Source organism: Burkholderia sp. 567 (genome assembly GCF_040545115.1).
GTDB lineage: Bacteria > Pseudomonadota > Gammaproteobacteria > Burkholderiales > Burkholderiaceae > Burkholderia > Burkholderia ambifaria.
Genome location: NZ_JBEPLG010000019.1, coordinates 1 through 87110, shown reverse-complemented (window position 1 = coordinate 87110; position 87110 = coordinate 1). Strand labels below are relative to the sequence as shown.

Annotated in this window: 73 protein-coding genes, 2 tRNA genes and 3 pseudogenes; 36 read left to right on the top strand and 42 right to left on the bottom strand. The window is 65.9% G+C overall.

All coding sequences use genetic code 11. From position 1 onward, the window contains the following. Together ABIC50_RS33820 and ABIC50_RS33815 are read right to left on the bottom strand one after the other, a co-directional pair. Positions 1 to 2195, bottom strand: a 2195-nt coding sequence (locus ABIC50_RS33820; protein ID WP_502913541.1) for a YadA family autotransporter adhesin, incomplete at its 3' end; no start/stop codon positions are given. A gap of 60 nt (positions 2196 to 2255) precedes the next feature. Next, positions 2256 to 2336, bottom strand: a pseudogene (locus ABIC50_RS33815) (ESPR-type extended signal peptide-containing protein); the annotation flags it as partial. A gap of 702 nt (positions 2337 to 3038) precedes the next feature. On the opposite strand from ABIC50_RS33815, the gene metX reads away from it, so the two are divergent. The 4 genes from metX to ABIC50_RS33795 all read left to right on the top strand — a co-directional run bounded on the left by metX (position 3039) and on the right by ABIC50_RS33795 (position 7352). Then, complete coding sequence (gene metX / locus ABIC50_RS33810; protein WP_011658214.1) at positions 3039 to 4184, top strand: homoserine O-succinyltransferase MetX; 1146 nt, start codon at positions 3039 to 3041, stop codon at positions 4182 to 4184. Continuing rightward, positions 4181 to 4789, top strand: coding sequence for a methionine biosynthesis protein MetW (gene metW, locus ABIC50_RS33805; protein WP_011658215.1), 609 nt, complete (start codon positions 4181 to 4183; stop codon positions 4787 to 4789). The genes metX and metW overlap by 4 nt, the downstream gene beginning before the upstream one ends. A 117-nt stretch (positions 4790 to 4906) precedes the next feature. Next, positions 4907 to 6328: an AmpG family muropeptide MFS transporter gene (locus tag ABIC50_RS33800; protein ID WP_165752222.1), complete on the top strand. Its 1422-nt coding sequence runs from the start codon at positions 4907 to 4909 to the stop codon at positions 6326 to 6328. Next, complete coding sequence (locus ABIC50_RS33795; protein WP_175704155.1) at positions 6318 to 7352, top strand: M48 family metallopeptidase; 1035 nt, start codon at positions 6318 to 6320, stop codon at positions 7350 to 7352. The genes ABIC50_RS33800 and ABIC50_RS33795 overlap by 11 nt, the downstream gene beginning before the upstream one ends. A 54-nt stretch (positions 7353 to 7406) precedes the next feature. Here the strand turns inward: ABIC50_RS33795 and ABIC50_RS33790 are convergent, their stop codons facing one another. After that, on the bottom strand, positions 7407 to 8351 hold the full coding sequence (locus ABIC50_RS33790) for an AraC family transcriptional regulator (protein ID WP_354169212.1): 945 nt from the start codon (positions 8349 to 8351) through the stop codon (positions 7407 to 7409). Between the two features lie 228 nt (positions 8352 to 8579). On the opposite strand from ABIC50_RS33790, the gene ABIC50_RS33785 reads away from it, so the two are divergent. Beyond that, complete coding sequence (locus tag ABIC50_RS33785) at positions 8580 to 9632, top strand: NAD(P)-dependent alcohol dehydrogenase (protein ID WP_012364988.1); 1053 nt, start codon at positions 8580 to 8582, stop codon at positions 9630 to 9632. Between the two features lie 112 nt (positions 9633 to 9744). On the opposite strand, the gene ABIC50_RS33780 is transcribed toward ABIC50_RS33785, so the two are convergent. The 5 genes from ABIC50_RS33780 to gatC form a co-directional block, all read right to left on the bottom strand. Continuing rightward, a complete protein-coding gene (locus ABIC50_RS33780) occupies positions 9745 to 10518 on the bottom strand; it encodes an exodeoxyribonuclease III (protein WP_011658219.1) in 774 nt (257 codons plus the stop codon). Between the two features lie 50 nt (positions 10519 to 10568). Beyond that, positions 10569 to 11408: a polyphosphate kinase 2 family protein gene (locus ABIC50_RS33775; protein WP_175742961.1), complete on the bottom strand. Its 840-nt coding sequence runs from the start codon at positions 11406 to 11408 to the stop codon at positions 10569 to 10571. 126 nt (positions 11409 to 11534) lie between these two features. Beyond that, entirely contained in the window at positions 11535 to 13010 is a 1476-nt protein-coding gene (gene gatB / locus ABIC50_RS33770) for an Asp-tRNA(Asn)/Glu-tRNA(Gln) amidotransferase subunit GatB (protein ID WP_229079892.1), read from the bottom strand. Between the two features lie 4 nt (positions 13011 to 13014). Further along, positions 13015 to 14505, bottom strand: coding sequence for an Asp-tRNA(Asn)/Glu-tRNA(Gln) amidotransferase subunit GatA (gene gatA, locus ABIC50_RS33765; RefSeq protein WP_354169209.1), 1491 nt, complete (start codon positions 14503 to 14505; stop codon positions 13015 to 13017). A 66-nt stretch (positions 14506 to 14571) separates the two neighbouring features. After that, positions 14572 to 14871 (bottom strand): Asp-tRNA(Asn)/Glu-tRNA(Gln) amidotransferase subunit GatC, encoded by a 300-nt coding sequence (gatC, locus tag ABIC50_RS33760; protein ID WP_006477478.1) that lies wholly within the window; start codon positions 14869 to 14871, stop codon positions 14572 to 14574. 367 nt (positions 14872 to 15238) lie between these two features. Here gatC and ABIC50_RS33755 point away from each other — a divergent pair, with 367 nt between their 5' ends. The 5 genes from ABIC50_RS33755 to rodA all read left to right on the top strand — a co-directional run bounded on the left by ABIC50_RS33755 (position 15239) and on the right by rodA (position 21541). Next, entirely contained in the window at positions 15239 to 16282 is a 1044-nt protein-coding gene (locus tag ABIC50_RS33755) for a rod shape-determining protein (RefSeq protein ID WP_004189550.1), read from the top strand. A gap of 139 nt (positions 16283 to 16421) precedes the next feature. Continuing rightward, complete coding sequence (gene mreC, locus ABIC50_RS33750) at positions 16422 to 17483, top strand: rod shape-determining protein MreC (protein WP_354169206.1); 1062 nt, start codon at positions 16422 to 16424, stop codon at positions 17481 to 17483. Further along, positions 17480 to 17992 (top strand): rod shape-determining protein MreD, encoded by a 513-nt coding sequence (gene mreD, locus ABIC50_RS33745; RefSeq protein WP_011658224.1) that lies wholly within the window; start codon positions 17480 to 17482, stop codon positions 17990 to 17992. Before mreC ends, mreD begins: the two co-directional genes overlap by 4 nt. Positions 17993 to 18110: 118 nt before the next feature. Beyond that, positions 18111 to 20381 carry a penicillin-binding protein 2 gene (gene mrdA, locus ABIC50_RS33740; protein ID WP_175670159.1) on the top strand — a complete coding sequence of 757 codons (2271 nt, stop codon included), beginning with the start codon at positions 18111 to 18113 and terminating at the stop codon, positions 20379 to 20381. An 11-nt stretch (positions 20382 to 20392) separates the two neighbouring features. Continuing rightward, positions 20393 to 21541 carry a rod shape-determining protein RodA gene (rodA, locus tag ABIC50_RS33735; RefSeq protein ID WP_354169203.1) on the top strand — a complete coding sequence of 383 codons (1149 nt, stop codon included), beginning with the start codon at positions 20393 to 20395 and terminating at the stop codon, positions 21539 to 21541. A gap of 102 nt (positions 21542 to 21643) precedes the next feature. On the opposite strand, the gene ABIC50_RS33730 is transcribed toward rodA, so the two are convergent. The 14 genes from ABIC50_RS33730 to def all read right to left on the bottom strand — a co-directional run bounded on the left by ABIC50_RS33730 (position 21644) and on the right by def (position 34397). Then, positions 21644 to 22414, bottom strand: coding sequence for a tetratricopeptide repeat protein (locus ABIC50_RS33730; protein WP_354169200.1), 771 nt, complete (start codon positions 22412 to 22414; stop codon positions 21644 to 21646). Beyond that, entirely contained in the window at positions 22411 to 23196 is a 786-nt protein-coding gene (locus ABIC50_RS33725) for an HpcH/HpaI aldolase family protein (RefSeq protein WP_354169197.1), read from the bottom strand. Before ABIC50_RS33725 ends, ABIC50_RS33730 begins: the two co-directional genes overlap by 4 nt. Before the next feature lie 308 nt (positions 23197 to 23504). Beyond that, the gene (gene queD / locus ABIC50_RS33720; protein ID WP_006755431.1) at positions 23505 to 23957 is read right to left on the bottom strand and encodes a 6-carboxytetrahydropterin synthase QueD; all 453 of its coding nucleotides are present in this window, start codon (positions 23955 to 23957) and stop codon (positions 23505 to 23507) included. Between the two features lie 18 nt (positions 23958 to 23975). Next, positions 23976 to 24608, bottom strand: coding sequence for a 7-carboxy-7-deazaguanine synthase (queE, locus tag ABIC50_RS33715; RefSeq protein WP_006755430.1), 633 nt, complete (start codon positions 24606 to 24608; stop codon positions 23976 to 23978). A 74-nt stretch (positions 24609 to 24682) separates the two neighbouring features. Next, the gene (queC, locus tag ABIC50_RS33710; protein ID WP_011658229.1) at positions 24683 to 25417 is read right to left on the bottom strand and encodes a 7-cyano-7-deazaguanine synthase QueC; all 735 of its coding nucleotides are present in this window, start codon (positions 25415 to 25417) and stop codon (positions 24683 to 24685) included. Positions 25418 to 25766: 349 nt separating this feature from the next. Beyond that, positions 25767 to 25842: transfer RNA gene (locus ABIC50_RS33705), tRNA-Phe, on the bottom strand. 62 nt (positions 25843 to 25904) lie between these two features. Further along, positions 25905 to 26606, bottom strand: coding sequence for a response regulator transcription factor EsaR (esaR, locus tag ABIC50_RS33700; RefSeq protein ID WP_011658230.1), 702 nt, complete (start codon positions 26604 to 26606; stop codon positions 25905 to 25907). Next, positions 26607 to 29021 carry a sensor histidine kinase EsaS gene (gene esaS, locus ABIC50_RS33695; protein ID WP_175657120.1) on the bottom strand — a complete coding sequence of 805 codons (2415 nt, stop codon included), beginning with the start codon at positions 29019 to 29021 and terminating at the stop codon, positions 26607 to 26609. Further along, positions 29011 to 29604 (bottom strand): DUF4390 domain-containing protein, encoded by a 594-nt coding sequence (locus tag ABIC50_RS33690; RefSeq protein ID WP_354169194.1) that lies wholly within the window; start codon positions 29602 to 29604, stop codon positions 29011 to 29013. Before ABIC50_RS33690 ends, esaS begins: the two co-directional genes overlap by 11 nt. Next, entirely contained in the window at positions 29601 to 30989 is a 1389-nt protein-coding gene (rsmB, locus tag ABIC50_RS33685) for a 16S rRNA (cytosine(967)-C(5))-methyltransferase RsmB (RefSeq protein WP_354169191.1), read from the bottom strand. Before rsmB ends, ABIC50_RS33690 begins: the two co-directional genes overlap by 4 nt. A gap of 176 nt (positions 30990 to 31165) precedes the next feature. Further along, positions 31166 to 32023, bottom strand: coding sequence for a zinc metalloprotease HtpX (gene htpX / locus ABIC50_RS33680; RefSeq protein WP_006750073.1), 858 nt, complete (start codon positions 32021 to 32023; stop codon positions 31166 to 31168). A gap of 100 nt (positions 32024 to 32123) precedes the next feature. Continuing rightward, positions 32124 to 32765, bottom strand: a complete 642-nt coding sequence (locus tag ABIC50_RS33675; RefSeq protein WP_354169189.1) for a LysE family translocator — start codon at positions 32763 to 32765, stop codon at positions 32124 to 32126. Positions 32766 to 32875: 110 nt separating this feature from the next. Next, a complete protein-coding gene (gene fmt / locus ABIC50_RS33670) occupies positions 32876 to 33859 on the bottom strand; it encodes a methionyl-tRNA formyltransferase (protein WP_354169186.1) in 984 nt (327 codons plus the stop codon). A 34-nt stretch (positions 33860 to 33893) separates the two neighbouring features. Then, on the bottom strand, positions 33894 to 34397 hold the full coding sequence (gene def / locus ABIC50_RS33665) for a peptide deformylase (protein WP_012365002.1): 504 nt from the start codon (positions 34395 to 34397) through the stop codon (positions 33894 to 33896). Between the two features lie 186 nt (positions 34398 to 34583). Here def and dprA point away from each other — a divergent pair, with 186 nt between their 5' ends. The 3 genes from dprA to ABIC50_RS33650 all read left to right on the top strand — a co-directional run bounded on the left by dprA (position 34584) and on the right by ABIC50_RS33650 (position 39103). Then, positions 34584 to 35897, top strand: coding sequence for a DNA-processing protein DprA (gene dprA / locus ABIC50_RS33660; protein WP_354169183.1), 1314 nt, complete (start codon positions 34584 to 34586; stop codon positions 35895 to 35897). A 36-nt stretch (positions 35898 to 35933) separates the two neighbouring features. Further along, on the top strand, positions 35934 to 36314 hold the full coding sequence (locus tag ABIC50_RS33655) for a thioredoxin family protein (RefSeq protein ID WP_006750078.1): 381 nt from the start codon (positions 35934 to 35936) through the stop codon (positions 36312 to 36314). A gap of 191 nt (positions 36315 to 36505) precedes the next feature. Then, positions 36506 to 39103 carry a DNA topoisomerase III gene (locus ABIC50_RS33650; RefSeq protein WP_011658238.1) on the top strand — a complete coding sequence of 866 codons (2598 nt, stop codon included), beginning with the start codon at positions 36506 to 36508 and terminating at the stop codon, positions 39101 to 39103. Positions 39104 to 39236: 133 nt separating this feature from the next. Here the strand turns inward: ABIC50_RS33650 and ABIC50_RS33645 are convergent, their stop codons facing one another. Further along, on the bottom strand, positions 39237 to 40286 hold the full coding sequence (locus tag ABIC50_RS33645) for a transcriptional regulator GvmR (protein ID WP_011658239.1): 1050 nt from the start codon (positions 40284 to 40286) through the stop codon (positions 39237 to 39239). A gap of 430 nt (positions 40287 to 40716) precedes the next feature. On the opposite strand from ABIC50_RS33645, the gene ABIC50_RS33640 reads away from it, so the two are divergent. Further along, complete coding sequence (locus tag ABIC50_RS33640; protein ID WP_011658240.1) at positions 40717 to 41730, top strand: D-2-hydroxyacid dehydrogenase family protein; 1014 nt, start codon at positions 40717 to 40719, stop codon at positions 41728 to 41730. Positions 41731 to 41779: 49 nt separating this feature from the next. On the opposite strand, the gene ABIC50_RS33635 is transcribed toward ABIC50_RS33640, so the two are convergent. Together ABIC50_RS33635 and ABIC50_RS33630 are read right to left on the bottom strand one after the other, a co-directional pair. After that, a complete protein-coding gene (locus ABIC50_RS33635) occupies positions 41780 to 42646 on the bottom strand; it encodes a patatin-like phospholipase family protein (RefSeq protein WP_011658241.1) in 867 nt (288 codons plus the stop codon). Between the two features lie 8 nt (positions 42647 to 42654). Beyond that, entirely contained in the window at positions 42655 to 43059 is a 405-nt protein-coding gene (locus tag ABIC50_RS33630) for a PaaI family thioesterase (RefSeq protein WP_011658242.1), read from the bottom strand. Between the two features lie 191 nt (positions 43060 to 43250). On the opposite strand from ABIC50_RS33630, the gene ABIC50_RS33625 reads away from it, so the two are divergent. Next, positions 43251 to 43326 (top strand) — tRNA-Lys (locus ABIC50_RS33625). Positions 43327 to 43514: 188 nt separating this feature from the next. After that, positions 43515 to 44564, top strand: coding sequence for a DUF3592 domain-containing protein (locus ABIC50_RS33620; RefSeq protein ID WP_354169180.1), 1050 nt, complete (start codon positions 43515 to 43517; stop codon positions 44562 to 44564). A gap of 39 nt (positions 44565 to 44603) precedes the next feature. Here the strand turns inward: ABIC50_RS33620 and ABIC50_RS33615 are convergent, their stop codons facing one another. Next, the gene (locus ABIC50_RS33615) at positions 44604 to 45218 is read right to left on the bottom strand and encodes a CGNR zinc finger domain-containing protein (RefSeq protein WP_354169177.1); all 615 of its coding nucleotides are present in this window, start codon (positions 45216 to 45218) and stop codon (positions 44604 to 44606) included. Positions 45219 to 45299: 81 nt separating this feature from the next. Here ABIC50_RS33615 and ABIC50_RS33610 point away from each other — a divergent pair, with 81 nt between their 5' ends. Next, positions 45300 to 46103 carry an alpha/beta fold hydrolase gene (locus ABIC50_RS33610; protein WP_354169175.1) on the top strand — a complete coding sequence of 268 codons (804 nt, stop codon included), beginning with the start codon at positions 45300 to 45302 and terminating at the stop codon, positions 46101 to 46103. 33 nt (positions 46104 to 46136) lie between these two features. Here ABIC50_RS33610 and phnY read toward each other — a convergent pair whose 3' ends face one another. Next, positions 46137 to 47591 (bottom strand): phosphonoacetaldehyde dehydrogenase, encoded by a 1455-nt coding sequence (phnY, locus tag ABIC50_RS33605; protein WP_354169173.1) that lies wholly within the window; start codon positions 47589 to 47591, stop codon positions 46137 to 46139. Between the two features lie 28 nt (positions 47592 to 47619). Beyond that, positions 47620 to 48858 (bottom strand): phosphonoacetate hydrolase, encoded by a 1239-nt coding sequence (phnA, locus tag ABIC50_RS33600; protein ID WP_354169171.1) that lies wholly within the window; start codon positions 48856 to 48858, stop codon positions 47620 to 47622. Positions 48859 to 48977: 119 nt separating this feature from the next. Between phnA and ABIC50_RS33595 the strand changes: the two are divergent. Beyond that, positions 48978 to 49328, top strand: a pseudogene (locus ABIC50_RS33595) (2-aminoethylphosphonate--pyruvate transaminase); the annotation flags it as partial. A gap of 114 nt (positions 49329 to 49442) precedes the next feature. Beyond that, a complete protein-coding gene (locus tag ABIC50_RS33590; protein ID WP_354169168.1) occupies positions 49443 to 50831 on the top strand; it encodes an FAD-dependent oxidoreductase in 1389 nt (462 codons plus the stop codon). Between the two features lie 91 nt (positions 50832 to 50922). Here ABIC50_RS33590 and ABIC50_RS33585 read toward each other — a convergent pair whose 3' ends face one another. Together ABIC50_RS33585 and ABIC50_RS33580 are read right to left on the bottom strand one after the other, a co-directional pair. Then, entirely contained in the window at positions 50923 to 51651 is a 729-nt protein-coding gene (locus ABIC50_RS33585) for a phosphonate utilization associated transcriptional regulator (protein WP_175699602.1), read from the bottom strand. A 164-nt stretch (positions 51652 to 51815) separates the two neighbouring features. Beyond that, on the bottom strand, positions 51816 to 53987 hold the full coding sequence (locus ABIC50_RS33580) for a phosphocholine-specific phospholipase C (RefSeq protein ID WP_354169165.1): 2172 nt from the start codon (positions 53985 to 53987) through the stop codon (positions 51816 to 51818). A gap of 229 nt (positions 53988 to 54216) precedes the next feature. Between ABIC50_RS33580 and ABIC50_RS33575 the strand changes: the two genes are divergently transcribed. Further along, a complete protein-coding gene (locus tag ABIC50_RS33575) occupies positions 54217 to 55125 on the top strand; it encodes a LysR family transcriptional regulator (protein WP_354169162.1) in 909 nt (302 codons plus the stop codon). A gap of 107 nt (positions 55126 to 55232) precedes the next feature. Here ABIC50_RS33575 and ABIC50_RS33570 read toward each other — a convergent pair whose 3' ends face one another. Next, positions 55233 to 56873, bottom strand: a complete 1641-nt coding sequence (locus ABIC50_RS33570) for an L-lactate permease (RefSeq protein WP_175736138.1) — start codon at positions 56871 to 56873, stop codon at positions 55233 to 55235. A gap of 484 nt (positions 56874 to 57357) precedes the next feature. On the opposite strand from ABIC50_RS33570, the gene ABIC50_RS33565 reads away from it, so the two are divergent. Continuing rightward, positions 57358 to 57675 carry a DUF4148 domain-containing protein gene (locus tag ABIC50_RS33565; RefSeq protein ID WP_175670226.1) on the top strand — a complete coding sequence of 106 codons (318 nt, stop codon included), beginning with the start codon at positions 57358 to 57360 and terminating at the stop codon, positions 57673 to 57675. Between the two features lie 78 nt (positions 57676 to 57753). Here ABIC50_RS33565 and gshA read toward each other — a convergent pair whose 3' ends face one another. From gshA to ada, 3 genes are all read right to left on the bottom strand, one after another. After that, positions 57754 to 59367, bottom strand: a complete 1614-nt coding sequence (gene gshA, locus ABIC50_RS33560) for a glutamate--cysteine ligase (RefSeq protein ID WP_354169159.1) — start codon at positions 59365 to 59367, stop codon at positions 57754 to 57756. Positions 59368 to 59944: 577 nt separating this feature from the next. Next, complete coding sequence (locus tag ABIC50_RS33555; RefSeq protein WP_354169156.1) at positions 59945 to 60919, bottom strand: DNA-3-methyladenine glycosylase family protein; 975 nt, start codon at positions 60917 to 60919, stop codon at positions 59945 to 59947. Beyond that, entirely contained in the window at positions 60916 to 62007 is a 1092-nt protein-coding gene (ada, locus tag ABIC50_RS33550) for a bifunctional DNA-binding transcriptional regulator/O6-methylguanine-DNA methyltransferase Ada (protein ID WP_354169154.1), read from the bottom strand. Before ada ends, ABIC50_RS33555 begins: the two co-directional genes overlap by 4 nt. Before the next feature lie 425 nt (positions 62008 to 62432). Between ada and ABIC50_RS33545 the strand changes: the two genes are divergently transcribed. Next, the gene (locus ABIC50_RS33545; protein ID WP_354169151.1) at positions 62433 to 62846 is read left to right on the top strand and encodes a VOC family protein; all 414 of its coding nucleotides are present in this window, start codon (positions 62433 to 62435) and stop codon (positions 62844 to 62846) included. A gap of 10 nt (positions 62847 to 62856) precedes the next feature. Here ABIC50_RS33545 and ABIC50_RS33540 read toward each other — a convergent pair whose 3' ends face one another. The 3 genes from ABIC50_RS33540 to speG all read right to left on the bottom strand — a co-directional run bounded on the left by ABIC50_RS33540 (position 62857) and on the right by speG (position 64981). Further along, entirely contained in the window at positions 62857 to 63411 is a 555-nt protein-coding gene (locus ABIC50_RS33540; RefSeq protein ID WP_006750100.1) for a YaeQ family protein, read from the bottom strand. Positions 63412 to 63588: 177 nt separating this feature from the next. Further along, positions 63589 to 63936 (bottom strand): surface attachment protein Sap1, encoded by a 348-nt coding sequence (sap1, locus tag ABIC50_RS33535; RefSeq protein WP_006750101.1) that lies wholly within the window; start codon positions 63934 to 63936, stop codon positions 63589 to 63591. 502 nt (positions 63937 to 64438) lie between these two features. Further along, positions 64439 to 64981, bottom strand: coding sequence for a spermidine N1-acetyltransferase (speG, locus tag ABIC50_RS33530; protein WP_354169149.1), 543 nt, complete (start codon positions 64979 to 64981; stop codon positions 64439 to 64441). A gap of 151 nt (positions 64982 to 65132) precedes the next feature. On the opposite strand from speG, the gene ABIC50_RS33525 reads away from it, so the two are divergent. The 4 genes from ABIC50_RS33525 (at position 65133) to ABIC50_RS33510 (ending at position 67398) form a co-directional block, all read left to right on the top strand. After that, complete coding sequence (locus ABIC50_RS33525) at positions 65133 to 65303, top strand: hypothetical protein (RefSeq protein WP_006489933.1); 171 nt, start codon at positions 65133 to 65135, stop codon at positions 65301 to 65303. A gap of 101 nt (positions 65304 to 65404) precedes the next feature. After that, a complete protein-coding gene (locus tag ABIC50_RS33520; protein ID WP_006750103.1) occupies positions 65405 to 65653 on the top strand; it encodes a DUF2795 domain-containing protein in 249 nt (82 codons plus the stop codon). Between the two features lie 110 nt (positions 65654 to 65763). Further along, a complete protein-coding gene (locus ABIC50_RS33515; protein WP_354169146.1) occupies positions 65764 to 67143 on the top strand; it encodes a sensor domain-containing diguanylate cyclase in 1380 nt (459 codons plus the stop codon). A 129-nt stretch (positions 67144 to 67272) separates the two neighbouring features. Beyond that, positions 67273 to 67398: a hypothetical protein gene (locus ABIC50_RS33510; RefSeq protein ID WP_006750105.1), complete on the top strand. Its 126-nt coding sequence runs from the start codon at positions 67273 to 67275 to the stop codon at positions 67396 to 67398. A 235-nt stretch (positions 67399 to 67633) separates the two neighbouring features. On the opposite strand, the gene mnmE is transcribed toward ABIC50_RS33510, so the two are convergent. Further along, positions 67634 to 69028, bottom strand: coding sequence for a tRNA uridine-5-carboxymethylaminomethyl(34) synthesis GTPase MnmE (gene mnmE / locus ABIC50_RS33505; RefSeq protein WP_354169143.1), 1395 nt, complete (start codon positions 69026 to 69028; stop codon positions 67634 to 67636). Positions 69029 to 69365: 337 nt separating this feature from the next. On the opposite strand from mnmE, the gene ABIC50_RS33500 reads away from it, so the two are divergent. After that, a complete protein-coding gene (locus ABIC50_RS33500) occupies positions 69366 to 69803 on the top strand; it encodes a helix-turn-helix domain-containing protein (RefSeq protein ID WP_011658265.1) in 438 nt (145 codons plus the stop codon). A 136-nt stretch (positions 69804 to 69939) separates the two neighbouring features. Here the strand turns inward: ABIC50_RS33500 and yidC are convergent, their stop codons facing one another. The 4 genes from yidC to rpmH form a co-directional block, all read right to left on the bottom strand. Next, the gene (gene yidC / locus ABIC50_RS33495) at positions 69940 to 71604 is read right to left on the bottom strand and encodes a membrane protein insertase YidC (protein ID WP_012365026.1); all 1665 of its coding nucleotides are present in this window, start codon (positions 71602 to 71604) and stop codon (positions 69940 to 69942) included. A gap of 8 nt (positions 71605 to 71612) precedes the next feature. Next, positions 71613 to 71879 (bottom strand): membrane protein insertion efficiency factor YidD, encoded by a 267-nt coding sequence (gene yidD / locus ABIC50_RS33490; RefSeq protein WP_006750110.1) that lies wholly within the window; start codon positions 71877 to 71879, stop codon positions 71613 to 71615. Between the two features lie 75 nt (positions 71880 to 71954). Next, a complete protein-coding gene (rnpA, locus tag ABIC50_RS33485; protein ID WP_021157986.1) occupies positions 71955 to 72416 on the bottom strand; it encodes a ribonuclease P protein component in 462 nt (153 codons plus the stop codon). Between the two features lie 15 nt (positions 72417 to 72431). Further along, positions 72432 to 72566 carry a 50S ribosomal protein L34 gene (rpmH, locus tag ABIC50_RS33480; RefSeq protein WP_004198824.1) on the bottom strand — a complete coding sequence of 45 codons (135 nt, stop codon included), beginning with the start codon at positions 72564 to 72566 and terminating at the stop codon, positions 72432 to 72434. A gap of 420 nt (positions 72567 to 72986) precedes the next feature. Here rpmH and dnaA point away from each other — a divergent pair, with 420 nt between their 5' ends. From dnaA to ABIC50_RS33435, 9 genes and pseudogenes are all read left to right on the top strand, one after another. After that, a complete protein-coding gene (dnaA, locus tag ABIC50_RS33475; RefSeq protein ID WP_011655544.1) occupies positions 72987 to 74564 on the top strand; it encodes a chromosomal replication initiator protein DnaA in 1578 nt (525 codons plus the stop codon). Between the two features lie 168 nt (positions 74565 to 74732). Continuing rightward, complete coding sequence (dnaN, locus tag ABIC50_RS33470) at positions 74733 to 75839, top strand: DNA polymerase III subunit beta (protein WP_006750113.1); 1107 nt, start codon at positions 74733 to 74735, stop codon at positions 75837 to 75839. A 206-nt stretch (positions 75840 to 76045) separates the two neighbouring features. Then, complete coding sequence (gyrB, locus tag ABIC50_RS33465) at positions 76046 to 78520, top strand: DNA topoisomerase (ATP-hydrolyzing) subunit B (RefSeq protein WP_011655545.1); 2475 nt, start codon at positions 76046 to 76048, stop codon at positions 78518 to 78520. A 646-nt stretch (positions 78521 to 79166) separates the two neighbouring features. Beyond that, positions 79167 to 79364, top strand: coding sequence for a hypothetical protein (locus ABIC50_RS33460; RefSeq protein WP_354169140.1), 198 nt, complete (start codon positions 79167 to 79169; stop codon positions 79362 to 79364). After that, on the top strand, positions 79361 to 80863 hold the full coding sequence (locus ABIC50_RS33455; RefSeq protein ID WP_354169138.1) for a type I restriction-modification system subunit M: 1503 nt from the start codon (positions 79361 to 79363) through the stop codon (positions 80861 to 80863). Before ABIC50_RS33460 ends, ABIC50_RS33455 begins: the two co-directional genes overlap by 4 nt. Then, entirely contained in the window at positions 80860 to 82491 is a 1632-nt protein-coding gene (locus tag ABIC50_RS33450; protein WP_354169135.1) for a type I restriction-modification system subunit M, read from the top strand. Before ABIC50_RS33455 ends, ABIC50_RS33450 begins: the two co-directional genes overlap by 4 nt. Then, positions 82484 to 83659, top strand: coding sequence for a restriction endonuclease subunit S (locus tag ABIC50_RS33445; protein WP_354169132.1), 1176 nt, complete (start codon positions 82484 to 82486; stop codon positions 83657 to 83659). The genes ABIC50_RS33450 and ABIC50_RS33445 overlap by 8 nt, the downstream gene beginning before the upstream one ends. After that, the gene (locus tag ABIC50_RS33440; RefSeq protein WP_354169129.1) at positions 83646 to 86630 is read left to right on the top strand and encodes a type I restriction endonuclease subunit R; all 2985 of its coding nucleotides are present in this window, start codon (positions 83646 to 83648) and stop codon (positions 86628 to 86630) included. Before ABIC50_RS33445 ends, ABIC50_RS33440 begins: the two co-directional genes overlap by 14 nt. Positions 86631 to 86638: 8 nt before the next feature. Then, positions 86639 to 87016 (top strand): annotated as a pseudogene (locus ABIC50_RS33435) (TrlF family AAA-like ATPase); the annotation flags it as partial. Between the last annotated feature and the right edge of the window lie 94 nt (positions 87017 to 87110).

Genomic DNA, 87110 nt, shown 5'->3' with positions numbered 1-87110 from the left:
ATGCTGCCGATCGCGACCGAATACGGCTGATCGACCCCCGTCTGGGCAATACTGCCGATCGCCACCGCGTTGTCCGAACTCGCGACCGCCTGCAGGCCCACTGCGACGGTATTGAGCCCGCCCGCGCCACTTGCCACGCCGATGGCCGCAGCGGTACCCATTTTGGGATCGCGACCGTTCATCGATGCAATGTTCGGCAAGCTGCCGTCCGCACCCAACCCTTCGATCGCGACGAAGCTGCCCGGCTTCGATTCGACGTCACGCGTCATCCGCGTCATCTTCGTGTCGAACTGCGCAGTGGAGGTATGCATCGCGTCGGTCAACTGCTTCATGGTGACGGCATCCGACTCATCGATACCGTCTTCGACGTTGACGATCCGACGTTTCTGAGTCACATCGCCTACCGAAACGGTATTGGCTGCCATAGCAACCGAGTTGACGCCGATCGCGATGGAGTTCATGCCCGACGCGCGGGAACCCGAACCGATCGCCAGCGTATCGACGTTCGTCGCACTCGCTTGCGAGCCGATCGCCACGCTGTTCTTGCCGAGCGCACTGGCTTGCGCGCCCGTGGCCCGAACCTTGATGTACTTCATGTCAAGCGTGCCGTCGCCGAGATCCTTCTTGATCTCGTCCTTGACGTCGCTCATGCCGCTTTGGAGCTGGGCTACGTTGACAGCGTCGGTGGCGGCCTGGCCCGTCGCGACGTTCTTCAGCGCGACCGGCGTCGACGCACCCGCACCGCCCAGCGTCACGCTCGCCTTACCCGCGCCGTCATAATGCACGGCGTTCGTGTCCTCGCCGCCGGCGCCGCCACCCGAGGCGGCCGCGGCCTGAAGCGCGTCCCCGACGTTGTTGAAAGTCTTGTCGCCGACCTTGTAGGTCGGCTTCGAAAGGGTGCCGTCCGTATTGACGGTCGTTTGGCCACCGAGTGCGGACGCGACGCTCGACGACACGTCATACAGCTGGCCGCCGTTCACGGCGTCCTTGCTGGCCGATGCGACCTTGCCCGCCTTCACGTTCGTGACGACCGTACCGCCCGTGCCGCCCAGCGCAACGGTGCTCTTCGTCGCATCGTTGTACACGACCGCGAGCGACTCGCCGGTCGACGGATCGATCAGGCCGCTATCGTTCAGCGACTGCTCGACATTGGTCACGCGGTTGTTGGTCGCAAACAGTTGCGCACCGTTGACGGCGTCCGTGCTGTTCGCCGCCAACGTGGCCGCACGCACGTTGGTAAGTTTGACCGCGGCCGAACCGGTGCCGCCGAGGGTGACCGAGTTCTTCGTGGTGGAGTCGTACTCCACCGCGTTTGCCGAGCCGCCGCCGGATTCGGACGCCGCCAGCAGCGCGTCGCCGACGTTGTCGTAGGTCTTGGTGCCGATCGTGTACGCCGGTTTCTTGATGTTGCCGGTCGCGTCGACGGCAGCGTTACCGCCCAGCGTGGCGGTCACGTCCTTGAGCTGCGCAATGTTGACGGCATCGGTCGCCTGCGTGCCGCGCCCGACGTTGACGATCTGACGCTCGAAACCGGCGGTACCGACCGATACCGTATTGGCCCGGTCTGCTTCCGAATACGAACCGAGTGCCAGCGAGTCGGCGCCACGCGCCGCCGCGCTCTGACCGATCGCGATCGCATTTTCCGCGGCTGCGGCAGCCTGCGAGCCGATCGCCATCGTGCCGGCCCGCGTCGCCATCGACGAATCACCGATCGCCAGCGAGGATTCCGCCGCTGCCTTCGCCTTGCGCCCCAGCGCATAGGCGCCCCAACCGGTCGCCTGTGCCTCGTTGCCGAGCGCGATCGACGACTTGCCGCCCGCATTGGCCCCGGTACCCAGCGCAATCGCGCCTTCCTCTCCGAGTGCCGATGCATTGGCGCCGAATGCGACGTTGTTGCCAGCCGCGGTCGCCTTGTTACCGATCGCCACCGCACCGCCGAGACCCGACGTAGCCGGGCGCGTGCTGGCGCTGGCGCCGATCGCGATCGAGTTGTCGCCCGTCGCCGACGCGTTATCCGTGCCATCGCCCTTCGCATTGATCTTCACGTATGCGCTGTTGTCGGGCACGACTACCCGCGTATCAAGACCACTGCGCTTGAGCGTCTTCTGATCTTCCTGCTTGACGTCGGTCAGATGGGTCGGATCATCGAGCACCGGATCTGCCGCGTCGACTTCGTCCGCGTACGCAGACCCCATGGAGGCAACGACAAGCGCGGCGGCTACCGCAATTTTCGATTTCGCGGAGCGCGACGATTTCGAGCGCCCACGTGCAATTTCCGATGCCGCGCACCAAGTGCTGGTCGAGGCGTTCCACACGACACGATACGACTTGTTCATACGAACCTTTTCCTTTGGTAAACCTCTCCTCGACGCGCATCGGCTTTGACAAGCCATATCGATGCGACGACTCGGCGAGCGGTGACAAGTAGCTCAACGCTTACGGCTTTCCGGGAAGAAATGCGAAACGTGCATACTGAGAAATCGCATGAACACAGGGGACGATCACGTCGACAGCGCTGCGAAATCGCGGGTTTCAACCGGATACTGAAAGCTGGCTGAAACTCTATTGACATGCCCTCATCCCAAAAACAGGACACGAACTAAATGTGTGAAAATTCATTTAGAACCTGTACGAATTACTTTTTAATTTTAATAAATGTCACAGGATTTAAAGGATTTACCGCCGCACCGGCTATCGGAATAATTCAATATTTTCTGTATTAAAAAAGTCGTGGCGACAACGCGTTTCACTGAACAGTGACGCTGGCCGGCATGCGCCGACCCATGCTCGAGCGCGGTCTTCCGGACCGCTCCCTCGCCAGAAAATCCGCTATACTTTGCCGACTGCCGCCACTTGGCGGCAGGTCGGAAGCGCGCCGATTTGCTGACTCGATTGCGGGCGCGCGAACCGGCCGGGCCTTGATGCGTCTTGGTCCCGGCAGGTTCACTACAAATGCGGCTAAAGAGGTCGTCAGCCGCGCACCTTCGCCTCCGCGCATCGCCGACACCGTTTAGCCGCCCAGTCATAAGGCGGAACGAATGGAATCGATCGGCATCGTCGCTCCACAGACCATGCACTTCGCCGAACCACTGCGCTTGCAAAGCGGCAGCGTGATCGGCAACTATCAGCTCGTCGTCGAAACGTACGGCGAGCTCAATGCCGCGCGTTCGAACGCGGTGCTCGTCTGCCACGCGCTCAACGCGTCGCATCACGTCGCCGGCGTCTACGCGGACGATCCGCGCAGCACCGGCTGGTGGGACAACATGGTCGGCCCCGGCAAGCCGCTCGACACCAACCGCTTCTTCGTGATCGGCGTGAACAACCTCGGCTCGTGCTTCGGCTCGACCGGCCCGATGAGCATCGACCCGTCGAGCGGCAAGCCGTATGGCGCGCGCTTTCCGGTCGTCACAGTCGAGGACTGGGTGCACGCGCAGGCGCGCGTCGCGGATGCCTTCGGCATCGAGCGCTTCGCCGCGGTGATGGGCGGCAGCCTCGGCGGGATGCAGGCGCTCGCGTGGAGCCTGATGTATCCGGAGCGCGTCGCCCACTGCATCGACATCGCGTCGACGCCGAAGCTGTCCGCGCAGAACATCGCGTTCAACGAAGTCGCGCGCTCGGCGATCCTGTCCGATCCCGATTTCCACGGCGGCGACTATTACGCGCACGGCGTGAAGCCGAAGCGCGGCCTGCGCGTCGCGCGGATGATCGGCCACATCACGTACCTGTCCGACGACGACATGGCCGAGAAATTCGGCCGTGCGCTGCGCCGCGCGGACGGCGCGCTCGACGCGTACAACTTCAGCTTCGACGTCGAGTTCGAGGTCGAGTCGTACCTGCGCTACCAGGGCGACAAGTTTGCCGACTACTTCGACGCGAACACCTACCTGCTGATCACGCGCGCGCTCGACTACTTCGATCCGGCCAAGGCGTTCGACGGCAATCTGACGGCCGCGCTCGCGCACACGCAGGCGAAATACCTGATCGCGAGCTTCTCGACCGACTGGCGCTTCGCGCCCGCGCGTTCGCGCGAGATCGTGAAGGCGCTGCTCGACAACAAGCGCACGGTCAGCTACGCGGAGATCGACGCGCCGCACGGCCACGATGCGTTCCTGCTCGACGACGCGCGCTATCACAACCTTCTGCGCGCGTATTACGAACGAATCGCCAACGAGGTAGGCGCATGAACCAGCAAGCCCTGAACTCCCTGTCCGCGCGCGCGGACTTCCGCACGATCGCGCGCTGGGTCGAACCTCGCTCGACGGTGCTCGACCTCGGCTGCGGCGACGGCTCGCTGCTCGCGCTGCTGATGGAAGAACTGGACGTGACCGGCTACGGGATCGAGCTGAACGACGCGGGCGTGCTCGCGAGCGCGAAGAACGGCATCAATGTGATCCAGCAGAACCTGGAAGACGGCCTGCGCCTGTTCGAGGACCACAGCTTCGACATCGCGATCCTGTCGCAGACGCTGCAGACGATTCACCAGACTGCCGCGATCCTGCGCGAAACCGCGCGGGTCGGGCGCGAATGCATCGTGTCGTTCCCGAATTTCGGCTACTGGCCGCATCGGCTGTCGGTACTGAACGGCCGGATGCCGGTGTCGAAGGCGCTGCCGTACCAATGGCACAACACGCCGAACGTCCGGGTGCTGACGATCGAGGATTTCGAGGCGCTCGCGCCGGAAGTCGGCGTCACGATCCTCGACCGCGTCGTGCTGCACGAAGGCCAGCCGATTCGTTGGGGAGCGAACTGGCGTGGTAGTCTTGCTGTCTATCGCGTCAAGCGCAGCTGAGCCCGGGGGCCGTTGACGGATGATCCGGCCCGCACGCGCGTGCGGCCGCCCCCTTCTGCGCTGCTCGCGCCGCCTGCGCTGCCGCCGCAATCAGTCAACGCTACCCAGTTCCATTCCATGTCCAAAACGCCACACGAGGCGCCCGCGCTCACCGCTCACGAGGATCACCCCGGCTGGCGAGCCTATCTGAACACGCACATGCTGATCTGCGTGTTCCTCGGGTTCACGTCCGGTCTGCCCCTGTTCACGCTCGTCTACCTCGTGCAGGCATGGCTGCGCTCCGAAGGCGTGAACCTGAAGGAAATCGGCCTGTTCGCGCTGATCCAGTTCCCGTATACGTGGAAGTTCCTGTGGGCGCCGCTGATGGACCGCTACATCCCGCGCCTGCCCGGCTGGCGGCCGGGCCGCCGGCGCGGCTGGCTGCTGCTCACGCAGCTGCTGGTCGCGGGGGCGATCGCCACGCTCGGCTTCGTGTCGCCGCGCGACTCGATCTGGACGGTCGCCGCGCTCACCACGCTCGTCGCGTTCTTCGGCGCGAGCGCCGACATCGTGATCGACGCGTACCGCCGCGAACTGCTGCGCGACACCGAGCAGGGCCTCGGCAACGCGGTGCACGTGAACGCCTACAAGCTCGCCGCGCTGATTCCCGGCTCGCTGGCGCTGATCCTGTCCGACCACCTGCCGTGGGACGCCGTGTTCGCGATCACCGGCGCGTTCATGCTGCCTGGCATCCTGATGACGCTCGTCGTGCGCGAGCCCGAAGTGGTCGGCACGCCGCCGCGCAACCTGCGCGACGCGATCGTGCTGCCGTTCCGCGAATTCATCCAGCGCGACGGCTGGGCCGGCGCGCTGCTGGTCATCGCGTTCATCTTCCTGTTCAAGATCGGCGACACGATGGCGACCACGCTGTCGACGTCGTTCTTCCTCGACATCGGCTTCACGCGCACCGAGATCGGCATCGTCGCCAAAACCACCGCGCTGGTCGCGAGCGTCGCCGGCGGCATCATCGGCGGCGTGTGGCTCGTGAAGATCGGGATCGGCCGCGGGCTGTGGATCTTCGGCGCGCTGCAGATGGTGTCGACCCTCGGCTTCGCGTGGCTCGCGCAGCTCGGCCCCGGCTCGCCGGTGCTGGCCGTGCTGTACGACTTCACGGTATCGACGAGCCACGCGATCGCGTCGGCGCTGTCGGTGTTCGGCGTCGTCGTCACGCCGCAGTTCAGCCCGATGACGGTCGCGCTCGCGATCGTCTACGGCGTCGAAACCTTCACCACCGGCCTGACGATGGCCGCGTTCGTCGCGTACATCGCGAGCACGACCGACCCGCGCTACACGGCCACGCAGTTCGCGCTGTTCACGAGCCTCGCGTCCGTGCCGCGCACGCTCGCGTCGGCCGCGAGCGGCTTCATCGTCGCGAAGATCGGCTGGTTCGACTACTTCATCGTGTGCACCGCGCTCGCGATCCCCGGCATGCTGCTGCTGTTCAAGATCGCGCCGTGGAACGGTGTCGCGCGCAACGGCGAGGCGAGCCGTGCGCAATGACCGCCTGCTTCGCGCCGCACGCGTCGCCGCCGCACTGAGCGTCGGCGTCGCGGCGCTCGGCGCGGCGGCAAGCACGCATCCGACCGACGCCGGGGCAGCCGCGGCCGGCTCCGCGGCGGCTGCGCCGTCCACGCCGGCGACCACCGTCGCGCCGTCCGCCGCCGAAGCCGCGCAGCCGAGCGGCGGGGCCGTGCCGTCGAAAGCCTATGCGCCGACGTCGCAGCAGGTCCGCTACGGCGACGCGATCGCGTTCCGCACGCTGATCCCGTCGCCGCTGCTCGAACAGCTGACCGCGAGCGAATACGCGCAGATCGTGCAAACGGCCGCCGACAGCGACCGCCTGCTGCCCGCGAATCAGCCGCGCGTGAAACGCCTGCGCGCGATCGTCATGAAGCTGGCGCCGTATTCGGTGAAGTGGAACGACCGCGTGAAGAGCTGGGCGTGGGACGTCAATGCGATCCGCTCGCGCGACATCCGCGTCACGTGCCTGCCGGGCGGCAAGGTGCTCGTGTACGGCGGGATGCTCGATCGCGTCCGCCTGAACGACGACGAGTTCGGCGTGTTGCTCGCGCACGGCATCGCCCATGCGCTGCGCGAACACGCGCGCAGCAATCTCAGCACGGCGTCGCAAACGTCGCTGCGCGCGGCCGCGCTGCCGCCGCTGTTCGGCGTCGGCGATCCGCTGCCGCAGGCGCTGAACCTCGGCGCACGTCTGCAGACGCTGCGCTACGACCCGACCGACGAGACGGAAGCCGACGTGATCGGCGGCGACATCGCCGCCCGCGCGGGCTTCGATCCGCGCGCGGCGATCACGCTGTGGGACAAGCTCGCGGCGGCCACCCGCGCGAACAAGACGTCGGGCTTCATCTACACGCATCCGTACGGCGCGACGCGGCGGCAGGATCTGCTGAACCGGCTGCAGGACCTGATGCCGCTGTATGCGAAGGCGACGGGCAAGCGCGTCGACACGCTGCCCGACTACGCGGGCATCAGCGCGCAGCGGCGCAAGGTCGCGCGGCGCTGAGCATCGCCGCAGGCCGCGGCTTTCCGTCGGGCATCGCCGGCGTGTGACACGGCGCTACGCGCCGACGTCCGATTCGACCGGCCGGCTGCCGCTCTCGCGCATCCAGCGCACTTCGTCACCGGGGCTGCGGCCGAACAGCCGCTTGAACTCACGGCTGAACTGCGACGCGCTCGCATAGCCGACCCGCGCGGCGGCGGCACCCGCGCCGACGCCGTCCTGCACCATCATCAACCTCGCCTGGTGCAGGCGCGCGGCCTTCACATACTGCATCGGCGACGTCGCCGTCACGTGCTTGAACTGCGCGTGGAACACCGCGAGGCTCATCCCGGCCTCGCGCGCGAGCGTCTCGACATCGAGATCGGCCTTCAGGTCCGCATGGATGCGCCGCAGCGCCTTCGCGACGCGGCCGAAATGATGCTGCTGGGCGAGCGCCGCGCGAATCGCGTCGCCCTGTGCGCCCGTCAGCACGCGGTATGCGATCTCGCGCATGATCGCCGGCCCGAGCACGCAGGTGTCGTGCGGCGACGCGAGCGCTTCGAGCAGCCGCACCACCGCGTCGGCGAGCGGCGCATCGAGCGGCGTCGAATAGACGCCGTGCGGCTCGCTGACCGCCGCGCCGAGCGTCTCGTCGAGCAGGATTGCGAGTTCGGCGATCACCGCGAGATCGACGCGGATCGAGATCGCGAGAAATGGCTCGTCCGGGCTCGCGAAGGTTTCGCATTCGAACGGCAGCGGCACCGACAGCACGAGATACTGCTGCGCGTCGTACACGAACGAGCGGTCGCCGAGATAGCCAAGCTTGCGGCCCTGGCACACGACGATGATGCTCGGCTCGTACAGCACCGGCATGCGCGGCACGGGGCGGCTCACGCGGAAGAAGCGCACGCCGTCGAGCGTCGCCAGCGTATCGCCCTCGTTCGGCGCGAGGCTCGAATGCAGCTCGATCATGCGGCGCCGCACACGGTCGCCCATATCGTCGAAAAGGGGCTGGAAGCTCATCGGCGTCGTCCTGTCCGGCAAGAGAATCTGGCTTGCAATGTAGCACTTTGAAAGCGTTTTGACGGCTGTTGGCGCGCAATTCGAGAGGAATGGGCAAATCTTCCAGACCTTCGTGTATTTCGCCGCGGCGGCTCGCTCCGTACGATGGGCACCTGTCTCGCCGCGTCGCCACATGGCGCGGCGGCAGTCTGTTTCGCCGGATGTTTTCCCGGACAAGGAGCCCCCTGCATGAGCACAACCTACGCTTACGCGGCGACCGATGCGCAATCGCCGCTCGCCCCGTTCGAATTCCAGCGCCGCGCGCTGCGCGACCTCGACGTCCAGATCGAGGTGCTCTACTGCGGCGTCTGCCACTCGGACCTGCACCAGGCCCGCAACGAATGGCGCAACACGATCTATCCGGTCGTGCCGGGCCATGAAATCGTCGGCCGCGTGACCGCGACCGGCCCGCAGGTGTCGCGTTTCAAGGTCGGCGAGCTGGTCGGCGTCGGCTGTCTCGTCGATTCGTGCCGCACCTGCCCGAGCTGCGCGGAAGGCCTCGAACAGTATTGCGAGAACGGCTTCGTCGGCACCTACAACGGCCAGGACCGCGTGACGGGCGACATCACGTATGGCGGCTATTCGACCCAGCTCGTGGTCGACGAGGCGTTCGTGCTGCGCGTGCCCGACACGCTGGACCCGGCCGGCGCGGCGCCGCTGCTGTGCGCGGGGATCACGACCTACTCGCCGCTGCGCCAGTGGAACGTCGGGCCCGGCAAGAAAGTCGGGATCGTCGGCCTCGGCGGGCTCGGCCACATGGGCGTGAAGCTCGCGCGCGCGATGGGTGCGCACGTCGTGCTGTTCACGACCTCGCCGTCGAAGATCGAGGACGGCAAGCGGCTCGGCGCGCACGAAGTGGTGATCTCGAAGGACGAAGCGCAGATGAACGCGCACCTGAACAGCTTCGACTTCATCCTGAACACGGTGGCCGCGCAGCACGACCTGAACCCGTTCCTGCACCTGCTGAAGCGCGACGGCACGATGACGCTAGTCGGCGCGCCGGAGCACGACCATCCGTCGCCGCAGGTGTTCAACCTGATCTTCAAGCGCCGCCGCCTCGCGGGCTCGCTGATCGGCGGGATCGCGGAAACGCAGGAAATGCTCGATTTCTGCGCGGAGCACGGCATCACGTCGGACATCGAAACGATTCCGATGCAGCAGATCAACGCCGCTTACGAGCGCATGCTCAAGAGCGACGTGAAGTATCGGTTCGTGGTGGACATGGCGTCGCTCAAGCAGTAACGCAGCAGGCGCCGCCCCCAAAGCAAAACGGGCCGCATGTTCGACATGCGGCCCGCTTTGCATCCGGCTACCGGTTGGCTCGACCGCTACGTGCATCACGTAGCGCCGAAGATCACTTCTTGTAGTCGTAATCGACCGTCAGCGGCGCGTGATCGCTGAACTTGATGTCCTTGAAGATCGACGTGCGCTTCGCGGTGCCGGCCACGCCCGGCGTCGCGATCTGGTAATCGATCCGCCACCCGACGTTCTTCGCGTACGCCTGGCCGCGGTTGCTCCACCATGTGTACTGCTCGGGGCGCGGGTCGAGCGTGCGGAATACGTCGACATAGCCGACATCGTCGAACAGCTGCGTGAGCCACGCGCGCTCTTCCGGCAGGCAGCCCGAGTTCTTCTGGTTGCTCTTCCAGTTCTTGATGTCGATTTCCTTGTGGACGATGTTCACGTCGCCGCACAGGATCACCTCGCGCTTGCTCTTCAGCTCCGCGAGATGCGGCATGAACTCGTCCATGAAGCGGTACTTCGCCTGCTGGCGCTCTTCGCCGCTCGAGCCGGACGGAACGTACACCGACACGACCGACAGCTTGCCGTAGCGCGCCTCGACGTAGCGCCCCTCGGGATCGAATTCGCTGCTGCCGAAGCCGATGATCACGTCATCGGGCTCGTGGCGGCTGTACATGCCCGCGCCGCTGTAGCCCTTCTTTTCGGCGTGATGGAAATAGCTCCTCAAGCCATGCGGCTCGACGAAGTCGGCCGGCAGGTCGTCGGCCGATACCTTGATTTCCTGCACGCATACGCAGTCGGCGTTCTGTTCGCCGAGCCATTCGAAAAAGCCCTTCTTCGCGGCGGAGCGGATGCCGTTCAGGTTGGCGGTAATCACTCGCATCATGTCGGGTTCCGTTGTTCAGTTCAGTTCGATATGTTTGACAGGATCGCAGCCTAGCGGATCTTCACGCCTTCGAGCTCCGGCTTCGGCGGCGGGAATTCGAGCTTCATGTCGGTCATCGTGCGCAGCAGCAGCTCGGCGATCATCACGTTGCGATGGGTTTTCGAGTTCGCCGGGATCACGTACCACGGCGCATGCTCGGCCGACGTCGCGGCGAGCGCGTCGCGGTACGCCGACTGGTATGCATCCCAGTGCTTGCGCGCGTCGAGATCGGCGATGTCGAACTTCCAGTGCTTGGTCGGATCGTCGATGCGCGCCTGCAGCCGCTCGCGCTGCTCGTCCTTCGAGATGTGCAGGAAGCACTTGACGATCGTCGTGCCGTTCTCCGCGAGCATCGTCTCGAAATCGCGGATCTGCCGGTAGCGGCGCTCGCATTCCTTGTCGCTGATGAGCTCGAGCACGCGCGGCACGAGGACGTCCTCATAGTGGCTGCGGTTGAAGATCGCGAGTTCGCCCGCGGCCGGCGCCTGCGCATGCACGCGCCACAGGAAGTCGTGCGCGGCCTCGATCGGCGTCGGCGCCTTGAACGGCACGATGCGCAGGCCGAGCGGATCGACGTCGCGAAACACCGCGCGCACGGTACCGTCCTTGCCGCTGGTGTCCATCCCCTGCAGCACCAGCAGCACGCGCTTCTTCTGCTGCGTGTGCAGGCGCTCCTGCTGCACGTCGAGCTCCGTCGACACGGCGCTGAGCCGTTCGCGGTCGGCATCCTTCGAGCCCGACGAGAACGGCTTCGCGGCCGGATCGAACGCATCGAGCCTGAATGCGGCAGCTTCCTTGTCACGCGTGCTGTACGGCACGCGGAAATCATCGAGCGACGGTTGTTTCGCCATTCGTTCCTCCGTTGGACGGTGCGATGCACACGCGCACACGATAACGCATGCACCAAAGCGACGGGCCGCCCCGAACAGGTTCGGCGGCGGCCCGTCGTCAGGCGCGGTTCAGGCACGCGGCCATGTTCAGCCGAGCTTCTTCTTCAGCAGTTCGTTGACCTGCTGCGGATTGGCCTTGCCCTTGGTCGCCTTCATCGCCTGGCCGATCAGCGCGTTGAACGCCTTTTCCTTGCCCGCGCGGAATTCCTCGACCGACTTCGCGTTCGCGGCGAGCACCTCGTCGATGATCGCTTCCAGCGCGCCGGTGTCGGAGATCTGCTTCAGGCCCTTCGCGTCGATGATGCGGTCGGCCGCGGCTTCGTCGGTCGCCTTCTCGTCCCAGATCGCCGAGAAGATTTCCTTCGCGATCTTGTTCGAGATCGTGCCGTCGGCGATGCGCTGCAGCACCAGCGCGAGCTGCGCCGCCGACACCGGAATCGCGTCGATCTCGATGCCGTCGCGGTTCAGCTGCGACGACACGTCGCCCATCAGCCAGTTCGCGGCGATCTTCGCGTTCGCGGCGCCGGCCTTCGCGACCACGGCCTCGAAGTACGCGGCCATCGCCTTGCTCGACGTCAGCACGCCGGCGTCGTACGCGGACACGCCATATTGCTCGACGAAGCGCTGCTGCATCGCGGCCGGCAGTTCGGGCATCCCGGCCTGCACGCGCTCGATCCAGTCCTGGCCGATCACGAGCGGCATCAGGTCGGGGTCGGGGAAGTAGCGGTAGTCGTGCGCGTCTTCCTTGCTGCGCATCGAACGCGTCTCGCGCTTGTCCGGATCGTAGAGGCGCGTTTCCTGCACGACTTCGCCGCCGTCCTCGATCAGCTCGATCTGGCGACGCACTTCGTAGTTGATCGCTTCTTCAAGGAACCGGAACGAGTTCAGGTTCTTGATTTCCGCGCGCGTGCCGAACTTTTCCTGGCCGACCGGCCGCACCGACACGTTTGCGTCGCAGCGGAACGAGCCTTCCTGCATGTTGCCGTCGCAGATGCCGAGCCACACGACGAGCGCGTGTAGCGACTTCGCATAGGCCACGGCCTCGGCCGCGCTGCGCATTTCCGGCTCGGTGACGATCTCGAGCAGCGGCGTGCCCGCGCGGTTCAGGTCGATCCCGGTCATGCCGGCGAAGTCTTCATGCAGCGACTTGCCCGCATCTTCCTCGAGGTGCGCACGGGTCAGGTTGACCGTCTTCTCGTACGCAGGCTTGCCGGCTTTCTCGTTGGCCGGCACCTGGATCGTGATCCGGCCGCCCTGCACGACCGGAATCTCGTACTGGCTGATCTGATAGCCTTTCGGCAGATCGGGGTAGAAATAATTCTTGCGCGCGAAGATGCTGCGCGGCGCGATGGTCGAGCCGATCGCGAGGCCGAAGCGGATCGCCCGCTCGACCGCGCCGCGGTTCAGCACCGGCAGCACGCCCGGCAGCGCCAGATCGACCGGACACGCCTGCGTGTTCGGCTCGGCGCCGAACTGCGTCGGTGCGCCCGAGAAAATCTTCGAGACGGTCGACAGTTGCGCGTGCGTCTCGAGACCGATGACGACTTCCCATTGAGTAGCCATATGCTTACACCCCTGCCGGAACTTGCTTGTGCCAGTCGGTCGCGCGCTGGAACGCGTCGGCGACCTGCAGCATCCGGGCTTCGTTGAAATAGTTGCCGATGATCTGCAGACCGACCGGGCGCTTCGCGTTCGCGCCCGCGCCGAAGCCGCACGGCACGCTCATGCCGGGCAGGCCGGCGAGGCTCACCGACAGCGTATAGATATCCGCGAGATACATCTGCACCGGATCGTCGCCCTTCGCGCCGAGATCCCATGCGACCGTCGGCGAGGCCGGGCCCATGATCACGTCGCAGGACTGGAACGCTTCCTGGAAATCCTGCGCGATGATGCGGCGGATCTTCTGCGCCTGCAGGTAGTACGCGTCGTAGTAGCCGTGCGACAGCACGTAAGCGCCGACGAGAATCCGGCGCTTCACCTCGGGGCCGAAGCCTTCGGCGCGCGACTTCTTGTACATGTCGAGCAGGTCGCCGTACTGCGCGGCGCGGTGGCCGAAGCGCACGCCGTCGAAACGCGACAGGTTCGACGACGCCTCGGCCGGCGCGATCACGTAGTACACGGGGATCGACAGTTCGGTTTTCGGCAGCGACACGGGCACGAGCGTCGCGCCGAGCGCCTCGTACTGCTTGAGCGCCGCGTCGATCGACGCACGCACGTCGTCGGCGAGGCCGTCGCCGAAATACTCGTTCGGCAGACCGATGCGCAGCCCGGCAAGCGGCTTGCCCGCATCGTTGCCGGCCGCCCACGGCTGGCCGAGGTGGCGCGTGAAATCCTCGTCCTCACGCTCGAGGCTCGTCGAGTCGCGCTCGTCGAAGCCGGACATCGCGTTCAGCAGCAGCGCGCAGTCGGACGCGCTCTGCGCCATCGGGCCGCCCTGGTCGAGCGACGACGCGAACGCGATCATCCCGTAGCGCGACACGCGGCCGTAGGTCGGCTTGATGCCCGTCACGCCCGCGAACGACGCGGGCTGGCGGATCGAGCCGCCGGTGTCGGTGCCGGTCGCGGCCGGCGCGAGGCGCGCGGCGACGGCGGCCGAGCTGCCGCCCGAGCTGCCGCCCGGCACCGCGTTGGTATCCCACGGGTTCTTCACCGCGCCGAACGCGGAGTTCTCGTTCGACGAGCCCATCGCGAACTCGTCCATGTTGGTCTTGCCGAGCGTGACCATGCCGGCCGCCTGCAGGCGGGCGACGACGGTCGCGTCGAACGGGCTCTCGTAGTTCGCGAGCATCTTCGAGCCGGCGGTCGAGCGCCAGCCGCGCGTGACGAACACGTCCTTGTGCGCGATCGGCAGGCCGGTCAGCGCGCCGCCCGCGCCGCGCGCGAGTTCGGCGTCGGCGGCCTTCGCCTGCGCAAGGGTGAGGTCGGCGTCGACGTGGACGAACGCGTTCAGGTCGCGTGCCGCGTCGATCCGTTTCAGGTAGAGCTGCGCGAGCTCGACGGCCGAGCATTCCTTGGCGGCGAGCGCGGCGCGCAGTTCGGTCAGGCTTTTTGCGTGCATTGAGTGGTTTTCCTGGGAATTCTGGGTGGCGCGCGGCGCGGCGCCGGCGCGCTTGTCATCGAATGCTTACTCGATCACCTTCGGCACGAGGTAGAGGCCGTCCTGGACGGCCGGCGCCGGACGCTGGTTGTCGTCGCGATTGACGACTTCCGTCACGGCGTCGTCGCGCAGGCGCTGCGCGACTTCCTGGATCTGCTCGATCGGGTGGGCGAGCGGCGCGATGCCGGCGGTGTCGACCGCCTGCATCTGCTCGACGAGGCCGAAGAATTCATTGAGCTGGCCGAGCATGTGCTCGGCGTCGGCGTCGGCCATTTCGAGTCGCGCCAGGTGCGCGATGCGTTTCACATCGGTCAGGGTCAGGGCCATTCGATCACCGGAAAAACAAGGCTGCGCGGCGCAGCGAAAGCAGCGCTGCGGCGGGGGGTTGGAGGGTGCGATCCCACCCTCAAAAATCGGGGCCGAAGCGGCAAAAATACCGCCCGTTTCGATTCAAATACCGTGAAATTATAAGGTATCATTACGCGTTCGACCCAAACCCGGCAGCCTTTTCCCGCACCGTTTCGCCTCGTTTCGGCAAGCCGTGCGTGCTTCGTGCGATCCCCGGTAGACATCACTCGCAGCTTCGTGCGCCGCGGCGGCCGCTTCCGCCACGCTTCCCGAGGCTGTTATTTTTTCCGCTGCCGCCCTCAGCGCTCGCTATGCAGGGCCGGCCCAGAGCGAAACAGGATTCTGAATGTTCGGTTTTTTGCGCAGCTACTTCTCCAACGATCTCGCGATCGACCTCGGCACCGCAAACACCCTGATCTACATGCGCGGCAAGGGCATCGTGCTCGATGAGCCCTCCGTCGTGTCGATTCGCCAGGAAGGCGGCCCCAACGGCAAGAAAACGATCCAGGCGGTCGGCAAGGAAGCCAAGCAGATGCTCGGCAAGGTGCCGGGCAACATCGAGGCGATCCGCCCGATGAAGGACGGCGTGATCGCCGACTTCACCGTCACCGAGCAGATGATCAAGCAGTTCATCAAGACGGCGCACGAGTCGCGCATGTTCTCGCCTTCGCCGCGCATCATCATCTGCGTGCCGTGCGGCTCGACCCAGGTCGAGCGCCGCGCGATCAAGGAAGCGGCGCACGGCGCCGGCGCATCGCAGGTCTATCTGATCGAGGAGCCGATGGCGGCCGCGATCGGCGCGGGCCTGCCGGTGTCGGAAGCCACCGGCTCGATGGTCGTCGACATCGGCGGCGGCACGACAGAAGTCGGCGTGATCTCGCTCGGCGGCATCGTGTACAAGGGCTCGGTGCGCGTCGGCGGCGACAAGTTCGACGAAGCGATCGTCAACTACATCCGCCGCAATTACGGGATGCTGATCGGCGAGCAGACCGCCGAGGCGATCAAGAAGGAAATCGGCTCCGCGTTCCCGGGCTCCGAAGTCAAGGAAATGGAAGTGAAGGGCCGCAACCTGTCGGAAGGCATTCCGCGCAGCTTCACGATCTCGAGCAACGAAATCCTCGAAGCGCTGACCGATCCGCTGAACCAGATCGTGTCGTCGGTGAAGATCGCCCTCGAGCAGACGCCGCCGGAACTCGGCGCCGACATCGCCGAGCGCGGGATGATGCTGACGGGCGGCGGCGCGCTGCTGCGCGACCTCGATCGCCTGCTCGCGGAAGAAACCGGCCTGCCGGTGCTCGTCGCCGAAGACCCGCTCACCTGCGTCGTGCGCGGCTCGGGCATGGCGCTCGAGCGCATGGACAAGCTGGGCAGCATCTTCTCGTACGAGTGATCGCCGAGTGATCGCCTAAGCAGTCCCGTTTGATATGACGCACCCGCGGCGTGGCCGGATCGCTCGTTCAGAACGAACCGCCACGCCGTTTGCGCGTCTGAGCATTATTTAACCGATCACCACGCGCCCGGCGCCGACCATGGAATACAGTCCGCCGCCCCTCTTCAAGCAAGGTCCGCCCGCGCTCGCGCGGCTCATCTTCTTCGTCGCCCTCGCCATCGCGCTCCTCGTATCGGACGCGCGCTTCAGCACGCTCGAAATCGTCCGCGGCGTGCTCGGCACCGTGCTGTACCCGCTGCAGCGCGCGGCGCTCGTGCCGCGCGACCTGTTCATGGGCGCGGCCGACATCGCCGTCACGGGCGCATCGCTGCGCCACGACAACGACGCGCTGCGCAAGCGCAACCTGCAACTGTCCACGCAGGCCAACCAGGCCGCCGTGCTCGCGCAGGAAAACATGCATCTGCGCGCGGTGCTCGAGCTGCGCCAGCACATCGCGACGCAGTCGACCCCGGTCGAAATCCAGTACGACACGAGCGACCCGTTCACGCAGAAGATCGTGATCGGACAGGGTTCGCAGCAAGGCATCCAGGACGGCTCGCCGGTCGTCAGTGAAGACGGCGTGGTCGGCCAGGTCACGCGCGTGTTCCCGCTGCAGGCCGAAGTCACGCTGATCACCGACCGCGATCTCGCGATTCCCGTGCAGGTGCTGCGCACCGGCCTGCGCAGCGTGATCTACGGCACGCCGAAGGGCGATTCGCTCGATCTGCGCTTCGTGCCGACCAGCTCGGATCTCGTCGCGGGCGACGAGCTCGTCACGAGCGGCCTCGACGGCGTCTATCCGCCGGGCCTGCCGGTCGCGAAGGTCGTGCACGTCGACAAGCTCGCCGATACCGCGTTCGCCCGCGTGACCTGCGCACCGGTCGCCGCCGTGCGCGGCGCGCGCCAGATGCTCGTGCTGCATTACCAGAACGGCGTCCCGCCGCGTCCGGCCGAGCCGGAGCCGGCCGCCGACAAGAAGGGAAAGAAAGGCGCGAAGGCCGCCGCGAAGGGCGAGAAAGCGGAGAAAGCCGAGAAGGCCGACGCGAACGCGAAGCCGGCCGCCGCGGCCGCACCCGGCGCGAAACCCGCGCTGGCGGCGCCGGCCCAGCCCGCTGCCGTGCCCGCGAAGCCCGCGGCCGGGCAACCAGGAGCCCCGCGATGAACCGTCCGCAATACATCCTGCAGCCGGTCAACCCGTACTTCATCGTCTTCAGCCTCGCCGCCGCGTTCCTGCTGAACCTGATGCCGTGGGGCCGCCTGCCCGGCGTGCCCGACTTCGTCGCGCTCGTGCTGCTGTTCTGGAACATCCACCAGCCGCGCAAGGTCGGGATGGGCGTCGCGTTCGTGCTCGGCATCCTGATGGACGTGCACGACGCGGGGCTGCTCGGCGAGCACGCGCTCGCCTATACGCTGCTGTCGTACGGCGCGATCACGATCCACCGCCGCGTGCTGTGGATGCCGATCGGCGTGCAGGTGCTGTATGTCACGCCGCTGCTCGTCGCCGCGCAGCTGGTGCCGTTCGTGATCCGCCTGATGATGGGCGCCGCGTTTCCCGGCTGGCGCTATCTGGTGGACGGCTTCGTCGAGGCCGCGCTGTGGCCGATCGCGAGCCACCTGCTGCTGATGCCGCAACGCCGCCCGGTCGACCCGGACGATACGCGCCCCATCTGAGCCGCACCGGAACCGACCTTGAACACCCGCCGCCCCCACGCCCGCCGCGCGCTGCGCTCCGGGGCGGCCCCTCGCCCGCGCGCGCTCGCCGTGCATGGGCCGGATCAAATGTAACCGCATGACCGAATTCAACGACACCCAACAGCAGCTCTCGAAGTTCCGCCTGCGCGTCGCGGCGGCGGGCGTGTTCGTGTTCGTCTGCTTCGGGCTGCTCGCGAGCCGCTTCTTCTACCTGCAGCTGATGCAGCACGGCAAATACGCGCTGCAGGCCGAGGAAAACCGCATCTCGGTCGCGCCGATCGTGCCGAACCGCGGGATCATCACCGACCGCAACGGCGTGGTCCTCGCGAAGAACTATTCGGCGTACACGCTCGAGATCACGCCGTCGAAGCTCGACGACACGCTCGACAACACGATCGACAAGCTGTCCGAGATCATCCCGATCGACGCGCGCGACCGCCGCCGCTTCAAGAAGCTGCAGGAAGACTCGAAGAACTTCGAGAGCCTGCCGATCCGCACACGCCTCACCGACGCGGAAGTCGCGCGCTTCACCGCGCAGCGCTTCCGCTTTCCCGGCGTCGACGTGCGCGCGCGGCTGTTCCGCCAGTACCCGCTCGGCATGACGGCCGCGCACGTGATCGGCTACATCGGCCGGATCTCGAAGCGCGACCAGGATCGCATCGATGCGATGAGCGACGAGAACGACAGCGACCAGGAACATTACGATCCGCGCCGCGACGCGAACAACTACAAGGGCACCGACTACATCGGCAAGATCGGCGTCGAGCAGAGCTACGAAGCCGACCTGCATGGCCTCACGGGCTTCGAGGAAGTCGAGGTGACGGCCGGCGGCCGGCCCGTGCGCACGCTGTCGCGCACGCAGGCGACGCCCGGCAACAACCTGGTGCTGTCGCTCGACATCGGGCTGCAGCAGGTCGCCGAGCAGGCGTTCGCCGGCAAGCGCGGCGCGCTCGTCGCGATCGAGCCGAAGACGGGCGACGTGCTCGCGTTCGTGTCGTCGCCGAGCTTCGACCCGAACTCGTTCGTCGACGGCATCGACCAGCAGACCTGGGACGAGCTGAACAACTCGCCCGACAAACCGCTGCTGAACCGGCCGCTGCACGGCACCTACCCGCCCGGCTCGACGTACAAGCCGTTCATGGCGCTGGCCGGCCTGACGCTCGGCAAGCGCACGCCGGGCTGGGGCTTCCAGGATCCCGGCTACTTCACGTTCGGCGGCCACACGTTCCGCAACGACGTGCGCTCGGGCCAGGGCTGGGTCGACATGAACAAGGCGATCATGGTGTCGAACGACACCTACTTCTACATGCTCGCGCGCGACCTCGGCGTGAACGCGATCGCGAACTTCATGAAGCCGTTCGGCTTCGGCCAGATCACCGGCATCGACATTCAGGGCGAGGCGCGCGGGATCCTGCCGTCGACCGACTGGAAGAAGAAGGCGTTCAAGAAGGCCGCGCAGCAGAAGTGGTTCGACGGCGAGACGATCAGCCTCGGGATCGGCCAGGGCTACAACTCGTACACGATCCTGCAGCTCGCGCACGCCACCGCGACGCTCGCGAACAACGGCGTCGTGATGAAGCCTCACCTCGTGAAGGAAGTCGAGGATCCGATCTCGCGCGCGCGCCACCTGACCGTGCCGAAGGAAAGCGAAGTGATTCCGCTCAAGCAGGGCGACATCGACGTCGTGAAGCGCGGGATGGAAAACGTGATCGAGAATCCGTCCGGCACCGCGTACAAGGTGTTCCGCGGTGCGTCGTACCTCGCCGCCGGCAAGACCGGTACCGCGCAGGTGTTCTCGCTGCAGGGCTCGAACTACAAGGGCCATCTGCTCGCCGAGCACCTGCGCGACCACGCGCTGTTCATCGCGTACGCGCCGGTCGATCATCCGCAGATCGCCGTCGCGCTGGTCGTCGAAAACGGCGGCTGGGGCGCGCAGGCCGCGGGCCCGATCGCGCGCCGCGTGCTCGACTACTACCTCGTCGAACGTCAGAACCCGAACAACGAAGCCGCGGCCGTGGCCGCCGCCGCGTCGGCGACCGAGCCGGTGAGCGCGCCCGTGGTCGGCGACGCATCGAAGCCCGCCGCCGTCGCGGCCGGCTTCACCGCGCTGCCGCAGCCGGTCGTGCCGAGTGCGGCAAGTGCGGCGAGTGCGGCGGACGCCGCGTCGGCACCCGACGCGTCGAGCGCGGCGCAGCCGTCCGACGCGAGCGCCGCGGCGCCGATGGCCGCGAGCCTGCCGCCGATCCGGCGCCCGCACCGGCCGCACCGGCCCGCGAGCGGCGCACAACCGGTCGCCACCGCGCCGCGCGACGACAACTTCCGTGCCTCGGCCACCGCGAAAGCGGTGAACGCCGGCACCGCTCATTAACGGAGAAAGGCATGCAATTCGACAAGCGCGCCTGGCTCGACAAGATCAAGCAGATGTTCGCGGGTTTCGACCGCCCGCTCGCCCTCATCGTGTTCCTGCTGCTGTGCGTCGGCATCGTCACGCTGTACAGCGCGGCGATCGACATGCCGGGCCGCGTCGAGGACCAATTGCGCAACATCCTGCTGACGTTCGTGCTGATGTGGGTGATCGCCAACATCCCGCCGACGACGCTGATGCGCTTCGCGGTCCCGCTATACACATTCGGGGTCGCGCTGCTGGTCGCGGTCGCGCTGTTCGGGATGACCAAGAAAGGCGCGAAACGCTGGCTGAACGTCGGCGTCGTGATCCAGCCGTCCGAAATCCTCAAGATCGCGACACCGCTGATGCTCGCGTGGTACTACCAGCGCCGCGAAGGCGGGCTGCGCTGGTACGACTTCGTCGTCGCGTTCGGGATCCTGCTCGTGCCGGTCGGCCTGATCGCGAAGCAGCCCGACCTCGGCACCGGCCTGCTCGTGTTCGCGGCCGGCTTCTTCGTGATCTACCTCGCCGGCCTGTCGTTCAAGCTGATCGTGCCGGTGCTGGTCGCGGGCGTGATCGCAGTCGGCTCGATCGCCGTGTTCGAGGATCGCATCTGCCAGCCCGAAGTGCAGTGGCCGCTGATGCACGACTACCAGAAGCACCGCGTGTGCACGCTGCTCGATCCGACCTCCGACCCGCTCGGCAAGGGCTTCCACACGATCCAGGCCGTGATCGCGATCGGCTCGGGCGGCGCACTCGGCAAGGGCTACCTGAAGGGCACGCAGGCCCACCTCGAATTCATTCCGGAGAAGCACACCGACTTCATCTTCGCGGTGTTCTCGGAAGAATGGGGGCTCGTCGGCGGCCTCGTGCTGCTGACGCTGTACATGGCGCTGATCGCGCGCGGGCTCTACATCGCCGCGCAGGGCGCGACGCTGTTCGGCCGGCTGCTCGCGGGCTCGCTCACGCTCGCGTTCTTCGTCTACGCGTTCGTCAACATCGGGATGGTGAGCGGCGTGCTGCCCGTCGTCGGCGTGCCGTTGCCGTTCATGAGCTATGGCGGCACCGCGCTGGCGACGCTCGGCGTCGCGATCGGGATGATCATGAGCGTCGGGCGACAGCGGCGGTTGATGAAGAGCTGACGCTGCGGCGTGGCACGCGGCTGCAAGCAGTCGCAGCAAAGGAAAACGGCGCCGCGGGCGCCGTTTTTCGTTGGGCCGGCCGAATTCAGCCGATACCGCCCGTCACTGCGGCGTCGCGCGCGGGCTCGCGTGGTCCGCACCGGCGCCCGATGCCGGCTCCTGCGTCTTCAGTCGCGCGCTCAGCTCCTTGAATTTCAGCTCGGCCGTCTCGTCGCCCTGCGCGGCCGCGGCCGCATAGTACGCGCGCGCGATGTTCAGGTTCTGCGTGACGCCGTCGCCGCCGCGCTCGTAGAACGACGCGGTCACGTACTGCGCGGTCGGCTCGCCCGCGTCGGCCGCCTGCTTGTACCACGCGAACGCCTGCCGGTTGTCGCGCGGCGTGCCGCGCCCGTCGAGGAACTGGTTCGCCAGCGACAGCGCGGCCTGCACGTGCCCCTGCTTCGCCGCGCGCAGGAACCAGCGGTGCGCTTCGGCCGGATTGCGCGCGACGAATTCGCCGTCGTCGAACATCCGTCCGTACACGTACTGCGCATGCGACATGTTCGCGTCGGCCGCCCGCTTCAGCCAGCGCAGCCCTTCGTCGACCTTCGCGGTCACGCCGACGCCGGTGAGCAGCATCATCGCGTAGTTGAACTGCGCGAGCCGGTCGCCGCGTTCGGCTGCGTCGTGGAACTGCACCAGCGCCGCGCGATAGTCGCCGGCGTTGTAGGCGGCCACCGCCGCCTGCGTCTCGTGTGCCGGATCCGGTTTTGCGTGCGGCGCATTCTGCGCCGACGCCGCAACGCACACGACCCACAGCCCGAGCATCGCACCGAGTCGCCCGCACGCACCGGTCGCACGCCGCGCGCGTCCCGCTCCCTCATCGTCGTTCATGACCGCATCTCCTGCAGCGCCTGGCGCGTCGCGCGCAGCAGCCAGGTCACGTCGGCCGACAGCGTGATCATCCGGTAGCCGGCCTCGCGATACTGGCGCGCGATGGCCGTATCGCTCGCGAAGATGCCGACCGCGACGCCGGCCTGCTTGCCGGCCGCGAGCACGCGCGCCATCGCGGTCTCGACATCCGGGTGGCGGCTGTCGCCGAGATGCCCGAGGCTCGCCGCCAGATCGGCCGGGCCGACATACAGGCAGTCGACGCCCGGCGTCGCGGCGATCCGCTCGACTTCGTCGATGCCGCGCGCCGATTCGATCTGCACGATCACCGCAATCTGGGCGTTCGCCGTCTGCAGGTAATCGCGGCGCATGCCGAACGCTGCCGCGCGCACCATGCCGGCCACGCCGCGCAGCCCGTCCGGGGAATCCGGCGACGGGAAGCGCGTGAGCCGCACCGCGTGCGCGGCCTCGTCGGCCGTCTCGATGCACGGGAACATCAGCGTGCGCGCGCCGGCGTCGAGTGCGCGCTTCACGAGCCACGGCTCGCGCCCCGGCACCCGCACGACAGGCTCGCTCGGCAGGTGCGCGGCGGCCAGCGCGCGCAGTTGCGACGCGACGTCCCGGCTGTCGTTCGGCGCATGCTCCATGTCGATGCAGAGCCAATCGTAGCCGGCGTGCGCGAGCGCTTCAGCCGCCGAATCGCAGCCGAGCGACAGCCACAGGCCGTACAGCGGCTCGTCGCCGTCGTGCAGACGTTCTTTGAGGGAATTGGTGAGCGTGCTCATCGATACGGCCTCCTGGCGGACAGGCAATCGAACGGAACAGGCAACGGGGGACGGCCGGACGGCAGCAGCCCGATCGCGGGCGCGCAGGCTGCGCCACGCAACGATCATAGCGCGCCGTCGGGCGAAATGTGGGGAGACAGGTGAAGCGGGCCCGGTCGGGCACCGCGTGGCGGGCGACCGGCTGCGGGCGACCGGCTGCGGGCGACCGGCTGTGGGGGGGGCCGGCTGCAAGCGACCGGCTTCAGGCGATCGGCTGCGGGCGAGCGGCGGCCGGCCGCCGAGCGCACGCTCGGCCCGGCAATGACGCGTCAGCGGGCGGGATCGCGCTCGACGTCGGCCCAGCAGTTCGGCGTTTCGTACAGGCGCACGCGCTCCAGCCGCAGGTTCACGCCGTAGTGCGCGTCGTACACGTTCGCGAGGATGTCGAATGCGATCGCCGCGAGGTTCTCGACCGTCGGGATCCGGTCGAGCACGACCGTCTTGTGGTCGGCCATCTGCTCGAGGAACGAGCGCACGACTTCGTCGCGCGCGTAGACCAGGAACGCGTGGTCCCACTTGTTGACGAGATGCTCGACCGCGAGCGCCTTCACGTCGGCAAAATCCATCACCATGCCGCGGTCCGGCGCCCCCTCGGTATCGACGAGATCGCCGCGCAGCGTGACTTCGAGCACGTAGCGATGGCCGTGCAGATTCCGGCACTGGCTGCGGTGATCGGGAATGCGGTGGCCCGCGTCGAATTCGAGTTTTCGGGTAATCAGCACGATGTCAAAGGCCGTGGCTCAGGGAATGTTCAGGTATTTGTGGGTCTGCATCGACAGCCGCCACTGCGGATGCCGCTTGCACCAGTCGATCGCGAGCTTCGTGTTGAGATCGCGCGACGGGCCGTCCATCGGCTGCACGAGAAAATACTCGAAATCGAGCTTCGCGTAGTCGGCAAGCCGCTGGTTGTCCTGCGGGATCACGACCTTCAGCTCGTTGCCCTTCGTGACGACGAGCGGCGCGTCGGCCTTCGGGCTCACGCAGATCCAGTCGATCGTCTCGAGCACCGGCAGCGAGCCATTGGTCTCGATCGCGATTTCGAAGCCCGCCGCGTGCAGCGCGTCGACGAGCGGCTGGTCGAGCTGCAGCATCGGCTCGCCGCCCGTGCAGACGACGAAGCGGTGCGCTTCGCCGTCCGGCCACAGGCCGGCGATCGTCGCGACGAGCGCTTCGGCGTCCTTGAACTTGCCGCCGTTCTCGCCGTCGGTGCCGACGAAGTCCGTATCGCAGAAGCGGCACACGGCCTCCGCACGATCCTCTTCGCGGCCCGACCACAGATTGCAGCCGGCGAACCGGCAGAACACGGCCGGACGGCCCGCGTTCGCGCCCTCGCCCTGCAACGTGTAGAAAATTTCCTTGACCGCGTAAGTCATCGTGCTTCGTCCGGCTCGCGCCGCTCGTTGTCGATCAGAATCCGTTATTCATCAAGCGCCGCCGGCGCACCGCGTCACAGCGGCGCTTCGGTCACCCGCTCGCCCTTCAGGTAGGCCTCGTAGCCGCGCTTGCGCAGCTTGCAGGCCGGGCATTCGCCGCAGCCGAAGCCCCAGTCGTGCAGTTCCGCGCGCTCGCCCACGTAGCACGTGTGCGTCTCGACGCGGATCAGCTCGACGAGCGCGTCGCCGCCGAGCTGTTCGGCGAGCTGCCAGGTCTGCGCCTTGTCGAGCCACATCAGCGGCGTCTCGAGCACGATGCGCGTGTCCATCCCGAGGTTCAGCGCGACCTGCAGCGCCTTCATCGTATCGTCGCGGCAGTCGGGGTAGCCCGAGAAATCGGTCTCGCACATCCCGCCGACCAGCACGCGCAGCCCACGGCGATAGGCGATCGCGGCCGCGATCGTCATGAACAGCAGGTTGCGGCCCGGCACGAACGTGTTCGGCAAGCCATTCGCCGTGGTCTCGATCTCGATCGTGCGCGTCATCGCGGTATCGCTGATCGCGCCGAGCACCGACAGGTCGATCATGTGATCGTCGCCGAGGCGGCCGGCCCAGGCGGGAAACCGATGCTTCAGCGCGTCGCGCACGCCTTCGCGACATTCGAGTTCGACGCGGTGGCGCTGGCCGTAATCGAAGCCGAGCGTCTCGACCGTCTGATAGCGTTCCAGGGCCCAGGCCACGCACGTGGCCGAGTCCTGCCCGCCGGAAAACAGCACGAGCGCGCCGTCTTTAGCGTCTGTCCGAATCACCGTGATACTCCGTGAATGTATAGGCTCGCGTCGCGCTGCACCCCGGGGCCGGCTGCCGCCGGGCGGCCCGACACGTGCCGGCCTGCGCCGGCTCGACCAGTATAGGCAGCGCGGTTGTGCGCGAACGCGGCGGAGCGCTTATACCGCCCATCGCGCGGCATCGGTGCCGCGCGTCACGGCGGCGCCTGCGGGCAGCCCTGCCGTGCGCCTGAAGCGATGCGCTAAGTCATTGAGCGGGCACGGATTTTATCACGCTCCGGCGAATGCTGCCGGCCGCACCACCGATGCCGCCAAACCCACCACAAACGAAAAACCCCAAGAACCTTCCGATTCTTGGGGTTGGAACTGCTGGTGGCCTGGGACGGAATCGAACCATCGACACGCGGATTTTCAATCCGCTGCTCTACCAACTGAGCTACCGGGCCAACGAAGAAGAGAAAGTATATCCAGCCCTGTTACTTTGCGCAAGTAGTTTTCGCAAAATATTTTACGCGGCGCCTTCCGACGGCTTCTTGCCGAGCTCGACGCCCAACTGCTTGAGCTTGCGATACAGGTGCGTGCGCTCGAGGCCCGTCTTCTCCGCGACGCGCGTCATGCTGCCGTTCTCGCGCGCGAGGTGATATTCGAAGTACGCGCGCTCGAACGCATCGCGCGCTTCCCGCAACGGGATGTCGAACGGAATCGCGGCCGTCTGGCCCGCGAGGCCCAGGGCCGCGGCCATGTCGTCGCCGAGCGTCGGCAGCGCGGCCGCGGACGCGACCGCCGCCGGGCCCGAAGCCTGGCCGACGCCGGCCTTCGCCGCCGCGTTGACGGACACCGGTGCCGCGCCGCGCACGAGACCGTGCTCGACCGACTTCAGCAGCTTCTGCAGCGCGATCGGCTTCTCGAGGAAATCGAGCGCGCCGATCTTCGTTGCCTCGACGGCCGTATCGATCGTCGCGTGCCCGGACATCATGATCACGGGCATCGTCAACAGGCCCTGCGCCGCCCACTCCTTGAGCAACGTGACGCCGTCGGTATCGGGCATCCAGATATCGAGCAGCACGAGATCGGGCGCCTGATTCAGACGGTATTCCCGCGCGGCCTGCGCGTTCTCCGCCGCCTCGACGACATGTCCTTCATCGCTGAGGATTTCCGAGAGCAATTCCCGGATGCCCATTTCATCATCTACCACCAGGATGGTTGCCATTTACGCTGCCTTTGTCTGCACACTTGCTTTTGTCTTAGCGGGAGCCGTCCCGACCTGCGCGCCGGGTTCGGCGCCTGGCGTATCGCTCGCCATCTGCAGGAACAGGATCGACACCTGCGCACCCTCGACGGTCTCGCCGTGCATGCGATTGCGCAGATCGATCCGCGCGCCGTGCTCGTCGACGATTTTCTTGACCATGGCCAATCCGAGCCCCGTGCCCTTCGCCTTCGTCGTCACGTAAGGCTCGAACGCACGCGTCAGGATGCGTGCCGGAAAACCGGGCCCGTTGTCGGACACGGTAAGACGTACCGCGACGCGCGTTTTGCCCTCGGCGTCGGGATCGCCATATTCTACTGTCTTGGTTTCGATCAACACACGCGGTTGCGCGACTTCCGCCACCGAATCCTGCGCATTCTGCAGCAGGTTGTGAATCACCTGGCGCAGTTGCGTCGCGTCGCCGCGAATCACCGGCAGCGACGGCGCGAGCTCGGCGACGATCGGGCTCTTGCCTTCGCCGACACCATACAGCCCGAGCACCTCGCTCGCCAGTTCGTTCAACTGCAGGTTGCCGAGCACAGCCGGCGGCGTGCGCGCATATTCGCGGAAGTCGTCGACCATCCGCTTCATCGCGGCCACCTGATTGACGATCATCGTCGCGCCGCGCTTGAGCACGTCCGCATCGGGCGGCGCGAGCTTGTCGGACAGCTTCATCTGCAGCCGTTCGGCCGACAGCTGGATCGGCGTCAGCGGGTTCTTGATCTCGTGCGCGAGCCGCCGCGCGACCTCGCCCCATGCGACCGAACGCTGCGCGGAAATCACGTCGGAGATGTCGTCGAACACGACCACGTAGCCGGACGTCTGCGGATCGTCGGCTTCGCCCTCGACCGTCGACACGAGGCGCGTGCCGCGCACGAGCAAGGTCAGCGGATCGGCTTCGCCCGGCACTTCGACCGCGAACTGCTGCTGCCAGTGGCCGCGATCGCCGCTCGCGCCGTCGGAAGCCGCCTCGCGATCGGCGAATGCCTTGCGCACCATCGCGCCGAATTCCGCGACGACGTCGATCCGGTCGAGCGCCGTGCCGATCATCGCGCCGAACGGCTGCCGGAAGATCCGCTCGGCGCCGCGGTTGGCCGTCGTCAGTCGGAACTGGCGGTCGAGCACGAACACGCCGGCGGTCAGGTTCGCGAGGATGCTTTCGAGATATGTTTTCGAATGCTCGAGCGCGATCCGGTTCTTCTCGACCGCGAGCCGCGCCTCGGACAGCTGGCGCGTCATCGCGTTGAACGACTGCGTGAGGAAGCCGAGCTCGTCGCGCGACTTGATCTCGCGCTTCGGCGTGTAGTCGCCTTCGGTGATCTCCTTCGTGCCCTGCGCGAGCAGGAACAGCGGCCGCGCGAGCTGCTGGCCGAGCGCGAGCGCGAGCATCATCGCGATGAAGGTCGCGAGGAACAGCGCGAGCGTCAGCGTGCCGATGTACATCTTGCGCAGCCCGGTGCGGCCGAGCGCTTTTTCCTGGTACTCGCGATACGCGCGCTGCACCGCGTCGGCGTTGTGCGCGAGCGTGGGCGGCACCGGCTGCGTGAGCTGCAGGAAGCGTTCCGCCGGCTGCAGCAGCGACGTCGTCGCGTCGGGAATGGGCCGCACGACGCGCAGCCGCAACGCGCCCTTCGCGCCGTGCGCGCGCGGGTCGCCGTCGACTTCGCCCTCGATCGCCGCGTACGCGCCATGCTCGCGCGCCTGGCTCAGCATCAGCGGCGTGGGCAGGTCGTCCGGAATCAGCACGGCGAAATTGCCCGATGCCTGCGCAACGATGTGCAGGTCGGGCGCCGCACCCGAGCCGCCGCGGCTCGGCTCGACGATCGTCGCGTCCTGCACGCCGAACTGGTCGCGCAGGCGCAGGAGCGTGAGCGTCGTGCCGTTGGTGTTCGCATCGACGCTCGCGAGCTGGTCGGACATCAGGCGCGCCTTCGTCTGCAGGTCGGACAGCGACGCGTCGAGCATTCCGCGGCCGAGGTTCAGGCCGGCCGTCAGCGCGGTTTCGACGTTCACGTCGAACCACGACTCGATGCTGCGCGACACAAACTGGTACGACACGATGTAGATGATCCCGCCCGGCACCACGCCGACGAGCGCGAAGAACACCGCGAGCTTCGCGAGCAGCCGCGTGCCGAACTTGCCCTTCCGCAGGCGCACGACGATCATCCCGATCAGCCCGAGCACCACCAGCAGGAACACGAGCGCGACGATGATGTTCATCGCGTACAGCCACGAGTAGTAGCGATCGAAGAACTCGGTGTTCGCACTCGCGGCCGCGAGCAGCACGAGCAGCAGCAGCGCGGTGAGCGCGACGGTCGCTACGATGACGCGAACGAGGAGGCTCTTCCCGCTGGCCGCACGGCGCACTTTATTTAGCACGTTCGGTCACCGTGAAGTTGAAGCGCTTCCAGTCCGAGCCGAGCGTCCAGTCGCGGTTGTTCACCGCGTCGACCTGGAACGGCTTCGGCATCAGCGCCGTATCGAGCTGCATGCGCACCGAGGCCATGTAGGTTTCGCCGGCCCGCACCTGGTTGCGATCGATCACGTGCCACGACGTGATGTGCCGGACGACCGCGAGCGCGTCCTTCAGCGACGGGAAGCCGAGTTGCAGCCCGCCCGTCGACACGCGGTACTCGCGCGTGAGCGGCTGGAACGACAGGCGGATCGTCTGCGACACCGACACTGGCTGCTCGTCGAACCAGTACCAGCGCGCGCGGCTCAGTTCGAAGTCGGTCGTGAAGTACAGCGGGATGCCTTTGTTGACGGCATCCTCGAGGTTCGGGTTCAGCTCGAAATCGAAGCGGGCATCGAGGCTCCAGCCGCTTCCGTCAGCCTGCAGCGACGCGCGCTGCACGGCGATCGACTCGGCGGCGCGCGCCGGCCGAACGACAGTCAGGCACAGCGCCAATGCGACCAGCAGGACGGCCGCAAGCCGAAGTGAAAAAAGGTGTTTGATCGTCACCGTTTCTGAAACCGCGCGTAGAAAAATCCGTCGTGATCGGTGGTCTGGTCGAGTGCGCCGGCCGCTCCGGCGGGCACGCCGCCGGGCAGCAGTTGGCCGGGCGCGTCCAATCGTACCGCATCTTCACAGGCCGCTTCAAACCAGCGGGCCTGCAATTCGCCCTCCTCGGGAAAGATCGAACAGGTCACGTAGAGCAGTTCGCCGCCCGGTTTCACGAGCGGCCACAACGCCGTCAGGATGCGGCGCTGTTCCGCGACGAGTGCCGCGATGTCGGCTTCGCGGCGCAGCCAGCGAATGTCGGGGTGACGGCGCACGATGCCCGACGCCGAGCACGGCACGTCGGCGAGGATGCGGTCGAACGGCCGGCCGTCGTACCACGCCTCCGGTGCGCCGGCATCGCCGACGCGCACGTCCGCCGCGAGCGACAGGCGCGCGAGGTTCTCGCCGATGCGCGCCGCACGGGTCGCGTCGCTTTCGAGCGCAACGACCTCTGCGCCGGCCAGCTCGAGGATATGGCCGGTCTTGCCGCCCGGTGCCGCGCATGCGTCGAGCACGCGCATACCGTCACGCGCGCCGAGCCATTCGGCGGCGAGCTGCGCGCCGGCATCCTGCACCGACACGACGCCGTCGGCGAAGCCCGGAATGCGATCGACCGGCAGCGCCGATGCGAGCCGCACCGCATGGCGGCCGATCGCGGTCGCGTCGATCCCGTTCGCGCGCAGCGTGTCGAGATACGCGTCGACGCTCGCCCGGCGCGCATTCACGCGCAGCGTCAGCGGCCCCTGGCGCTCGCCGGCCGCGAGGATCGCCTGCCATGCGTCCGGCCACGCGCGCTTCACCGCATCGATCCACCACGGACGGTAGTTCCAGCGGGCGACCGGATCGTCCCGCAGCGCCGCGACGAGCGCGTCGCGCTCACGCTGGAAACGGCGCAGCACCGCGTTCACCAGCCCCTTCGCAAACGCGAATTCGCGCCGCGCGCCGATCACGGTCACGGCCTGGTCGACGATCGTGAACGCCGGATACGCGGCCGTCTCCTCCGGATCGAGCAGCAGCGCGAGCGCGGCGGCAAGTACCGCCTGCACGTGCGCGGGCGGCGCCTTGCTGACGAGCCGGCCGATCAGCCAGTCCGCGCTGCCGAGGCGCCGCATCGTCCGGTAAGCGACGTCCTGCGTCGCGCCGCGCGCCAGCGCCTGCGCGTCGGCCGGCATCTGCGCGAACACCGCGGCCAGTGCCGCCGGCAGCGCGGTGCCGCGCCGCACCGCATCGACTGCCTGCGCGGCCGCGTCGAGCGCGAAGCCGAGCGAATCGGGCGCGAGACGCAGCGCGGACAGGCGCGCGGGGCGGCCGGAAGAAGACGGAGCGGAGGAACGGGTTCGTGTCATCGGAGCAAAATCGGCAAACGGGCGCCGCGAGCGGCGGGAACCCTGCGGCCGTGCGCGGCCGCCGCGATTCCAAACCGCGCATTGTAGCGTGAGGCCATGCGGCCCCTTTACCGGACGCACAAATGAAACGCCCCGCAGCGCGAGGCGTGCGGGGCGAGGTGCGAATGCGACGCGAGTTAGTCGAAGCGGCCGGTGCGCGCCATCTCCATCAGGCGCGCGATGCGCTCCTCGGTCGCCGGGTGCGTGGAGAACAGGTTCTGCAGGCCGCCGCCGTGCAGCGGGTTCATGATCATCATCTGCGCGGTGGCCGGGTGCGCTTCGGCCGCCTGGAACGGGATGCCCGCCGCATAGCGATGGATCTTGTCGAGCGCGGTGGCGAGCGACTGCGGATCGCCGGAGATCTGCGCGCCGCCGCGATCGGCCTCGAATTCGCGCGCCCGCGAGATCGCCATCTGGATCAGCGCGCCGGCGATCGGCGCGAGCAGCGCGACCGCAATCCCCGCGATCGGGTTGGCCGGACGGCCGTTTTCATCGCGGCCACCGAAGAACATCGCGAAGTTGGCCAGTGCCGAGATCGCGCCGGCCATCGTCGCGGTGATCGTCGAGATCAGGATGTCGCGGTGCTTCACGTGCGCGAGCTCGTGCGCCATCACGCCGCGCATCTCGCGCTCGGACAGCACGCGCAGGATGCCTGTGGTCGCGGCGACTGCCGCGTGCTCCGGGTTGCGGCCCGTGGCGAACGCGTTCGGCGCATCCTCGTTGATCAGGTAGACGCGCGGCATCGGCAGGTTCGCGCGCGTGGCAAGCTCGCGCACCATCCGGTAGAACTGCGGCGCCGTGTTCTCGTCGACTTCCTGCGCGTTGTACATGCGCAGCACCATCTTGTCGGAGAACCAGTACGAGAAGAAATTCATGGCGAGCGCGAACAGCAGCGCGATCGTCATGCCGCGGGTGCCGCCGATCATGCCGCCGATCACGATGAACAGGGCCGTGATCCCGGCCATCAGCATCGCCGTTTTGACCCAATTGAACATACCCACTCCTTATCCGTCAGGGGACCCGTCGCGCATCAAAGGGCGCGGCGGAAAATTGTAAGCGATTTGTTAGATAAGGTCTTGCGCGAAAAATTCAATCTCAGCGTTGCGATGTTGCAAGACGAAGGCCCAGGCCGACGAAAGCGCTGCCGACCGTACGGTCGAGCCACTTCTTCACGCCCGGCTTGCCGGAAAAGCGCTGCGTGACGCTGCCCGCGACCCACGCGACGAGGCTGGTCCACACCGTGCTCATCGCAACGAATACCGCGCCGAGGGTCAGGAAGGCCCAAGCCTTGTGCGGACTGTCGGCCGATACGAACTGCGGGAAGAACGACACGAAGAACAGCACGACCTTCGGATTCAGCACGTTGGTCCAGAAGCCCTGCATGAACAGCTGGCGCAGCGGCTTTGCGGCCGTGCCCTGCGCGGCTTGAGCGCCCGACGGCTCGGCGGCCTGCCTCGCGATGATCATCCGCACGCCGAGGTAGATCAGGTAGGCGGCGCCGACCAGCTTGCTCACCGTGAACGCGGTGGCCGATGCCGCGAGCAACGCGGTCAGGCCGAATGCGCATGCGAGCGCGTGAACGCAGCAGCCGGCCGAAATGCCGAACGCCGACATCAGCCCCGCGCCGCGCCCCTGGGCGACGCTGCGGCCGACGATATAGGCCGTGTCGGGGCCGGGCGTGATGTTCAGCAGGAACACCGCGAACACGAAGAAGCCGAAATGGGTGATGCCAAACATGAAGACCTCGAAACCGAACTGCGCAGGGAAATTCTACGCGCGCCTGCCGCGCCGTGCGACTCGGCCATTCGGCCGATTGCGCGCGGCCGGCAGGTCGGGTCGAATGACGCTCAGGCCCCCTCGGGCATCGCGAAGCGCTGGCCTGCGGCGAGCGGCGAGCCGGCCAGGAATTCGCGCGCGGGCAACCGCTTGCCGCCCGGCTTCTGCAGTTGCGTGACGCGCAGCGCGCCGCTGCCGCACGCGACGATCACGCCTTCCGGCGCAGCGTCGACGATCGTGCCGGGCGCCGCGTCGCCGCGCGCCGCCACGGGCTCGGCCGCCCAAAGCTTGATGGCCGCGCCGTCGAGCGTCGCGACGCCACCCGGGAACGGGTCGAACGCGCGCACCTGGCGCGCGAGCACGTCGGCCGGCTTGCGCCAGTCGAGCGCCGCCTCGTGCTTGCCGATCTTTTCCGCATAGGTCACGCCGGCGGCCGGCTGCGGGGTGGCGGGCAGCGCGCCGTCGCGCTCGAGCCGTACCAACGCGTCGACGATCAGACGCGCGCCGTCGGCGGCCAGCCGGTCGTGCAGGGTGGCGGTCGTATCGTCGGGCGCGATCGCGACGCGCGCTTCCTCGATCATCGCGCCGGTGTCGAGGCCGACGTCCATCTGCATCAACGTGACGCCAGTCTCGGCATCACCGGCCTCGATCGCGCGGTGGATCGGCGCGGCGCCGCGCCAGCGCGGCAGCAGCGACGCATGGATGTTGATGCAGCCGGCGCGCGGAATGTCGAGCACCTCCTGCGGCAGCAGCAGGCCGTACGCGGCGACCACCATCACGTCGTGCGGGGTCGTGCGCAGTAGCTCGATCGCGTCGGCCGCCTCCGCCGGGTACTTGCCCGCGCGGCGCAGCGACGGCGGCTGCGCGACGGGCATCGCGTGCTCGACGGCATAGCGCTTCACGGCGCTCGCCTGCAGTTTCATCCCGCGTCCGGCAGGGCGATCGGGCTGGGTCAACACGAGCGGCACCGGAAAACCGGCCTCGTGGATCGCGGCGAGTGCGGCCGCGGCGAATTCCGGCGTGCCGGCAAAAATCACGCGCAACGTATGGGTCATGAAAGCGTTCGGGAGCGGGCTTGGCGAATACGCGTCACATCGCGCGTTCGAGTTTCTTCATCTTCGTCTTGATGCGCGTCTGCTTCAGCGGCGACAGGTATTCGACGAACACGCGCCCCATCAGGTGATCCATCTCGTGCTGCACGCACACGGCCAGCAGGCCCTCGCAGTCGAGCTCGAAGGTCTCGCCCTGCTCGTTGAGCGCACGCACGCGCACGTGGTCCGGGCGCTCGACCTCGTCGTAGATCCCGGGCACCGACAGGCAGCCCTCCTCGTAGATCTGCTTCTCGTCGCTCGACCAGATGATCTCGGGATTGATGAACGCGCGCAGCTCGTTCTTCTCCTCGGAGATGTCGATCACGATCACGCGCTCGTGCACGTCGACCTGCGTCGCCGCGAGGCCGATGCCCGGCGCTGCGTACATGGTCTCGGCCATGTCGGCGACGAGCTTGCGGATCCGGTCGTCGACCTTGGCGACGGGCTTGGCGACCTTGTGCAGCCGCTTGTCGGGGTAATGAAGAATGTTCAGCAATGCCATGGTGTTCGGTATTCGGTGGAGCGGCGGGCCGCATCGGCCATCCGGCCGGCTGGCGCCACTGCCGGGATGCAATGAAGATGAGGCGGACGCGCGGCATATCAATGCCGCAGGTCATGCCTCCTGCAAATGGCCGGACGCCGGTGGCGCGCGGCCCTGTCGAGTATTTCGGATGATGAAAATTTTATCATGGCGCCACGCTGTCCGCTGGCCGTCGCATTCGAGGGGAACCTCATGTCGCCGCAAGCGCTGACCCCTTCCGCGCTGCGCGCGTGGCTGCAGCTCGCGCATGCGCCGGGCCTCCCGCCTGCCGTGCTGCACGCGCTGCTCGACGCATTCGGCGCGCCGGCGGCGCTGCTGCGCGCATCCGACGAGGCCATCTGCGCGGCGAGCAGCGCGGCCGCCGCGCGGGCGGTGCGCGCCAGCGAGCGGCACGACCTCGACGCGCGCACCGACGCCGCGCTCGCGTGGCTCGATGCACCGGGCAACGCGATCGTCACGCTCAACGATCCGGTCTATCCGCCGCGGCTGCGCGACCTGCACGATCCGCCGCCGCTGCTATATGTAAAGGGCAGGCTCGACCTGCTGCACGCACGGGGGCTCGCCGTCGTCGGCAGCCGCCACGCGACGCCGCAAGGGCTCGCCGACGCAACGCGTTTCGCGCATGCGCTGTCCGATGCGGGGCTCGCGATCGTCTCGGGCCTCGCGCTCGGCATCGACGGCGCCGCGCATCGCGGCGGGCTCGCCGGCCGCGCCAGCACGATCGCAGTGATCGCGACGGGCGCCGACCTCGTCTATCCGGCGCGGCACCGCACGCTCGCGCACGAGATCGCCGCGCGTGGCGCGATCGTGTCCGAATGGCCGCTCGGCACGCCCGCGCGAGCGTCGCATTTCCCGCAGCGCAATCGGCTGATCGCCGCACTCGCGCTGGGCGCGCTCGTCGTCGAAGCCGCGCCGCGCTCCGGCTCGCTGATCACCGCGCGGCTCGCGAACGAGCTCGGCCGCGACGTGTTCGCGATGCCGGGCTCGATCCACGCGCCGCTCGCGCAGGGCTGCCACGCGCTGATCCGCGACGGCGCGAAGCTCACCGCTGCGCCGCTTGACGTGCTCGAGGAATACGGGCTGGGCGAAGCGGCTGCTCACATCGCCCAGCATTCGGGATCGAGCCCCGATAACGCCGACGCAGCCGGCACCGCGGGGCAACGCATGGGCGAGCCTGCCGCGAAGGCCGGCTCCGCCGTTGCGGCCGCCGGGGCCGCCGCAAGCGAAGGCGCACCGCCCGATACCCCAGCCGAACGATCCGTGCTGGCCGCACTGGGATACGGCCCCGTTACCTACGAGTGGCTCGCCGAGCACAGCGGCCTGTCCGACGACGTGCTGCATAGCGCGCTACTCGCGCTCGAACTGGCCGGCCGCGTCGCGAGCGTGGCCGGCGGACGCTTCGCACGGCTTGACGCGGCGCCCACCCCGCCCCGGTCCGGCGTGCTACATTCCCCCGAATAGGGGCGGCCATGCCGTCGACGTTACCCAAGGAATTCCATGCCCGCGCTGAATCTCGACACCGATGCCGATCGGATCGCCGAGCGCCTCGCCGATCCCGACACGCTGCTGGTCGCCTGCCTGTGCGCCGAGTGGTGCGGAACCTGCCGCGACTACCGGACGGCCTTTGACCAGCTCGCCGACGCCCATCCCGACGCCTGCTTCGCGTGGATCGACATCGAAACCCATGCCGACCGGCTCGACGATCTCGACGTCGAGAATTTCCCGACGATCCTGATCGAGGATGCGAACACCGCGCGCTTCTTCGGCACGGTGCTGCCGCATGCGGCGATCGTCGAACGGATGCTGTCCGACCTGAGCGCGGTACCCGGCGCGCCGCACGCACCGAAATTGCGCAATATCCTGAACGTCGAGGCGTAAACCGCGCCCCGGCCAGGCGGCTTCGCGCGACGTTGCGCGTGCCGCCGGGCCGGGCGCTTGCCGCCATTGCGGGCCCCCTCTATGATGAGCCGCTTTTTACACGCCGCGCCGCCGTCGCCGCCGCGTGTGCTATAAAGCCGTCGTAAAAGGGACCCACGCCGGCGAACCCGGTCTACCAACACACACCTGTCATGTCCAAAGCTCTGATCATTGCGGAAAAGCCTTCTGTCGCGAACGACATCGCGCGCGCTTTGGGCGGCTTTACCAAGCATGACGAATACTTCGAAAGCGACGAATTCGTCCTTTCGTCCGCGGTCGGCCACCTGCTGGAAATCGCCGCCCCGGAAGAGTACGAGGTCAAGCGCGGCAAATGGAGCTTCGCCCATCTGCCCGTCATCCCCCCGCATTTCGACCTCAACCCGATCGCAAAAAGCGAATCGCGCCTGAAGGTCCTTACCAAGCTGATGAAGCGCAAGGACGTCGACCGCCTGATCAACGCATGTGACGCGGGGCGCGAGGGCGAACTGATTTTCCGCCTGATCGTCCAGCACGCGAAGGCGAAGCAGCCGGTCCAGCGCCTCTGGCTGCAGTCGATGACGCCGCAGGCGATTCGCGACGGTTTCGCGCACCTGCGCAGCGACACCGACATGCAGCCGCTCGCCGACGCCGCCCGCTGCCGCTCGGAAGCCGACTGGCTCGTCGGGATCAACGGCACCCGTGCGATGACGGCGTTCAACAGCAAGGGCGGCGGCTTCTTCCTGACGACCGTCGGCCGCGTTCAGACGCCAACGCTGTCGATCGTCGTCGAACGTGAAGAGAAAATCCGCCGCTTCGTCCCGCGCGACTACTGGGAAGTGAAGGCCGCGTTCGCCTGCGCGAACGGCTTCTACGAAGGCAAGTGGTACGACCCGAAATTCAAGCGGGACGAGTTCGATCCGGAAAGGCGCGACTCGCGCCTGTGGAGCCTGCCGGCCGCCGAAACCATCGTCGCCGCATGCCGCGACCAGGTCGGCACGGTCTCCGAGGAATCGAAGCCGTCGACCCAGCTGTCGCCGCTGCTGTTCGACCTGACGAGCCTGCAGCGCGAGGCGAACAGCCGCTTCGGCTTCTCCGCGAAGAACACGCTCGGCCTCGCGCAGGCGCTGTATGAAAAGCACAAGGTGCTGACGTACCCGCGTACCGACGCACGCGCGCTGCCGGAAGACTACATTTCGACGGTGCAGTCGACGCTCGAGATGCTCAAGGAGAGCCACAACTACCTGCCGCATGCGAAGCGGGTGCTGGACCAGGGCTGGGTGAAGCCGAACAAGCGGATCTTCGACAACTCGAAGATCAGCGACCACTTCGCCATCATCCCGACGCTGCAGGCGCCGAAGTCGCTGTCCGAGCCGGAGCAGAAGCTGTACGACATGGTCGTGAAGCGCTTCCTCGCGGTGTTCTTCCCGGCGGCCGAATTCCGTGTCACGACGCGGATCACCGAAGTCGCCGGCCATCACTTCAAGACCGAAGGCAAGGTGCTCGTCGAGCCGGGCTGGCTGCAGGTGTACGGCCGCGACGCCGAAGGCGCGGACGCGAACCTCGTGCCGGTGCAGAAGGACGAGAAGGTGAAGACGGACGAGATCGCCGCCGTCGCGCTCGTCACCAAGCCGCCCGCACGCTACTCGGAAGCGACGCTGCTGTCCGCGATGGAAGGCGCCGGCAAGCTCGTCGAGGACGACGAACTGCGCGAGGCGATGGCCGCGAAGGGCCTCGGCACACCGGCCACGCGCGCGGCGATCATCGAAGGCCTGCTGGGCGAGAAGTATCTCGTCCGCGAAGGCCGCGAGCTGATCCCGACCGCGAAGGCATTCCAGCTGATGACGCTGCTGCGCGGGCTCGGCGTGAAGGAACTGACCGCGCCCGAGCTCACCGGCGAATGGGAATACAAGCTGTCGCAGATGGAGCGCGGCAACCTCGGCCGCGATGCGTTCATGCAGGAAATCGCCCGCATGACGCAGCAGATCGTCAAGCGCGCGAAGGAATACGATTCCGACACGATCCCCGGCGATTACGCGACGCTCCAGACGCCGTGCCCGAACTGCGGCGGCCAGGTGAAGGAAAACTACCGGCGCTTCGCGTGCACGAAGTGCGAGTTCTCGATCTCGAAGATTCCGGGCAGCCGGCAGTTCGAGATCGCGGAAGTCGAGGAACTGCTGCAGCAGAAGACCATCGGTCCGCTGTCCGGTTTCCGCAGCAAGATGGGCCGTCCGTTCTCGGCGATCCTGAAGCTCTCGTTCGACGACGAAACGAAGAACTACAAGCTCGAGTTCGACTTCGGCCAGGACCAGGGCGGCGAGGAAGGCGAGGCGCCCGACTTCTCCGAGCAGGAACCGGTCGGCGCGTGCCCGAAATGCAACGGCCGCGTGTTCGAGCACGGGATGAGCTATGTGTGCGAGCACTCGGTCGCGAATCCGAAGACCTGCGACTTCCGTTCGGGCAAGGTGATCCTGCAGCAGGAAATCACGCGCGATCAGATGGCCAAGCTGCTCGCCGACGGTCGCACGGATCTGATGCCGAACTTCAAGTCGTCGCGCACGGGCCGCAACTTCAAGGCGTTCCTCGTGAAGCAGCCGGACGGCAAGATCGGTTTCGAGTTCGAAAAGAAGGAGCCGAAGGCTGCCGCCGCGAAGAAGACGGCAAAATCGGCGACGAAGGATGCCGAAACCGTGACCGAAGGCGCCGACGAGAAACCGGCACCGGCCCGCAAGACCGCCGCCCGCAAGACGACGGCGCGCAAGACGGGCTCGTAACGACCCGGCCGCCGGGACATCCCCGGCGCGTCGCACGCCGGTCAAACGGCGATAAAAAAACGCGGATCGATCGCTCGATCCGCGTTTTTTCTTTTGGCGCCGGGGGCCGCGTCAGTGCGCGGCCGCCGCGCCGTTACAGCGGCGACGGCACCGCGACGCGCGGGCGCGCCGAGCGCGCGACGCGCGGCTGCAGGTTCGGGTCGGTCGATTCGGGCTGCTCGGCACGCATCTCGACGCCGATCGGCGCCGGCATCGCACTCTGTGCGGCCCATTGTTCGCCAATCACCGCGTCGGTCGCGTGGCTGAAATATTCGACGAGGTGGTCGATGAACGTGCGCACCTTCGCGGGCAGATGGCGCCGGCTCGGGTATGCAATGTTGATCTCGACCTGCGGCAGCCGGAAATCCGGCAGCAACCGCACCAGCGCACCGCGCGCGATGTCGCCGCCGATCAGGTAGCTCGGCAGGATCGCGACGCCCATCCCGAGCAGCGCGAACTGGCGCAGCATCGCGGTGTTGTTCGCGACGATCACGTTGGTCGGGCGCACGCGCACTTCGCCGTCGGGCCCCGTGAACACACGCTCGTCGCCCCAGTATTCGGTCGGCAGGCTCAGCGCCGGGTGCTCGGCGAGTTGTTCCGGATGAGTCGGCACGCCATGCTTTTCCAGATAGCTCGGCGTCGCGCACACGGTCATGCAGCCCGTGGTCAGGCGCCGCGTGACGATGCTCGCGCTGCGCATCTGGCGCGTGACGACGATGCCGACGTCGAAACCTTCCTCGACGAGATCGACCTGGCGGTCGACCAGCGTCAGATCCGGCACGACTTTCGGGAAATTCTCCGTGTACGACTGCAGGACCGGCGCAAGGTTATGCAGGCCGAACACGACCGGCGCGACGATGCGCAACGTGCCGACCGGCTCGTGATTGCGCGCGACGACCATCTGTTCGACATCCTCGAGCTCATCGAGAATCTGGCGCGCCCGCTCCAGATAGACCTGGCCCGACTCCGTCAGCGAAAGGCTGCGGGTGGTGCGGTTCAGCAACCGTGTGCCGAGGCGGCCCTCCAGATCGGCGACGTGACGCGTCGCGACCGCATTGGAGATATCCATAGCACTCGCGGCCCGCGCGAAACTGCCGAGATCCGCAACCTTGACGAACACGCGCATCGACTGCAAATGATCCATAAACGACTCCTGCCGCTGTTACAACTTCAAAAAGTTGAAGCCTATGCGTAATTCTCCTACGACAACGGAAATGATGCAGAGTTGCTCAACAAGGTGGTCGTTGACGATAAAAATAGTCAAAAATCCTCACTCATCGCGAACGGATGATCCAATTATTCTGATCGAAGCAACAATTGGGTGAACCTCGGCGGGTAAACGGTCGAATCAGAAAGGACGTATTTGGTGCGACACAACAGCGCACCCCGGCTCCTGACATGGGAGCGGCGCCGCATCAGGCGGGCGCGATTGCGGCGGAGCGTAACAACCTGTTAAAAAGACACCACGACGGACACCGACGTAGCATCATGTCGGCCCCGGCCGGGCGGGACGGGTGCGCCGCACGTGCGCCGCCGCCACCGCCGCCGCTTTCAACGCGCGACTCCCGCTGATCATGAAAATTGCCATTCTCGACGACTACCAGGACGCCGTCCGCAAGCTGAACTGCTTCGAGATGCTCGCCGAGCATGACGTGAAGGTCTTCAACAACACGGTGCGCGGCCTGGGGCAGCTCGCGAGCCGTCTCGCGGAAGTCGAGGCGCTCGTGCTGATTCGCGAGCGCACGCCGATTTCGTCGCAACTGCTCGCCAAGCTGCCGAACCTGCGCATGATCAGCCAGACCGGCCGAATCTCGACCCACATCGACCTCGAAGCGTGTACCGACCGCGGCATCGCGGTGCTCGAAGGCACGGGTTCGCCGGTCGCGCCGGCCGAACTGACCTGGGCGCTCGTGATGGCCGCCCAGCGCCGCATTCCGCAATACGTCGCGAACCTGAAGCAGGGTGCGTGGCAGCAGTCGGGCCTGAAGACGTCGGCCATGCCGCCGAACTTCGGCCTGGGCCAGGTGCTGCGCGGCCAGACGCTCGGCATCTGGGGCTACGGCAAGATCGGCCGGCTGGTCGCCGGCTATGGCAAGGCGTTCGGGATGAACGTGCTGATCTGGGGCCGCGAGCATTCACTCGAGGCCGCGCGCGCCGACGGCTACACGGCCGCCGAGAGCCGCGAAGCGCTGTTCGAGCAGAGCGACGTGCTGTCGCTGCACTTGCGCATGCACGACGACACGCGCGGGATCGTCAAGCAGGAAGACCTGATGCGGATGAAGCCGACGTCGCTGCTCGTCAACACGAGCCGCGCGGAGCTGCTCGAGGAAAACGCGCTCGTGAACGCGCTGTCGCACAATCGTCCGGGGATGGTCGCGATCGACGTGTTCGAAAGCGAGCCGATCCTGCAAGGCTACAGCCTGCTGCGGATGGAAAACGTGATCTGCACGCCGCACATCGGCTACGTCGAACGCGAAAGCTACGAGCTCTATTTCAGCGCGGCGTTCCGGAACATTCTCGCGTTCGACCAGGGCGACATGTCGAGCGTGGTCAACCCGGAAGCGCTGACGCCGCGCCGCGTGCGCTGACCGGCGCGGGCCGCGCACGCCGCGCGGCCCCATTTCTCCATTCCCGCCTTCAGGCGGCCACGCGGCCGCCTGTCATCGCGTCGACGCGCGTGAGGAAATGCTCGCCGTCGCGCCGCCCGAGGTCGTACGCATGCCGCATCTGCGACGGACTCGTGTAATCCCAGCTCGAAATCGGCACCTTGCTCGACGGTTGTACATATAGCCGCCGCTGCTCGCCGTGCGCGACCGTAAACATCTGCGGGCGCGGATACAGCCGCGTGACAAGCACCAGCACGTCGCCCGGCGACGGATCGAGCGCGCCGACCGGCACGTTGTCGACCATGCCGCCGTCGAGCACCGGCCGGCCGCCGCGACGCAGCACCGGCGTGAACGGCGGTGTGCACGACGACTGCAGGATCAGGTCGGCGAGTTCGTCGACGCTCGTGCAGGCCTGCGCGCGCACGAACTCGGGCCGGAAGCCGAGCGTGCGCCCGAGCGTCGGGTGCAGCGTCTTGCGCACGTACTTTTCGATGTTGTAAGCGACGAGGCCCGCGGCGACCGCGCTGCGCGCGCCGAGCCAGCGCGGCACGTGCGACACGCCGATGCGGATCTCCGGCGCGTCGGCGAGTTGCGCGAACGGCTCGCCGTAGATGTCGAGCAGCGCCTGGCGGTAGATCCGGTAATGCGGAAACACGGGCTCGCGCCCGAACAGGTTGCCCCAGTATGCGTTCTTGCGGTTGTGGCGCAGCGCGTCCTCGTAATAGCGCATCACCCACGCGGCGTCGCGCGTATACAGCATGCAGGCGGTCGCCGCGCCGGCCGAGATGCCGGCGATCACGCGCGGGCGCAAGCCGAGCGCCGGCTGCGCGACATCCCAGAAGCCGGCCTGCCACCAGCAGCGATTGCCGCCTCCCGCGAACACGATCTGGTCGAACATCGCGCCGCTCAGCTGACGAGCGCGTAGGTCGACGTCGCGTGAACGGCCATCTTGCCGTCCTCGTCGAACAGTTCGACTTCGCCGAATACCAGGTTGCGGCCCATCCGCAGCACGCGCGCGGTGACGAGCACGTCGCCCTTGCGCACCGGACGCATGAAGTTCGTGTTCAGCGATACGGTCGTCATCGGCCGGAATTCGCCGAGCGAGACCGAGATCGCGACCACCATCGCGGTGTCGGCGGCGGCCGTGAACACCTGGCCGCAGATGATGCCGCCCGAATGACGGAATTCGCCGGAAAACGGCAGACGCATCGTCACGCTGTCGTCGCCGATCGATACGGGGACCAGACCGAGCGAGCGGACCCACGGGGCCAGCAGGCGATCCAGCAATTCGCGGACTGCGTTTTCGTCCATCTTCGAATGTCCAGAAAACGTTGCGCGACCGCCGCGCAACAGGTGTGGACGTCATCATACCGGGAGCGCGCCAACTGCGATCGCTCGCCGCCGCACGGACGGCAGCGGTCGGGGTGACGAAATATTTTCAGGAAATTCGCAGAAAGGTGTTGCAAAGACCGGAATACCCGTGCATAATCTTTCTTCTGTTGGGGGCGTTAGCTCAGTTGGTAGAGCAGCGGACTCTTAATCCGTAGGTCGAGTGTTCGAGTCACTCACGCCCCACCAGGAATTCCGAAGCCCGGTTAGCGAAAGCTAACCGGGCTTTTTCCATTTCCGGCGCCCGCCCGGCTCTCCCGCATCACGGCATGCGCATACATACATGCCCCGCTTCTGCGCTTTCCCGCTAGAATCGTCCGACAAATATCACATAACCGGCACGGTGATCGCCGTATCCCCGCCGGCACTGAGAGAGCATGGGACGTCGAACATGGAATCATGTGAGCGAGACGCGACCATTCAGAGGCCATGGTCACGCCGATATCGGTGCGCACGTCGAGTCGCACCCTCCACCCGATCGCATCCGGATGCATCACACGACGCACGAAGCGAAGCCGGTCATGCTGCGTAAGGACGCACTCGTCGCGTTCGCGCTCGGCATTGCGCTGCTCGTGGCCGCGGCCGCGCTCGCCGTCACCGCGGGCGGCGCGGCCGGCCATCTGGTCCGCGCGCCGGGCACGGTCGTGCGCATCGTGCAGGACAGCGACGCGATGCGTGCATATCGCCCGATCGTCGCCTATCTCGCGAACGACGGCCGGCGCCGCGAAGTCGCCGGCAATACCGCGTCGATGGTCCCGGCTTACGACATCGGCGAAAGCGTCGACGTCCTGGTCGACCCCGACCATCCGAACCGTCCCGCGCTGATCGACGATTTCGCGCAACGCTGGTTTCCCGTCGCGGTGCCCGCCCTGCTCGCGCTCGCGTCGCTTGCGATCGGCAGCCTGCTGTACGTGAACGAGCGCCGCAGCCGGCAAGCCGACGCGTTTTCCGCACCGGCCGACCGCAAGGCGATCCGGCGCCGCTGGAACATCGCGATCGTGCTGATCCCGATCGCGATCGGCACCGGTTTCCTGGCCGGCGCCGGCGCTGTCGGGCTTCGCCAGTGGCAGATCGACCGCCATTACGCGCGCTCGACCGGCCATGTCGTCGAGATCGCCGAAACGGCCCACTCGCCTCCCGCCCGCACGTCGCTCTACTCGGTGCGCGTCGCGTTCACGACCGACAGCGGCCGCCAGGTCACGTTCGCGCAAGGCTCGGCGTCATCGAATCCCGGGCTGTACGAAGGCGAGATCGTCGACGTGCTGTACGACCCCGTCACGCCCGAGCGCGCGCTCGTCGACCGGTTCTGGGACCGGTGGGCGCTCACGGCGATCCTGTTCGCGATCGGCGCGCCGTTCCTGGTGGCAGGGTTGTTCATTGCCGGCACCCTGTGGCCCGACCATCGGCCGCACGAAATCGCCGAATGACCAACAACGAACCGGGCCGGCGACGCCGCTGCCCCCGCCTCACCGCTCCCTGAACGCCTCCACCTTCGCGCGGTTTCCGCACGTACGCATGTCGCACCAGCGTCGCCCGACGCCGCGGCCGCGATCGACGAAGAACCACGTACAGCGGCCGCACTGCCGCACGCGCGCGAAATCGTCACCGCGCAGCAGATGCTCGAACCCAAGCGCGGCCGCGTCGATCCAGCGCGACGCGGCGCGCGCATCGGGGCGCCACGCGAAGCGGCCGTCGACGGCCTCGAACGTGCTGCGCCCGATCGCATCGCGAATCGCCACGGCGAGCCGGTCCGCCGCTCGCGCGCCGGGGCTGCCGCAGTCGCCGGCCGTCAGGTACGCGAGCGCCGCATACGCATCCTCGCGAAAGCCGTGCAGCGCAGCCAGTTCGTCGGCGCCGTCCTGCCGCGGATGACGCAGAAACCGTGTCAGATCGGCCTCCGCCAGCAACCCGGATTTCGCGGCCCACGCGCGCACGGCCGGCCAGTCGACGAGCTTGTCCTCGTCGCGCGTCTTGCCCGTGTCGGCCACCGTATTCAGGAAGTCGAGCGCCGGATGGCCACCGACGAAATCGGCCGCGCTCCACGCATTCGCCTGTCGCGCAGGCTCGTATCGAGTAACCATTTATTTGCACCTATCGGTTTCATATCCGGACGAACCGGCGTAACCTGTTAACATCCAATACAGGTTAGCACGGAGGTACCGATGCTCGATCTCGCCAATCGCTTCAATTTCGAAGGTCACCGGATCGCCTGGGGCACGCTCGGCGAAGGGCCGCCGCTCGTGCTCGTGCACGGCACGCCGTTTTCATCGCAGGTGTGGCGCCGGATCGCGCCGTGGCTCGCGCGGCGCCATCGCGTGTTCTTCTACGACCTGCTCGGCTACGGCCAGTCGGACATGCCCGACGCGGACGTATCGCTCGGCCGGCAGAACGTGCTGTTCGGCGCTCTGCTCGACGAATGGAAGATTTCGCGCCCGCGCGTGCTCGCGCACGACTACGGCGGCGCGACGGTGCTGCGCGCGCATTTCCTCGACGGCATCGCGTATTCGGACCTGACGCTCGTGAACCCGGTCGCGATCGCGCCGCAGGGCTCGCCGTTCGTGCGGCACGTCGCGCAGCACGAGGCCGCGTTCACCGGATTGCCGGCCTATGCGCATCACGCGCTCGTGTCGGCCTATATCGGCCAAGCGGTCGCGCAGCCGTTGAGCGACGACGTGCTGTCGATCTACCGCGCGCCATGGCTCACGCCCGGGGGCCACGCCGCGTTCTATCGGCAAATCGCGCAGATGCGCCAGCGCTACATCGAGGAAGCGGAGGCCCGCTACGCGCCGCCGGACTTTCCGGTGCGCATCGTCTGGGGCGAGGACGACCGGTGGATTCCGCTCGAACAGGGGCAGGCGCTTGCCGATCGCATCGCGAACGGCAAGCTGATCAGGGTGCCGCGCGCGGGTCACCTGGTCCAGGAAGATGCGCCGGAGGCGATCGTCGCCGCGGTGCTCGACCGGTAGGCGCATCGGCGCGGGTGCAATGTGCGGTGTCGCTTACCAGGGCAGCGAATAAGTCTTCGTATTCGTGAAGCTCTTCATCGCTTCCTGCACGCCCTCCTTGTAGCCGAGGCCCGAATCCTTCACGCCGCCGAACGGCGTCAGTTCGAGCCGGTAGCCCGGCACCTCGCGCACGTTCACGCTGCCGACCTCGAGCTCCGTGATGAAGCGCGTGATGCTGTCGAAGCGGTTCGTGCAGACCGATGACGACAACGCATAGTCGGTGCTGTTCGACATCCGGATCGCCTCGTCGATGTCGCGAAAGCGCATGATCGGCGACACGGGGCCGAACGTCTCGTACTTCACGAGCGGCATGTCGGGCGTCACGCGATCGACGACGGTCGGCGAGTACAGCGCACCGTCGCGCACGTTGCCGACCAGCAGCCGCGCCCCGCGCGCAATCGCGTCGTTCACCTGCTGCTCGCAGAACTTCGCGGCCGCTTCGTCGATCACCGTGCCCATGTCGACCGACGGATCGGCCGGGTTCCCGTACGCCCACGCACGGGTTTTCTCGACGACCAGCTCGGTGAAGCGATCGGCCACCGCCTCGTGCACGAGCATCCGCTTGATCGCCGTGCAGCGCTGCCCCGAGTTCTTGTACGAGCCCGACACGGCGAGCGTGCTCGCCTCGTCGAGATCGGCATCCTCCATCACGATGATCGGATCGTTGCCGCCGAGCTCGAGCACCGCGCGCCGGTAGCCCATCCGCGCCGCGATCGACTTGCCGATCGACACGCCGCCCGTGAACGTGATCAGGTCGATCGCCGGGTTCGTGATCAGCTCGTCCGCGATTTCCTTCGGGTCGCCGGTCAGCACCTGCAGCATCTGCGGCGGCAGGCCGGCTTCATACAGGATGTCTGCGAACAGGTAGCACGACAGCGGCACCTTCTCCGACGGCTTCACGACGATCCGGTTGTTGGTCGCGACCGACGGCACGACCTTGTGCGCGACCTGGTTCATCGGATGGTTGAACGGCGTGATCGCGGAAATCACGCCGAGCAGCGGCTCGCGCTGCGTGTACACGCGGCGCTTCTTGCCGTGCGGCGTCAGATCGCACGAGAAGATCTGCCCGTCGTCCTTCAGCACCTCGCCCGCGCCGAACGTGAGCACGTCGGCGACGCGCCCCGCTTCATACGTCGAATCCTTCAGACACAACCCGGCCTCGGCCGTGATCAGCGCCGCGATCTCGGCGGTGCGCGAGCGCACGATGTCGGCCGCGCGGCGCAGGATCGCCGCGCGCTCGTGGCGCGTGAGCGACGGCCGGTAGGCACGCGCGACCGCAAACGCGCGCCGCACGTCGTCGAGCGTCGCCTTCGGCACGGTGCCGACGAGCGCGCCGTCGTACGGGTTGCGCACCTCGATCACCGCGTCGCGATGGATTCTTTCCCCGTCGATTCGCAGTGCTTCACGATGAAGCGCGCGGGCAACCGTCGATGCTGCAATGGCGTTCATGAGTATCTCCCTGGCGGATGCGTCCGCGTCACTGCAGATGGTTGAGCGCGATGTCGATGATGTCGAAGTTGCGCAGCCGCGCGCGGCTCGTGACGTCAGTCGCGACCGGCTTGCTGAAGATCAGCGGCACGATCTGCTCGGAGATCCCGCCGTGCGAGCGCAGCGGCACGTCGAGCCCCGACAGGTCGTGCTTGATGCGGCGCGTGCCGAGCACGACGTCCTGCTTCGAGATTACGATCAGGTCGCCCATCCGGTCGGGCGGCAGCTCGAAGCACGCGCAGCCTTCGGCGCCCGTCAGCACGACCTCGATGCCGTCCACCGCGGCGAGCCGCGCACGCAGCGCGTCGACGTCGGCGGAGGCCGGCACGTAGACGGTCGCGAACGATCCGAGCGCACCGTGATGCACGACGTACGGGTCGGTGATCGGCAGGATCACGCGCGCCGCGTCGTGGCCGAGCCACGCGTCGAACAGCTCCTGCAGGTAGATCACGTTCGGCTCGCCGGTCTCGCCGTCGTGCTTCGCGTTCATCCCGTGGTCGGCCGTAATCGCGACGATCGCGCCGAGCTCGTCGAGCCGCTTCAGATACGTGTCCATCATCTGGTAGAACGCGTTCGCGCCGTCGGTGCCGGGCGCGCACTTGTGCTGCACGTAGTCGGTCGTCGACAGGTACATCAGGTCGATCGGCCGCGTCTCGAGCAGGCGCACGCCGGCCGCGAACACGAATTCCGACAGGTCGGCGCTGTACACGCTCGGCACCGGCTTGCCGACCAGCTCGAGCACGTTGTCGATGCCGTTTTCCGAGAGGCTCGCCTCGTCGGCCTTCTCCGACGAGAAGCAGATGCCCTTGAGCCCCTTGCCGAGCAGGCGGCGCAGCTTGTCCTTCGCGGTGACGACCGCGACGCGCGCGCCCCGCTCGGCGAAGGTGGCGAGCACGGTGGGCGCGACGAGGTACTTCGGATCGTTCATCAGCACCTCGGCGCCGGTGTCGCGATCGTAGAAGTAGTTGCCGCTTATCCCGTGGATCGCGGGCGGCACGCCGGTAACAATCGACAGGTTGTTCGGGTTCGTGAAGCTCGGCACCACGCACTCGCCCTTGAGCGCCGTGCCCGGCTTCAGCAGCGTGCGCAGGAACGGCGCGACGCCGGCCTCGGCCGCCATCTCGAGATATTCATACGCGCAGCCGTCGACGCAGACCACCACCACGGGCCGGCTCATCCAGTTGTAGCGACGGCCGTTCACTTCCACGGATACAGGCGTTTCAGTCATGACGTTCATTCCTTTCGGTTCGAAGAGGGGTTGAGTCGTCGGCGCCCGCGCCGCGCCGATGGGGGGGTTTTTCCGTGCTTGACATTAAAAGGGATGATTTGTAGATTGTCAACAATAGGCAAAGAACAGAAAGCAGGAAGTGTCAGCACGACGAGGATCTGTACGACCAGCGGATGTACATGCAGCGCACGACGCAATGGCGCTTCACGGCGCCGACGCACGTGGTTGCGGCGCTCGACGCGGCTGTCGCGTAATACGTCGACGAAGGCGGGTTCGCCGCACGCGGCGGACGGTTTTATCAGGAGGTCAAAAAGCGCGGCTACATTCTGTATCCGGGCAAGCTGACCGAAGTCGACACGTTCCGCGTGGGCTGCATCGGCCACTTCCGCGAAGCCGGCATTCCGGGCGCGATCGCCGACACGCTGAAGGCGACGGGCGTGCGGCGCGTGTCCTCCGAAGCGGCGGCCTGACGCGATGCACCCGGCCGTATCGCGGAATCGCCGCGCGTCGCCGTGCGGCGGTTTCGCTTTCGTTTTCCCGCCGTGCGCGGCACGGCAACCCGACTCTTACCGGCACGACACCCGATGCGACCCTTCTGGATCGAACAAGCACTGTTCAACGACGGCGATCTCGCCCCCGCGCTGCAGGGCACGACGCAGGCCGACGTCTGTATCGTCGGCGGCGGCTTCACCGGGCTCTGGACCGCGATCCAGGCGAAGCAGCAGAACCCGGCGCTCGACATCGCGATACTCGAGGCCGACCTGTGCGGCGCCGGCGCGAGCGGACGCAACGGCGGGTGCCTGCTCACGTGGTCCGCGAAATTCCTGACGCTGCGCCGGCTGTTCGGCGAAGCGGAAGCGATCCGGCTCGTGAAGGCGTCGGAGGCGGCCGTCCAGCACATCGCCGACTTCTGCCGTGCGCATCGCATCGATGCCGAACTGCGGCTCGACGGCACGCTGTACACGGCGACGTCGCGCGCGCAGATCGGCACGCTCGCGCCGGTGCTCGACGCGCTCGCCGCGTGCGGCATCCACAGCTACGAACCGCTGCCGGCCGCCGACGTCGCGCGCCGCTCGGGCTCCGCCCGCAATCTCGACGGCGTGTACTCGCCGATCGCCGCGACCGTGCATCCAGGCAAGCTCGTGCGCGGGCTGCGGCGCGTCGCGCTCGACATGGGGATCCGGATCCACGAGCGCACGCCGCTCGTCGACTTCACGCCGGGGCAGCCGGCCGTCGTGCGCACGCCGTCGGGCAGCGTGCGCGCGGGCAAGCTGGTGTTTGCGATCAACGCGTGGATGGCGAGCCGCTTCCCCCAGTTCGAACGCACGATCGCCGTCGTGTCGAGCGACATGGTCATCACCGAAAAATGCCCGGAATTGCTCGAGAAAACCGGGCTCGTGGACGGCGTATCGGTGCTCGATTCGCGGATCTTCGTGTACTACTACCGCACGACGGCCGACGGTCGGCTGATGCTCGGCAAGGGCGGCAATACGTTCTCGTGGCGCAGCCGCATCGCGCCGGTGTTCGACCGGCGCTCGCCGTACGAGGCGCAGCTCACGCGGAGCCTGCGCGACTTCTTCCCGTCGCTTGCCGGCGTGCCGATCACCGCGAGCTGGAACGGTCCGTCGGACCGCTCGGTGACGGGCTTCCCGTTCTTCGGCCGCCTCGACGACGCGCCGAACGTGTTCTACGGCTTCGGCTATTCGGGCAACGGCGTCGGGCCGACCTACATGGGCGGGCAGATCCTGTCGTCGCTGGTGCTCGGCCTCGACAACGCGTGGACGCGCAGCCCGATCGTGCGCGGCCCGCTCGGCCATTTCCCGCCGGAGCCGATCCGCTATGTCGGCGCGCACGTCGTGCGCAATGCGATCCGCCGAAAGGAGCGTGCGGAAGACGAGAGCCGGCGGCCGGCGGCCGTCGACACGTGGCTCGCGAAGTTTGCAAGCGCGGCGGGCAAGGCGGACAAGGGGTGACGAGGTGCCGATGCGATGACGTGACGCGCAACGAAAAAGGGACGCTGCGAAGCGTCCCTTTGCTTTTGGTACGGCGGCCTGCGTAGCCGCGTTACACGCGCTCGGCTTTCTCCCGCGCCGCCTTGCCCGCCGCGGGCAGCCCCTGCTCGTGCGTGCGGCGCATCCGCGCGAGGCCGTGCGCGACGTGCTCGCGCACGAGCGCGACCGCCTTTTCCTCGTCGCCGCTCGCGAGCGCCTGCACGATCTTGTCGTGCTCGGCCGCGGACACCGCGATCGCATCCTCTTCCGCCTCGATCGCGGCCTGGCGCAGCAGCCCGAGCTGGCGCACGAGCCGGCGATAGGTATCGATGAGGTGCGTATTGCCGACGCCGACCACCATCGCGTCGTGGAACTGCACGTTCAGTTCGGTGTAGCGCGTGACGTCGTGCGCCTTCGCGGCTTGCTTCATCGACTGGATGATGCCCTTCAGCACCTTCAGCGTGTCGGGCGAAATGCGCTTCGCGAGCGCACGCGCGACCGACTCGTCGAGCATCGCGCGCACTTCGTAGATTTCCTCGGCCTCGCGCAGCGGCACGACCCGCACCGTCACGCCGCGGTTCTTCTCGTTGCGCAGCAGCCCGGCCTGCTCGAGCGCGCGGAACGCTTCGCGCACGGGGCCGCGCGACACGTTCAGCCTGGTCGCGATATCGACTTCGTTGAGCTTCTCGCCCGGCGCGTATTCGCCGGACACGATCGCGCGCTCGAGCATGTCCTGCACGATCATCGCGAGCGACTGGCTTTGCAGGAGTTCGATGGCGTTGAGGGCGGTCGGGGCGGTCATGGTCGGGCAGGCAGCGACGCTGCGGGTGAAAACGAGGGCACCATATCGGCGAATGGTCCCTGTATACCGTCGGCCCGGCACATTGTCAACAGTTTTCAGTTTCCAAAAAACCAATCGCGCGGCCGGCGCGAAAAAACGCCGGACCGCGCGAGGTCAGCCCGCCGTCAGGCCGTCTGCTTCACCGGCCCCGGGTCGCTCTGGCTCGGCCGGCCCGTCTCGACGTGGCCCGCGAAGCGGCGCACGACCTTGTCGTCGCCGCCGCGCAGCGTCGTCGCGGTGATCGTCAGATCGTACCAGCCGTGGCTCGACGACAGCTCGACGTGATCCTCGATGCGCGCGCCCGGCTCCAGCGTGTAGGTGCGCGCATGCGCATGGCTGTACGCGTTGTCGACGACCACCCGGCATGCCGCGCGGCCGCTGTTGCGCAGCTGCAGGTACACGTGGCGGTTGCGCACGTCGTAGCCGATCTTCGCTTCCGGGTTCGCGTGGCTGCCGTCCGCGGCCAGCCGCGTGTTGCCCTGGAACTCGCACAGATAGCCGTTCGGGCCATAGGCGGCGAGATGGTAGTCGCCGCGCGCGGCCGACGTGCTCCAGGTATCGGCGAAGCGGTCGTGCGAGGACACCGCGTAGCGGCGCGGCGGCGTCGCCGGATTGCGGCGGTCGTACACGTAGAACGCGGCGCCCGCGTCACCCGAGTTCGCGAAATCGAGCGACACGCTGTCGTCGCGGCCGTTCACGCGGGCATGCACGAACAGCTCGTACGGCAGCGCGCGCGCCGGACGCGTGCCGGGCTCCTGCGCCGGCATCGACTGCTGCGCGGGCACTTGATACGCGTGGCCGGCGGTGGCGATGTGCTGCGGCACCGTGAAGCTCACCGTGCGCGTATCGGGGCGCGCGGAGAAATCGAACGCCGACGTGAGGTCGCCGCAGACCGACCGGCGCCACGCGCTGATGTTCGGCTCCTTCACGCCGAAGCGCGCTTCGAGGAAACGCAGCACCGACGTGTGATCGAACGTCTCCGAGCAGACCCAGCCGCCCTTCGTCCACGGCGAGATGATGATCAGCGGCACGCGCGGCCCGAGGCCGATCGGCTGGAGGCCGCCCGGGTCCGCGCCCGGCACCAGCGGGCTCATCTCGCCCGGGTACTTGTTCAGGTCGAGCAGTTCGTCGCCGAGGTTCGACAGCAGGTTCGACGACACGATGCCCTGGCCGCCCACGCCGCTCGTGACCGGCGGCACCGGCGGCACGACGTGGTCGAACAGCCCGTCGTTCTCGTCGTAGTTGAGGATGAACACCGTCTTCGCCCACACTTCGGGGTTCGACGTCAGCGCCTCGAGCACCATGTTGATGTAGAACGCGCCGTCGGTCGGCGACGCCTGCGGATGCTCGCTGTACTTGTACGGCGACACGATCCACGATACCTGCGGCAGCCGGTTCGCCTGCACGTCGGCCTTCAGCTCGGCGAGCGTGTGGTCCGACGCGCCCTTGTCGACCAGCGCGCCGCTCGCACCTTCCTTCACCTGGAAGCGCTTGAAGAACATCAGCGAATTGTCGGTGTAGTTGTCGGTCGGATCGCCCGGAATGCCGGTGCCGCCCTGGTACACCTTCCAGCTGATCTTCGCGTCCTCGAGGCGCTCGGCGTAGGTCGTCCACGTGTAGCCGTTCACGTCGTTGCGCTCGCCGATGCCCGGGCCGTTCGGCTGGGTGCCGTAGATGTTGCGCGGGTCGACCGTGCCGGTCCACAGGTAGATGCGGTTCGGCGCGGTGTCCGCGTGCGCGGAGCAGAAGTACGAGTCGCAGATCGTGAACGCGTCGGCGAGCGCGTAGTGGTACGTGAGGTCCTGACGCTTCAGGTAGCCCATCGTCAGCACGTCCTGCTTCTGATTCACCCACTGGTCCCACTGGCCGTTGTTCCAGGACAGGTGGCCGCTGCTCCAGCCGTGGTTGGTGCCCGGCTGGAATTCGGTCGTCTGCTTCGGGTCGAGGTAGAACGGCAGCACGTACGGCGCGGCCGGGTCGAGCCCGCGCGCATGGTAGTTCTTCGTGAACACCGACGCCGGCGGCTGCTGCCACACCGGCGCACCGCTCGGCAGCAGATGCGGACGCGGGTCGTTGAAGCCGCGCACGCCGCGCAGCCCGCCGAAGTAGTGGTCGAACGAGCGGTTTTCCTGCATGAAGATCACGACGTGTTCCACGTCGCGGATCGTGCCGGTGCGATACGCGGCCGGCATGGCCAGCGCCTTGCGGATTGCGGGCGGAAAGCCGGCGTAGGCGGCCATCGCGCCGGCCGACTGGGCGGCGAGGCGCAGGAAATCGCGTCGATTGTTGGCGGACATGAAGAGGATCCTGTGGGTCGGTAGGGGTGGGCGCCGGTCGAGCGGGGCCGGCGGTCGTGCGTTGCCGCTATTAGTCCGCACCGGCATGTCCCGGCCGTGACCGGTTCCAGCAGGTTTCTTGCGCTCACCCCCAGCTTTTTTTCGAAGCGGCGCACGACGCGCCTTTCATCCGGCCGACACATGCGTACGCTACGCTGACGCGCGATGAAGACGGGGGAGAAGCCGAGTCGTGTTCGATCAGCTGAAGGCGTTCCACGCGACCGTCCGGCAGGGCAGCATCACGCGCGCCGCGCGCCATCTGGGCGTGAGCCAGCCGACGATCGCCGCGCAGATCCGGCAGGTCGAGCAGGTGTACGGCGTCGAGCTGTTCTACCGCAGCGGCCGCAAGCTCGAGGTCACCGAGACCGGCATCGAGCTGCTGCCGCTCGTCGAAAAGATGATCGCGCTCGAGGCGCAGGCCGACATCATGCTGCGCAACGTCGGCGGCCTGTTCGAAGGCCATCTGCGGATCGGCGCGACGGGGCCGTACTACATCATGGACGCGGTCGGCCGCTTCTCGCATGCGCATCCGTCGATCGCGCTCACGTGCCGGATCGGCAATTCCGAGGAAATCCTGCAGGCGCTGCAGGAATTCCGCATCGACCTCGCGGTGTCGTCGCAGCGCAATGACGCGGACGGCCTCGAACGCAAGGTGATCTCCACCGATCCGCTCGTGCTCGTCGTGCATCGCGACCATCCGCTCGCGCGCTTCGACGCGATCGACGCCGCGCAGCTCGCCGACGTGCGGCTGCTGATCCGCGAGGAAGGGTCGGTCACGCGCCGCTGCACGGAGACGATCCTCGCGGCGGCCGGCGTCGCGGCCACGTCGGTCGCCGAGATCGGCAGCCGCGAAGCGATCCGCGAGGCGATCCTGCATGGCGTTGGCGGGAGCCTGTTTCCACGCGGCGAGGCCGAGCGCCATCCGGACCTGCGGGTCGTCGCGCTGCGGGGCGTCGACACGACGATCGACGAATACGTGTACTACCTGAAGGCGCGCCGCCAGAGCCCCGCGATCGATGCGTTCCTCGCGTGCATCCTGCGTGCGCAGCCGGCCATGCACGACGCGGCAAGCGCGGCGCGGCCGGTGAACGCGCGCTGAGCCGCCGCGCGTTCACCGGTTTCGCGGACTTCCGTCGCACTTCCCTGCACTTTCCGGCGCTTTCCCTCGTTGTTGTCCTCGTGCCTTCCTTGTTGCTTCGCCGCGCGTTATTTAGGCAGCGCGGGGATCATCCACGTCAGCACGTGCTGCTGCAGGAACACCAGCACGCCGAGCAGCAGCGTGAGGATCACGCTGTGCCAGAAGGTGCGCGCGAACACGACGCCTTCCTGCCCTTTCAGGTCGGTCGTCGACACGCCCGTCGCGATGTTCTGCGGCGAGATCATCTTGCCCATCACGCCACCCGACGAGTTGGTCGCGGCCATCAGCACCGGATCGAGGCCGAGCTGGCGGGCGGCGACGACCTGCAGGTTGCCGAACAGCGCATTGCCGGACGTGTCGCTGCCGGACAGGAACACCGCGATCCAGCCGAGCGACGCCGACACGAGCGGGAACAACGCGCCGGTCGACGCGACGCCGGTGCCGAGCGTGTAGCTGATCCCCGAGTAGTTCAGCAGGTACGCGAGCCCGACGATCATCATCACCGTGACGATCGCGATCCACGTTTGCCGCCACGTCTTGACCACGCATTCGAAGAACGCGCCGACGCCGGTGCGCGTCAGCGCGGCCGTGATGATCGCCGACAGCAGGATCGCGGTGCCGGTGCCGAGCGGCTGGAAGTCCCAGATCGCCGCATACGGCTTGTGGTACAGCGACACGAACACCGCGTTGTGCAGGCCCGGCCACTTGATTTTCACGTCGCCGATCGCCGCGATGTTCGCGTGCACCCACACGATCACGACCACCGACACGACGAGCCACGGCAGCCAGCCGCCGAAGCCCGCGCGCGCGGCGCCGGCGGTGGCCGGCACGCTGCGCGCGAGCGCGTATTGCGGATCGGGCTGCGGCTTCCACACTTGCAGGAAGCCGATCGTGACGATCAGCGACGTGAGCGACGACAGCACGTCGGTGAGCTGGTAGCCGAGGAAGTTCGACGTGACGAACTGCGCGATCGCGAAGCTGGCGCCCGACACGAGCAGCGCGGGCCACAGCTTCGCGATCGAGCGCATGCCGCCGTATGCGCCGACCACGTAGAACGGCAGCAGCAGCGCGAAGAACGGCAGTTGCCGGCCGACCATCGCGCCGAGCGTCGCGGGCGGCAGCGACGTGACCGCGCCGAGCACGGTGATCGGCACGCCGAGCGCGCCGAACGCGACCGGGGCCGTGTTGAACAGCAGCGTGTAGGTGAGCGCTTCGAGCGCGGGGAAGCCGAGCGCGATCAGCAGCGCGCTGGTGATCGCGACCGGCGTGCCGAAGCCGGAGATCCCTTCGAGCAGGCAGCCGAACGAGAACGCGACGACTAGCAGCACGAGGCGGCGGTCGTCGGGCAGGTTGTCGAGCATCCATTGCCGGAACTGATCGAAGCGGCCCGACTTCACCGCGATGTTGTACAGCAGCAAGGCGTTGAACACGATCCACATCACGGGCACGAGCGCGAGCGCCATGCCGGCGCCGACCGCGTTGAACGCGAGGCCGACCGGCATGCCCCACGCACCGATCGCGACCGCGAGGCCGGCGACGAGCCCGGCCAGCGATGCCTGCCACGCCGGCCGGCGCAGCACGCCGAGCGCGACCAGCGCGACCGCGATTGGGATCACCGCGACGAGGAACGACAGGAGCAGCGAGTTGGCGATAGGCGTCAATGGCTGCGCGAAGAGGATGCCGGGCGGCAGGGCTGCGGTGGGATTCATCGTGTCTCGTGTCTCCGTGTCGATAGGAGTTGGCGCTTTAGCGCTTACTCCTATCCCATGCTTCGCGGTCGGCAGGAGTTAGCGCTTTGGCGCTTACTGCTGCCCCATGCTTCGCGGTCGATAGGAGTTAGCGCTTTAGTACGTTCCACGGCGGCGAAGGCGCCCGACGCTTGCGCATGCAACCATGCCGCGGCGCCGACCGATCGGTCGCTTAAAAGAGGTTAGGAGGCGCATCGCGCTTGTACAAGGAGGGCAAGCCCGATGCGGGCGGCGCCGATACGCGACGTCCGCCGCACGCTGACGGCCGGCCGGCAGCCCGCTGACACGTGCGCCAGCAAGCCACCGGGGCGCAATGTTGCTCAACCGGCAAAGGTGACTGATGGCGGGCGGGGTGTTTCGTTTGGCGTCCGAAGCCTAGACTCGCTGCATCGATTCCGCCCGTGCCGACGACGGCGCGGCTCCGGAGACTCACGGAGCAAACACGATGAAAACCATGAAGCTTGCGGCCTGCACGTTACTGCTGATCGGCTCGACTATCGCCGCCCAGGCCCAGGCCCACGCCGTGTCGACATTGACGCGTGCGGAAGTTCGCCAGGAACTCGTTGAATTGCAGGCCGCCGGCTACCGGGCGAATCTCGCCAGCAGTCCCGACTTTCCGCAAAACATGCAGGCGATCATGCAGCGTGCCGCCCAGGCGCGCGGCGACGCGGCCGGCTACGGCAGCGACGGCCATGCGAACGTGGAATCGGGGAAGCCGGCGCTGCCGCACGTGGTCGATCGCGACACGTACGCGCATCACTGAAGCGGATAAACCGGGCCGCTCGCGTGAACACGCGACCAGTCGGCTACCCGCCGCGCGACGCGCAGCGGGTTGCTGCCATCAAACGCTGAAGCGGTTCAGCGTATACGCGCGATAGGCCGCGACGAACGCGTCGAATGATCCGGCCTCCTTCGCTTCCAGCTCGGCCTGCTCGGCCAGCGACTTCGCCGCGAGCGCCTGCTCGGCGCGCATCGTCTCCGCCGACGGCGGGTTCGCGCGGAAATGCGCGGCATGCGCTTCGCTGTGCGCGAGCGCGAACGCGAGGAACGACTGCCCGTTGTCGCGCATCTCGCGCAGCACACGCGCCGACGGCGTGCGCTCCGGATCGGCAAGCTTCTCGCGCTGCGCGGCGATCGCACGCGCATGCTCGTCGCCGCCGCGGATCTCGTCGAGACGGCGCCCGACGGTTTCGATATCGGCCATCAGGTCGTCCGCCCATGCCTGCAGCGTGACCGGCTGGCCATCGCGCATCAGCGTGAGCCCCGGCTTGCGCCCGTCCATCGTCACGCTGGCGAAGTTCGCATTCGCTTCCTTGTACGCGTCGCAGTCGAGCGCGGGGCTCTCGTCGAGCGCGCACGCGAGCAGGAACGCGTCGATGAAGCGGGCGGTCTCGAGCGCGATGCCGGTCGGCTCGAACGGATCGATGTCGAGGCAGCGCACTTCGATGTACTGCACGCCGCGCGACGCGAGCGCATGCAGCGGACGCTCGCCCGAATACGTGATGCGCTTCGGACGGATCGTCGAATAGAACTCGTTCTCGATCTGCAACACGTTCGTGTTGATCTGGATCCATTCGCCGTCGCGATGCGTGCCGATCGCCTCGTACGGCGGATACGGCTCGCTCACGGCCGTCGACAGCGCGTCGAGATAGCCGGACAGCGTGTTGTAGTCGACGTGCAGCGCGGCCTGCGCGGTCGTGTTCGAGTAACCGAGGTCGCTCATCCGCAGGCTCGTCGCATACGGCCGGTACAGCGTGTCGGCATCGAACGCGTCGAGCCTGTGCGGCTTGCCGCGCAGGAATTTCGTGTCGAGCGCGGGTGATGCGCCGAACAGGTACATCAGCAGCCAGCTGCGACGGCGGAAGTTGCGGATCTGCGCGAGATAGCGCTCCGACTGGTAATCGACGAGCGTGGCCGTCGAACCTTCGTCCGCGTGCAGGCGGCGCCACACTTCCTCGTGCAGCGAGTAGTTGTAGTGAATGCCGGCGATGCACTGCATCGTGCGGCCGTAGCGATGCGCGAGGCCGCGGCGGTACACCGTCTTCAGGCGGCCGATGTTCGACGTGCCGTAGTCGGCGATCGGGATTTCATCGTCGGCCGGCAACAGGCCCGGCATCGATTCGTTCCACAGCATCTCGTCGTCGAGCGACGCATACACGTAGCGGTGCAGATCGTCGAGACGTTCGAGCGTGAGTGACGCGTCGGGCTCCGCCGGCGTGATCAATTCGATCAGCGCTTCGGAATAGTCGGTCGTCAAGGACGGATGCGTGAGGGCCGAGCCGAGCGCGCGCGGATGCGGCGTAAACGCGATCATCCCGTCGCGCGTCACGCGCAGGCTTTCCTTTTCGATGCCGCGCAGGCCGTCGGGCAGATGCTGCCGCGTCGGGCCCGAGCTCAGCGCTTCGAGACGATTCAGCAGCAGTTCGGACTGGCGGTGAGTCATGGTGTTCGACATGGAGGCGCAAGGGCGTGACGGACGCGCGCGGAACGCCGCGCGCGGCCGGCTGGATTATTGGTCGCTTCGTTGGTAGCGGGCACTTTAACATCTCGCCGAAACACGCGCTTGAGGTGGCTCCGGGCGGTGCGCGCCCGCCGCAGCGGGCCGCCGGGCGGGCCGGTGGCGACGATCGCAGCGTTCGCATCCGACGGCCGTCGGCACCGCCGGACGCAGCGATCACGTGAAATTCGTCGGATGGAATGCGAATGGGTCGAATGGCTCGAACGGTGCGCGCAGCAGCGCCGACAGGTGCAACCCGTGCCGCCGAACGCGCCGCGCGATATCGTCGCCGCTCGGTCGACCGTACGCCGGCGGCGATCTCGGTCCGCAGATCGGTGGCGCAGCCGTCAGTGCTGGGCCGCCGGATGTGGGCGACGTCCAGCTACGGTTGACAGGGGACAGGCGGCAGAGCGGCTTGATCGCCGTCAGGCGTCGCAACCATGAGGACGACCGACCGATCACAGCCGGACCGGCGCCCGCCACGGGTTGCATCGCGGCGTTGCCCGCTCGCCCCGCGGGCCGGCCACCACGACCGTCATCCGCCGCGCGCGCCGCCGGCCCGGTCCGCCACGTCGTTCCACAGATGAAGCGCCGCATACGCGCGCCACGGCCGCCAGCCTTCGGTGCGGTGCTTCTGGCTCGCGAGCCGGTCGAGCGACGGATCGCGCGCCGCGATCGACTGCATCAGCACGAGATCCGACGCCGGCCACGCATCGGGGTCGCGCCACGCACGCATCGCGATGTATTCGACGGTCCACGGGCCGATGCCGGGCAGATCGAGCCACGCGCGGCGCAAGGTCCCGAGGTCGGCCTGCGCGGGATCGAGCGGCACGTGGCCGGCCGCCACCGCGCGCGCCATGCCCGTCAGCGCCGCGGCCCGCTTGCCGGGCATCCCGATTTTCTCCAGATCGCATGCGGCGAGCGCGTCCGGCGTCGGGAAGCGCCAGGCCGGCGCGCCATCCGGCGCCGGCATGCCGTCGTCGTGCACGACGCGCTCGCCGGCCCGCTGGACGAGCCGGCCGACGATCGTCGTGGCCGCCTTCACGCTCACCTGCTGGCCGACGATCGCCCGCACCGCAAGCTCGAACCCCGACCAGGCGCCCGGCACGCGCAGCCCCGGCGCGGCCTCGACGAGCGGCGCGAACCACGGGTCGCGCGCGAGCCCGCCGCCGATCGCGGCCGGATCGGCGCCGAGATCGAACATCGACGCGACGCGGCGCGCGAACGCGTCGTCGACATGGCGCGCGGCCGCCCCGTCGACCGTCGCGATCAGGCAATGCCGGCGCGGATGCTTCGTGACGGTAAGGCGGCCCGCGTCGCCGTTCAGATCGACGATGCGGCGATACACGCCGTCGACGACCTGTTCGACACCCGGAATCGCACGTCCGCTGAAAAAGCGCAGCACGCGCGCCCAGTCGTACGGCGCCTTGAAGCGCAGTTCCATCTGCGCGAACGGCGGCACCTGGCCGCCGTTCGCGATCGACGTAATCGTGGTTGTTTCGATGCTCAAACTACGTTGCCCTCCGCAACGGCTTCGGTTTCATCGTCGCGCACACGGCGCGCCTCGGACGCGAGCAGCGTCGCCTTGCGGCGCACGCCCCAGCGATATCCGGCAAGCGCGCCGCCCTTCTGCACGACACGATGGCACGGAATCGCGAGCGCGACCGGGTTCGACGCGCAGGCCGATGCGACGGCGCGCACCGCATGCGGCGAGCCGAGCGCCTCGGCGATCTCCGAGTAGCTGCGCGTTTCGCCGTACGGGATGTGCGTCAGCGCTTCCCAGACGCGCTGCTGGAACGCGGTCGGCGCGATGTCGAGCGGCAGGTCGAACGCGTGCCGCGTGCCGTCGAGATACGCACGGATCTGCGCGATGAACGGCGCGAGCCGCGATGGCGCTTCGACCAGTTCGGCGCGCGCGAACGCGTCCTTCAGTTCGTCGACGAGCGGCGCCGGTTCGTCGCCGAACGCGATCCGGCAGATGCCCTGTTCGGTCGCGGCGACGAGCACCGTGCCGAGCGGCGTCGACGCGGTCGCATAGTCGATCCGCAGGCCCGCGCCCTGGCGACGGAACGCGGACGGCGCCATCCCCAGTTCGCGCGGCACCGATGCGTAGAGCCGCGACGGCGAATTGAAACCCGCGTCGACGGCCGCCTGCGTGACCGGCTGCCCGCTTTGCAGCGCCTCGCGCAGCGCGGCGCCGCGCTGCGCGGCCTGGTACTGCCGCGGCGACACGCCGACCACGCGCTTGAACAGCCGCTGCAGGTGGAACGGGCTCACGTGGACGGCATCGCTCAGCTGCTGCAGCGTGAGCCGCTCCGGATGCGCGTCGAGCACCGCGCATGCGCGATTGACGATGTCGAGCTCGCGCGGCAGCCCTTCCGGCTGGCAGCGCTTGCACGGGCGAAAGCCTGCAGCGCGCGCCGCGGCCGGATCGGCGAAGAAGGACACATGTTCGCGCCGCGGCAGCCGCGACGCGCAGCTCGGGCGGCAGAACACGCCGGTCGTGCGCACGCCATAGAAGAACGCGCCGTCCGCATGCGGATCGCGGGCGGTCACGGCGCCCCAGCGGGCATCGTCGGTCGGATAGGCGGTTTTCATCTGAACCTCGCACTCTCTAGTGTAGATGGTGCCTACTCTAGACATCGGCATGGGCCGTCGCGCCCTGAATCTTGCTCTGTGATTCGCATCGGCAAAACCGGGGACGCATCCCGATCGATCAATCGGACGAAAAGCCCCGCGAGCGCCGCCGGGACGCCGCTTTCGTCATCTTCCCGTCACCCTTTTGCTGCAGTGCGAATGCGACAAATCGCCGTCCTGACCATTTTTTACACTCGGAATATTGCAACGCACCATCGCCGTGTGTATAGTTGGAACTGTCTCCTCCATGTCTCCTCCTGATATGGATTAAGCCCGTTCCGCTCTGCGTGAACGGGCTTTTTTTCGTGCGTCGATCGGAGCGCGTTCCGGCCAGCGCCGGCGCGGTCTACACTCGGGGCACGCCATCCATGAAGGAGTGCCCGCCCATGAAACCGACCATCCGCGCGATCGATCACGTCGTGCTGCGCGTGACCGACATGGCTGCGATGACGCGCTTTTACTGCGACACCGTCGGCTGCCACGTGGAGAAGGAACAACCCGACCTGGGCCTCGTGCAGCTGCGCGCCGGCGACGCGCTGATCGACCTGCTGTCGGTCGGCGGCCCGATCGACCGTCCCGACAGCGGCCCGCCCGGCACCGGCCGCAATCTCGACCATCTCTGCCTGCGCGTCGAGCCGTTCGACCCCGACGCGCTGATCGCGCATTTCGCCGCGCACGGCGCGCGCCCCGGCGCCCCCGCCGAGCGCTACGGCGCCGGCGGCTACGGGCCGTCGATCTATCTGTTCGATCCCGAAGGGAACATGCTGGAATTCAAGGGGCCGCCCGCCGCGATCGGCTGAGCGCCGGCCGTCACGCGCCGGCGCGCGCCTTCAGCACGGTCCATTCGACCGCAACCGGATCGTGGTCGGCGCTCGAGATCCATGCGGCGCCGTCCTGCACCGTGCATTGCAGACGCATCGTGCGCTCGGCGAGGCGCCCGAGCGCGGCCGCGACGCCGTCAGCCAGCGACAGCACCTGCACGTTGCGCAGCCGCTCCACCTTGCTGCGCACGCCCTGCCACCAGATGTCCGACGCCTTGCCGCCGTACGCAATCACCGTGACCTGCCCGGCGCGGCCGGCCGCCTTCGAGATGCGCCGTTCGTCGGGCTGGCCGGCCTCGATCCAGACGTCGATCGCGCCCGTCAGGTCCTTTTGCCACAGGTCCGGCTCGTCGACGTCCGACAGCCCCTTGGAGAATTCGAGACGCTCGTGCGCGAACAGCGCGAACGCGACGATGCGCACCATCATTCGTTCGTCGGTTTCCGACGGGTGACGGGCGACCGTCAATGCGTGATCGGCGTAGTAGTGCCGATCCATGTCGGCGATTTGCAGCTCGGCTTTGTAGATCGTGGATTTCAGCGCCATGCGGATACGGCCCGGGCGGGCATTCGGTTCGGTGGGTCGTGATGATACCGAATGCACGCGGCCCGGCACGCGACGGAAGCTCCACAGCACGACGGCCCGGCATCGGCCGGGCCGCGTTTTGGCCGCGCCGCCGGCGAATCGGGCCGGCGCGCGGGGGCGCGAGAGGTGCGCGTGCGGTTACTGCTTGACGAAGCGCGAATCGGTCCAGAGACCTTGCTGGTCGCTGTTGTCGGCGCTGACGAACTGAACGTCGCCCTGGTCGACCGACACCACGCGGAAGCGCTGCCCTTCCGGCACCGACAGGCAACGGTAGTCGTCGAAGTACTGCTGCTTCGCCTGCGACTTGCCGTCACGCTCGTGGTTCAGTACGGAGTCCAGATTGTCTTTCGACAGACAACCCCATGCATTCTTCGTCAGCTGGATTTCCTGCTTCGGCTGGACAGCCGCATCGCCGCCTGCCTGGGCAATCGACACCACGGAAAATGCGCCGACAAGGGCAACAAGGACACCGGTTCGCTTCATCATGTTTTTGTCTCCAGGCTTGCGGGCACCAGGCTGGGTTAGCTATGTGTTTAAAGGTGATCGTGAACCCGCGTTTTTCACTTTAGAAGACCGGTGAGCGATAGCAAGCACATTTGTTGTGCGGTCGCAATAGCGGCGAATTGTCGCACCCTGCGCGCACCGGGTTTTCGCGTGTCGCGCGTGTGCACGGATGTCTTCTGGCTCGCGGTCAGGCGCGAATCCCCCAAGCGCAAAGAATTGCGGGGCAAGGCTTTCACCAAAGTTACAATGAGCCGATTGAACGGTTTGGATAATTCATTTCGATATCCGGATTATTTTGGTGCGCCGCACACAAAGTCATCCGAAACGATATGAATTTACCGCAGTGCGGAATCGCATTTACCTGATACAAGAAAAATGCCAGGTATAAGCGCGTTCGTATTAACCCGTATTTTCCCGAGCAGTCCGGGCGCCCGCGGCAGCGGGGCCGCGGGGGTTTTCATCCGTGTTTTTTACCCGGCGTTATTCAGTCCGATTGCGGGCGCTCGAAATAATCGCGCTGGAAAATGCACATGCGATATGCGTTGTGATACGCGCCGTTTCCGAAAAATTCTTCCTTCAATTCCGCCTCGTGCTGGAATCCGCATTTCTCGTACACGTGGATGGCCGCCGCATTCGACGTATCCACGATCAGGTACAGCTTGCGCATGTTCAGCACCTTGAACGCATATTCGATCGCGAGGTGCGTCGCCTGCCCCGCATAGCCGCGCCCCTGGCGTTGGGGCGCGATGATGATCTGAAACTCGCCGCGACGATGGATGTAGTCGAGCTCGATCAGCTCGACGAGGCCGACCATTTCGTCCTGCGGATCGACCGCGACGAAGCGGCGCTCGCGCTGGTCGTGCACGTGGCGGTCATACAGTTGCGACAGCTCGGAGAAGGTTTCGTACGGTTCCTCGAACCAGTAGCGCATGATCTTCGCGTCGTTGTTCAGCTCGTGAACGAAGCGCAGGTCCTGGCGCTCCAGCGGCCGCAATGCAAGCGTGTGCTTGTCGTTCTGGAGTTGCATGTTGGTGTCCTTTTTGATGCCCGCGCGTGCGTGAAACACCCGTGAGGCGCTCCCTCGAACAGGGGTATTCCGCGGTGCAAGAAGTTGACCACGGGCGAAGTTCAGAGCCTAGAATGGGAGCAAGGGTTCCTGCCACCGCAAGGAGGCTATCGTGATCGAGCAAGTCATACTCGGCATCTTCCTCGTGCTGCCACTCGTGATCGTGGCTGCGCTGTTCTCCGACGAACTGTGGCAGGAACATCGGCGCCAGCATCCGCGCGACGAAAACGCACCGCATATCGACTGGAAGCATCCGTGGCGCCGCGTGCGGCGCGGGCACTGAGTCGATCGCCTTCCCCGCAGTGCAGCCGTCCGGGCGGGTCGCCCCGAACGGCGCAGCCTTCCGCTACGAACCGATTCCCGCTCAACCAGCGAGACGCCGACGTGAACGACAAACCCGCTCTCCCTCCGCACGATATCCCCGGCGAAGCGATCGACCTGCAGATCGCCGACGTGCTGGCCGCCGTCCGCTACCCCGCGAACAAGGATGCGATCGTCGACGCCGCGCGCGATGCCGGCGCGAGCAACGAAGTGCTGTCGATGCTCGACGGCCTGCCCGAACAGGACTACGCGGACGTCGATGCCGTCACGCGCTGGGTTGCCGGCAACTTCGGCCCCGGCCTCGGTGTTTGAGCGCACGCCAATAACGAGATAGGATCGGGCCGCACCGATCGCATCGCGGCCGGATGCACGCCGCCCGGCGCCAAGACCGGGCGTTTCCGCACGAGCGCCCGGGGGAGTCCATGGAAGGTATCCTGATCCAGCATACGACGCGTCGTCAGCTGTGGTTCGGCGCGCTCACGGCACTCGTGATCGTGCTCGCGCTCGGGATCGCCGCGCCACACGCGAACGTCGCGCTGCCGGCCGTCGAGCCGTTCATGCCGATGTGCGCGCTGACCGTATTCACCACCGCGAGCATCGCCGCATTCTTCCTTGGCGCACAGTTCACCGTGACGCGCCAGCCCGTGCTCGGCGCGCTCGGCGGCGCCTATGCGTTCACCGCGCTCGCCGTCGCGCTGCAGTTGCTGACCTTCCCGGGCGTGTTCGCGCCGCATGGGCTGTTCGGCGCACAACCGCAAAGCGCCGCGTGGATGTGGATCTTCTGGCACGCCGGCTTCCCTGGTTTCGTCATGCTCGCGCTGCTCGCGCGTGCCCGGCTGGCGCGCGCGCCGATCGGCGCCCGGCAGACGCGCTGGTGGACGCTCGCGCTAGTCGGCGGGCCCGCTGTCGCCGCCGGGCTGCTGTGCCTGTTCGCGCTGAACGTGTCGCTGCCGCCTGCGTTTCGTCCGCCGGGCAACGCGGCCGTGCTGCCCGTCAACGGTGTCGCGCTCGTCGTGTGGATGCTCAATGCGCTGGCGCTCGTCGCGGTGCTGGTCTCCGGCCGGCTGCGCACGACACTCGACCTCTGGCTCGCAATCGCGGTGCTCGCGTGCCTCACCGACACGACGCTGAACCTGTTGAGCACCCATCGTTTCACGATCGGCTGGTATCTCGCGCGCGTGTTCAGCATGTTCACGCCGGGCATACTCGTGTGCGTGCTCGCCTGGGAAGTGACGATGCTGTATCAGCGGCTGTTCGAGGCGCATACGATGCTCATCCGTTCGTCCGCACGCGACGGGCTGACGGGCGCGTTCAACCGCAGCCACTTCAACGATCACTTTCACACGCTGTTCCTGCAAGCGCGGCGACAGGGCGAACCGCTGTCGCTGCTGATGGTCGACGTCGATCACTTCAAGGCATACAACGACGCGTTCGGTCACGTGAAGGGCGATGCGTGCCTGATCGCGGTCGCGAATGCGCTGGCCGGCGCCGTGCGGCGCCCGGCGGATATCGTCGCGCGCTACGGCGGCGAGGAGTTTGCGATCGTGCTGCCGAACACCGGCGCGCGCGGTGCGCGGCTCGTTGCCGAGGAAGCGCGCGAAGCCGTACTGCGGCTCGACCTCGCGATGCCTTCGTCGCCGGCAGGACGCGTGAGCGTCAGCGTCGGCTGCGCGACCGTGTCGGCCGACGAGCTGTCGACGCCCGATGCGTTGATCGAAGCCGCCGATGCCGCGCTGTACCGCGCGAAGGATGGGGGGAGAAACCGCGTCGTCGCGGGCGTGAAATCGTCTGCGGATTCGTGATTTGTTACGGTCATTGTGACCGGAATAATCCGCCGTTACCGAATCCGGCACGGGGATACGATCGCTTACACGCCGTGTTGAGCGCGCTCGCTATGCTCGGTTCATCTCGAATCCGAGCAGGTGAACGCGATGAAGAAAACCCTTTTACTGATTGCCGGTGTGGCCGTGCTGTTGAGCGGTTGCATCGTGGTGCCGGATGGCGGCGGGTATTACGGTGGTGGCGGGTATTACCATCATCATCGGCATTGGGATTGATGGTGGGTGCGGGTTCGGATGCGTCGGCATGCAGCTGTAGCGAGCAGCGTCGACGGTCCGGGCTGCAACCCGATCAAGCCGGCTTGACTGGCTCTGCATGCATCAGAAGTACCTGTAGCGCAGCGAGCGTTCGCCATGAAGACGTTCGAGCCGCGCATGCTTTTTCCAGTCGTTGACGGGATTAACGGGCTAACGGGGAATGTCCGCACTCTCAAGCCGCCGCGCGAGTACGCGCTCACTTCCCGATACAAAACCGGCTAAAGATAACCCCCAGCAGATCATCGGAAGTAAATTCCCCGGTAATCGCATTGAGTTGCTCTTGAGCGAGCCGCAGCTCCTCCGCGAACAGATCGAGCGACTGCGCCCGCTGCTCCGCATGATCCGCCGCCTGCGCAAGATGCTCCTGCGCGGCCCGCAGCGCGATCAGATGCCGCTCGCGCGCGAGATACACCCCTTCGGCCCCTGCCTGCCACCCGGCGATCCGCAGCAGCTCCGCGCGCAACATGTCGATCCCGTCGCCGCGCTTCGCCGACAGATGCACCTCGGTCAGATTGCCTTCCGCCGCCGGATGCTCGACGCACGCCGGCACGCCGGTGAGGTCCGTCTTGTTCAGCACGCGCACTACCGGCACGCCGCCCGGAAACCGCGCGGCGATCACCTCGTCATCCGCCGTCATCCCCGTGCGTGAATCGAGCAGATGCAGCACGACGTCCGCGCGCTCGATCTCGCTCCAGGTGCGCGCAATCCCGATCCGCTCGACTTCGTCCTCCGTCTCGCGCAGCCCGGCCGTATCGATGATGTGCAGCGGAATCCCCTCGACCTGGATCGTCTGCGCGACCTTGTCGCGCGTCGTGCCCGCGATCGGCGTGACGATCGCCAGCTCCGCGCCGGCGAGCGCATTCAGCAGCGACGACTTGCCGACGTTCGGCTGCCCCGCCAGCACGACCGACAGCCCCTCGCGCAGCAGCGCACCCTGCCGCGCGTCGCCGAGCACGTGCGCGAGTTGCTCGCGGATCCTCGCGAGCTTGCCGCGCGCATCGGCCGCTTCCAGGAAGTCGATTTCCTCTTCCGGGAAATCGAGCGTCGCCTCGACCAGCATCCGCAGCGTGATCACGTCCTCGACCAACGCATGAATCTGCCGCGAGAACGCGCCGTCGAGCGAGCGCCCGGCCGAGCGCGCCGCCGCCTCGGTGCTCGCCTCGATCAGGTCGGCGACCGCCTCGGCCTGCGCGAGATCGAGCTTGTCGTTCAGGAACGCGCGCCGCGTGAACTCGCCCGGCTGCGCGAGCCGCAGCCCGAAGCCGCGCCCTGCATCCAGGCAGCGCTGCAGCAGCAGCTGCATCACGATCGGCCCGCCATGCCCCTGCAGTTCCAGCACGTGCTCGCCAGTGTACGAATGCGGCGCGGGGAAATACAGCGCGATCCCGCGGTCGAGCGGCGCGCCGTGCTCGTCGAGGAACGGCACGTAGCTCGCATGGCGCGGCGCGAGCCGCTGCCCGCACAACGCGTCGATCAGCGGCAGCGCGGCCGCCTCGCCGCCGCGCCCGAACGACACGCGGACGACGCCAATGCCGCCCCGGCCGGCAGCAGTGGCAATGGCGACGATCGGATCGGAGTCGGTAGCGAGCATGGGAATCGGACGAATCGGGTAAGCAGACAATGAATGGTGTGCCCGCACAACAGTCGGGCATCGGGACGCCGGCATTGTAGCGCGCCGGCCCGCACGCCACCGGACACCCCGGCGGCTTCGAACTCGGCCGAATTTATCCCGACAGAGCTAAGTCGAGTATCAATCCCGGGCACCCACATACTGCCCGTTTCGGACGAATATGCCTGTCGGAGTGGCTCGACGCTGGGGCCCTCAAATCCGCCGCACGCGCCGTCGCAGGTTGGGATTCATCTGAATAGGCTATGTTTAGCTTATACGGTTGTCTGAAACGCGTCGGCGGAATTGCACAATCACCCCCATGCCGACACCCGAAGAAAAAGCAGCGTTCTCGGAACGCCTGAAATTCGCCTTGCGGCGCAGCCCGGAGAAGATCACCGGTGCGACGGAACTGGCGAACCGGTTCAATCTGCGTCATCGCGGTGCGCAACCGGTTTCGCCACAAACCGCGCACAAATGGCTGACGGGCCGCACGATTCCAACGCCGGACAAACTCGAAACGCTCGCCAGCTGGTTGCGCGTGGAATTGCACTGGTTGCACTACGGCCCATCGCCGAGCGTGATCGAGCATACGACGCCGCAACCGCTGCCGCGCGACGAGCGCTATCCGCCGACGCCCGAGACGATCGAACTCGCGTCGAAGATCGAGGCGCTACCACCGCATCAGCGTTACCTCGTTCAGGAACTGATCGAGCAGTTCTACGGCGGCGAACCGAAAATCGACGCGAAGAAGGCCTGAACGGCAGCTACCGACGTACGCGCACGCCACCGCGCCATCGCGCCACCTGCCGGAAACGAAAAAGCCGCATGGTTCGCACCATGCGGCTTTTTCACGTGCATCGCGGGCGGCGGGCCGCCCGCGCGTGCCACGAGCGTCAGGCCGGCTTCTTCTTGACTCCGCCGAGCTTGCGTGTGATGTAGTACTGCTGCGCGATCGACAGCACGTTGTTCACGACGTAGTACAGCACCAGGCCAGCGGGGAAGAAGAAGAACATCACCGAGAACGCGATCGGCATGAACTTCATCATCTTCGCCTGGACCGGGTCCGGCGGCGTCGGGTTCAGGCTCGTCTGCACGAACATCGACACGGCCATCAGCACCGGCAGGATGAAGAACGGATCGCGCTGCGACAGGTCGTGAATCCACAGAATCCACGGCGCGCCGCGCATTTCGACCGACGCGAGCAGCACCCAGTACAGCGAGATGAACACCGGGATCTGGATCACGACCGGCAGGCAGCCGCCGAACGGATTGACCTTCTCGGTCTTGTACAGCTCCATCAGCGCGGCGTTCATCTTCTGCGGATCGCTCTTGAAGCGTTCGCGCAGCGCCTGCATGCGCGGCGTGATTTCCTTCATGCGCGCCATCGACTTGTAGCTCGCGGCCGACAGCGGGAAGAACACGGCCTTGATCAGCACCGTCAGCAGCACGATCGCCCAGCCCCAGTTGCCGACGAAGCCGTGGATCTTCTCGAGCAGCCAGAACAGCGGCTTCGCGATGATCGTCACCCAGCCGTAGTCCTTCACGAGTTCCAGGCCCGGCGCGATGCCTTCGAGCATGCGCTCTTCTTCCGGACCGGCGAACAGGCGCGCCTGCACGTCGGCCGACTGGCCCGGGGCGATCGCGGCGACCGGCTGCTTCACGCCGACGCGATACAGCGCCGGATCGATCTTTTCAGCATAGATGTCGCGCTTCGCGCCCTGCTGCGGAATCCAGGCCGACGCGAAGTAGTGCTGCACCATCGCGACCCAGCCGTTGTCGGCCGCCTTCTCGAAGTTCGCCTTGTTCTTGTCGAGGTCGCTGAAATCGATCTTCTGGAAGTGCTTCGCGTCCGTGTAGACCGCCGGCCCGAGGAACGTATGCGAGAACATCGGCGTTTCGACGGCCGTGTTGTCGCGCACCAGCTCCATGTAGACCGTCGGCGTGACGGGTGCCGTGCCGACGTTGTCGATCTTGGTGTCGACGCCGATCACGTAGCTGCCGCGCGTGAACGTGTAGGTCTTCACGACCTTCACGCCGCCCTTCACCGGCGATTCGAACGACAGCTTCAGCGCGTTCTGGTCGCCCGTCAGCGACGTCGGGCCCGCATTGACCTGCGTGTAGACGTCGTTGTGGTTCGGGAAGTCGCCGCCGAGCAGGCCCGTGCGTGCCAGGTACGTGTGGCCGGCCGTGTGGTCGAACAGCGTGATGTAGAGGTCGGGCTGCTTGCCGTCGCCCTGCTTCTTCAGCGTCAGCTTCGCGAGCGTGCCGCCGCGCGTGTCGATTTCGCCGTCATAGACGTCGGTCGAGAACTTCACGAGCTGCGCCTGCGCGGCCGGTGCCGTCGTCGACGGTGCGGTGCCCGCCGCGGCGGCAGGCACTTCACCTGCGGTCGTCGTCGTCGCGCCCGTGCCCGATGCGCCGCCGGCAGCGGCGGGGGCCGTCTGCGTGGCGCTCGGGAAGAACATCGACGGGCGTCCATGGGAGCGCTGCCAGTTGTCGTACAGCATGACAGCTGACATGAAGAAGATCACCCATAGGACGGTGCGTTTGATATCCATGCGTTGTCTCAGAGTCGATGGGACCGCGCGTCGGCTTCGCCGCGAGCGCGAGTGTCGGAGTTGGGCGGCGGGACGAGGTCGATGCCGCCCGCGGAAAACGGATGGCATCGGCACACGCGCCTGACGGCGAGATACGTGCCGCGCGCGGCGCCATGATACTGGATTGCCTCGCGCGCGTAATCCGAACAGGAAGGATAAAAACGGCAACGGTTGCCGAGCATAGGGCTCACGGCAACCTTGTAGAAGCGCAGCAAGGCGATCAATACCGTTTCCATACCTTGGGCGGCGCCGTTCGACGCCGCGTCAAAACCGGCCGGGCAGGCGCGAACGCCGCACCGGGCACGGATGCGTCACTCGGACGCGGGCTTCGACGCCCGGCGCGCGATTTCCCGGACTGCCCTGTCGAGCAGTTCGCGGATTTCGGCCGCGCACATCGCCGCGAGCGGGGCGGAAGCCGCGCTCGGCAGCGCTTTCTTGTCGAAGCGCGTGTGCTGCCGCAGCAGCAGGTCGTAACCGGCGAATTCGGCCCGGCGCAAGCGAAACGCGTCGCGCGCCAGCCGCTTCACGAGGTTACGTGTTACTGCACGCGGCGCATACTTCTTGCCGACGACGAGCCCCAGACGGGCAGGCTGACCGGTCGGCTTGCCGTAGATCACGAAGTGCGCGGAACGCCGCCAGGGGCGCAAACGAAAAACGGATGAAAATTCATCCGTTTTCAGAAGTCGCGCAGCTTTCGGGAAGGCGGCTTTCGTCTGCGACGGATTCGCACCCGGCTCGACGGCACCTTCCGCAGGACTGCGGACGGCGGACACAGCGCGCAACCTGCCTTAGATGGCGAGGCGCTTGCGGCCCTTCGCGCGGCGAGCGTTGATGACCTTGCGGCCACCTGCCGTCTTCATGCGGACACGGAAGCCATGGGTGCGCTTGCGGCGCGTCACGGACGGTTGGTAAGTACGTTTCATGATGTTCTCACTTGTTCGAGAATGTCGAAATTCAGGGGACCGCGTGCCCTTAACCGGAGGCATTCGGGCGAACGCAATCGCCGGGAATACAGGATTGGTTTTCGCGGAACCCGCTATTTAAACCGTTTTTCTCTTGGCGGTCAATACTTTACGAGTCGTCCGCCTGTGCCGGCCCCGGCCGATCCGGCCCCGCGACCCACAACCGCAGCCTGTGGATAAGTCCCGCTGTGGCCGCGTTTGGCGTTAGAATCTCGCCTTATCTCCAAGAATCCCGCACGCCGCTTCGGCCCGCGCCTGCCCCTCCACACTGTGACGCAGGCGTCCGACGCACGCTCGCACGACCGCTTCGGGCCTTGTTGCGCCACCGCGACAAGGGCGCCGGCGAGCCGCGCTGTGCATGCAAAAAACGACAGCTACTTGATGAACGATTTCTGGCAACACTGTTCCGCACTGCTGGAGCGCGAGCTGACGCCCCAGCAGTACGTGACGTGGATCAAACCCTTGGCCCCGGTGGCCTTCGATGCGTCGGCGAACACGCTGTCCATCGCCGCGCCGAACCGCTTCAAGCTGGACTGGGTCAAGAGCCAGTTTTCGGGCCGGATCTCCGATCTGGCCCGCGATTTCTGGAATGCGCCCATCGAAGTCCAGTTCGTCCTCGATCCGAAAGCCGGCATGCGCAGCGCCGCCGCGCACGCCGCGCCGGCCGCCCAGCGCGCGCCGCTGACACCGAACGGCCCCGCCGCGACGGTCGCCGCGATCGCCGCCAATCTGGCCGCGAATGCCGGTGCGGCGCCCAGCGCGCCGGCCGACGTGCCGATGACGGCGTCGGCCGCCGCCGCGCACCACCTGAACGCCGACGACGCCGACATCGACCTGCCGAGCCTGCCCGCGCACGAAGCGGCTGCCGGGCGCCGCACGTGGCGTCCGGGCCCCGGCGCCGCGCCCGCGAACGGCGGTGAAGCCGATTCGATGTACGAACGTTCGAAGCTGAACCCGGTGCTCACGTTCGACAACTTCGTGACCGGTAAAGCGAACCAGCTCGCACGCGCCGCCGCGATCCAGGTCGCCGATAACCCCGGCATCTCGTACAACCCGCTGTTCCTGTATGGCGGCGTCGGCCTCGGCAAGACCCACCTGATCCACGCGATCGGCAATCAGCTGCTGCTCGACAAGGCCGGCGCCCGGATCCGCTACATCCACGCCGAGCAATACGTGTCCGACGTGGTGAAGGCATACCAGCGCAAGGCGTTCGACGACTTCAAGCGCTACTACCACTCGCTCGACCTGCTGCTGATCGACGATATTCAGTTCTTCTCGGGCAAGTCGCGCACGCAAGAGGAATTCTTCTACGCGTTCGAGGCGCTCGTCGCGAACAAGGCGCAGGTGATCATCACCAGCGACACGTATCCGAAGGAGATCTCGGGCATCGACGATCGCCTGATCTCGCGCTTCGACTCCGGCCTCACCGTCGCGATCGAACCGCCCGAGCTCGAGATGCGCGTCGCGATCCTGATGCGCAAGGCGCAGTCGGAAGGCGTGAACCTGTCGGAAGACGTCGCGTTCTTCGTCGCGAAGCACCTGCGCTCGAACGTGCGCGAACTCGAAGGCGCGCTGCGCAAGATCCTCGCGTATTCGAAGTTCCACGGCCGCGAGATCTCGATCGAGCTGACCAAGGAAGCGCTGAAGGATCTGCTGACCGTGCAGAACCGGCAGATTTCGGTCGAGAACATCCAGAAGACCGTCGCCGACTTCTACAACATCAAGGTCGCCGACATGTATTCGAAGAAGCGTCCCGCGAACATCGCGCGGCCGCGGCAGATCGCGATGTACCTGGCGAAGGAACTCACGCAGAAGAGCCTGCCCGAGATCGGCGAGCTGTTCGGCGGGCGTGACCACACCACCGTGCTGCACGCCGTGCGCAAGATCGCCGACGAGCGCAGCAAGGACGCGCAGCTCAACCACGAGCTGCACGTGCTGGAACAGACGCTGAAGGGCTGAGCGCGCGGCGCGCTTGATAATTCGGCATCCGCCCCAAATTAAGGGGGGCGGTTCGGTTTTGAGGCACAATACAGGTTTGACCGCCCCGGCGGAGGCCGGCCAAGAGCCCGGCTGGCGGGGCGCTGCGTGGCTGCTGCGCTGCAGGCCGTTACTCAACGAAGGAACTCTATGCAACTGGTCAAGACCGAACGAGACACACTCCTCAGGCCGCTGCAAACGGTCAGCGGCATCGTCGAACGCCGCCATACGTTGCCGATCCTCGCCAACCTGCTGATCACCAAGAACGGCCCGGACGTTTCTTTCCTGTCGACCGACCTGGAGCTGCAGATCACCACGCGCGCCGATTTCGGCGTCGGCGGCGACCAGGTGGCCACCACCGTCGCGGCGCGCAAGCTGCTCGACATCCTGCGCGCGATGCCTGACGGCCAGGTCACGCTGTCGCTCGCCGACAAGCGCCTCACCGTTCAATCGGGCAAGAGCCGCTTCGCACTGCAGACGCTCGCGGCCGACGAGTTCCCGACCGTCGCGCAGGCGAAGGATTTCGGCGCGACGCTGACCGTCCCGCAGAAGTCGTTCCGCCAGCTGCTCGGCATGGTGCACTTCGCGATGGCGCAGCAGGACATCCGCTACTACCTGAACGGCATGCTGCTCGTCGTCGACGGCGACCAGCTGATGGCCGTGGCCACCGACGGTCACCGCCTCGCGTTCTCGTCGATGAAGCTCGAAGGCGGCACGTTCGGCCGCCAGGAAGTGATCGTGCCGCGCAAGACGATTCTCGAGCTGCAGCGCCTGCTCGAAGACATCGACGACACCGTCACCATCGACATCGCGCAAACCCAGGCCAAGTTCACGTTCGGCCAGGTCGAGCTCGTGTCGAAGCTGGTCGAGGGCAAGTTCCCCGACTTCCAGCGCGTGATCCCGAAGGCGCACAAGAACACGTTCGAGATCGGCCGTGAAGAACTGCAGCGTTCGCTGCAACGTGCGGCGATTTTGACGTCCGACAAATTCAAGGGCGTGCGCTGCATCATCGCGCCGGGCCAGCTGAAGATCATGTCGACCAACGCCGATCAGGAAGAGGCGCAGGAAGAACTGGAAATCGCGTACCAGGGCGATACCGTCGACATCGGCTTCAACGTCACGTATCTGCTCGACGTGCTCGCGAACCTGAAGGTCGACACCGTGCAAGTGAGCCTCGGCGACGCCAGCTCGAGCGCGCTGATCACCGTGCCCGAGAACGAAGAGTTCAAGTATGTCGTGATGCCGATGCGCATCTGACGCGCTCGACATCGCAACACACACCAGGGGGCGGCAAGCCCCTTTGGCGTTTTTATGGCGAACCGACAACCCGTCCCTTTGGTGCCTTTTCGGCACCTCGGACGGGCCAGGAAACTGGAGCGGCCGGCCTGGGCGGCCCCGCGCTTTCCCTCGCTGAAACGCACCGCGCCGCCACGAGAGTGGCCTCGCAGAACCGGAAGATATCCATGAGTGAACAGCACAATTCGCAACCCGATAACAGCAGCTACGGCGCTTCGTCGATCCAGATCCTCGAAGGTCTGGAAGCGGTGCGCAAGCGCCCCGGGATGTACATCGGCGACACGTCGGATGGCACCGGTCTGCACCACCTCGTGTTCGAGGTGCTCGACAACTCGATTGACGAAGCGCTGGCCGGATACTGCAACGACATCCACGTGACGATTCACGCCGACAACTCGATTTCCGTGACCGACAACGGCCGCGGGATTCCGACCGACGTGAAGATGAACGACAAGCACGAGCCGAAGCGCAGCGCCGCCGAAATCGTGATGACCGAGCTGCACGCCGGCGGCAAGTTCGACCAGAACAGCTACAAGGTGTCCGGTGGCCTGCACGGCGTGGGCGTGTCGTGCGTAAACGCGCTGTCGAGCTGGCTGCGCCTCACCGTGCGCCGCAACGGCAAGAAGCATTTCATGGAGTTCCATCGCGGCGTCGCGCAGGAGCGCGTGCTCGAGAAGGTGGACGGCGTGGAAGTGTCGCCGATGCTGGTGACCGGTGACACCGAGAACCGCGGCACCGAAGTGCACTTCATGGCCGATCCGACGATCTTCGGCACCGTTGAATACCACTACGACATCCTCGCGAAGCGGATGCGCGAGCTTTCGTTCCTGAACAACGGCGTACGGATCCGCCTCACCGACCTGCGTTCGGGCAAGGAAGACGACTTCGCGTTCGCCGGCGGTGTGAAGGGCTTCGTCGAGTACATCAACAAGACGAAGACCAACCTGCACCCGACCATTTTCCACGCCAACGGCGAGAAGGATGGCGTGGGCGTCGAAGTCGCGATGCAGTGGAACGACAGCTACAACGAGAACGTGCTGTGCTTCACGAACAACATTCCGCAGCGCGACGGCGGCACGCACCTGACCGGCCTGCGGGCCGCGATGACGCGCGTCATCAACAAGTACATCACCGACAACGAAATCGCGAAGAAGGCGAAGGTCGAGACGACCGGCGACGACATGCGCGAAGGGTTGTCGTGCGTGCTGTCGGTGAAGGTGCCGGAGCCGAAGTTCAGCTCGCAGACGAAGGACAAGCTGGTGTCGTCCGAAGTGCGGGCGCCGGTTGAAGAAGTCGTCGCGAAGGCGCTGGAAGAGTTCCTGCTCGAAACGCCGCTCGATGCGAAGATCATCTGCGGGAAGATCGTCGAAGCTGCGCGTGCGCGCGATGCGGCACGCAAGGCACGTGAGATGACGCGCCGCAAGGGCGTGCTCGACGGCGTCGGCCTGCCCGGCAAGCTCGCGGACTGCCAGGAGAAAGACCCGGCGAAGTGCGAAATCTACATCGTCGAGGGCGACTCGGCAGGCGGCTCGGCCAAGCAAGGGCGTGACCGGAAGTTCCAGGCCATCCTGCCGCTGCGCGGCAAGGTGCTGAACGTCGAGAAGGCGCGCTACGACAAGCTGCTGTCGTCGGAGCAGATCGTCACGCTCGTGACCGCGCTTGGATGCGGCATCGGCAAGGACGATTACAACCTCGACAAGCTGCGCTATCACCGCATCATCATCATGACCGACGCGGACGTCGACGGTGCGCACATCCGCACGCTGCTGCTCACGTTCCTCTATCGCCAGATGCCGGACATGATCGAGCGCGGGTATGTGTATATCGCGCAGCCGCCGCTTTACAAGATCAAGGCGGGCAAGGACGAGCGGTATTTGAAGGACGATACGGAGCTGAACGCGCATATGCTGCGGTTGGCGCTGCAAGGGTCGGAACTGGTGCCTGGCGAGAACGCAGCGGCGATTTCCGGCGATGCGCTCGGGGAGCTGGCGCGGTCGTACTTGCTGTCGAAGAGCGTGATCGAGCGGTTGAGCCGGTTGTATGATCCGGCCGCGCTGGAAGCGGTCATGGATGGGGTGGCGATCGATCTCTCCAATGAGGCTTCGACGGAGGCTTCGGCCAAGGCGCTGCACGCCGCGCTGCATGATGACGCGCTCAAGAACGACGTGCGTGTTGTGCCTTCGTACGACCCGGTTCGTGAGCAACGGTCGCTGCATGTCGAGCGGACGCATCACGGGAATGTGCGGGTTTCGGTCATCGACCAGGAATTCCAGCACACGGCGGATTATCAGCAGCTTGTGACCACCGCGGATACGTTTAAGGGGCTTATCGGGGAAGGTGCGGTCATCAAGCGTGGTGAGCGCAGTATGGCTGTGAGCGACTTCAAGAGCGCGATGAAGTGGCTGCTGGCGGATGCGGAGCGGAACGTTTCCAAGCAACGCTATAAGGGGCTCGGCGAGATGAACCCCGGGCAGCTGTGGGAAACGACCATGGATCCGGCGGTGCGGCGGTTGCTGCGTGTGCAGATCGAAGACGCGATTGCTGCGGATGGGATCTTTACTACCCTCATGGGGGATGAGGTCGAGCCGCGGCGGGCGTTTATTGAGTCGAATGCGTTGCGGGCGGGGAATATTGATGTTTGATGCTGCTGTCGAATGTCACTATAAGTGAAAAATTCGACACAAAAGCTGAAAAACTGAAGACGCATTTTGGTGAAAATTTCCGAAGAAATTTGGCGCGTGTTATGCGCCGTTCCAAGCGGAAATTTTTAAAGGCAAGTGCAAAGCCATAGCGTTGGAGCTCGGCTTTTCAGTACCGAGGGTTTGTCCCCTCCGCTCTCCGACAACGGTTCGAATTCCGCTGCATTCGCAAACCCCGCTTTCCGTATGGTTAGCGGGGTTTTTTATTTGCTTGTCTGGATTTTGATTTCCCTTGACAGCCGAGAGAATTCGGCGACGTTTTCCCATTCGCCAGGGATGTATGCCCCCTTGTCACGAAAGTGCCCCATACGACTTGGCCTTGTCGACGAAAGCTATCGCGAGGAATTTGTAACGTTGGACACCACGAGGACGCAGAAGGAAAGCGTCCGGGCAACCGGTCGTGCTCACGCGGGTGATAGGTTGCTCAAATTTCGTTGAATCGCCGGAAGAACCATTTCCTCTCGCTAGTCCCGCGCGTAGTGGGTTAGCGAGCCAAATACAACCCGCCGGTTAAGCGCATGAGACGTCCGGGTAGGCATGCAGTGCAAAATGCAGTACATTTGCGTGACATTGTTACTGAGGCGACGTCATGTCACGCCTGAAAGACGAAACCCTTTCCATCCGCACTTCTGCCGACATCAAGCAACTGCTGCGCATGGCTGCTGCGCATGAGCGCAGGTCGGTGGCATCAATGATCGAGATTCTTGTGCTGGAGTATGCGCAGCAACACGGCCTGCACGCAGATGGTCCTCAGCATGCGTCGCCCAAGAGAATACAATCGAAATGAATCGTCCGTTGCCAACCCTCACCCTCGGCCAGCTCGAAGGCCACCTATGGGAATCCGCCAACATCCTGCGCGGCCCGGTGGATGCTGCTGACTTTAAAACCTACATCTTCCCGCTGCTGTTCTTCAAGCGCATCTGCGATGTCTGGGACGAGGAATACCAGGAGATTGTTGACGAGACTGGCGACGAGCAACTCGCCTGGTTCCCCGAATCGCACCGATTTCAGATCCCGGAAGACTGCCACTGGAACGACGTCCGCACCAAAGCCAACAACGTCGGGGCAGCGCTGCAACACGCGATGCGCGAAATCGAGAAGGCCAATCCAGACACGCTGTATGGCGTATTCGGCGACGCGCAGTGGTCCAACAAGGAACGCCTGTCCGACGCGCTGCTCAAGGATCTGATTGAGCATTTTTCGGCGCTGCCCCTCGGCAACGACAACGTGAACTCAGACCTCCTCGGAGATGCCTACGAGTACCTGATCAAGAAGTTCGCGGACGCAACGAACAAGAAGGCGGGCGAGTTCTATACCCCGCGCAGCGTGGTACGGCTGATGATCGACATGCTAGACCCCAAAGAAGCCGAGAGCATCTACGACCCGGCCTGCGGCACTGGCGGCATGTTGCTGGCGGCGGTGCAGCACGTCAAAGAGATGCATGGCGACGTTAAACGCCTGTGGGGCAAGCTGTACGGGCAGGAAAAGAACCTCACGACTTCATCCATCGCGCGGATGAACCTGTTCCTACATGGCATTGAGGACTTCCAGGTGGTGCGCGGTGACACGCTGCGCAACCCAGCCTTCTTCGAGGGCGATCGGCTGGCCACCTTTGATTGCGTGATCGCAAATCCGCCGTTCTCGTTGGAAAAGTGGGGCGAGGACCTGTGGCTGAACGATCCTTTTGGCCGCAACTTTGCTGGGCTACCACCGTCATCCAGCGGGGACTTCGCTTGGGTGCAGCACATGGTCAAGTCGATGGCAGACGTGACCGGCCGGATGGCGGTGGTGTTACCCCAGGGCGCCCTGTTCCGCAAAGGTGTGGAAGGCAGCATCCGCCAAAAACTGCTGGAGTTGGATCTGATCGAGGCCGTGATTGGGCTCGGGCCCAACCTGTTCTACGGAACAGGGCTCGCTGCATGCATCCTGGTACTGCGTACGCGCAAACCGACCAAGCACAAGAAGAAGGTGCTAATCGCCGATGCCTCACGACTGTTCCGTCGGGGGCGTGCCCAAAACTATCTGGAGCCCGAGCACGCCGCCGGAATCCTGGGCTGGTATCGCGGCTTTGCCGACGTTCAGGACGCGGTTCGTGTGGTCAGCCTCGACGAGATCAAGGCCGAGGACTGGACCCTAAACATTTCGCGCTACGTCCTGCCACCACTGCAAGAAGACATCCCACCACTGCCGGACGCCATTGCGACATTCAAGGATGCGCTTACCCGCTGTCGCGAGGCAGAAGAGCGGCTCGGGAAGATCATGACTGAAGGGGGATGGCTGCAATGAGTTCAGACCGCCCCTTCAAGGACAACAAGATCTTCACTGAAGAAATTGCGAACGTTGCGCGTCCGCGACTGAAGGAAAAGTTTGCCCAAATGGAACAAGAGAAACCTGGTAGCCCTAAGCGCATCAGCCAGCAAGAGCTGGAAGGCTACCTGTGGGGCGCGGCCGTGCTGCTGCGCGGCCTCATCGACGCGGGTGACTACAAGCAGTTCATCTTCCCGTTGCTGTTCTACAAGCGCGTGTCGGATGTCTGGGACGAGGAATACCAAGTGGCGCTGGCCAACTCGGACGGCGATCTTTCCTACGCGCAGTTTGCCGAGAACCACCGATTCCAGATTCCTGCGGGCGCGCACTGGAATGACATGCGACAGACCCCGAAGAACGTCGGCGCAGCCATTCAGAAGGCCATGCGCGCCATCGAGACGGCCAACCCGGATATGCTCGATGGCATCTTCGGCGATGCCCCCTGGACCAACCGCGAGCGCCTGCCCGACGAAACGCTGAAAAACCTGATCGAGCACTTCTCGACCCAAACGCTGTCGGTGGCCAACGTCCCCGAGGACGAGCTGGGCAACGCCTACGAATACCTGATCAAGAAGTTCGCGGACGACTCCGGCCACACGGCCGCCGAGTTTTACACCAACCGCACCGTTGTCCACCTGATGACGCAACTCCTGGCGCCGCAGGCGGGCGAGTCGATCTACGACCCCACGTGCGGCACCGGCGGCATGTTGATCTCAGCGCTGGACGAAGTGAAGCGCTCCGGCGGCGAATACCGCACGCTCAAGCTCTACGGGCAGGAGCGCAACTTGATCACCTCGTCCATCGCCCGCATGAACTTGTTCCTGCACGGCGTGGAGGACTTCGAGATCGTCCGGGGCGACACACTGGCCGACCCCAAGCACATCGAGGGTGATCGTCTGCGCCAGTTTGATGTGATCCTGGCCAACCCGCCCTACTCCATCAAGCAGTGGAACCGCGAGGGTTGGAGTAGTGACAAGTGGGGCCGCAACTCGCTGGGCACGCCGCCGCAAGGCCGCGCCGACTATGCGTTCCAGCAGCACATCCTGACCAGTCTCACAGCCAAGGGCCGCTGTGCGGTGCTCTGGCCCCACGGTGTCCTGTTCCGCAATGAAGAACAGACGATGCGGGCAAAGATGGTCGAACAGGATTGGGTCGAAGCAGTCATCGGCTTGGGGCCGAACCTGTTCTATAACTCCCCGATGGAGTCATGCATCGTCATTTGCAACCGCAAGAAGATGGCAGCACGAAAAGGCAAGGTGATCTTCATCGATGCGGTGAATGGGGTCACCCGTGAGCGAGCGCAGAGCTTCCTCAAGCCCGAGCACCAGGAGCGCATTCTGTCCGCTTACCAGACCTTTGCGGATGTGCCCGGGTTCGCCAAGGTCGCCACCCTGGCCGAGATCGACGCTTATGGGGGCAACCTTTCGATCCCGCTGTACGTGAAGCGTCTTGCCGCAGCCATCATCACCGACAGCAATGGCGAGGCAGTATCACTACGCTCGGCCTGGGCGCAGTGGCAGAACTACGGCCGTTCCTTCTGGCAGCAGATGGACGCGCTGGTGGAAACGCTGGATGGCCTGATTTCGGAGGATATCGAGCGTGTCTGATAAGAAGAACAAAAACCTTAAACCCGGCTGGCTCCAAGTGAAGTTCGGCGACGTGGTGCGGCTCTCGAAGGCACGCAGCCAAGATCCGCTGGCCGATGGCTTTGAACGCTACGTTGGTCTGGAACACATCGAACCAGGCGATTTGCGCATCCGCAGTTGGGGCAACGTCGCTGACGGCGTTACCTTCACCAGCGTGTTTCAACCCGGGCAGGTGTTGTTCGGCAAGCGCCGCGCCTACCAACGCAAGGTGGCCGTGGCGGATTTCTCCGGCGTTTGCTCCGGTGACATCTACGTGCTGGAGACCAAGGACGCGCGGGTCTTGCTGCCGGAGTTGCTGCCGTTCATTTGCCAGACCGACGCCTTCTTCGATCACGCAGTGGGCACATCGGCAGGCTCGCTGAGCCCGCGCACCAACTGGACGAGCTTGGCTGACTTTGAGCTCATGCTCCCGCCGATGGATGAGCAGAAGCGGATCGTTGAACTCGCTGGATCAATAGCCACGCTTGAAGAAGAATTGAGGGTTGCCGAAAACGAAGCCAATAGACTGCAGAAAGCTGCGATGCAGGACTTGCTTGATGGCGATCTGAATGGTTGGCCCTCGAAACCAATTGGTGAAGTATTTAAAGTTACGACAGGTGGGACACCGAGCCGAATCAACGCCACGTTTTGGAATGGCGACATACCCTGGGTCAAAACTGGCGAGGTTAATTACTACGTCGTTGAATCAACGGAAGAGCGAATAACTGCCGAGGGATTGAAGGGATCAGCTGCGAAACTTTGTCCTCCAAATTCCGTCTTGGTTGCGCTTTACGGGCAGGGCCCCACGCGTGGCCGAGTCGGCATGCTCGGTATAGAGGCTGCCGTTAACCAAGCCTGCGCTGCGATTTATCCGAACGCTGATTTTGATCCGTGGTTTGTTTATTACTATTTGTCTGGCAAGTACCTGTCGCTTCGCGCGATGGCTCAGGGTGCTGCGCAGCCCAATCTAAATCTGGCGATAATCAAAGGATTCGTCATACCGACACCGACACTGGAAGAGCAAAAAGCAGCAGTATCCAGTATTGACGCGGTGGCCAAAGCAAAGGCTGAGATTCAGCAACGACGTAAGCAGACGGCTGAGATGAAGCGCAAGTTGCGAGAGGAGGCAATCAGTAATGTCATTCACTGAATCAAACACTGTCGAGGCCTACGTCCGCGACCTGCTTGCTGGCCCGATCAAGTCAGTCCCTGCCAACACAGTCCAGGAGCCCCTTGCCAGCTACGGCCCCAGCCCCAAAGGTATCGGCTGGCGCTACGCCGCCCCCGCTGACGTGCCGCGCCAGATTCAGGAAGTGCTGGTCGAGCCCTGGCTGCGCGAGGCACTGATTCGCTTGAATCCGGAGATTGCAGCTCAGCCCGACCGCGCCGATGAAGTGCTCTACAAGCTGCGCGCCATCGTGCTGTCGGTGCGCTCGGATGGTCTGATTCGCGCCAACGAGGAAATGACCGCGTGGATGCGTGGCGAGCGCTCGATGCCCTTCGGCCACAACAACGAGCATGTGCCGGTGCGGCTGATCGACCTGGATGATCTGTCGCAGAACCATTACGTCGTCACCCAGCAGTACACCTACCGTGCTGGCCCCACCGAACGCCGGGCTGATCTGGTGCTGTTGGTGAACGGTCTTCCGCTGGTGCTAATCGAGGCCAAGACGCCAGTCAAGAAGTGCATCAGCTGGGTCGATGGCGCGGTACAGGTGCACGACGACTACGAGAAGTTCGTGCCGGAGCTGTTCGTATGCAACGTGTTCTCTGTAGCCACCGAGGGCAAGGCCTACCACTATGGGTCCATCGGGCTGCCGGTCAAGGATTGGGGGCCGTGGCACTTGGACGGTGGCGATGCGCAGCACCACCCACTGAAGTCGCTCAAGCTGTCGGCCGAGAGCATGCTGCGCCCGCATGTGGTGCTGGACATCCTCGGCAGCTTTACCTTGTTCGCAACGGACAAGAAGAAGCGTCGCATCAAGATCATCTGCCGCTATCAGCAGTACGAGGCGGCCAACAAGATCGTCGAGCGCGTGCTGGCGGGCTATCCCAGGAAAGGTTTGATTTGGCACTTCCAGGGCTCGGGCAAGTCACTGCTGATGGTATTCGCCGCGCAGAAGCTGCGCATGCATGCCGGCCTGCAGAACCCCACCGTTCTAATTGTGGTGGACCGGATCGATCTCGATACGCAGATCACCGGGACCTTCACCGGGGCGGACATTCCCAATCTGGAAAAGGCCGACACGCGCGAAAAGCTGCAGCAACTGCTGGCGCAGGATGTGCGCAAGATCATCATCACGACGATCTTCAAGTTCGGCGAGGCCACGGGCAGCCTCAACGACCGCAGCAATATCATCGCGCTGGTGGACGAAGCCCACCGTACCCAGGAAGGTGACCTGGGCCGCAAAATGCGCGACGCCCTGCCCAATGCGTTTCTGTTCGGCCTGACCGGCACGCCAATCAACCGCTCAGACCGTAACACCTTCTACGCCTTCGGTGCCGACGAAGACGAAAAGGGCTACATGAGCCGCTACGGCTTCGAAGAGTCGATCCGCGACGGCGCCACACTGAAGCTACACTTCGAGCCTCGCCTAATCGATTTGCATATCGACAAGGCGGCGCTGGACGCCGCGTACAAAGACCTGACGGGCGGCCTGTCGGATCTGGACAAGGACAACCTCGCGAAGACTGCCGCCAAGATGGCGGTGCTGGTCAAGACACCTGAGCGCATCCGCAAGATCTGCGAAGACATCGTCGAACACTTCCAAACCAAGGTGGAGCCCAACGGCTTCAAAGGGCAGATCGTCACATTCGACCGGGAATCATGCCTGCTGTTCAAGGCCGAGCTCGACAAGTTGCTGCCGCCCGAGGCCACGGACATCGTCATGTCAGTGCAGGCGGCGGACAAGAAGGAGCACCCAGAGTACGCGCCCTATGACCGAAGCCGAGACGAAGAGGAGCGACTGCTGGATCGCTTCCGCGACCCGGCCGACCCGTTGAAGTTGATTATCGTCACGGCCAAGCTGCTAACCGGCTTCGACGCGCCCATCCTGCAGGCCATGTACTTGGATAAGCCATTGCGCGACCACACCTTGTTGCAGGCCATCTGCAGGGTCAACCGCACGTACTCCGAGCAGAAGACACATGGATTGATCGTCGACTACCTCGGTATCTTCGATGACGTGGCTGCAGCGTTAGAGTTCGACGACCAGAGCGTCAAGCAGGTGGTCAGCAACATTCAGGAGCTGAAGGACAGGCTACCCGAAGCGATTCAGAAATGCTTGGCCTTCTTCCAGGGCTGCGACCGCACGCTGCAAGGCTACGAAGGCCTGATCGCGGCGCAACAGTGCTTGCCCAATAACGAGGTGCGCGACAGCTTCGCGGCCGAATACAGCCTGCTCAACAAGATCTGGGAAGCGCTGTCACCTGATACGGTGCTGGGGCCCTTCGAGAAGGACTACAAGTGGCTGTCGCAGGTGTACCAGTCTGTGCAGCCGTCCAGCGGCCATGGCAAGCTGATCTGGCATTCTCTCGGCGCCAAGACCATTGAGCTGATCCATCAGAACGTGCATGTGGATGCGGTGCGAGATGACCTCGACACTCTGGTACTGGATGCCGACTTGCTTGAAGCGGTGCTTTCGAACCCCGATCCGAAGAAGTCCAAGGAGATCGAGATCAAGCTCAACCGAAGGTTGCGCAAGCACGCGGGTAACCCGAAGTTCAAGAAACTGTCGGAACGGCTCGACGCGCTGAAAGACCGTTTTGAGTCTGGACAGATCAACAGTGTCGAGTTTTTGAAGCAGTTGCTGGAGATCGCCAAGGAAACCCTGCAAGCCGAGAAGGAGGTCCCGCCTGAGGAAGACGAGGATCGCGGCAAGGCAGCACTGACCGAGCTTTTTAACGAAGCGAAGACTGCCGAGACGCCCATCATGGTCGAGCGAGTGGTGGCAGACATCGACGAGATTGTGCGCCTGGTCCGCTTCCCCGGTTGGCAAGGAACGCAAGCCGGGGAGCGTGAGGTGAAGAAGGCTCTGCGCAAGGCCCTCTTCAAGTACAAGCTACATGCGGATGAGGAACTGTTCGAGAAGGCCTACAACTACATCCGGCAGTATTACTGAGGGGAAAAATGAGCGATATCTCGTGTCAGACTTGGTCTTACCCCGGTGCGCGCTGGTGGAAATTCGACTTCCACACACCCACGTCCAAGGACACTACCGCCTGGCAGGCGGTTATTGACACGCCTCAAGCGCTTAAGCCTGAGACCTGGCTGCTCAAGTACATGGAAACGGGGATTGACTGCGTGGCCGTGACCGACCACAACAGTGGTGAATGGATCGATAAGCTGAAAAACGCCTATGCCGAGATAAAACGCCAGGCCGATGCCGGCAGCGCGCCAGCAGGTTTTCGCGAGTTGCATCTGTTTCCCGGCGTGGAGATTTCGGTCCAGGGTGGCTTCCACCTCCTTGCCATTTTTGGCCTCACCGCCTCAAGCCAAACCATCAGCGCCGCGCCAATGCAAAAACCCCCGCCTTTCGGGCGGGGGTTCTTGGCTTAGGGAGCCTGACGATTACCTACTTTCACACGGGAATCCGCACTAT

Bases quoted from the DNA above. Each gene is read 5' to 3' on its own strand.
- ABIC50_RS33630 (WP_011658242.1), bottom strand. From the start codon at position 43,059: ATGGACGAAAACGCAGTCCGCGAATTGCTGGATCGCCTGCTGGCCCCG.
- ABIC50_RS33510 (WP_006750105.1), top strand. From the start codon at position 67,273: ATGAAGAAAACCCTTTTACTGATTGCCGGTGTGGCCGTGCTGTTGAGC.
- ABIC50_RS33800 (WP_165752222.1), top strand. From the start codon at position 4,907: ATGTCCAAAACGCCACACGAGGCGCCCGCGCTCACCGCTCACGAGGAT.
- ABIC50_RS33780 (WP_011658219.1), bottom strand. From the start codon at position 10,518: ATGATGCGAGTGATTACCGCCAACCTGAACGGCATCCGCTCCGCCGCG.
- mnmE (WP_354169143.1), bottom strand. From the start codon at position 69,028: ATGCTCGCTACCGACTCCGATCCGATCGTCGCCATTGCCACTGCTGCC.
- mreD (WP_011658224.1), top strand. From the start codon at position 17,480: ATGAACCGTCCGCAATACATCCTGCAGCCGGTCAACCCGTACTTCATC.
- mreC (WP_354169206.1), top strand. From the start codon at position 16,422: ATGGAATACAGTCCGCCGCCCCTCTTCAAGCAAGGTCCGCCCGCGCTC.
- sap1 (WP_006750101.1), bottom strand. From the start codon at position 63,936: ATGATGAAGCGAACCGGTGTCCTTGTTGCCCTTGTCGGCGCATTTTCC.
- rsmB (WP_354169191.1), bottom strand. From the start codon at position 30,989: ATGACACGAACCCGTTCCTCCGCTCCGTCTTCTTCCGGCCGCCCCGCG.
- ABIC50_RS33500 (WP_011658265.1), top strand. From the start codon at position 69,366: ATGCCGACACCCGAAGAAAAAGCAGCGTTCTCGGAACGCCTGAAATTC.
- ABIC50_RS33570 (WP_175736138.1), bottom strand. From the start codon at position 56,873: ATGAATCCCACCGCAGCCCTGCCGCCCGGCATCCTCTTCGCGCAGCCA.
- ABIC50_RS33450 (WP_354169135.1), top strand. From the start codon at position 80,860: ATGAGTTCAGACCGCCCCTTCAAGGACAACAAGATCTTCACTGAAGAA.
- esaR (WP_011658230.1), bottom strand. From the start codon at position 26,606: ATGGCAACCATCCTGGTGGTAGATGATGAAATGGGCATCCGGGAATTG.
- ABIC50_RS33730 (WP_354169200.1), bottom strand. From the start codon at position 22,414: ATGAACGACGATGAGGGAGCGGGACGCGCGCGGCGTGCGACCGGTGCG.
- gatB (WP_229079892.1), bottom strand. From the start codon at position 13,010: ATGGCTACTCAATGGGAAGTCGTCATCGGTCTCGAGACGCACGCGCAA.
- rodA (WP_354169203.1), top strand. From the start codon at position 20,393: ATGCAATTCGACAAGCGCGCCTGGCTCGACAAGATCAAGCAGATGTTC.
- ABIC50_RS33565 (WP_175670226.1), top strand. From the start codon at position 57,358: ATGAAAACCATGAAGCTTGCGGCCTGCACGTTACTGCTGATCGGCTCG.
- ABIC50_RS33540 (WP_006750100.1), bottom strand. From the start codon at position 63,411: ATGGCGCTGAAATCCACGATCTACAAAGCCGAGCTGCAAATCGCCGAC.
- ABIC50_RS33615 (WP_354169177.1), bottom strand. From the start codon at position 45,218: ATGGTTACTCGATACGAGCCTGCGCGACAGGCGAATGCGTGGAGCGCG.
- ABIC50_RS33755 (WP_004189550.1), top strand. From the start codon at position 15,239: ATGTTCGGTTTTTTGCGCAGCTACTTCTCCAACGATCTCGCGATCGAC.
- gshA (WP_354169159.1), bottom strand. From the start codon at position 59,367: ATGTCGAACACCATGACTCACCGCCAGTCCGAACTGCTGCTGAATCGT.
- ABIC50_RS33460 (WP_354169140.1), top strand. From the start codon at position 79,167: ATGTCACGCCTGAAAGACGAAACCCTTTCCATCCGCACTTCTGCCGAC.
- dnaN (WP_006750113.1), top strand. From the start codon at position 74,733: ATGCAACTGGTCAAGACCGAACGAGACACACTCCTCAGGCCGCTGCAA.
- gyrB (WP_011655545.1), top strand. From the start codon at position 76,046: ATGAGTGAACAGCACAATTCGCAACCCGATAACAGCAGCTACGGCGCT.
- ABIC50_RS33580 (WP_354169165.1), bottom strand. From the start codon at position 53,987: ATGTCCGCCAACAATCGACGCGATTTCCTGCGCCTCGCCGCCCAGTCG.
- ABIC50_RS33785 (WP_012364988.1), top strand. From the start codon at position 8,580: ATGAGCACAACCTACGCTTACGCGGCGACCGATGCGCAATCGCCGCTC.
- ABIC50_RS33455 (WP_354169138.1), top strand. From the start codon at position 79,361: ATGAATCGTCCGTTGCCAACCCTCACCCTCGGCCAGCTCGAAGGCCAC.
- ABIC50_RS33675 (WP_354169189.1), bottom strand. From the start codon at position 32,765: ATGTTTGGCATCACCCATTTCGGCTTCTTCGTGTTCGCGGTGTTCCTG.
- def (WP_012365002.1), bottom strand. From the start codon at position 34,397: ATGGCATTGCTGAACATTCTTCATTACCCCGACAAGCGGCTGCACAAG.
- ABIC50_RS33545 (WP_354169151.1), top strand. From the start codon at position 62,433: ATGAAACCGACCATCCGCGCGATCGATCACGTCGTGCTGCGCGTGACC.
- gatA (WP_354169209.1), bottom strand. From the start codon at position 14,505: ATGCACGCAAAAAGCCTGACCGAACTGCGCGCCGCGCTCGCCGCCAAG.
- ABIC50_RS33515 (WP_354169146.1), top strand. From the start codon at position 65,764: ATGGAAGGTATCCTGATCCAGCATACGACGCGTCGTCAGCTGTGGTTC.
- ABIC50_RS33655 (WP_006750078.1), top strand. From the start codon at position 35,934: ATGCCCGCGCTGAATCTCGACACCGATGCCGATCGGATCGCCGAGCGC.
- metW (WP_011658215.1), top strand. From the start codon at position 4,181: ATGAACCAGCAAGCCCTGAACTCCCTGTCCGCGCGCGCGGACTTCCGC.
- ABIC50_RS33725 (WP_354169197.1), bottom strand. From the start codon at position 23,196: ATGAGCACGCTCACCAATTCCCTCAAAGAACGTCTGCACGACGGCGAC.
- ABIC50_RS33790 (WP_354169212.1), bottom strand. From the start codon at position 8,351: ATGAGCTTCCAGCCCCTTTTCGACGATATGGGCGACCGTGTGCGGCGC.
- ada (WP_354169154.1), bottom strand. From the start codon at position 62,007: ATGAAAACCGCCTATCCGACCGACGATGCCCGCTGGGGCGCCGTGACC.
- ABIC50_RS33775 (WP_175742961.1), bottom strand. From the start codon at position 11,408: ATGGCGAAACAACCGTCGCTCGATGATTTCCGCGTGCCGTACAGCACG.
- mrdA (WP_175670159.1), top strand. From the start codon at position 18,111: ATGACCGAATTCAACGACACCCAACAGCAGCTCTCGAAGTTCCGCCTG.
- ABIC50_RS33640 (WP_011658240.1), top strand. From the start codon at position 40,717: ATGAAAATTGCCATTCTCGACGACTACCAGGACGCCGTCCGCAAGCTG.
- queE (WP_006755430.1), bottom strand. From the start codon at position 24,608: ATGACTTACGCGGTCAAGGAAATTTTCTACACGTTGCAGGGCGAGGGC.
- rpmH (WP_004198824.1), bottom strand. From the start codon at position 72,566: ATGAAACGTACTTACCAACCGTCCGTGACGCGCCGCAAGCGCACCCAT.
- ABIC50_RS33610 (WP_354169175.1), top strand. From the start codon at position 45,300: ATGCTCGATCTCGCCAATCGCTTCAATTTCGAAGGTCACCGGATCGCC.
- metX (WP_011658214.1), top strand. From the start codon at position 3,039: ATGGAATCGATCGGCATCGTCGCTCCACAGACCATGCACTTCGCCGAA.
- yidD (WP_006750110.1), bottom strand. From the start codon at position 71,879: ATGGAAACGGTATTGATCGCCTTGCTGCGCTTCTACAAGGTTGCCGTG.
- phnY (WP_354169173.1), bottom strand. From the start codon at position 47,591: ATGAACGCCATTGCAGCATCGACGGTTGCCCGCGCGCTTCATCGTGAA.
- phnA (WP_354169171.1), bottom strand. From the start codon at position 48,858: ATGACTGAAACGCCTGTATCCGTGGAAGTGAACGGCCGTCGCTACAAC.
- dnaA (WP_011655544.1), top strand. From the start codon at position 72,987: ATGAACGATTTCTGGCAACACTGTTCCGCACTGCTGGAGCGCGAGCTG.
- yidC (WP_012365026.1), bottom strand. From the start codon at position 71,604: ATGGATATCAAACGCACCGTCCTATGGGTGATCTTCTTCATGTCAGCT.
- ABIC50_RS33590 (WP_354169168.1), top strand. From the start codon at position 49,443: ATGCGACCCTTCTGGATCGAACAAGCACTGTTCAACGACGGCGATCTC.
- ABIC50_RS33650 (WP_011658238.1), top strand. From the start codon at position 36,506: ATGTCCAAAGCTCTGATCATTGCGGAAAAGCCTTCTGTCGCGAACGAC.
- gatC (WP_006477478.1), bottom strand. From the start codon at position 14,871: ATGGCCCTGACCCTGACCGATGTGAAACGCATCGCGCACCTGGCGCGA.
- ABIC50_RS33585 (WP_175699602.1), bottom strand. From the start codon at position 51,651: ATGACCGCCCCGACCGCCCTCAACGCCATCGAACTCCTGCAAAGCCAG.
- ABIC50_RS33635 (WP_011658241.1), bottom strand. From the start codon at position 42,646: ATGTTCGACCAGATCGTGTTCGCGGGAGGCGGCAATCGCTGCTGGTGG.
- htpX (WP_006750073.1), bottom strand. From the start codon at position 32,023: ATGTTCAATTGGGTCAAAACGGCGATGCTGATGGCCGGGATCACGGCC.
- dprA (WP_354169183.1), top strand. From the start codon at position 34,584: ATGGCGCCACGCTGTCCGCTGGCCGTCGCATTCGAGGGGAACCTCATG.
- fmt (WP_354169186.1), bottom strand. From the start codon at position 33,859: ATGACCCATACGTTGCGCGTGATTTTTGCCGGCACGCCGGAATTCGCC.
- ABIC50_RS33620 (WP_354169180.1), top strand. From the start codon at position 43,515: ATGGGACGTCGAACATGGAATCATGTGAGCGAGACGCGACCATTCAGA.
- ABIC50_RS33645 (WP_011658239.1), bottom strand. From the start codon at position 40,286: ATGGATCATTTGCAGTCGATGCGCGTGTTCGTCAAGGTTGCGGATCTC.
- speG (WP_354169149.1), bottom strand. From the start codon at position 64,981: ATGCAACTCCAGAACGACAAGCACACGCTTGCATTGCGGCCGCTGGAG.
- ABIC50_RS33440 (WP_354169129.1), top strand. From the start codon at position 83,646: ATGTCATTCACTGAATCAAACACTGTCGAGGCCTACGTCCGCGACCTG.